This window comes from Sphingobacterium chungjuense (assembly GCF_011316935.1).
In the GTDB taxonomy this organism is placed as follows: domain Bacteria; phylum Bacteroidota; class Bacteroidia; order Sphingobacteriales; family Sphingobacteriaceae; genus Sphingobacterium; species Sphingobacterium chungjuense.
Genome location: NZ_WLYS01000007.1, coordinates 1 through 115,343 on the forward strand (window position 1 = coordinate 1; position 115,343 = coordinate 115,343).

101 protein-coding genes and 3 tRNA genes (1 of these 104 running past the window's edge) are annotated in these 115,343 nt (G+C 42.6%); 52 read left to right on the forward strand and 52 right to left on the reverse strand.

Going from position 1 to position 115,343, the window contains the following annotated elements; translation table 11 throughout:
- Positions 1 to 345 precede the first annotated feature (345 nt).
- Positions 346 to 1,506 (forward strand): methionine aminotransferase, encoded by a 1,161-nt coding sequence (locus tag GKO22_RS14515; protein ID WP_166336268.1) that lies wholly within the window; start codon positions 346 to 348, stop codon positions 1,504 to 1,506.
- 10 nt (positions 1,507 to 1,516) lie between these two features.
- Here the strand turns inward: GKO22_RS14515 and GKO22_RS14520 are convergent, their stop codons facing one another.
- The gene (locus GKO22_RS14520) at positions 1,517 to 2,524 is read right to left on the reverse strand and encodes a LacI family DNA-binding transcriptional regulator (protein ID WP_166336270.1); all 1,008 of its coding nucleotides are present in this window, start codon (positions 2,522 to 2,524) and stop codon (positions 1,517 to 1,519) included.
- A gap of 153 nt (positions 2,525 to 2,677) precedes the next feature.
- Here GKO22_RS14520 and GKO22_RS14525 point away from each other — a divergent pair, with 153 nt between their 5' ends.
- Positions 2,678 to 4,924, forward strand: coding sequence for a GH92 family glycosyl hydrolase (locus tag GKO22_RS14525; RefSeq protein ID WP_166336272.1), 2,247 nt, complete (start codon positions 2,678 to 2,680; stop codon positions 4,922 to 4,924).
- A gap of 48 nt (positions 4,925 to 4,972) precedes the next feature.
- The gene (locus GKO22_RS14530; protein WP_166336274.1) at positions 4,973 to 5,293 is read left to right on the forward strand and encodes a DUF493 domain-containing protein; all 321 of its coding nucleotides are present in this window, start codon (positions 4,973 to 4,975) and stop codon (positions 5,291 to 5,293) included.
- Positions 5,294 to 5,368: 75 nt separating this feature from the next.
- On the opposite strand, the gene pnp is transcribed toward GKO22_RS14530, so the two are convergent.
- The 7 genes from pnp to GKO22_RS14565 form a co-directional block, all read right to left on the reverse strand.
- Positions 5,369 to 7,525 (reverse strand): polyribonucleotide nucleotidyltransferase, encoded by a 2,157-nt coding sequence (gene pnp / locus GKO22_RS14535; protein WP_166336276.1) that lies wholly within the window; start codon positions 7,523 to 7,525, stop codon positions 5,369 to 5,371.
- 178 nt (positions 7,526 to 7,703) lie between these two features.
- Entirely contained in the window at positions 7,704 to 7,982 is a 279-nt protein-coding gene (gene rpsO, locus GKO22_RS14540) for a 30S ribosomal protein S15 (protein ID WP_166336278.1), read from the reverse strand.
- A gap of 108 nt (positions 7,983 to 8,090) precedes the next feature.
- Positions 8,091 to 9,308 carry an acyltransferase family protein gene (locus GKO22_RS14545; RefSeq protein ID WP_240920327.1) on the reverse strand — a complete coding sequence of 406 codons (1,218 nt, stop codon included), beginning with the start codon at positions 9,306 to 9,308 and terminating at the stop codon, positions 8,091 to 8,093.
- A gap of 59 nt (positions 9,309 to 9,367) precedes the next feature.
- Complete coding sequence (gene rimM / locus GKO22_RS14550) at positions 9,368 to 9,895, reverse strand: ribosome maturation factor RimM (protein ID WP_166336280.1); 528 nt, start codon at positions 9,893 to 9,895, stop codon at positions 9,368 to 9,370.
- 73 nt (positions 9,896 to 9,968) lie between these two features.
- Positions 9,969 to 10,511, reverse strand: a complete 543-nt coding sequence (locus GKO22_RS14555; protein WP_166336282.1) for a DUF1697 domain-containing protein — start codon at positions 10,509 to 10,511, stop codon at positions 9,969 to 9,971.
- 21 nt (positions 10,512 to 10,532) lie between these two features.
- The gene (locus tag GKO22_RS14560; RefSeq protein ID WP_166336284.1) at positions 10,533 to 11,351 is read right to left on the reverse strand and encodes an alpha/beta hydrolase; all 819 of its coding nucleotides are present in this window, start codon (positions 11,349 to 11,351) and stop codon (positions 10,533 to 10,535) included.
- 93 nt (positions 11,352 to 11,444) lie between these two features.
- Entirely contained in the window at positions 11,445 to 12,209 is a 765-nt protein-coding gene (locus GKO22_RS14565) for a DUF3575 domain-containing protein (protein ID WP_166336286.1), read from the reverse strand.
- 294 nt (positions 12,210 to 12,503) lie between these two features.
- On the opposite strand from GKO22_RS14565, the gene GKO22_RS14570 reads away from it, so the two are divergent.
- Together GKO22_RS14570 and GKO22_RS14575 are read left to right on the forward strand one after the other, a co-directional pair.
- Entirely contained in the window at positions 12,504 to 13,487 is a 984-nt protein-coding gene (locus tag GKO22_RS14570; protein ID WP_166336288.1) for a hypothetical protein, read from the forward strand.
- Positions 13,488 to 13,566: 79 nt separating this feature from the next.
- Positions 13,567 to 14,406 carry an alpha/beta hydrolase gene (locus GKO22_RS14575; protein ID WP_206367914.1) on the forward strand — a complete coding sequence of 280 codons (840 nt, stop codon included), beginning with the start codon at positions 13,567 to 13,569 and terminating at the stop codon, positions 14,404 to 14,406.
- Between the two features lie 101 nt (positions 14,407 to 14,507).
- On the opposite strand, the gene GKO22_RS14580 is transcribed toward GKO22_RS14575, so the two are convergent.
- A complete protein-coding gene (locus tag GKO22_RS14580) occupies positions 14,508 to 15,047 on the reverse strand; it encodes a 30S ribosomal protein S16 (RefSeq protein ID WP_166336292.1) in 540 nt (179 codons plus the stop codon).
- 157 nt (positions 15,048 to 15,204) lie between these two features.
- On the opposite strand from GKO22_RS14580, the gene GKO22_RS14585 reads away from it, so the two are divergent.
- On the forward strand, positions 15,205 to 18,567 hold the full coding sequence (locus GKO22_RS14585; RefSeq protein ID WP_166336294.1) for a UvrD-helicase domain-containing protein: 3,363 nt from the start codon (positions 15,205 to 15,207) through the stop codon (positions 18,565 to 18,567).
- Positions 18,568 to 18,569: 2 nt separating this feature from the next.
- Positions 18,570 to 21,530, forward strand: coding sequence for a PD-(D/E)XK nuclease family protein (locus GKO22_RS14590; protein WP_166336296.1), 2,961 nt, complete (start codon positions 18,570 to 18,572; stop codon positions 21,528 to 21,530).
- Between the two features lie 61 nt (positions 21,531 to 21,591).
- Here GKO22_RS14590 and GKO22_RS14595 read toward each other — a convergent pair whose 3' ends face one another.
- From GKO22_RS14595 to GKO22_RS14605, 3 genes are all read right to left on the reverse strand, one after another.
- Positions 21,592 to 22,464: a cupin-like domain-containing protein gene (locus tag GKO22_RS14595; protein ID WP_166336298.1), complete on the reverse strand. Its 873-nt coding sequence runs from the start codon at positions 22,462 to 22,464 to the stop codon at positions 21,592 to 21,594.
- Between the two features lie 182 nt (positions 22,465 to 22,646).
- Positions 22,647 to 23,414 carry a uroporphyrinogen-III synthase gene (locus GKO22_RS14600; RefSeq protein WP_166336300.1) on the reverse strand — a complete coding sequence of 256 codons (768 nt, stop codon included), beginning with the start codon at positions 23,412 to 23,414 and terminating at the stop codon, positions 22,647 to 22,649.
- Positions 23,415 to 23,428: 14 nt separating this feature from the next.
- Complete coding sequence (locus tag GKO22_RS14605; RefSeq protein ID WP_166336302.1) at positions 23,429 to 24,397, reverse strand: DUF4271 domain-containing protein; 969 nt, start codon at positions 24,395 to 24,397, stop codon at positions 23,429 to 23,431.
- A 102-nt stretch (positions 24,398 to 24,499) separates the two neighbouring features.
- On the opposite strand from GKO22_RS14605, the gene GKO22_RS14610 reads away from it, so the two are divergent.
- Complete coding sequence (locus GKO22_RS14610; protein ID WP_166336304.1) at positions 24,500 to 25,066, forward strand: DNA-3-methyladenine glycosylase I; 567 nt, start codon at positions 24,500 to 24,502, stop codon at positions 25,064 to 25,066.
- A gap of 4 nt (positions 25,067 to 25,070) precedes the next feature.
- Here the strand turns inward: GKO22_RS14610 and hpt are convergent, their stop codons facing one another.
- Complete coding sequence (hpt, locus tag GKO22_RS14615; RefSeq protein WP_166336306.1) at positions 25,071 to 25,643, reverse strand: hypoxanthine phosphoribosyltransferase; 573 nt, start codon at positions 25,641 to 25,643, stop codon at positions 25,071 to 25,073.
- 11 nt (positions 25,644 to 25,654) lie between these two features.
- On the reverse strand, positions 25,655 to 27,724 hold the full coding sequence (locus GKO22_RS14620; RefSeq protein WP_166336308.1) for a transglycosylase domain-containing protein: 2,070 nt from the start codon (positions 27,722 to 27,724) through the stop codon (positions 25,655 to 25,657).
- Between the two features lie 126 nt (positions 27,725 to 27,850).
- Here GKO22_RS14620 and GKO22_RS14625 point away from each other — a divergent pair, with 126 nt between their 5' ends.
- Both GKO22_RS14625 and GKO22_RS14630 read left to right on the forward strand, forming a co-directional pair.
- On the forward strand, positions 27,851 to 28,909 hold the full coding sequence (locus GKO22_RS14625) for an Mrp/NBP35 family ATP-binding protein (RefSeq protein ID WP_166336310.1): 1,059 nt from the start codon (positions 27,851 to 27,853) through the stop codon (positions 28,907 to 28,909).
- A 31-nt stretch (positions 28,910 to 28,940) separates the two neighbouring features.
- A complete protein-coding gene (locus tag GKO22_RS14630; RefSeq protein ID WP_166336312.1) occupies positions 28,941 to 30,716 on the forward strand; it encodes an aminopeptidase P family protein in 1,776 nt (591 codons plus the stop codon).
- A gap of 70 nt (positions 30,717 to 30,786) precedes the next feature.
- Here GKO22_RS14630 and GKO22_RS14635 read toward each other — a convergent pair whose 3' ends face one another.
- Entirely contained in the window at positions 30,787 to 31,914 is a 1,128-nt protein-coding gene (locus tag GKO22_RS14635) for a hypothetical protein (protein WP_166336314.1), read from the reverse strand.
- A 157-nt stretch (positions 31,915 to 32,071) separates the two neighbouring features.
- Between GKO22_RS14635 and dacB the strand changes: the two genes are divergently transcribed.
- The 4 genes from dacB (at position 32,072) to GKO22_RS14655 (ending at position 36,958) form a co-directional block, all read left to right on the forward strand.
- Positions 32,072 to 33,484, forward strand: a complete 1,413-nt coding sequence (gene dacB, locus GKO22_RS14640; RefSeq protein WP_166336316.1) for a D-alanyl-D-alanine carboxypeptidase/D-alanyl-D-alanine endopeptidase — start codon at positions 32,072 to 32,074, stop codon at positions 33,482 to 33,484.
- 70 nt (positions 33,485 to 33,554) lie between these two features.
- Positions 33,555 to 35,831 (forward strand): NADP-dependent malic enzyme, encoded by a 2,277-nt coding sequence (locus GKO22_RS14645; protein ID WP_166336318.1) that lies wholly within the window; start codon positions 33,555 to 33,557, stop codon positions 35,829 to 35,831.
- Between the two features lie 16 nt (positions 35,832 to 35,847).
- The gene (ruvA, locus tag GKO22_RS14650; RefSeq protein ID WP_166336320.1) at positions 35,848 to 36,432 is read left to right on the forward strand and encodes a Holliday junction branch migration protein RuvA; all 585 of its coding nucleotides are present in this window, start codon (positions 35,848 to 35,850) and stop codon (positions 36,430 to 36,432) included.
- A 40-nt stretch (positions 36,433 to 36,472) separates the two neighbouring features.
- Positions 36,473 to 36,958 carry a GAF domain-containing protein gene (locus GKO22_RS14655; RefSeq protein ID WP_166336322.1) on the forward strand — a complete coding sequence of 162 codons (486 nt, stop codon included), beginning with the start codon at positions 36,473 to 36,475 and terminating at the stop codon, positions 36,956 to 36,958.
- On the opposite strand, the gene GKO22_RS14660 is transcribed toward GKO22_RS14655, so the two are convergent.
- Positions 36,955 to 37,854: a WD40 repeat domain-containing protein gene (locus GKO22_RS14660; RefSeq protein ID WP_166336324.1), complete on the reverse strand. Its 900-nt coding sequence runs from the start codon at positions 37,852 to 37,854 to the stop codon at positions 36,955 to 36,957. The two genes, GKO22_RS14655 and GKO22_RS14660, sit on opposite strands and share 4 nt — an antisense overlap.
- A gap of 110 nt (positions 37,855 to 37,964) precedes the next feature.
- Between GKO22_RS14660 and GKO22_RS14665 the strand changes: the two genes are divergently transcribed.
- On the forward strand, positions 37,965 to 38,147 hold the full coding sequence (locus GKO22_RS14665) for a hypothetical protein (protein WP_166336326.1): 183 nt from the start codon (positions 37,965 to 37,967) through the stop codon (positions 38,145 to 38,147).
- A gap of 6 nt (positions 38,148 to 38,153) precedes the next feature.
- Here the strand turns inward: GKO22_RS14665 and hisIE are convergent, their stop codons facing one another.
- From hisIE to GKO22_RS14715, 10 genes are all read right to left on the reverse strand, one after another.
- Positions 38,154 to 38,774, reverse strand: a complete 621-nt coding sequence (gene hisIE, locus GKO22_RS14670) for a bifunctional phosphoribosyl-AMP cyclohydrolase/phosphoribosyl-ATP diphosphatase HisIE (RefSeq protein WP_166336328.1) — start codon at positions 38,772 to 38,774, stop codon at positions 38,154 to 38,156.
- Complete coding sequence (gene hisF, locus GKO22_RS14675; protein WP_166336330.1) at positions 38,771 to 39,523, reverse strand: imidazole glycerol phosphate synthase subunit HisF; 753 nt, start codon at positions 39,521 to 39,523, stop codon at positions 38,771 to 38,773. Before hisF ends, hisIE begins: the two co-directional genes overlap by 4 nt.
- Before the next feature lies 1 nt (position 39,524).
- Positions 39,525 to 40,277, reverse strand: a complete 753-nt coding sequence (locus GKO22_RS14680; RefSeq protein WP_166336332.1) for a 1-(5-phosphoribosyl)-5-[(5-phosphoribosylamino)methylideneamino]imidazole-4-carboxamide isomerase — start codon at positions 40,275 to 40,277, stop codon at positions 39,525 to 39,527.
- Positions 40,278 to 40,388: 111 nt separating this feature from the next.
- Positions 40,389 to 40,979: an imidazole glycerol phosphate synthase subunit HisH gene (hisH, locus tag GKO22_RS14685; RefSeq protein ID WP_166336334.1), complete on the reverse strand. Its 591-nt coding sequence runs from the start codon at positions 40,977 to 40,979 to the stop codon at positions 40,389 to 40,391.
- Between the two features lie 32 nt (positions 40,980 to 41,011).
- Entirely contained in the window at positions 41,012 to 42,151 is a 1,140-nt protein-coding gene (hisB, locus tag GKO22_RS14690; RefSeq protein ID WP_166336336.1) for a bifunctional histidinol-phosphatase/imidazoleglycerol-phosphate dehydratase HisB, read from the reverse strand.
- A 6-nt stretch (positions 42,152 to 42,157) separates the two neighbouring features.
- Entirely contained in the window at positions 42,158 to 43,210 is a 1,053-nt protein-coding gene (gene hisC / locus GKO22_RS14695; RefSeq protein WP_166336338.1) for a histidinol-phosphate transaminase, read from the reverse strand.
- 91 nt (positions 43,211 to 43,301) lie between these two features.
- On the reverse strand, positions 43,302 to 44,222 hold the full coding sequence (locus tag GKO22_RS14700) for a ribonuclease Z (RefSeq protein WP_166336340.1): 921 nt from the start codon (positions 44,220 to 44,222) through the stop codon (positions 43,302 to 43,304).
- Between the two features lies 1 nt (position 44,223).
- Positions 44,224 to 44,598: an STAS domain-containing protein gene (locus GKO22_RS14705; RefSeq protein WP_166336342.1), complete on the reverse strand. Its 375-nt coding sequence runs from the start codon at positions 44,596 to 44,598 to the stop codon at positions 44,224 to 44,226.
- A 14-nt stretch (positions 44,599 to 44,612) separates the two neighbouring features.
- Positions 44,613 to 45,563: a phosphoribosylaminoimidazolesuccinocarboxamide synthase gene (locus tag GKO22_RS14710; protein ID WP_166336343.1), complete on the reverse strand. Its 951-nt coding sequence runs from the start codon at positions 45,561 to 45,563 to the stop codon at positions 44,613 to 44,615.
- Between the two features lie 86 nt (positions 45,564 to 45,649).
- Positions 45,650 to 46,636, reverse strand: a complete 987-nt coding sequence (locus GKO22_RS14715; RefSeq protein ID WP_166336345.1) for a PhoH family protein — start codon at positions 46,634 to 46,636, stop codon at positions 45,650 to 45,652.
- Between the two features lie 252 nt (positions 46,637 to 46,888).
- On the opposite strand from GKO22_RS14715, the gene GKO22_RS14720 reads away from it, so the two are divergent.
- The 10 genes from GKO22_RS14720 (at position 46,889) to lptC (ending at position 55,332) form a co-directional block, all read left to right on the forward strand.
- Positions 46,889 to 47,674, forward strand: coding sequence for an SAM hydrolase/SAM-dependent halogenase family protein (locus GKO22_RS14720; protein ID WP_166336347.1), 786 nt, complete (start codon positions 46,889 to 46,891; stop codon positions 47,672 to 47,674).
- A 59-nt stretch (positions 47,675 to 47,733) separates the two neighbouring features.
- Positions 47,734 to 48,276 carry a hypothetical protein gene (locus GKO22_RS14725; RefSeq protein WP_166336349.1) on the forward strand — a complete coding sequence of 181 codons (543 nt, stop codon included), beginning with the start codon at positions 47,734 to 47,736 and terminating at the stop codon, positions 48,274 to 48,276.
- Positions 48,277 to 48,350: 74 nt separating this feature from the next.
- On the forward strand, positions 48,351 to 50,186 hold the full coding sequence (locus tag GKO22_RS14730) for an ABC transporter ATP-binding protein (RefSeq protein ID WP_166336351.1): 1,836 nt from the start codon (positions 48,351 to 48,353) through the stop codon (positions 50,184 to 50,186).
- Between the two features lie 93 nt (positions 50,187 to 50,279).
- A complete protein-coding gene (locus GKO22_RS14735; protein WP_166336353.1) occupies positions 50,280 to 50,654 on the forward strand; it encodes a YtxH domain-containing protein in 375 nt (124 codons plus the stop codon).
- 56 nt (positions 50,655 to 50,710) lie between these two features.
- A complete protein-coding gene (locus GKO22_RS14740) occupies positions 50,711 to 51,370 on the forward strand; it encodes a heme exporter protein CcmB (protein ID WP_166336355.1) in 660 nt (219 codons plus the stop codon).
- Between the two features lie 22 nt (positions 51,371 to 51,392).
- A complete protein-coding gene (gene ccsA, locus GKO22_RS14745; RefSeq protein WP_116776875.1) occupies positions 51,393 to 52,070 on the forward strand; it encodes a cytochrome c biogenesis protein CcsA in 678 nt (225 codons plus the stop codon).
- A 6-nt stretch (positions 52,071 to 52,076) separates the two neighbouring features.
- Positions 52,077 to 52,280, forward strand: a complete 204-nt coding sequence (locus GKO22_RS14750; protein ID WP_166336357.1) for a CcmD family protein — start codon at positions 52,077 to 52,079, stop codon at positions 52,278 to 52,280.
- A gap of 12 nt (positions 52,281 to 52,292) precedes the next feature.
- Positions 52,293 to 53,276: a DUF6427 family protein gene (locus tag GKO22_RS14755; protein ID WP_166336359.1), complete on the forward strand. Its 984-nt coding sequence runs from the start codon at positions 52,293 to 52,295 to the stop codon at positions 53,274 to 53,276.
- Positions 53,277 to 53,417: 141 nt separating this feature from the next.
- Entirely contained in the window at positions 53,418 to 54,734 is a 1,317-nt protein-coding gene (locus GKO22_RS14760) for a hypothetical protein (protein WP_166336361.1), read from the forward strand.
- A 1-nt stretch (position 54,735) separates the two neighbouring features.
- On the forward strand, positions 54,736 to 55,332 hold the full coding sequence (gene lptC / locus GKO22_RS14765) for an LPS export ABC transporter periplasmic protein LptC (protein ID WP_166336363.1): 597 nt from the start codon (positions 54,736 to 54,738) through the stop codon (positions 55,330 to 55,332).
- A gap of 17 nt (positions 55,333 to 55,349) precedes the next feature.
- On the opposite strand, the gene GKO22_RS14770 is transcribed toward lptC, so the two are convergent.
- Genes GKO22_RS14770 through GKO22_RS14780 form a run of 3 tightly spaced genes read right to left on the reverse strand, consistent with a single transcriptional unit; the run spans position 55,350 to position 58,276 of the window.
- The gene (locus GKO22_RS14770) at positions 55,350 to 56,432 is read right to left on the reverse strand and encodes an endonuclease/exonuclease/phosphatase family protein (protein WP_166336365.1); all 1,083 of its coding nucleotides are present in this window, start codon (positions 56,430 to 56,432) and stop codon (positions 55,350 to 55,352) included.
- 12 nt (positions 56,433 to 56,444) lie between these two features.
- A complete protein-coding gene (locus GKO22_RS14775; protein ID WP_166336367.1) occupies positions 56,445 to 56,666 on the reverse strand; it encodes a hypothetical protein in 222 nt (73 codons plus the stop codon).
- A 50-nt stretch (positions 56,667 to 56,716) separates the two neighbouring features.
- The gene (locus GKO22_RS14780; protein ID WP_166336369.1) at positions 56,717 to 58,276 is read right to left on the reverse strand and encodes a DNA/RNA non-specific endonuclease; all 1,560 of its coding nucleotides are present in this window, start codon (positions 58,274 to 58,276) and stop codon (positions 56,717 to 56,719) included.
- A gap of 461 nt (positions 58,277 to 58,737) precedes the next feature.
- On the opposite strand from GKO22_RS14780, the gene GKO22_RS14785 reads away from it, so the two are divergent.
- The 8 genes from GKO22_RS14785 (at position 58,738) to GKO22_RS14820 (ending at position 67,362) form a co-directional block, all read left to right on the forward strand.
- Positions 58,738 to 60,840 (forward strand): peptidylprolyl isomerase, encoded by a 2,103-nt coding sequence (locus tag GKO22_RS14785; protein WP_166336371.1) that lies wholly within the window; start codon positions 58,738 to 58,740, stop codon positions 60,838 to 60,840.
- A 65-nt stretch (positions 60,841 to 60,905) separates the two neighbouring features.
- Positions 60,906 to 61,421, forward strand: coding sequence for a DUF2480 family protein (locus GKO22_RS14790; RefSeq protein ID WP_166336547.1), 516 nt, complete (start codon positions 60,906 to 60,908; stop codon positions 61,419 to 61,421).
- Between the two features lie 31 nt (positions 61,422 to 61,452).
- Complete coding sequence (locus GKO22_RS14795) at positions 61,453 to 62,241, forward strand: DUF3108 domain-containing protein (RefSeq protein WP_166336373.1); 789 nt, start codon at positions 61,453 to 61,455, stop codon at positions 62,239 to 62,241.
- Positions 62,242 to 62,248: 7 nt separating this feature from the next.
- On the forward strand, positions 62,249 to 62,815 hold the full coding sequence (locus tag GKO22_RS14800; protein WP_166336375.1) for a DUF3109 family protein: 567 nt from the start codon (positions 62,249 to 62,251) through the stop codon (positions 62,813 to 62,815).
- A 66-nt stretch (positions 62,816 to 62,881) separates the two neighbouring features.
- Positions 62,882 to 63,853, forward strand: coding sequence for a polyprenyl synthetase family protein (locus GKO22_RS14805; RefSeq protein ID WP_166336377.1), 972 nt, complete (start codon positions 62,882 to 62,884; stop codon positions 63,851 to 63,853).
- Between the two features lie 2 nt (positions 63,854 to 63,855).
- Positions 63,856 to 64,920, forward strand: a complete 1,065-nt coding sequence (locus tag GKO22_RS14810; RefSeq protein ID WP_166336379.1) for a TerC/Alx family metal homeostasis membrane protein — start codon at positions 63,856 to 63,858, stop codon at positions 64,918 to 64,920.
- A 63-nt stretch (positions 64,921 to 64,983) separates the two neighbouring features.
- Positions 64,984 to 66,168 carry a C1 family peptidase gene (locus tag GKO22_RS14815; RefSeq protein ID WP_166336381.1) on the forward strand — a complete coding sequence of 395 codons (1,185 nt, stop codon included), beginning with the start codon at positions 64,984 to 64,986 and terminating at the stop codon, positions 66,166 to 66,168.
- A gap of 288 nt (positions 66,169 to 66,456) precedes the next feature.
- Positions 66,457 to 67,362 carry a hypothetical protein gene (locus GKO22_RS14820; protein ID WP_166336383.1) on the forward strand — a complete coding sequence of 302 codons (906 nt, stop codon included), beginning with the start codon at positions 66,457 to 66,459 and terminating at the stop codon, positions 67,360 to 67,362.
- 45 nt (positions 67,363 to 67,407) lie between these two features.
- On the opposite strand, the gene GKO22_RS14825 is transcribed toward GKO22_RS14820, so the two are convergent.
- Together GKO22_RS14825 and GKO22_RS14830 are read right to left on the reverse strand one after the other, a co-directional pair.
- Positions 67,408 to 68,100 carry a CPBP family intramembrane glutamic endopeptidase gene (locus GKO22_RS14825; protein ID WP_166336385.1) on the reverse strand — a complete coding sequence of 231 codons (693 nt, stop codon included), beginning with the start codon at positions 68,098 to 68,100 and terminating at the stop codon, positions 67,408 to 67,410.
- Between the two features lie 32 nt (positions 68,101 to 68,132).
- Complete coding sequence (locus GKO22_RS14830) at positions 68,133 to 68,375, reverse strand: hypothetical protein (protein WP_166336387.1); 243 nt, start codon at positions 68,373 to 68,375, stop codon at positions 68,133 to 68,135.
- 148 nt (positions 68,376 to 68,523) lie between these two features.
- Between GKO22_RS14830 and GKO22_RS14835 the strand changes: the two genes are divergently transcribed.
- Positions 68,524 to 68,847, forward strand: a complete 324-nt coding sequence (locus GKO22_RS14835; protein ID WP_166336389.1) for a winged helix-turn-helix transcriptional regulator — start codon at positions 68,524 to 68,526, stop codon at positions 68,845 to 68,847.
- A gap of 63 nt (positions 68,848 to 68,910) precedes the next feature.
- Here GKO22_RS14835 and GKO22_RS14840 read toward each other — a convergent pair whose 3' ends face one another.
- Positions 68,911 to 71,064 carry a prolyl oligopeptidase family serine peptidase gene (locus tag GKO22_RS14840; RefSeq protein ID WP_166336391.1) on the reverse strand — a complete coding sequence of 718 codons (2,154 nt, stop codon included), beginning with the start codon at positions 71,062 to 71,064 and terminating at the stop codon, positions 68,911 to 68,913.
- A gap of 67 nt (positions 71,065 to 71,131) precedes the next feature.
- On the opposite strand from GKO22_RS14840, the gene GKO22_RS14845 reads away from it, so the two are divergent.
- From GKO22_RS14845 to GKO22_RS14875, 7 genes are all read left to right on the forward strand, one after another.
- A complete protein-coding gene (locus GKO22_RS14845) occupies positions 71,132 to 71,884 on the forward strand; it encodes a UDP-2,3-diacylglucosamine diphosphatase (protein WP_166336393.1) in 753 nt (250 codons plus the stop codon).
- A gap of 163 nt (positions 71,885 to 72,047) precedes the next feature.
- Positions 72,048 to 73,121 carry a peptide chain release factor 1 gene (gene prfA / locus GKO22_RS14850; protein WP_166336395.1) on the forward strand — a complete coding sequence of 358 codons (1,074 nt, stop codon included), beginning with the start codon at positions 72,048 to 72,050 and terminating at the stop codon, positions 73,119 to 73,121.
- Positions 73,122 to 73,194: 73 nt separating this feature from the next.
- Positions 73,195 to 73,268 (forward strand) — tRNA-Asp (locus tag GKO22_RS14855).
- 65 nt (positions 73,269 to 73,333) lie between these two features.
- A tRNA-Asp gene (locus tag GKO22_RS14860) sits at positions 73,334 to 73,410 on the forward strand.
- A 25-nt stretch (positions 73,411 to 73,435) separates the two neighbouring features.
- A tRNA-Asp gene (locus GKO22_RS14865) sits at positions 73,436 to 73,512 on the forward strand.
- A gap of 307 nt (positions 73,513 to 73,819) precedes the next feature.
- Positions 73,820 to 74,413, forward strand: coding sequence for an RNA polymerase sigma factor (locus GKO22_RS14870; protein ID WP_317165719.1), 594 nt, complete (start codon positions 73,820 to 73,822; stop codon positions 74,411 to 74,413).
- Positions 74,414 to 74,486: 73 nt separating this feature from the next.
- On the forward strand, positions 74,487 to 75,566 hold the full coding sequence (locus GKO22_RS14875) for a S1C family serine protease (protein WP_166336397.1): 1,080 nt from the start codon (positions 74,487 to 74,489) through the stop codon (positions 75,564 to 75,566).
- An 81-nt stretch (positions 75,567 to 75,647) separates the two neighbouring features.
- On the opposite strand, the gene GKO22_RS14880 is transcribed toward GKO22_RS14875, so the two are convergent.
- The 3 genes from GKO22_RS14880 to GKO22_RS14890 all read right to left on the reverse strand — a co-directional run bounded on the left by GKO22_RS14880 (position 75,648) and on the right by GKO22_RS14890 (position 78,414).
- On the reverse strand, positions 75,648 to 76,283 hold the full coding sequence (locus GKO22_RS14880; protein WP_166336399.1) for a peroxiredoxin: 636 nt from the start codon (positions 76,281 to 76,283) through the stop codon (positions 75,648 to 75,650).
- Positions 76,284 to 76,379: 96 nt separating this feature from the next.
- Positions 76,380 to 77,861: a PH domain-containing protein gene (locus GKO22_RS14885; protein ID WP_166336401.1), complete on the reverse strand. Its 1,482-nt coding sequence runs from the start codon at positions 77,859 to 77,861 to the stop codon at positions 76,380 to 76,382.
- 4 nt (positions 77,862 to 77,865) lie between these two features.
- Complete coding sequence (locus tag GKO22_RS14890) at positions 77,866 to 78,414, reverse strand: PH domain-containing protein (RefSeq protein ID WP_166336403.1); 549 nt, start codon at positions 78,412 to 78,414, stop codon at positions 77,866 to 77,868.
- A gap of 139 nt (positions 78,415 to 78,553) precedes the next feature.
- Between GKO22_RS14890 and GKO22_RS14895 the strand changes: the two genes are divergently transcribed.
- Positions 78,554 to 79,690: an acyl-CoA dehydrogenase gene (locus tag GKO22_RS14895; protein WP_166336551.1), complete on the forward strand. Its 1,137-nt coding sequence runs from the start codon at positions 78,554 to 78,556 to the stop codon at positions 79,688 to 79,690.
- Between the two features lie 44 nt (positions 79,691 to 79,734).
- Here the strand turns inward: GKO22_RS14895 and GKO22_RS14900 are convergent, their stop codons facing one another.
- Together GKO22_RS14900 and proB are read right to left on the reverse strand one after the other, a co-directional pair.
- A complete protein-coding gene (locus tag GKO22_RS14900) occupies positions 79,735 to 80,136 on the reverse strand; it encodes a hypothetical protein (protein WP_166336405.1) in 402 nt (133 codons plus the stop codon).
- A 169-nt stretch (positions 80,137 to 80,305) separates the two neighbouring features.
- On the reverse strand, positions 80,306 to 81,340 hold the full coding sequence (gene proB, locus GKO22_RS14905; RefSeq protein WP_166336407.1) for a glutamate 5-kinase: 1,035 nt from the start codon (positions 81,338 to 81,340) through the stop codon (positions 80,306 to 80,308).
- Between the two features lie 114 nt (positions 81,341 to 81,454).
- On the opposite strand from proB, the gene GKO22_RS14910 reads away from it, so the two are divergent.
- The gene (locus GKO22_RS14910; protein ID WP_166336409.1) at positions 81,455 to 84,463 is read left to right on the forward strand and encodes a glycosyltransferase family 117 protein; all 3,009 of its coding nucleotides are present in this window, start codon (positions 81,455 to 81,457) and stop codon (positions 84,461 to 84,463) included.
- Between the two features lie 41 nt (positions 84,464 to 84,504).
- Here GKO22_RS14910 and GKO22_RS14915 read toward each other — a convergent pair whose 3' ends face one another.
- On the reverse strand, positions 84,505 to 86,175 hold the full coding sequence (locus GKO22_RS14915; protein WP_166336411.1) for a glutamine--tRNA ligase/YqeY domain fusion protein: 1,671 nt from the start codon (positions 86,173 to 86,175) through the stop codon (positions 84,505 to 84,507).
- A 141-nt stretch (positions 86,176 to 86,316) separates the two neighbouring features.
- On the opposite strand from GKO22_RS14915, the gene GKO22_RS14920 reads away from it, so the two are divergent.
- The 4 genes from GKO22_RS14920 (at position 86,317) to GKO22_RS14935 (ending at position 91,723) form a co-directional block, all read left to right on the forward strand.
- The gene (locus tag GKO22_RS14920) at positions 86,317 to 87,576 is read left to right on the forward strand and encodes a hypothetical protein (protein ID WP_166336414.1); all 1,260 of its coding nucleotides are present in this window, start codon (positions 86,317 to 86,319) and stop codon (positions 87,574 to 87,576) included.
- A 308-nt stretch (positions 87,577 to 87,884) separates the two neighbouring features.
- Positions 87,885 to 88,166 carry a hypothetical protein gene (locus GKO22_RS14925; protein ID WP_166336416.1) on the forward strand — a complete coding sequence of 94 codons (282 nt, stop codon included), beginning with the start codon at positions 87,885 to 87,887 and terminating at the stop codon, positions 88,164 to 88,166.
- 168 nt (positions 88,167 to 88,334) lie between these two features.
- Positions 88,335 to 89,063: a GLPGLI family protein gene (locus tag GKO22_RS14930; protein WP_166336418.1), complete on the forward strand. Its 729-nt coding sequence runs from the start codon at positions 88,335 to 88,337 to the stop codon at positions 89,061 to 89,063.
- 8 nt (positions 89,064 to 89,071) lie between these two features.
- Complete coding sequence (locus GKO22_RS14935; RefSeq protein ID WP_166336420.1) at positions 89,072 to 91,723, forward strand: carboxypeptidase-like regulatory domain-containing protein; 2,652 nt, start codon at positions 89,072 to 89,074, stop codon at positions 91,721 to 91,723.
- Positions 91,724 to 91,779: 56 nt separating this feature from the next.
- On the opposite strand, the gene GKO22_RS14940 is transcribed toward GKO22_RS14935, so the two are convergent.
- On the reverse strand, positions 91,780 to 92,427 hold the full coding sequence (locus GKO22_RS14940) for a carbonic anhydrase (protein WP_166336423.1): 648 nt from the start codon (positions 92,425 to 92,427) through the stop codon (positions 91,780 to 91,782).
- A gap of 239 nt (positions 92,428 to 92,666) precedes the next feature.
- Here GKO22_RS14940 and GKO22_RS14945 point away from each other — a divergent pair, with 239 nt between their 5' ends.
- Positions 92,667 to 93,581 (forward strand): nucleotidyltransferase family protein, encoded by a 915-nt coding sequence (locus GKO22_RS14945; protein WP_166336425.1) that lies wholly within the window; start codon positions 92,667 to 92,669, stop codon positions 93,579 to 93,581.
- 5 nt (positions 93,582 to 93,586) lie between these two features.
- On the opposite strand, the gene GKO22_RS14950 is transcribed toward GKO22_RS14945, so the two are convergent.
- A complete protein-coding gene (locus GKO22_RS14950) occupies positions 93,587 to 94,867 on the reverse strand; it encodes a replication-associated recombination protein A (RefSeq protein ID WP_166336427.1) in 1,281 nt (426 codons plus the stop codon).
- A 128-nt stretch (positions 94,868 to 94,995) separates the two neighbouring features.
- On the opposite strand from GKO22_RS14950, the gene GKO22_RS14955 reads away from it, so the two are divergent.
- The gene (locus tag GKO22_RS14955; protein WP_166336429.1) at positions 94,996 to 96,081 is read left to right on the forward strand and encodes a tetratricopeptide repeat protein; all 1,086 of its coding nucleotides are present in this window, start codon (positions 94,996 to 94,998) and stop codon (positions 96,079 to 96,081) included.
- Between the two features lie 354 nt (positions 96,082 to 96,435).
- Here the strand turns inward: GKO22_RS14955 and GKO22_RS14960 are convergent, their stop codons facing one another.
- The 3 genes from GKO22_RS14960 to pgi form a co-directional block, all read right to left on the reverse strand.
- Positions 96,436 to 98,556 (reverse strand): carboxy terminal-processing peptidase, encoded by a 2,121-nt coding sequence (locus GKO22_RS14960; protein ID WP_166336431.1) that lies wholly within the window; start codon positions 98,554 to 98,556, stop codon positions 96,436 to 96,438.
- Positions 98,557 to 98,838: 282 nt separating this feature from the next.
- Positions 98,839 to 100,446 (reverse strand): M20/M25/M40 family metallo-hydrolase, encoded by a 1,608-nt coding sequence (locus tag GKO22_RS14965; RefSeq protein ID WP_166336433.1) that lies wholly within the window; start codon positions 100,444 to 100,446, stop codon positions 98,839 to 98,841.
- A 122-nt stretch (positions 100,447 to 100,568) separates the two neighbouring features.
- On the reverse strand, positions 100,569 to 102,215 hold the full coding sequence (gene pgi / locus GKO22_RS14970; RefSeq protein WP_166336434.1) for a glucose-6-phosphate isomerase: 1,647 nt from the start codon (positions 102,213 to 102,215) through the stop codon (positions 100,569 to 100,571).
- A gap of 147 nt (positions 102,216 to 102,362) precedes the next feature.
- Between pgi and prfB the strand changes: the two genes are divergently transcribed.
- A protein-coding gene (gene prfB, locus GKO22_RS14975; RefSeq protein WP_166336436.1) for a peptide chain release factor 2 occupies positions 102,363 to 103,446 on the forward strand; the annotation gives its coding sequence in 2 pieces (ribosomal slippage) (positions 102,363 to 102,422 and positions 102,424 to 103,446; 1,083 coding nt in all).
- Positions 103,447 to 103,620: 174 nt separating this feature from the next.
- On the forward strand, positions 103,621 to 104,298 hold the full coding sequence (locus tag GKO22_RS14980; protein ID WP_166336438.1) for a TIGR02117 family protein: 678 nt from the start codon (positions 103,621 to 103,623) through the stop codon (positions 104,296 to 104,298).
- A gap of 12 nt (positions 104,299 to 104,310) precedes the next feature.
- On the opposite strand, the gene abc-f is transcribed toward GKO22_RS14980, so the two are convergent.
- The 9 genes from abc-f to GKO22_RS15025 form a co-directional block, all read right to left on the reverse strand.
- Complete coding sequence (gene abc-f, locus GKO22_RS14985) at positions 104,311 to 105,903, reverse strand: ribosomal protection-like ABC-F family protein (RefSeq protein WP_166336440.1); 1,593 nt, start codon at positions 105,901 to 105,903, stop codon at positions 104,311 to 104,313.
- 223 nt (positions 105,904 to 106,126) lie between these two features.
- Positions 106,127 to 107,644, reverse strand: coding sequence for a cell envelope integrity protein CreD (creD, locus tag GKO22_RS14990; RefSeq protein WP_166336442.1), 1,518 nt, complete (start codon positions 107,642 to 107,644; stop codon positions 106,127 to 106,129).
- A 51-nt stretch (positions 107,645 to 107,695) separates the two neighbouring features.
- Complete coding sequence (locus GKO22_RS14995; protein ID WP_166336444.1) at positions 107,696 to 107,995, reverse strand: winged helix-turn-helix domain-containing protein; 300 nt, start codon at positions 107,993 to 107,995, stop codon at positions 107,696 to 107,698.
- Positions 107,992 to 108,612 (reverse strand): hypothetical protein, encoded by a 621-nt coding sequence (locus GKO22_RS15000; protein WP_166336446.1) that lies wholly within the window; start codon positions 108,610 to 108,612, stop codon positions 107,992 to 107,994. Before GKO22_RS15000 ends, GKO22_RS14995 begins: the two co-directional genes overlap by 4 nt.
- 208 nt (positions 108,613 to 108,820) lie before the next feature.
- The gene (locus tag GKO22_RS15005; protein ID WP_166336448.1) at positions 108,821 to 110,602 is read right to left on the reverse strand and encodes an acyl-CoA dehydrogenase family protein; all 1,782 of its coding nucleotides are present in this window, start codon (positions 110,600 to 110,602) and stop codon (positions 108,821 to 108,823) included.
- 30 nt (positions 110,603 to 110,632) lie between these two features.
- On the reverse strand, positions 110,633 to 111,805 hold the full coding sequence (locus GKO22_RS15010) for an acetyl-CoA C-acyltransferase (RefSeq protein ID WP_166336450.1): 1,173 nt from the start codon (positions 111,803 to 111,805) through the stop codon (positions 110,633 to 110,635).
- Positions 111,806 to 111,832: 27 nt separating this feature from the next.
- On the reverse strand, positions 111,833 to 112,174 hold the full coding sequence (locus GKO22_RS15015) for a four helix bundle protein (RefSeq protein WP_166336452.1): 342 nt from the start codon (positions 112,172 to 112,174) through the stop codon (positions 111,833 to 111,835).
- A 56-nt stretch (positions 112,175 to 112,230) separates the two neighbouring features.
- On the reverse strand, positions 112,231 to 114,657 hold the full coding sequence (locus GKO22_RS15020) for a 3-hydroxyacyl-CoA dehydrogenase/enoyl-CoA hydratase family protein (protein WP_166336454.1): 2,427 nt from the start codon (positions 114,655 to 114,657) through the stop codon (positions 112,231 to 112,233).
- A gap of 54 nt (positions 114,658 to 114,711) precedes the next feature.
- Positions 114,712 to 115,167 (reverse strand): MarR family winged helix-turn-helix transcriptional regulator, encoded by a 456-nt coding sequence (locus GKO22_RS15025; protein WP_166336456.1) that lies wholly within the window; start codon positions 115,165 to 115,167, stop codon positions 114,712 to 114,714.
- Positions 115,168 to 115,317: 150 nt separating this feature from the next.
- Between GKO22_RS15025 and GKO22_RS15030 the strand changes: the two genes are divergently transcribed.
- Positions 115,318 to 115,343, forward strand: partial view of an isopenicillin N synthase family dioxygenase gene (locus GKO22_RS15030; protein ID WP_166336458.1) — the 5' end (the start) only. It continues 937 nt past the right edge of the window; 26 of the gene's 963 nt are visible here — the first part of the coding sequence; its start codon is at positions 115,318 to 115,320; its stop codon lies beyond the right edge, outside the window.

The window sequence follows — 115,343 nt, forward strand, 5'->3', positions numbered from 1 at the left end:
CCTTTCGGACTTGACTTTCTTTTTTTGTTTCCCTTCCTGTGTGGTTGGGATTGCAAAGGTAGGAATCTTTTCTGATCTTCCAAATTTATTTTGAAAATAATTTTGGTGATCTCCTGCTCCCGAATCCGCTCGTTTTCTCAGCTAACGCCTCCATAAACTCGCTTTTTCTATCCTCTCAACATCCTTCCTCCCTTGCGGAGTGGTGCAAAGGTAGAATAAACTTTCGCACCTCCAAAACCTTTTTCACTCTTTTCTGTTTTAGCAAAGCTAACTGCCTTAAAAAGAGGAAGATTTTTTTGAAGAAAGAAATCACTTATCTTCGTATAAAAACTCAAACTAGTTATAATGGCTCCGCAGCAACAGAAAGAATGGATCTCCAAATTACCTCGGCAAGGCACGAATATATTTTCTCAAATGACTTCTTTGGCACAAAAACATCAGGCTATTAATCTTGCGCAAGGTTTTCCAGACTATCCTGTGGACTCAAAATTACTCGATTTGGTTAGTTCCGCGATGCATCAGCAGGCCAATCAATATGCGCCGATGCCGGGCATTCCTTTGCTTCGCCAGCGTATTGCCGAAAAATATCAAAGCTTTTATGACATACATGTAGATCCCGAAAGTGAAATCACCATTACGAATGGCGCGACCCAAGGTATATTTACCACCATTGCTACTATAATACATCCCGGCGATGAAGTCATTATATTCGAACCGGCTTATGATTGCTACCGCCCAACGGTCGAACTTTTTGGTGGCAAAGTGATCGCAGTACAATTGTCTGCCCCCGATTTCAGCATAGATTGGCAACAGGTGGCAGATCTAGTAAGTGATCGAACCCGCATGATAATCATTAACAACCCCGGAAACCCGAGTTGTGTTGCGTGGACAACCGATGATTTATTGCAATTACAAACAATCGTAGTTCGTAACGGTCTCTTTGTGCTTAGCGATGAAGTGTACGAACATCTTATATATGATGAGAAGCAACATCAATCGGCCGTACTATTTAACGATCTTCGTGCGCACAGTTTTGTAGTCGCTTCTTTTGGAAAGCTCTTGCATTGTACTGGCTGGAAATTGGGTTATGTGATAGCACCGCTAGCACTCACGGCTGAATTTCGAAAAATACACCAGCAAAATGTTTTCAGTGTGAATACACCGATGCAACATGCCATCGCAAAGTATTTAGACAATCCAGATTACTATCAAGAGTTATCTCAGTTTATGCAAAAAAAGCGGGATGTCGTGATGGAAGGGCTGGCATCTTCTCGATTTGAGATTGTGCCATCCTCAGGCACATACTTCTTATTACTTAATTATTCAGCGATCAGCCATCAATCAGAAATGGATTTTGCCTTACATCTAATCGAAAAATATGGCGTCGCACTTATTCCATTAGCACCATTCTACGATAATGGCATGGAACAACAAACACTTCGTCTCTGTTTTGCTAAAAAAGATGAAACGCTGGAGCGCGCGATCCAGATACTAAATACAATCTGATAGCGACTTCCTACTTAATTTTAGCCGTCGAAGAATCTCGGATTTTCAGATCGCAGGGCACTACGATGTGTTTTACATCAGCTTGTGGGTTACGGATCTGACGCAGTAATACTTTCACCAACTCTTCGGCGATGGTTTCAATACGCTGGGATACCACCGAAATGGCTGGTTCGTGCAACTTAAACAAGGTATGATCATCGAAAGCAACCATCGCTGGCAGCTTTCCATACTTTTTATTCACTTTCAGCCCAGTAATCGCTAGATAATTGGTAGCAAATAAGACGGCATCCAATTTATTATCTTCGATAAACTCAAAAATCTGCGCCATGGCAATATCTTCCTGTTCATCAATTTGAATCTTTTTGATGTAAGCTTGTCGCTGATATTGATCCAACGCTTTCATATACCCATCCATCCGGTCGCGCATTTGCGTCTGATCAGAGTATAGCGATACAAATCCAATACGGCGATTATCTTTATTCTCCAAAAGATGCTTAGTTGCCCGAAATGCACCATTGAAATTGTCGGATACCACATAATTGGTTTCTACTTGCGGTATATATCGGTCAAACAACACGACCGGAACATTATTTTTTAAAAGCAGCGCGACCACATCTTCCAAACCCTCAGTTGGCGTAATGATAAAACCATCTACCTGACGATCATAAAATAACTGGATCAATTCTTTGGCCTTTACGGTATCGTTCCCCATACTACAATACAGCAAATGGTAGCCACTAGCATAAGAAGATTCCTCAATATGCTTGGCAATATTCGCAAAAAATAGGTTGGAAATATCTTCGACAAGCAATCCTAAGATTTTGGTTTGCCCCGTACGCAGACTTTGCGCCAGTTGATTAGGCTTGTAACCTACTTTTTTGACATATTCTAATACCCGATTGGTCAATGCATCACTAATCCGTTTTTCCTTGGCTTTACCATTTAAAATGAAAGAAATGGTGGTGACTGATACGCCGAGTGATTTAGCAATATCACTAATCAGGATTCTCTTGCTCATAATTGTTAGGGTTGTTTTTTGTCCAATTTATAGATTTTTTAGCAAAAATTTTAGCAGATATGAAGATTTATTTCTTGACATTTTTGCTAAAAGGTTTTAATAGTGGTCAATATAAATTTTGTAGATTTACATATTCAATATTCCTAAACACAGATGTTAAGAAAACTAATTAAACAAACTAAATTCATTTTGGCTATCGCAGTTGCGTCGACTGCGCATGCACAACAAAAGCCTACCGCTTTTGTCGATCCTTTTATCGGCTCCGAGGAGCATGGGCACGTATTTGTGGGAGCAAACGTACCATTTGGCGGTGTACAACTGGGACCAACGCAGATTGCCCAAACATGGGACAAGTTCAACGGTTGGGACTGGTGTAGCGGTTATAATTATAAAAGTAATGATATCCTCGGCTTTACGCATACTCACTTAAGCGGTACAGGTATTGGTGACCTGAATGATATTATGGTCGTGCCGGCTACAGGTCAATTGCAACTAAAACCAGCAGAATTTGATAAAATGCATACTGGTTATGGCTCGCATTTCAAAAAAGAGAACGAGACGGCTAAACCCGGTTTTTACAGCGTATACCTAGACGATTATAAAGTAAAAGCCAATTTGACGGCTTCGGAGCGCGTCGGTTACCACCAATACATTTACGATAATACCGATAATGCACACGTATTAGTAGATCTTGGTTTCCGGATGAACTGGGACAAAGCAACAGATACGTATTTGAAACAGATCGACGAAACAACTTTCGTAGGTTACCGTTTCTCATCGGGATGGGCCTCTGATCAGAAAGTATATTTTGCGATAAAAACATCCAGACCGATCAAAAATGTCAAATATTTCGACGGAGATTTAGCAAAAACAGGGTATACCACGTATAAAGGTTTAGCTATTAAGGCTGCGCTTTTCTTTGATGCAGCACAAGATAATACCATTGAACTGAAAGTGGGACTTTCTCCAGTAAGCACTGAAAATGCCTTAGATAATATTGAGAAAGAAATCCCGAATTGGAATTTTAAAGAGGCGACTGCTGCGGCAGATGCGAAATGGAATACAACACTTGGCAAAATCGATTACGAAAGCACCGATGATCTAAAGAAAGTATTCTACACGGCTTTGTATCACTCTTACTTCGCCCCTACGATCTTTGACGATCACAATGGCGATTACATGGGTACAGATAAACAAGTGTACCGTAATGCAGATTTTGTGAATTACACGATCTTTTCTTTGTGGGATACGTACCGTGCATTGCACCCGTTGATGACGATTTTGGAAAAACCAAAAGTAACGTCGGATTTTGTAAAAACCTTTTTGTCAATTTATCAGCAACAGGGCAAATTGCCGGTATGGCACCTGTGGGCGAATGAAACCAATACGATGGTCGGCTTACCAGCTATTCCTGTCATTGCAGATGCATTCTTGAAAGGTTTGGTGGATGAGAAAGATCACGAATTGCTATGGGAAGCTGTGAAAACAACGGCAATGGGCGATGACTATGGTTTAAAATTCGTACGCGAATTGAGCTTCATTCCAATTGATAGCATGGACAATGAGGCCGTTGCTTGGGGATTGGAATACGCGATTGCAGATTATGGTGTTTACCGTATTGCCGAGAAATTGGGCAAAACGGAAGATGCAGAATACTTCAAAAAACGTTCGAAATTGTACGAAATCTATTTTGACAAAGATGAACGCTTTTTTGTAGGTCGCTACGCCAATGGTGATTTCCGTCGTCCGTTTGATCCATTAATGGCAGAGCACCGCAAAAATGATTATTGTGAGGGCAATGCATGGCAATATTTGTGGTTAGTACCACACGATGTTGATGGTTTGGCCAATCTACTTGGTGGCAAAAAAGCGTTCATCGATCGTTTAGATGAATTTATCAACTTGCCAGAAGAATTGGACAATGCATCGCCAGATATCTCTGGACTAATTGGCCAATACGCACAAGGCAATGAGCCTAACCACCACGTACCTTATCTATACGCAATGGCTGGAGAGCACTGGAAAACCGCAAAATTGGTAAATGAAGCGATGGTGCAAAATTACACTTCGGCGCCAAATGGTCTTTGTGGAAATGATGATGCCGGACAAATGAGCGCTTGGTATGTATTTTCATCCATGGGATTGTATCCCGCAAACCCGATGAGTGGTGAGTATGTGTTAGGATCTCCACGTATGAAGCATGCTGCAATCAACCTGCCGAATGGCAATACCTTTGTGATCGATGCAAAAAACCAGAGCGACGCTAATATCTACATCAAATCAGCGAAGCTAAATGGCAAAGCCCTAACACGTACCCACATCACCCACGAAGAATTGCTGCAGGGTGGTAAGTTGGAGCTAGAAATGAGCAACAAACCAAACAAAAAGTTTGGTAAATAAGCCAAAAGATAGGTATACTTATTGCTAAACAAGGAGAAAGGATTAAATATGTCAGATTTTAGCAACATCAATGTCCAGGATATGGAAGATGGAAATGACAAAGATTTCTATCAAAATTTTAAGGAGAAATTGCTCGATGTCGAGCAATTTCCTTCCGTATATAAGTTTAAGTTCATCGTGAAAAGTGCCTTAGACAAGGAACCAGAGATACGTGACATTTTCAAACACACCAGTTCGAAGTTTACGTTTAAAGAATCTAGCGGTGGTAAGTACAAATCCATCACTGTAGAAACGTATGTAAACTCTGCCGACGAAGTAATCGATTATTACAAATCGGTATCTCAGATCGAATCGGTAATGATGATGTAAGTGATTCATCATTTTGCAGAAACAAAAGAGGCTCGCCAACTGGCGAGCCTCTTTTGTTTGTATAGAAAAACCGAACTATTCAGCTGGTGTAGCAGCTGCTGGTTTATCTTCACGTGGAGGACGTGGTAATAAGGCTTTACGAGAAAGCTTCAACTTACCTTGTTTGTCCACATCTAATAGTTTCACTTTTACGATCTCTCCTTCGGTGAATACGCCGTCCATATTTTCTAGACGTTTCCAATCGATTTCGGAGATATGCAACAAACCGTCTTTACCTGGCATAATCTCTACGAAAGCACCGAAAGCCATAATAGATTTCACTTTACCTTCGTATACAGCGCCCACTTCTGGTTTAGCAGCAATCGCTTTGATACGGCCTAAGGCAGCATCAACCGCTTCTTTGTTGTCTGCGAATACTTGTACAACACCTTTGTTGTCCACCTCTTCGATAGAGATTGTCGCACCCGTTTCGCGTTGCATTTCTTGGATGATTTTACCACCAGGTCCGATAACCGCACCGATAAATTCTTTATCGATCGTGATCGACACCAAACGAGGTGCATGAGATTTATAATCTTCACGAGGAGCCGTCAACGTTTTGTTCATCTCACCTAAGATATGAAGACGCGCTTCTTTCGCTTGATCCAAAGCTTGGGTCAACACTTCCCATTTCAGACCATTGATCTTCAAATCCATCTGGCAACCAACAATACCTTTTGCTGTACCTGTTACTTTGAAGTCCATATCACCTAAGTGATCTTCATCACCCAAGATATCCGAAAGAATGGCGTATTTACCTGATTTTTCATCTGTGATCAATCCCATAGCGATACCAGAAACTGGCGCTTTGATTTTCACACCGGCATCCATTAATGCTAAAGTACCTGCACAAACAGTTGCCATAGACGAAGATCCGTTAGATTCCAAAATATCAGAAACGATACGGATCGTGTATGGATTCTCATCTTGAGCTGGCAATACTTGCTTCAAAGAACGCATGGCCAACGCACCGTGACCTACTTCACGACGACCTGGACCTCTATTTGGTCTTGCTTCACCTACCGAAAATGCAGGGAAGTTGTAGTGTAAAATAAATTTATTGTAACCGTTGATGAATGCACCATCGATCATTTGCTCATCATCTTTACTACCTAAAGTAACAGAAGTCAATGATTGTGTTTCACCACGTGTAAATACCGCCGAACCGTGTGCTGCAGGTAAGTAATCCACTTCTGTCCAGATTGGACGAACCGTTGTCGAGTTACGGCCATCCAAACGGATACCTTCATCTAACAAAAGGTTACGAACCGCATCGTATTGTACATCGTGGAAATATTTTTTAGCTAAGAATGTCGTATCCGCATCTAACTCTTCACCTAATGTATCGAAAAATGCTTTTCCGATAGTCGCAAATTGCTCAGAACGCTCGTGTTTCGAAGAACCCGATTTTGCGACAGCATATACTTGATCGTAAGTCGCTTTGAAAGCCGCTTCGCGTAATTCTGGATTGGTTGGCTCGTGGCTGTATGTACGTTTTACCGTTTTACCCACTTGTTCTGCCAAAGCAACGACAGATGCTACTTGTTTTTTGATCGCGTCATGTGCAAAAGCGATTGCTTCTACCATCTCTGCCTCTGAGATCTCATTTGCCTCGCCTTCTACCATCACGATATCTTGTGCAGATCCCGCAACGATAAACTCTAAGCTCGCTTTTTCTAATTCTGTACGAGTTGGGTTGATGACCAATTGGCCATCGATTTTCGCTACGCGAACTTCTGAAATAGGACCATTGAAAGGAATATCTGATACCGCAAGTGCAGCAGAAGCTGCTAAACCTGCTAATGCATCTGGCATTACTTCTTTGTCTGAAGAGATTAAAGAAATCATCACCTGCGTATCTGCGTGATAATCTTCAGGGAATAATGGACGTAACGCACGATCGACGATACGAGAGATCAATACCTCGTAGTCAGACAATCTTGCCTCTCTACGTAAAAAACCACCAGGTATACGTCCGGTAGCTGCATATTTTTCTTGATAATCGACAGATAATGGAAGAAAATCCACTCCTGGTTTTGCCTCTTTGGCAGACACCACTGTTGCCAACAGCATGGTGCTTCCTTGTTTCAACACTACTGAACCGTCTGCCTGCTTGGCCAACTTTCCAGTAGAAAGTTCGATCTGAGCACCATTGCCCATATCGATAGTTGTTTTGATTTCGTTATAACTCATTGTGTGTTCATTATGGTATGTTTTCGTCATGGCGACATACCGAAAATACTAAGACTTTTTATTTCAGCACAAAGGTACATAATAATATCGTTAGCTTATTGAATTTTCTAGAGGCTGGATAAAAAGAAAAAGCCATCCGATAAATCGGATGGCTTCTCTCTTGTTTTTTTACTAAAACTTATTTGATGATCTCACGTAAGCCTAAGCCTTTGATGATCGCACGATATCTATTGATATCTTTTTTGTGCAAATAAGCTAACAATGAACGACGTTTACCTACTAACATCTGTAGGGAACGTTGTGTATTGAAATCTTTTCTGTTTTTTTTCAAATGCTCTGTTAAGTGAGCGATTCTCTTAGTAAATAAAGCGACTTGTCCTTCTGCAGAACCCGTGTTTGTTGCTCCACCTCCGAACTCTGCGAAGATATCTGCTTTGTACTCTTTACTTAAATACATTCTTGAATAATATAAAAGCGTAAATAAAATTGTTAATTGCCCGCAAAGATACTAAATCTCAACTGAATAGACAAGATCATATTCTTCGATACGCCTATTCACACCTGTTTATACCTTTATGTAAATCTTATTTCTGTCCAGAATCGCGCAGATAAGCCACATTACGATCAGAAAACATAAGGAATAAAAAAATGAACCTACTTCTGGCGGCCCAGGCAAAGACGCACATATAATATCATAAAACCATCCTAGCGGTGTGGTATAGATGGCTAGGCCATTTTCATCCACGCCTTGCTGTATTCTCATTAGTCCAGAGATTCGAGGCAACATGCCACTCAATACAAAAATAAAGAGTGGATTTTTCCCAAACACGTCGAAAAACCGTGTGAGTGCGTTACGAACACCCAGCAAATCCGTGTACCAAATCACAGTGCCTAAAGTTAGTATAGCTAGACCTGTGGTGTAAAAAACATACGAGCTCGTCCAGATCTTTTTATTGATCGGAAAACCTAAAGACCATACCCAGCCCAAGACCAACACGATAAAACCCGTGACCATCAGGCCACTGATTAACTTAAAGTGCGTTTCGGACGAATTGGGCACTTTTTTCCAGATCCAAGACACTTCTCCTCTTTTGCGGACAAACGCACCAGTCAAATAACCAAAAATTACTTGCACGACTGCCGGCAACGTGCTCGCTATTCCTTCTGGATCGAAAGGCACGCCTTCGCCTTTATACATATGTGGCACGCCAAGTAGCAGTATGTCGACCTCTGTGCCAAACCAACCAGCCAAAGAATACGGATCACCACTTCCCAAGATTGCACACAGCGCCCAATAACCAAACAACAGCGCAATAGCGGTATATAGCAAAGCCTTTGGCTTTAAATAATAGGCTAAAATGGAAGCACCCAAATAGGCAATTGCGATACGTTGCAGAACTCCCAATAGGCGAATACCTTGATCGGCATTCGTTGAGCTAACCCACTCCTTGAAAACCAAACCATCGCCAGACCACGCAACAAACGGAAACCAATTGAGCCCCAATCCAATTAGAAAAATAAGCACCGCGCGCTTCAGCACTTTCTTCCAGAAAGTAGCCGCTCCCGCTTCTTGCAACCGCGGCATCACAAAAGCCATGGCATTGCCTACGGCAAATAAAAAAAAGGGAAACACCAAATCAGTCGGTGTACAACCATGCCAAGGCGCATGCTTCAAGGGTGCAAACATATGCGACCAACTTCCCGGATTATTTACCAGAATCATCAAAGCCACGGTAGCGCCACGAAAAATATCTAAGGAGTAATAACGAGGTTGCATGGTCATAATTTATGTAGATAGTGCTCTAATATAACAAAATCCCCAACGGCTTGTCGGGGATTTTGTTATATCTCGCGGTAAAGTGCTACTAAACCCTCTGGCAGGTCGACCTCCAGCAGTCGTTCGGCTTTACCGATGTTTACAATTAATTGCTCGGTCAGCGGAAACATCAAATCCTTTCCTTCCATATCTACTGTAGCGATATGTTGTTGAGGTAACTCTTGTACTCCGGTAATCACACCGAGTTTGCCTTCTTGATTATCCACCACTTCGTAGCCGACCAAGTCGCTATATCTAAAATCATCTGGATCGCGTACAGGCATTTTATCGTTTGGCAGATAAACCTTCTTGCGCACCAATGGTTGCGCCTTATCAATATGATCCACATCTTCCAGATTGATGTAAGCGGTGCTATTGCTCTGCACCTTGATCTGATCCACAAAATAGGGTACCAACTTTTTGTTGATCTCCAAGAAAAGCACCTCGAAATCCAATTCCTTATAATCTTCAAATTCGAAAAAGAATTGTAATTCACCTTTGAGGCCGCGTGTTTTAGAGATATACCCTATGTAGAAAGATTCGTCGATAGTCATAGCGCAAAAGTAAGCATTTGCCACGATAGCTTAATGGACGACCTACGCCTTGAATAAAAAATGGTAGACCCCCTTAGGCCTGCGCCATTTTTAGCAACTCTTTTGTCGTCTTCCAATTTCGTGTTGTAGCTTTGACTTTTAGCTTATTTTCCAAAAAGCTATTATGTAGTTTAGTTTTACCGTACCCATTCGGACAGTACAAGTAAACGGCGTTAGGCGTAATAGCAATGTCTTCTCCCGCTTGCTTCTTTTCGAGAATGTTTTCGAGATCGAAATCCGCTGGAATATCTGCCAAAAATGTCACGTGTACATGAGCTACGTCCTTCTCTCCTTCCCTTGCATAGGGATTATTCTCCATAATTGCCTCCAAGGTTTTAAGGTTGAGCACTAACACAGGCACTTCAAATCCAAACGTTTTTTGGATTTCCGAAGAGATAAGGTCTTCCAGCTCTTTCGGATCGGTTTCTTTCGATGAAAACACGACATTTCCGCTCTGGATGTAGCTGTGCACGTTTTCAAAACCTAAGCTTTCATACAAACGTTTAAGGGCGTCCATCTTAATGATCCGCTGTCCGCTTACGTTTATTCCTCGCAGTATAGAAATGTATGTTATCATAAGTATTCAAGATAAAAATCGTTACAAATTGTTCAATGTCCAGATGATCGCCTTTTCTTTAGTAGACCGGAAAATGGTATGGTGCTCTTCATTCGTTTCATCAGCATACTTCCAAGTGATGTTTCCCTGATTTCTGCTTTGCAAAATCTCCGACAGCTTACGCGCAGATGCAGCAATCCCGTCGATGCCCGCTCCTGCAAACCAAAAAGTCTTATTCGTGCCTTTCCATTTATCTAGATGCACATCCGCCGTTTTCACCAGATATTCATCATTCCACCATAGCGAGGGATCAAATGCGATGTAAAAATCAAACATTTCTGGTTGCAACAAAAAAGTCTCTGTCACAAAAAGCCCCGCCAAAGATTCCCCAAGAATTCCTTTCTTGCTGCTTGTTCTGTATGTCTTGTTGATTTGAGGGATGAGCTCATCACTAATAAAAGTTCTGAATTCGGCGGAGCCACCCACTACAGGCGCAATTTCTTTGTCCTCGTCGACACTTGTCGGCCCAGTAAGATCTCTTCTTCTTTGCGTATTCTCCACACCTACCAATACAACAGGCGGAATTTTCTGCGCTTGTATCAATTTTTGCATCGTGTTGGCTACATGCGGAAAATCTTCTTGAATTCCTCCGTCAAGCATGTATACGACGATCAGCGAATCATTATTGGTTGTATAATTTTCGGGCGTCCATACATTAATCACCCGTTCTTCGACGAGTCCTTGCGAAAGCAAAGTAAAAGTATCGTGTTTTGGAATCGAGTCTTGATCGTACGCAGCAGCGTTGCCTCCATGAACTGTTAGTAAGAAAACTGGGATACAGAGAAGGTGAGCTATTTTCATAGTTCAAAAATACACAGATGGATTGTATAGATCAATCCAATTTTATTCTTCCGACGTATTTCTGTTTTAAGTAAAGCGCCAAAATAACTGATGCTAAAAGCGGTAAGCAATAGACAAACCGGCACGGACTGCTGCCCAAGGGCTACGACGTACACGAACTTCTACGCCGTCATTCAATATTTCGGGATCTATACGTATGGGAATGGTAAAATCACGCAATTCTTGCTGTATCTCGATTAACCTTTCGTGCAACATTTGCCGCTCCCAATCTTCAAGCTGAACATGAGCAGCAACGCTCCCACTCACAATGCCAAATCCTGGTCCCACTATTCGCCAATCTAAATACCATTTCTCTGCCAACTTAAAATTAGCACCCACAGAAACACCGCCAACGAAAGAATTCATATTGCCAGAGAGTGCGATCAATTCAGAACGTTCAAACAATACCTGTCCCATATTCTCGAAACTGACATAAAAATTATACGGTGCATTAGCGGAATAAGTAGCATAGCGCAGGTAAGGCGCGACATAAAAGCCAGTGAAAGCTTCGCGTCTCGAAGTATAAAAGCGAGCTTCTGGAGTGATCGAAAAACTTGTGCTCCTAAAATTCCTAACGATATCTCTTACATCATCGTCATCTATCCTACCCTCGATAAAGGAACGAAAAGGCAGTAGATTACTCGGTCGAAAAGCAACCTCAGCTCCAACGGAAATACGGTCGGTAAGTAAACGTTCATATTCTACTGTGAACTTACCGATCACAAGTGGTAATGCATTGAACTTAATAAGATTAGGCTCATCATGGACGCGACCTTCTTGGGCAATACTCAAAAACGGAAAAACTATAATAAATAGCATTATTATAGTGGCTTTTTTAGGAAACAATAGATTAGTCATAGCAAAGAAGATGATATTAATCAAAATCAATCAAATTTTAAGCCAAACGATATTAATGTATTTTAAAATTATTTTTTGCAAAAAAAATAAGCAAACACCAAAAGATAGGCTCGGATAATGAATAACATCGGCCTATTAATGTTTCGATAAGCCCCGTAATGATGAGACTATTCCTCGCTTAATTATTTTTTATATATTTACTCTTAACCAGTCATTATCTATTTGATGGTCATCACACTACCCAATATAATTCGCATGAAACCAAAACATCTACAACCCGCATTATTACTCCTTGCGCTACTTACTACTTTGTCCTTTATCACCGCATCCTGTCAAAAAGATGCTACCCCTACAATTCCACTAGTAGAAGATACTTTTAAGAATTTTAGTGCTAGCAGCGGCTTAGCAACGAATATAAAAATAGACGGAGCAAATTGGCTTGTAGAGTACGTGAAGCTCGAAAATCAATCACAGAATTTAGTAGATAGCAGTGGTCAGGAACTAACGCTTAGTGGTCAAGACACGGTATATTCAGCTAATGGCTGGATGAGTATGGCCAAGTCAAAGGATGGCGCAACCCTGTTTCTGAGCTTAAAGGAAAATTTTGAGCAGACACCGAGAACAGTTCACATCGGCTTGGTCTCCAACGGACAAAAAGATGAAATTAAAATCACGCAACGTCGTGCCAACCGCTATCGAATTGTCGACCGGAAATTTACCGAGCTAGAAGAATTCCGAAAGAAATACACAAGTGACCATGAATGCGCTCCACTGCAATTGATCAATAGCTCTTCAGAAATGAAGAGTATGCCAACCGAAGGTATTTTTAAAAATGTAAAACATAAATCTACCTTTGAGAGCAGCGACTATGGCGCGTTTGATTGGATGAGTATTGATCAGGATTCCATGGTATCTATGCCAGAATTAATCGTTGATGGCGGTAATTGGTGGTCACCACCCGTAAAATACAGTGAGGGACTTACTCAAACATTCTATCTGGACGAAAATCAGTCACGCACGCATTTAGATGTGAACCCAGGCAGAAAGCTGCAGCTCAGTGGCAAGATGACGTATGTAGAACGCGTGTGTAAATACACCTTCACCATACAAAATGAAGAATCAGGTCATCGCTTTGATGTATCGGGAATCTGGAGACAGACACTACCGCTGACCCCCACTCTTATTATCGAATCCAATACGCCGATTGTGAACATAGATACGCAAGCTAATACCGACTAATAACGCACGACAGCATTGTATATATTTACCTAAACCACCATTTATTTTAGCCATGAAATATCAGCTATTACTCCTCTTCATGATTACCGTATCTTTGGGCACGAATGCCCAAAATCAAGCTTCCAAAAGCACGGTAGAAACCAAAACGATTCACAGCGACATCTTAAATGCAGATCGAGCTTATACCATCTATTTACCCAAAGATTATGCGAATAATCCGCAGAAGAAATATCCCATCTTGTATATACTGCATGGATTATCTGGTGTCAATACCACTTGGTTCGAGAAATATGATGTGCGGGAAGTGCAAGATCAACTCGCTGCCAGCGGCGAATCAGTAGACATGATTATTGTAAGCCCAAATGCTGGTGGCGACCCAAAAACAGAATGGAATGGCTATTTTGATATGCCTGGATGGAATTATGAACAATTCTTTTACCAAGAATTCGTACCACATATAGAAAGTACCTACCGCGTGATCGGCGACAAACAGAACAGAGCAATTGCTGGCCTCTCTATGGGCGGCGGTGGCAGTACTAGTTATGGTCAACGCCATGCAGATATGTACAGCTCTGTTTATGCGATGAGCGCCTTGATGGCCATGCCGAATAGTTCAACACCACCAAAAGAGGATGACAAGTTTTCTCTATTATCGCAATCCGTCGTTAAAAACAGCTGTGTGGATTATGTGATCAACGCAACCGAACAGCAGAAAGAGCAATTGAGAACAGTAAAGTGGTTTGTTGATTGTGGTGACGACGATTTCCTACTAGATACCAACATTGATTTTTTTCGCGCCATGCGTGATGCGAAGATTCCGGTTGAGTTTCGCATTAGAGACGGTGCGCACGATGCGCTGTATTGGCATTCCGCCCTTTATTACTGTCTTCCTTTTGTATCTAGAAATTTTAAACAGTAAAATCACTGAGCAGGAAACCTGTCTGAAACATATAATGTATTCGCAAAAAAAGCCGATCCTTTGCGGGATCGGCTTTCTTGAATACTTTAAAAAAGCAGAAATTATCCTTCTGTTTCTTCTGTGTTTTCTTCTGTACCTTCAGCTGCTTCCACTTCCTCTTCTGCAGGAGCTTCTTCTGCTACTGGTGCATTTTTAGCCGCGATAGCCGCTGCTTTGTCTTCTTTTTTCTTAGCTTCTGCCGCTAGAGCAGCTTTCTTAGCTTCCGCTTTAGAAGATGCTAATGTAGATTTCGTACCTTCTACACGAGATGCTTTACCTTCAGTCCAAGTAGTAAAAAGTTCTTCCGCTTTTGCTTCGTCGAAAGCACCTTTTTTCACACCACCTTGCAAGTGTTTTTTGTACAAAACGCCTTGAGAAGAAAGAATACCACGAGCAGTATCTGTAGGTTGTGCACCTTTGTTGATCCAATCCAATGATTTTTCGAAATCTAATACGATAGTCGCTGGATTAGTGTTTGGGTTGTACGAACCAATACGCTCGATGAATTTACCATCACGTGGAGCACGAGAGTCTGCCACTACTACATAGTAAAAAGGTTTTCCTTTTTTACCGTGTCTTTGCAATCTGATTTTAGTTGCCATTTTCTTTTATATTATTTATGTATTCAACATATCCCCCGAGCTTATCACAAGAGGGGACGCAAAGGTAACTATTTGATTGGTAAAGACAAAATGAAATCTATCGATCGAGCCAACTCCTGCTTTTCCAAATGCCAGCGGTAGTTGTTACCTTCACGGTATGAAGACGGTTCCTCCATTAAAGATTCTCAAAGCATCTGCCGGCTCGGGTAAGACCTTTAGCCTGACCATTCATTACCTCACGCTACTATTGCACAATGAAAATAGCTATCGGGAGATTTTAGCGGTTACTTTTACCAATAAAGCTACGGCAGAGATGAAAGAGCGTATTCTTTATGTACTGCAAGGATTGGCCGAAGGCAATCAAGATCCCAAAATAGCCGACTTCAGAAACATCCTTTTGGCGCAATCGCCCGAATGGACGGAGGCGCTGATTCAAGAAAAAGCCCATCGCGTATATCGGAGGATATTGCATGATTACAGCCATTTTACCGTGAGCACCATTGATGGATTTTCCCAAAAGGTAATCCGAAGCTTCACTTACGAATTGCATCTTGATGCCGGCTATAAAGTGGAGATGAACATCAATAAGGTAAAGGCCGAGCTCACCGTGATGCTCAATCAATTGCTAGATGATCGCCCAGATTTATTAGAATGGATCATCGAATACGCGGAGAAAAAGATCGCCAACAACGAAAACTGGAATTACCGCCAGCAACTCCTATCCTTGGCAGGATTGATCTTTTCGGAAAATTTCCAAGAGTTTGATGCCCACATCCTGCAGAACGATGCGCGCCAGGTTTTTGAAAGCCTCAATCAGGAAAGCGCTACCATGACCAAAGGCTACACCGATGCCTTGGCCGAAGCCATTCGCAACTTTCAGAATGTATATACCGCCGCAGGAGCGCAAGGCGACGAACTCAAAGGCAAATCGCGTAATCCTCTTTTTGCCGCCAGCAAGCTCCGCCCACAAGTACATAAGCTATCAGCCAGCGACCTCCAGAAAACCATCGAAAGATACACCAAGCTTATCGACAACGAAGATGCCTTCACCGATCAGCAAAAGCAAGTGCGGTATGATTTGATGGCGCAGTTCAATCCTGTTCTACAGAACATGGCCGAACTGGAAAAGCTCTTCCCTACCTTCGTGGCGTACCAATCGGTGCAGGCCAACTTATATTTCCTGCGCTTGTTGAAAGAAATGAGTGATCTATTGGCGCGCTGGCGCAAAGAAAACAGCGCACAGCTCATCTCCGATTCGCAGTTATTGCTTAGCAAGCTCGGATTGGATGCGCACAACGATCCGACTTTTATTTGGGAGAAGATCGGGAGTCGTTTTCGCTATTTTCTGTTTGATGAATTTCAAGATACCTCCCGCACACAGTGGAAAAACTACAGCCCTTTGCTCATCAATGCGCTCGGCAACGCCGACCGACAGCTGAGCGAGCACCTAGTGGTGGGCGATGTAAAGCAAAGCATTTACCGCTGGCGCAATGGCGACTGGCGCATCTTGCTGCAGCAAGTGGAAGAACAAGTCGGAGCAGCATTTCACTTGACGGAGCAAGACAAACCTAGCTTTATCGCCAGCGAAACGCTGGATGTGAATTACCGCAGCTTACCTAACATTATCCAATTCAACAATTACATCTACACGGGATTACCGGCGCACCTGCAACAAGTACTCAATGCACAAGTACAAGAAGCCTTGAGCGCCGAAGATCTACGCTGGTGGCATCAATCTGGCAATGACCAGATGTTGGTAAAAGCGTATGAAAACAGTCATCAAGCCGTTCCTGCTGGAAAACAAGGGCCTGATAAGCCGCAAGGCGAAATTGATCTGGTCTATCTGCCCGTAACGGACGGACGATATCGCAGCAACCGCGTGGCGGCTGATGCAACACAAAAGTTATGTGAGCAGATTGGCGAATGGATTTCTTCGGGCAAATATCGACCAAATCAGATTGGTATTTTGGTACGTAGGAACAAAGAAGCACAGGATGTGATTCAGGCCTTGATGGCCTATAAGCAAAGCACCAATTTATCCTTTGAGGTGATTTCTGGCGATGCCCTCAGCTTACAGGCCAATGACGCGATTCAGCTTTTCATCGAAACGCTGCGCGCCTTAGTCTACAATTCTGCTAAGCACACCGTGCACAAAGCCAACATGGCTTATCTCTACCAAATACTGCAACGCCAAGAAGCATTCGATCAAGATCAATGGTTGCTATTTCGGGAGAATGACATACAGCGTTTACATGCCATCTTACCATCCCAATTGATTGAGTTTTGGGATCAATGGCCGAAGCTTCCTTTGGTACAACTCATCGAGCGATTGATCGAAATTTTTGGCTTCACCGAGCCGGGCACTCGGCATATTCCGTATTTATTGGCTTTCAAAGATTTGGTCGCTGGATTTTCGGCCAATGGCGAGCGTGGTATCCATCAATTCTTGACGTATTGGGAAGAAGATGGTCATCGTGCCGTGCTGCCATCAGGCGGCAAGATCGATGCGATTGAAGTGACTACGGTGCACAAATCCAAAGGATTGGCTTACGATGTGGTGATGTTGCCATTTGCGGCTTGGAAACTCGACGGCATGCCTTTAGGCGATTTTTGGATCGATGCTGACGGCACGCCATTCGAAGCTCTGGGCAAAATCCCACTAAAATACACCTCAAGTTTAGGGCAGTCGCTATTTTACAAACAGTATTTCGAAGAAATGCTATTCAATTACATGGACGCGCTGAACACCTGCTATGTCGCCACCACGCGCGCCATCAAACATTTGTACATTACGGCGCCATTTTTCAAGGAGACGGTCGACAAAAAGACGGGCGAGATCAACGGATTGGAAATTAAAGACGAATATATCAGTGACGCGCTCTATCAAGTATTGGATACCACCACTAGCCCCTTTCTGGTGGAAGATGCGGAACTTAGGATTCACGATACGACTGCCAGCTCAGCAACCGAAGCTTCTATTTCGACGGACAACCACAGCATTACTATCTCGCAATATCCAATTTCTGCAGAACTAGATCAAGCCTGGAGCAAATCCAGCCGCCGATCATTAGCTACGCTACCACAAGTAGAGAAAGCAGCGCAATACGGCATCATGGCACATGAGATTCTTTCTGAAGTGGCGAACGAAGCAGAGATTGAATCCCGCATCGATCAATATATTGAAGAAGGAATCTTAGCTAAAGACGATAAGGAAGAGTTGCGCAAGCACATTTATCAAGTATGGCATCATCCGCGCATCAGCGAATGGCTCACACAGGATTACAAAATCTGGAACGAGTCGAGCATTATCACCAAAGATGGGGAAACGATCCGACCGGACAAGGTATTTACCAATGCTACAGATACCATCGTGCTCGATTTTAAGTTTACGCAAGGCGATTATGTCGGGCATCAAGCGCAGGTAGACAAATACATGCAAGCGCTGCGTAATTTGGGTTATCAAAATGTGAAAGGATTCCTGTATTACGCCATTTCTAATCAATTACAGGAGGTCGTATAGCGATGCCAAACCACACATTAATAGCAGACAATCTCATGAAGCCATTCCTACAATTAGTAGCCGAGGATATACAACAACGATTCGGACAGGATCTGTCCGAAATCGCCATCGTGTTCAACAATAAACGTCCCATCACCTACCTCAAGAAATACCTTTCTGAAGTGTATGGACAAGCCATTTGGTCGCCACAGTTTTTCACCATTCAAGAATTTTTCAAACAGGCGACGGACAAAACGGATGCTTCCGCTTTGCGGCAATTCTTCTATCTCTATGAGATTCACAACGAACTACTGCAACAAGAAGGCCGCGAACCCGAAAGTCCCGAGGAGTTTTATCCAATAGCCGAATTGATTCTCAGTGATTTCAGTCAGTTGGATTATGAATTGGTCGCGGTAGACCAGATTTACACTGAATTGTATGATACGGGGAAGATCGATTTGGAATTCCAGCACCTCACGCCAGAACAACAGGGATATATTCGCCAATTCTGGCAATCGTTCTCTATGGCCGGGCACACGGGCGTGCAACAGCGATTTTTACAATTGTGGAAGCGGCTGCCACAATTATACACTCGCTTCAAAGCGCGTTTGGCGCAGGAAAAGCAAACGAACTATCCGACGCTGTATCGGGAATTGGCCGAAGGGCGTGCTACCAATCAGCAGTTTATTGCTCCTTATAAAAAAGTACTTTTTGTCGGATTCAATGCATTGAACCGCGTGGAATCTACCTTGTTCAAACGATGGCAAGACGAAGGTAAAGCCTTATTCTACTTTGATACCGACGCTTACTACGTCGAAGATACGATGCAGGAAGCTGGACTTTTTATCCGACGGAATATAAGCCAACTAGTCAATTCTTTGGGCGAGGCTCCAAACGTAATCGGACAACGGCGTGACGACATCCATTTGTACGCCGCACTTGGACGCGTAAGTCAAGCAAAACTGCTTTATCAAATTTTGGAGAAAAACGAACAGGAAGGCAAGACCTCCGCAATACTATTGGCCGACGAAAGTTTGCTCGTACCCCTCTTACAAAGTCTGCCTGCTATCAAAGTAAATATCACGACTGGATTTCCCTTATTGCAATCGCCTTTATATGGCTTACTCGATCTTTGGCTCACCGTGCAGGACGAGATAAGCTGGCGCAAGAAGGATAAACTGCCCTATCCGCTTATCGAAAGTTTTCTTAGCCATCCCCTCATCAAGATCGCCAGCGAACAAAAGAACAGCATTCAGAAAGAAGTGCTGGATAAGCAACTTTACGAAGTAGGATTGGATGTGTTGCAGATCAGCAGCGCGGTGATTCCGGATTTCTTTGCGCCGGTGAACGAACCAGCAGCATTAATACCGACAATGATCACGATGCTGGAAAGGTTACAGGAATCGACCAACAGCGAAGGCATTGCCTTGCAAATCGATTATACTTTGTTATTTGAAGCACGGCGCGTGCTACAACAACTCTTGCTCGGCATGGATCAAATTGGGCCGTTGAATATTCCTTTTCAGATCGGCCTGATTCGCAAAGCGCTGATGCCGATCTCAGCCGCCATCGAAGGTGATCCTTTGCAAGGTGTACAGATTATGGGTTTATTAGAAAGCCGTAGTCTCAACTTCGATCACGTGTATATTTTGGGTGCCAACGAAGGTATTTTGCCCAAAACTACCAACTCGCCGACCTTCTTGCCCGACAATCTACGTCGTGCCTACGGATTGCCTATTCTGGCCAACCAAGATGCGTTGTCGGCGTATATTTTCTACCGTCATTTTCAATACAGCCAATCTATTCACTTGTTTTACAACAGCATTGTGGATGAAAATAGCTCAGGCGAGGAAAGTCGATTTATCAAACAATTGGCTTTTGAGAGCCAATTCAATATCGTCCATCATACGCAGCAACAGCCGATATCTTTCCCTGCTCGAGAGCCGGAATTAGTCATTGAAAAAACCGGAAAGATCTGGGACAATCTATACAATAATTACCTGCGTGATCAGACTAGCCATATATCGGCAACTGGATTCACCACCTATTTGCAATCGCCCCTACAGTTTTTCTTAAAGCATATTGCCGGCATCAAGGAGCCGCCTTCGGTATCGCAAGAGTTTGAAATCAATAATCTGGGCTCCATCATTCACGAAGTGATGGAAAAAATTTTTAAACCCTATCGGGGAATGACCGACTTTGTCGCCACCAAGCGCTTAGAAGAAAATATTCCACAGATTGAAACGATGGTGGTACAAGAAATCGGCCATCAATACCATACCACGTACGAAACGGCGGCTGATTTGAATAGCTTGCAGCGCATCATGCTGCAGATTGCTTCAGCCTACATTCGTATGTATTTGGAATACGATATCGAACAGTACCAATCCTTCCGCATTATCGAATTGGAAAACAGTGAAGATTATTACCTCGACTTCCCAATCACGGTGCAAGGCAAGACCGAATACATCAAAATATACGGTATCATTGACCGAATCGATGAGGTCGTAACGCAAGATGGTGAGGTGAAAACCCGTATTGTAGATTATAAGACAGGTGCGGATAAAGTGGCTTTCAAAAAAGCGAAGAACAAAGCGGATGAGCAAAGTGCGGAAACCGTATTTGCGCTGACTGAGGGCACCAACGATATCAACAAAGCGTTGATCCAAACGCTTTTTTACACCTATGTGTTCGAAGAGAAAACGGGACTACGCAATTTAGAACCACATCTGTATGTCGCACGCCGCATGCGCGAAGATGGTACCTTATTCGTCAGCAAAGATATGGGCGCATTGGAAGGCGATTACCTACGAGAGCAGAAAGAAGAATTTGTGGGCTTTTTGCGTAAGACGCTGGAAGAGATCTTCGATCCAGCTGTTCCATTCAAGCACAAGGCAGATATGCATGTGTACCCGAGCGATCCGTATACGCTATTCTACCGTAATAGCGTTGTGGAAGGACTTGATGAAAATAGCGACGAATAAAATCGTTTCATTAAAAAAGGAAGACCGCTGGTCTTCCTTTTTTAATGCTTTAATAGCCCGATTAATTTTTAACGCGCTTCCGAATGGCTCGCTCGGCTCTCCGCTTGGCCATATCGATCTTGTAGTTGAACCAACGATCTTTAAATATTTTACGCATAGCATCGTCGAAATGACGGGTCACAAATAGATTTCGTGCACCGATGATTTTCTCAGATAATGAATTGGGCAATGCTCTTACAGAAATAGAATATCCTTCTGTTTCATATTGGATATAGTGCCACCATCCTGCAGGCATGTACAACGTATCTCCAGGATTGATCACCGCTTCATAGCCATCTAACAATTTCAATCCTGGGTATTCCTCTGGATCTCCCGTTTTTAGATTGACAATCCCATGAAAGTTATATGGCAGCTTGTACATCAGATCAGACTGGCTATTTGGAAAAATCCAAATCCGTTTTGATCCCTGAAACTGCGATATAAATACGTGCGACATATCGATATCAAAGTGATTGCGCGTAGCGGATCCTTCACCCCCGAAGAACATATAAGGCAACCATTGCAACACTTTACCACCGGTCACATCATTGTATAGCACATCTTTCTTCAATTCAGGTCTGATTTTCATCAGATTGAACAGGAATAAACGTAGTTCTGTAGGTTCTTTTCGAATGAGATCAAGGTATTCTCCAAATGTCATCTGTCCGATAGGTGGACTGGCGAAATGCTGCTGTCCTTCCTCCTCACGTCCGTAGACATTGATCTTCTCGTTACCCGCTATTTTCTTAAAAAACTCATAATTCCACTTTGTCCAGCATGGACTATCTTTCCTGATAAAATCTTTGATCAGCGCTGGCCGACCTTTGTTCAGATAATCCCTAACAAAATCTGTGGAAGATATTCCCTCGATGCTTTCTACTGGTTTTAGTTTCACAAGCTCAACTATTTTATATAAATACAAACATAAAAAATAATCACTACAAAAATCAGCCCAAGCGTATTTGGAATTGATAAGTGACGAGAATCATTCTAAATAAACTCCTAGAGTATCTTAGAAGCTATATTATTAAAAAAGGATGACAATTGTCATCCTTTTTTAAGTCTTTTGGCGATTGCCTATTTATTTACCGCTTTGATGTATTGTTCTACCGCCATAGTCATACTTGGTGATTCGGGAGTTGGTGCCGGAATATCTAAGATCAGACCATGATCTAACAATGCCTGTTGCGTTGTTGCACCAAATGCCGCTATACGCGTATTATTTTGCACGAAATCAGAAAAGTTTTCGAAGAGTGATTGTACGCTTGACGGGCTGAAGAATACGATGACATCGTAAAATACTTCTTTTAAGTCGTTTAAGTCGCTGATCACCGTTTTGAATAAGACCACTGGTGTAGAATCATATCCATTCTCTTGCAACCAGTTTTGCGTTTCCTCATTGGCAACATCCGAGCATGGAAAAAGAAATTTTTCAGCATTATGCTTCTTCAATACATCTTCCAAGTCTTTAGCAGTCTGCTTACCGAAGAAAATTTTGCGTTTACGATACTGAATATACTTTTGAAGATACAACGCAATAGCCTCTGTAATACAAAAATATTTCATATCTGCCGACACCTCGAAGCGCATTTCTTCACATACACGAAAGAAGTGATCAACGGCATTTTTGCTGGTGAAGATAACCGCCGTGTAATCTGAAAAATTGATCCGATCCTTCTTCACATCCTTACCTGAAACACCCTCCACATGAATAAAAGCACGAAAATCGAGCTTTAAATTATATTTTTCCGCCAATGCGAAATAAGGAGATTTATCATTTTCAGGTCTTGGCAAAGTCACGAGTATGCTCTTTACTTTCTTTGCTCTTTCTACATCAATCTGCATAAATATGAAATTATTTAGTTGCCTAGGGCTCTAATCAGCAATAGGATTGGAGCAATTTCCAAGGTGCAAAGATAAATAATTAAATAGGATATAGAAAACCGCGTCTGACCAAATACACTTAAAACTGTTCGGAAAACCCTATAAATAAACATAATAGATATAGACAACACGAATAGAATTAATATAATATTAAAATAGGATGCCGGTGACAGGATAATAAACAGTAAAAATGGCAATAGAAATAACACGCTGTTAAAATAAACCAGATAGATCACTGTAATGTATTCTCTGACGAGTCGTTGTAGGTTGAAAACAAAAGAAACAAAGCGTACCAATAATATTTTCAGGATGAAGAGAACCGCAATCAATCCAGATGCGCTCATATAATTGGCAAAAGTCAAGAAGTGAGCATCTCGAAAACCAGACATATACACCACAATAAATAAGCCCAGTGCCAGACTAAACACCGCATATAAGAAGATATATGGCCAAGAGGTGGTGATGCTATCCTCCTTGCTAATTTGCTGTAACAAGCGCTCGCGGTAATATGCTTCGATGATTATATGAAAATCTGTAGGAAAAATAAAACGGATCAATCCCACAAAAAATAATAATGCCATCGCTGTGCCAAATACCCATAAAGGTCGCTGATGTCGCTCTACTCCTGCTACCACCACTTCACTTCCTGACCTAGAAAGATACTCATCCCACACCAATAACTTGCCCGGAGCGGCTTTCAAAACTTCTCGCAAACGATGATCCAAAAACCCTTCTCTGTAAGGATTATCGTAGATAAGCGCGGTATATTGCGTGGCGTAAACTTGTCGGATCGAATCCTGCACATATGCTTGACGAAGACTATCTTGCAATCGGGCAACAGAATCTGTGGCGACATTAAATTGCTGGGCTGTACTACGCTCCGTAGAGGATAGCAATATCAGCAAAGTCGCAAAAAAGGAAATCCAAAAAGTTCGTATGTGCATGCCGTCGTAAAAATAGAGAGTTAATCGGGAATTGACAAAAGATAAATAGGAAGATATACGAATAGCAATTATTGCGAATAAACTTGTAATTTCACCACTAGAATGGCAGAACAAAACTATATACGCTGCGGATGGTGCGGCCAAGACGAATTGTACCAACAATATCACGATCAAGAATGGGGTCGCGTGGTGATCGATGATCGTACATTGTTCGAATTTCTGGTATTGGAATCTGCGCAGGCAGGTCTTAGTTGGATCACTATTTTGCGCAAACGCGAGAATTACCGGCGTCTGTTTGCAGATTTTGACCCAGAGGCTGTCGCAAAATTTACAGAAGATGATGTAGAAAGAATATTGCTGGACGCTGGCATTATTCGCAACCGTTTGAAAGTAAAAAGCACGATCACCAATGCTCAGATTTTCTTGTCCATTCAGGAGCAATTTGGCAGTTTCTACCAGTACCTGTATTCCTTCATGCCCAACAATCAGCCGATCATCAACAACTTTCATAGCCTAAGCGAAGTGCCAGCAGCGACGCCAATATCAGACGCTATCGCAAAAGACTTGAAGAAACGCGGTGTGAAGTTCTTTGGCACCACGATCTGTTATGCCTATATGCAGGCGGTCGGCATGGTGAACGATCACGTCATGGATTGTTCGTTTAGATAAGAGCTTATTCCGCTTCGCGGTTAGCTTCTTCTTCGTTCCGTGGCACTTGTTTGTAGATATGCATCAAATTACGGCACATGCCATTATAATCCAGACCGTAGCCAACGACAAATTCCTTCTCGATTTCAAAACCGGTGTATAGGATATTGTCAAACTCATACTCCACACAAGACGGCTTGATCAATAAGGTACACACTGCGATGGATTGCACCTCTAACTTTTCCAAAGCGTCCATCGTATGCTTCAAGCTATTGCCGGTATCTACAATGTCTTCTACAATGATAATGTGGCGCCCGCGCAAATCCATTTCTAAGCCTAACAATTCTTTCACGTCTTGCTGCTCTGTACCGTGGTAAGAAGAAAGCTTCACGAAAGACATCTCACAAGGAATCGTGATTTGCTTTAGCAGATCCGCCATAAACATAAAACAACCATTTAGCACACCGATAAAGACCGGCATTTTACCTTCGTACTTCACGTTGATATCGATACCGATGAGGCGGGTACTTTTTAGAATTTGGTCATTATCGATCAGCAATTCAAAATCCAGATCGTCAATGGTAATATGATTATTCATCTATTGTGGGTTTATTCTTCTTCTACTTCTTCTTGCTCCTTTTTACCAAACAAGCGTTCTATCAAACTACGGCGCTGTTGCTCCTCTGCATCGATGCCGTCAATAAGATCATGCAAATCATCCGAAGAGGGTATAGAATCGACGACACCATACGGTCTTGGTGGCCGCAGGTTTGGTTGCAAGGTAACGCCATAAAAACCATATGCTTCGGGCACTTCCACATCATGGAGCTGATTCAGTTTTGACAAGATATAACCGTAGGTATTAAAATGCCGACGTACCCATGGTTTCAAATGCCCCGTGTAATCGAAAGATGACAAACCAGTTTTTGGTCGCGGAATGATGCTGGAAAGAAACAAACTTTCACCAATATTTAGTTCATTAGGCGTTTTTCCAAAGTAATAATTCGCCGCTTCGGTAATACCATATATATTTTTGCCCCACTCGATGATGTTGAGGTAGATTTCAAACAAGCGATCTTTACTGACTACTTTCGAACGTTCCATCAACCATACCAACACAATTTCTTCGAACTTACGGGTCATCGTTTTATTCCGGTCTAAGTATAAGTTTTTCACCAGTTGCATGGAAATGGTACTGGCACCACGCTTGAAGGCGCGTTCCTTTATATTGGTTACGATGGATAGCTTGAAAGCTTCTTCTTCAAAACCGTGGTGTTTGTAGAAAAACGGATCTTCTGTATTCAATACCGTACGTTGCAAGATCGGCGCGATTTGGGACAGATTCCGAAAGTTTGGATTGGACGGTGCGACTACGATATCGCGCAGTTTGCTGGTATCTTCATACACGCCGTGAACGAATGGCTGATTCAGCGCAGCCACATCGGCCTTTCCCCAACGCACAATCTGCAATTCGCGATCATCCATCTGCGAGCGAAACACCAAATCCTCTGGATTGTCGAAATCCACTTTAAAATCCAGTTGATAAGCAATATTGCCCTTCACCTGAATACCTTCCAAGGTTTCAAACAAACCATTGGGTATCGCATCAAAGAAATCTTGTGCCGCAAATTGCCCCGTGCTCACAGACAATTCCAGCAATTTGCTCGGTGTATGGGTATATTTAAGTTTTGGCTTCACGACAAAATCGTGTACTTTAATTGAGGAGTTTTCCAACAGCTCAACGGCATTTTCAGCTAATAAAAAGCCACCTTCGGCTGATGCCTGCGGTACGACGATGGGTTTTTCGGACAATCTGCGATGTTGTACCTGCAATTGCTCGACTTTCCAATTTCCGGATAATTTCAATTGATCTTTGCCATGTCGTTTGATTTCTTTCAGATCAAAAGTTACCGCTTTAAATCGCACTGCCAATCCCAATCGACTACGTAAAAAAGGCACTTCCATATCTGGGCGATCCGACGTGACGGTTACGCTAAACTCTTCATCGTCGCTATCTATCTGGCCCTTGAGATTCCATTTATCACTGACCTCATTCAAGAATACATCCACATCATATCGCCCATTACGCATTTTCCCTTCGGGAACGTGTAATCCTTGCACGCCCGAGCTATCCTGATAGGTCACATGCACTTCATTTAGATCTAGGTTGGATGGAATCTTATCAAATGCCTGGCGGATTAGCCGATCTACCTTTTGCGCTAAGCTACTTTTAGTGGTGGTCGTATCTTTTGTAGCAGCATTATTCTTAAGAAACAAGAAGTCGTAGTTGCTGCGATCACCTTCTTTTACCATGGTCAACGAAGCATGATCCATCCCTACAGCATCGAGTTTGATCCGCTTACGCAATAAAGGCCAAAATTCAACAGAAACCTGCAATTGCTCCACCGCCATTAACTGCGCCGCAGAATCTGGAATCACCGTCACGCCTTTCAGCGCTACGGTGCTTAATCCGGCGAAGCCGTAATCTTCCACGTGCAACCTGAGTCCGTACTCATCCTTTAATTGTTTTTGCGCGCGACTCATTGCGCGGTCCAACAAACCTTGACGCACCGAAAAATAATAGATAAAGCCAATCGCCAGCAAGAGCAACAAAGCAGCCAGAGAAATGAAAAACCATTTTTTCTGTTGCGTGGTGATAGGAATCTTCTTTGCAAACATAACGTGAATTTCTTCGGGTAATGTGATGTGAAAGTACGGGTTAAAAATAGACAAAAAACATTAAAAACATCCAAATGACAAGAGTATGCACCGCATTATTTAGCTTTGTAGCTCCAACGAAAGATAATGATTACGCAAGAACAAATTCTACATGCGCTGGGTCACGTCGAAGAACCTGATTTAAAAAAGGATCTCGTGACGCTGAACATGATCCAAAATATAGAGATCCTTCCCAACAAAATCCGGTTTGATGTCGTTTTGACGACGCCTGCTTGTCCGCTCAAAGGGCATATCGAGCACGCTTGTCGCAACGCCATTAGCTTATTTGTCTCCAAAGAGATTGCCGTGGACATCAACATGACTTCCCGCGTGATCGCTGCCGACAGCAATCAATTAAAGGGCATCAAAAATATTATTTTGGTTTCCTCTGGTAAAGGCGGAGTTGGCAAATCTACCGTCGCAGCCAACCTAGCCTTAGCGCTAAGCCAACAAGGTGCACGTACTGGTTTGCTTGATGCCGATATTTACGGCCCTTCGCTGCCGATTATGTTTGGCTTGGAAGGCGCGAAGCCTCAATCCACGCAAACCGCAGACGGAAAAACCAAAATCCTTCCGATCGAAAAGTTCGGATTGAAATTGTTGAGCATTGGCTTCTTTACAGATCCTAATCAGCCGATTCCATGGCGCGGCCCGATGGCGACTTCTGCGATCAAACAGCTTTTCAATGATGCCGATTGGGGCGAGATCGATTACTTGGTGGTCGATATGCCGCCGGGAACAGGTGATATTCACATTACCGTATCACAAACTTATCCGATCTCTGGAGCAGTGATTGTAACGACTCCGCAGCACGTTGCGTTAGCGGATGCAATCAAAGGAATGGCGATGTACCGTATGGAAGGCATTAATGTGCCTATTCTGGGCATTGTCGAGAATATGTCGTATTTCACACCAGCAGAACTGCCAGATAAACAATATTATATTTTTGGAAAAGACGGCGGCAAGCGATTAGCTACCGAAAATAACGTGCCTTTCTTAGGCGAAATACCACTCGTGAAAGCAGTAGCAGACGCGGGCGACAATGGTTTCCCGATTTTGTTGGACGATCAGGAACCGGTGGCAGCAGCATACGGACAGATCGCTGGCCGTGTGGCGCAAGAATTATCTATTCTGGCAAACACCTAAGTAGATTTTTTAGCACAAAACAACATCACATATGGAACACATTAAAAAGCTGGCGGCTATTCGCGAATCCATGGCGGAGCGCGGCATAGATGCCTATATTATTCCTTCGGCAGATCCACATATTAGTGAATACCTTCCTGATCGCTTCAAAGCGATTGCTTGGACTTCGGGATTTACCGGATCGGCAGGTACGTTGGTGATTACACAAGATTTTGCTGGATTATGGACCGATGCACGTTATTTCGTGCAAGGACGCGAACAGCTCGTAGATACTGGTTTTGAGTTGGTAAAACTCAAAATACAGCACAAAGCAGAATATGTAGAGTGGCTGGCCGAAAAATTCAGCAAAGGAAATACTGTTGCTTTCGATGGTAATCTGACTTCACTTCTTTTGGCAAAAACCATCAAAGAAAAGTTAGAACCATTGGGTGTCGCGATCGATGGCGGTATAGATTTATTAGACGCCGCTTGGGAAGACAGGCCATTGCTCCCCACGGATGCTGCTTACCTCATTCATCCAGATACGACCGGACAAGATGCGGCTAGTAAAATTGCCGCGATTCGCCTCAAGATGGAGAAACTCCATACACAGGCGCACATCATTTCTTCTTTAGATGACTTGGCTTGGACGTTGAATATTCGGGGTAACGATGTGCCTTGCAATCCAGTAGTTCTCGGTTTCTTGATCATTGAAGCAGCGCGCGCGACATTATTCATTGACAACACCAAATTGTCGGCAGCCGATCAAGCGGAGCTGAATGCCGCAGGCATTGATATAAAACCATACGACAGCGTACATGCTGCTATTCAGCAACTGGCTGTAGAACAGATCCTGATCGATCCGAAACGTACTTGCTATGCCATTTATGAAAGTATTCCGGCATCGGTCAAAGTGTTGGAAGACACGAATCCTTCTACGTTTTTGAAGGCGGTGAAAAACCCAACCGAAGTAAGCTTTTCGCGCGAAACGATGCTGAAAGATGGTGCAGCGCTCACCCGCTTCTTCAAATGGTTGGAGGAGAATGTAGGCACTGAAAATCTCACAGAAATTAGCATATCTGAGAAGCTGCGATCATTTCGTGCAGCGCAGGATGGTTTTGTAGATATTTCGTTCGATACTATTGCCGGATATTTGGAGCATGGCGCTTTACCACATTACAAAGCGACGCCAAAAAGTGATGCTACGCTAAAACCGAGCGGATTGTTATTGGTAGATTCTGGTGGCCAATATACTTCTGGCACGACCGACATTACACGTGTCGTTTCTTTAGGAAACATCACTTCGGAAGAAAAGGAAGATTATACCATTGTGTTAAAAGGATTGATCGAAGGATCTATGGCTGTTTTCCCGCAAGGCACACGTGGCTATCAGATTGATGCGATTACACGTCGTCCGATTTGGGAAACGTTGCGCAATTATGGACATGGGACTGGACATGGTGTGGGTTTCTTCCTGAATGTGCATGAAGGACCACAAGTATTAAACCCATCGAATGTGGATGTCGCGATCGAAGAAGGGATGATCTCTTCGATAGAACCGGGCTTATACCGCGAAGGATCGTATGGTATTCGCATCGAAAACTTGGTATTGAGCCGTAACTTATCGCATAATGAGTTTGGTGATTTCATGGATTTTGAAACGTTAACGATTTGCTATATCGCCACTGACTTGGTGAACACCTCGTTGTTGGATCAAAAACACATTGACTGGCTCAACCAATATAACGATTGGACGTACAATCAGCTAGCACCACTGCTCACAGAAGAAGAAGCAGCTTGGTTGAAAGAGAAAACAGCGAAAATCTAAAAAACAAATGGCCGTAAGACAAAATCTTACGGCCATTTGTTTTTTTTAAATCCTTTTAATCACATTGTATCTAGTTACTCTCCTTTGGCTTGATCTCGAAAAATTGTTCTAAAGGTTTGTAGTATACCCCGGACAATGTAGTAACATATACTTTTCCGTCAAATTCGTTAAGGGAAGTAATCAAATTTCCAACCAGTCCAGTATTCACCAGTTCTTCCACTTCATAACCAGAATCGTTAAAATCAAACTTCCACACTTGACCATATCGATAACCTACTAATTGATCCTCCACGTGCGTAAAGCTAACGTCGCTTAAAAACCGCTCTACTTCGAAAGAACTCTTCCAGCTATTGCCCTTATCAGAAGACTGATAAAATTTACCGTCGCGACCAAAACCATACAACTTATCATTATGCTTAAATACGCGTAGGAGTGCACGATCCAGTACCGAACGATAACTACCATCTTTTTCTACCACAAGTGTTTTCGTCTGAGAAGAAACTAAAAAATGATCGTCTACAGCTTCGATCATATCAAAACCATAATGCTCTCTATCGTCTAAGACAATCACTTTTGTACTACGGATCCTCAATAAAGTTGGAATGCCCGGTCCTTCCCCACCTGGATCAACGTCTACAAGAAGTAATTTCACGGTAGAATGATTGGTACTCGTAGCCCTATACGCCATCAAAGTCTGATTTTGATTATTAATCGCCATAGACTCTCCATAATGACTGTGAATGGATAGCATTTCGATAAAATCGGGATCGACATTTCGAATGTTTAAACTGGCTGTAAGTCCACTACTGACAGGATGGTCGGAATTGATAAACAATATTGCGCTATTTTGCATACTAGCACCCACAAAATAGCGATCACTTATTGGCAATTTTACACTAACAGATGGACGAAAATAGATTGCATACCGCTGTATGTCATTCATTTCTTGGGGTGAGGCTTGCTCCGATTGATGGAGCGTGGTGTAACCATACGGCCCTATCATAGCTAATTTATCACTTATTTTAACAGAGTACAATTGCGTTTTATCCTGATAAACAAAGCGTTCATCGATCGTCCAAGAACTTTGGTTCTCTGGCTCATTTTCTGGCTCAAGTGGTACGTCTTTGGAACATGACGATACAAAAAGAAATAAAGCAATAACGGTCGAAATTTTTAGGGAAAGGGCAAAGTACTTCATGAATAAGATTAAATAGCTAGTTAGTAGAAGTTTTAAAGTTAATAATTTTCATTCACATATGTAAATTTATAAATCCCAAAATTGTGTATTCAACAATAAAAATAAAGAGAAGCACTAAAAAAATTATAACATCAGACCTTATCCCGATATTTGTTTTATGCCAAAGCTAAAATCACTTTTTCTCCTTTCTATTATACTAGCCTTCAGTAGTACGCAAGCACAAAACTTAAGCAGCAAAATTTCCACAGCCTTCAATCAATTTCGAAGCGAAGGTGGATTGACGACACAGCAGGCCGCCTTTATGGTCACCGACTCAAAAACAGGACAGATCGTATTTGAGCATCAAGCGAATACTGGAATGGCTACTGCGTCGACCTTAAAGGTTATTACGAGCATTACAGCATTTGAATTGTTAGGCTCCAATTATAAATACACCACCACGATATCTTATACTGGTACAATCGATAAGATGGGAAACCTCGATGGTGATATCACCATAAAAGGCAGCGGCGATCCGACTTTGGGCAGCGATCGCTATGCTTCTACGCAAGCACAAAACATCTTAGATAATTGGACTTTTGCGATTAAGCAATTGGGCATAAAACGTATCCGCGGTCGTATTATTGGTGATGATACTATATTCGACGGTAATCAAGTGCCGACGGGTTGGCCAGCGGCAGACATTGGTAATTATTACGGCGCTGGTGTTTCGGGACTCAATTGGAAAGAGAATAAAGCGGGCATTACTTTCTCGCCTGCGGCGGTTGGCAAACCAGCGGCCATCAAAAAATTATCAGTGGATTTGAGTTATCTGACCATTCGCAATGAAGTGACTACCGGAAATGCGGGCACAGGCGACAAGGTATTTGGTTTTTCTACACCATACGCCAATTCCATCCTTTTAAAAGGTAGTTATGGCAAAGATCTGAATAAAACGATTGAGATCTCTATTCCGGATCCGGCCTATCAGCTTGCACACGATTTGAAAGCGAATCTTGTACAGGAAGGTGTGCTGGTAGATGGCTTGGCGGCTTCTGCATATAAACTAAACAATTACGTAGCATCTACTGGTAAAACCATTGCAACGCATCAGTCGCCCGCATTGGCGGAGATCATTTATTGGTTCAATCACAAAAGCATTAACCTATTTGGCGAAGCCTTAATGAAAACCATCGGATGCGAGCAGAAAAAGGTGAAAACCACGGCGGAAAGCGCCGATTATGTGATTGCGCACTGGAACAAAACCTTGCGCATTCCTACCGTGGATCTAGGCATGCTAGATGGTTCTGGATTATCGCCCGCAAATCGCGTGACGGCCAATGCGATGAACCGCATCATGCAGTATGCTTATGGTAGGCCGTGGTACGCTGATTTCTACAAAAGCCTGCCCACGATCAACCAAATGAAAATGAAAAGTGGCACGATTGGCGGCGTGCTCGGCTACAGCGGTTTTCAGACTTGCAAGGCTGGTCAAGCGCTGACTTTCACTCTTTTTGTCAATAATTACAAAGGCAGCACAGCGAGTATGCGTCAGCGCATGTTCAAATTACTAAACGTGTTAAAACAATAGTTCTCGAAGTCATGGAATAATAATAGATTTGTACCCACAAACATAAACTTATACATCAAAACAGAATTCAATGAGCAGTTCAAATAGAAAAAAGGACGCGTTACGTTACCACTCATCCGGTCGTCCGGGCAAAATTGCGGTAGTCCCTACCAAACCTCACAGTTCACAGCGGGATTTATCATTAGCCTATTCACCAGGAGTGGCAGAGCCGTGTTTGGCGATTGCCGAGAACAGCGAAGATGCGTACAAGTACACCGCCAAAGGTAATTTGGTCGCGGTTATTTCTAATGGTACTGCCGTATTAGGATTAGGAGACATCGGCGCACAAGCCGGCAAACCGGTGATGGAAGGAAAAGGTTTGTTGTTTAAAATCTTTGCCGACATCGACGTATTCGATTTAGAATTGGACACGAAGAATGTAGATGAGTTTGTTAAAATCGTCAAAGCCTTAGAGCCAACTTTCGGAGGTATCAATCTAGAGGACATCAAAGCTCCAGAATGTTTTGAGATTGAGCGCAGACTGAAAGCGGAAATGAACATTCCGGTGATGCACGATGATCAGCACGGAACTGCCATCATTTCTGGTGCTGCCTTGATCAACTCTTGTGAACTACAGCAAAAAGATATTAGCCAAGTAAAAATTGTGGTGAACGGCGCTGGTGCTGCCGCAATTTCTTGTACCGCGATGTACATCGCGGTAGGTGCTAAAAAAGAAAATATCGTGATGTTGGATAGCAAAGGAGTTATTCGCAGTGATCGCGAAAACTTAGATCCTAGCAAAGCGGAATGGGCAACGGATCGCGATATCACAACCTTAGCCGATGCGGTGAAAGATAGCGATGTATTCATCGGATTGTCTGCTGCGGATGTTTTGACGCCAGAAATGCTTCAATCTATGGCGGCTAAACCAATCGTATTAGCGATGGCTAACCCGAACCCAGAGATTGCATACGATCTAGCTTGCGCAACCCGCAATGATATCATCATGGGAACGGGTCGTTCTGACTTCCCTAACCAAGTAAATAATGTATTAGGTTTCCCTTACATCTTCCGTGGCGCATTGGATGTACGCGCAACAGCGATCAACGAAGAAATGAAAATCGCCGCGGTACACGCTATTGCCAAATTGGCGAAAGAACCTGTTCCGGAAGAAGTAAACCAAGCATATAATACCAATAACCTTCGTTTTGGTGAGGATTACGTAATCCCTAAACCGACCGATCCACGCTTGATTACCGAGGTATCCATTGCAGTGGCTAAAGCTGCGATTGAGTCTGGCGTAGCTCGCAAAACGATTGAAGATTGGGATGAATATAAAACAGAATTACGCAAGCGTCTAGGTAAAGATGATGGCATCATGCGGACGCTGTCTGCCCGCGCGCAGAACAATCCGAAACGCGTCGTATTTGCCGAAGCAGATAACTACAAAACATTACGCGCAGCGCAAATCGTGCAAGAAGAAGGCATTGCTATTCCGATCTTGTTGGGCGACGAAGAGCGCATTCGTCATATCATTGAAGAATATGCTTTTGAACTGGACGGCACACAAATCATCGATCCTAGCAAACAAGTAAAAACAGATACGTTTAAGCAATTTGTGGATCACCTGTATACCAAACGCCAGCGTCGTGGCATCAGCCGCTTAGAAGCTGAAAAATTGATCCGTGGCAATCGCAACTATTATGCAGCGTCAATGGTCGAATTTGGTCAAGCGGATACTTTTATTTCTGGATTGACCCGCAGTTATGCGACTACAATTCGCCCTGCTTTACAAGTGATTGGTGCAAAACCAGGAAGCCGTGTAGCCGGTATGTACATGATGCTAACGAAGAAAGGACCTATTTTCTTGGCCGACACCACAGTAAATGAAGACCCTTGTCCGGAAGATCTAGCGGAAATCACCATCTTGGTAAACAACGCGGTGAAAGAGCGCTTTAATATTACACCTCGCATCGCGATGCTTTCGTACTCCAACTTTGGCTCGACCGAAGGTCGCGTAGCTGATAAGGTGCGTCAGGCAGTAAAAATCTTACATGACAAAGCTCCAGACATTATTGTAGATGGCGATGTGCAAGCGAACTTCGCCTTGAATAAAGAGATGTTGAACACCAACTTCCCGTTCAGTAAATTGAATGGCGAAGCAGCAAACACCTTGATATTCCCGAACCTAGAGTCGGGTAATATTGCATACAAATTGTTGCAAGAAGTAGGCGAAGCCGAAGCAGTTGGCCCTATTTTATTAGGTATGAATAAGCCGGTACATGTCTTGCAGTTGGATAGCTCGGTGCGTGAGATTGTCAACATGGTAAAAATTGCCGTGGTAGACGCACAATCCAGAGAAAACTAATATTCTAAGAAAAACTATGTACGAGTATCTCGACGGACAACTGGTATTGAAATCCCCTACCCACGTCATTATTGACGTGGGTGGCGTGGGTTACCATGTGCACATATCTTTAACCACGTTTAGCCAGATCAAAGAAGTAGAACGCTGCAAGCTGTTCATTTCTTTTCAAGTACGCGAAGACTCGCAGACTATGTATGGCTTTGCCACAGAAAGCGAAAGGCACTTATTCAATCACTTGATTTCCGTTTCTGGCATTGGGCCCAACACGGGACGGATGATGCTTTCTTCCATTACGCCAGAGGAGATCCAACAAGCGATCGTACAAGGACAAGTTGCCGTGATCCAACGGATTAAAGGCATTGGCCCAAAAACGGCACAACGTGTAATTTTAGAATTGCAGGATAAGTTGAAAAAAGAAGGGCCAAATGCTCTGTTATTGGATCACGTTCCTGCGCAATCGGCGCATGAAGAGGCCAACTCGGCATTAATCATGTTGGGATTCCCGAAACCGCAAGTAGAAAAGGTCATGCAACAAATTTTGCTGTCGACGGAAGATCACTCTGTGGAAAGCTTGATCAAGGCCGCACTGAAGAAACTATAATTACATCCTCTCTACTATACATATCACATCTGATTCCGACATGGCAGAAGATTTAACACGTGCAACAGGCACTAAAGAAGAGCAGTATCAAGCCTTAGTTCCGCAGATCAAAGCATTGATCGACTACGAGGCTGATTTTGTAGCGAATATGGCAAACTTGGCTGCAGCTTTAAAAGAGCAGTTTAATTTTTTCTGGGTGGGCTTTTATTTGGTAAAAGAAGAGCAGTTGGTATTAGGTCCGTTTCAAGGACCAGTAGCTTGTACGCGCATTGCGCACAATCGCGGCGTATGTGGCACGGCTTGGGCAAAGGCCGAAACGATCATTGTACCTGATGTAGACGCTTTCCCTGGACATATCGCTTGCAGCTCCCTATCACGCTCGGAGATTGTCCTTCCTGTGATCCATGAAGGCAATTGTATTGGCGTTCTAGATGTAGATAGCGCCGACTTAAATAGCTTTGACGAGGTAGATGCGCAGTATTTACAAGAAATGATTACCATTTTGACAGCGGCTTCTACAATTTAGTCTGCCGTTAGTTCCCACACCTTGATCATCTTATCATCACCTGCCGTAAAGATCTTGTGATCTTGCCAAAGAATACTGTTAATCGACAGGAAATGGCTGTCATAACCCCGATCTACACTCACATTTTTGAGTAAAGTCAAGCTCTTTGGATCCCAGATTTTCCAGGTTTTATCGCGACTCGCTGTCGCGATCTGTGTTTGATCGGCATTGGCCACAATCCCATATACCGTAAACATATGTGGCGTAATTTCGTGTTGTACGGCAAAATCAGCGGTAGACAATTGGTATAGCTTGGCATCTCTGCCGCCAGAAAATAGTTGTTCGCCGACAACACATAAACTCGTTACCGGCATCTTGTGTACTAAAATCTGCTGCTTTAGTTCGTATTGCGCACTATCATATTGGTAGATCGCACCGGATTTGTCCCCGAAATATACGGTGGATTTTGCTGAATCGATTTCAATAGTACGCACGGTCTCTTTCGATACGCGGAACCGATACAAAAGCTTAAAATACACCGTATCGTATACATAAGCTACGCCCTCTTCGCCTATCGCAATCAATTCCGATTTTTCTGGCAGAGCTTGTAATGCAAATACGGCGCCGGATTCTGTCTTCATTTTGGTCACTAACTTCTGCTCTACATAATCGACGATCATAATCTCCCCAGAGCGCAAACCAATCGCCAGCAAATCTGTATTTGGAATCCGATGAAGCGCATATACAGAATGCGAAACCGCGCACAAAATCCGTCGGAACTGCATGGTCTGCAAGTCCCACTCCACGACTCCCTTATCGTTGCCACCCGAAAACAAGGTGTGATGACCAGCTACTGCTAGCGTAAAAATAGGATTTTGATGACCGCGAAGCGTATGAAGTAATGAGACATCTGGCATAGCCGTAAAGATACGGCTTCGTTCTCGACAAAAACAATTTCAAGCGCTTAGCTGTAGTATTCTTGACCGTACTACGATAATAGATGTACGATTACTAAAGCTTCCATGTGATGAAAAAGGTTTCTGTAGTGATTATTATTGGCTTCAGCATACTAGCTGTCGTCGCTCTATATTTCTTCTTGACCGAACAGATCGGTATCAAAGCCCTTCTGTTCAATATGCTTATATGTACGATCGGAATCGTGGCGCAGGTGTTCACGCTGCGCCGACGGAAAAATAATATTATGCACTAGCTGAGATTACTTATGGCGAGAAGCCAAGTTCGCAGCAATTTCGCGCCAGCCCAAACCTTTTTCTTTGAGTAATAAGATCAGGTGGAATACTAGATCAGATGATTCGTTGATGAAGTCGTGTTCCGTCTCTGCCAAGGCTGCAATAACCGTTTCCACGGCTTCTTCGCCTACTTTTTGCGCGACTTTATTCAATCCTTTTTGGCGCAGGCTATTCACATAAGATCCTTCGGTAGGGAAATCGATGCGTTGCTGAATTACGCGCTCTAATTCAAAAAGGAAATTTTGATTGTGATCGGTATTAAAACAACTGCGACTTCCTGTGTGACATGTTGGCCCTGCAGGAAGTGCTTTGATCAAAATCGTATCCTGATCACAGTCTACATGTAGATCCTGCACTTCTAGAAAATTTCCACTTTCTTCGCCTTTCGTCCACAATCTTTGTTTACTACGCGAATAAAAGGTGACGCGACGCTCTGCTTGGGTTTTCTTCCATGCTTCCTCATTCACATAACCCAACATCAGTACTTCCAACGTTTGCGCATCTTGCACAATTACCGGAACTAAACCATCTCCTTTTGAAAAATCTACTTCTTGCATAACCTGTATATCCCTTCGATTTTTAATCATCTAACCACGATGTGGTTTTTCCTTAGTATGTCTTTTAAGTCTGGAATCAATATTTCTCCGTAGTGAAATACTGATGCTGCCAGCGCGGCATCTACGCCACTTTGTTGGAATACATCCACAAAATGTTGTTCATTACCTGCGCCTCCAGAAGCGATCAACGGTATATTGATCGCAGCATTAATCTTAGAAAGCAAAGATACGTCAAATCCATTCTTTGTGCCATCGTGATCCATCGATGTAAGCAGAATCTCCCCTGCTCCTCGACTTTCTGCTTCTTTGATCCACGCTTCGGTGATGATGTCCGTTTGTTCGCGACCACCACGCAAGTGCACTAAATTTTGTGTATCAACTAGACGTGTATCGACCGCTACAACCACAAATTGGCTTCCAAAAGATTTGGCCAATTCGTCAATCAAGTTGGGATTGCGTACCGCAGCAGAATTGATGGAGATTTTATCTGCACCAGCAGCCAACAAAGCATCGGCATCCTTTAATTCATTGATGCCTCCACCGATGGTGAAAGGAATATTCACCTGCCGAGCAACGGATTTCACCAAATCGATCATGGTTTTGCGACCTTCGTGTGTGGCTGTAATATCCAAAAACACCAATTCATCCGCTCCCTGCTGTGAATATTGCCACGCTAACTCTACGGGGTCGCCCGCATCACGCAGATCGACAAAGTTGACGCCTTTTACGGTACGTCCATCTTTGACATCCAAACAGGGAATGATTCTTTTTGCGAGCATATTAGAACTTAATCAACGCTTTTAAGTTCCAGTCTTTAATCTCATCAATAGAAATTCGATTTTCGTAAATCGCTTTTCCTACGACTACTGATTCAACATTTTGCAAATCTTGTAATGCTTGTATATCTTCCATGGAACTAATACCGCCCGATGCGATCAATTTGATGATTGGAGAGTGATCCAATAGTTTTTTATACAATTCTACACCAGCTCCACCCAATTTACCATCTTTGCTAATATCTGTACATAAGAATCGATAGAAACCTAGTGCCAGACATTTATCAATATATTCAATCAATTTGATAGGTGAGCTTTCTAGCCAACCCGAATACTTGATCACCTCATCGAGTACATCAATCGCTACGACTACATGATCTGCATATTTCACACGGCCTTCATTGAGCGCGCTCAATTCTTCCAAAAAAGAAGGGTTCGTGATTGCTTGTGTTCCCACAATCACGCGGTAAACGCCGGCGTCTACCAATTCTTTCACTTTATCAATACTGCGGACACCACCACCGTACTGCACCTTCATATCTGTTTTTTTCAAGACCTCAAAAAGATATTGCTGATTAGAGAAATCACCTTTAGCCCCATTCAGATCAATGATGTGCACGATCTCGGTACCATTTGCATGGTATTTCGCAATTTGCTCTTCTAGAGAGATCTCATAGTGGGTGACATCATCATAGTTTCCTTCGCGTAGGCGAACTACTTTTTTGTCTAAAACGTCAATAGCTGGTATAATATACATGGTAGAATCAATCAAGATAAAAAATCAGTTTATTGTTCAAAAATAGTGAATAATCGGCAACAATGCACGCGTGATCCTGTACGATCATGTGAACACCTGTATTAAGGTTGTTTAAATCGCAGCAAAGTTCAGGAGCAATTGCTCTCCTGCTGAGCCAGATTTCTCCGGGTGAAATTGTACGCCGTAAAAATTGTCTTTATGTATGCTAGCCGCATACTCGACGCCGTAGTTGGTCGAAGTCGCGGTATATCCTTCTTGGAATTCGATAAAAAACGAATGCACAAAATAGAAATATGAATTGTCTGCTATGTGGTCAAAAAGGCGGCAGTTGTGTCGGATTTGTGTGGTATTCCATCCCATATGCGGCACTTTTTCGGAAATGCGTTGTTGAAAATGCAGCGTACGCATTGGAAAAACGCCCAACATATCGGCATTGCCTTCTTCCGAAAAGCTGGTTAGTAATTGCATACCTACACAAATACCTAATACCGGTTTTGTTAGCGAAGGAATGGCTTCAGCCAATCCTGAATCACGCAGCTTTTGCATGGCTGCGCCAGCATGACCGACGCCCGGAATAATAATTCGTTCGTATTTATCAAAATCGGCTGGCTCATTGATCATGCCATACGGCAAATTGCAACGCACCAAGGCGGCCGTCAATGAAAATATATTTCCTGCTCCGTAGTTTACAATTCCAATCATGCTATTTGCTCGGTGTTTTTCTGAATCTTCCCCTACAACAAGCCCTTGGTACTCGGCAATTGCATATTGTCTGCATCGCGTCGTACTGCTTTCTTAATCGACTTGGCAAAGGCCTTAAATATAGCTTCGATCTTATGGTGTTCGTTGTCGCCTTCTGCTTTAATATTTAGATTGGTTCGGGCAGCGTCGCTGAATGATTTGAAGAAATGGAAAAACATCTCCGTCGGCATATCACCAATCTTTTCGCGCTTAAATTCCGCTTCCCACACGATCCAACTGCGACCACCAAAATCTAGTGCCACCTGCGCTAAGCAATCATCCATCGGCAAGGTAAATGCATAACGTTCAATACCGCGCTTGTCGCCCAGTACCTGCGCAAAAATCTCGCCTAAAGCGATTCCGGTATCTTCAATCGTATGATGTTCGTCGATATGCAGATCACCTTTGGCACGAATCGTCAGATCCAACGCACCGTGACGGGCAATCTGATCGAGCATATGATCAAAAAATGGTAATCCGGTATCTATATCCGATTTGCCGCTACCATCCAGATTGATCGCGATGGATATGTCCGTTTCATTGGTTTTCCGCTGATGCGAAGCCGTGCGTGTTCCCAATTTCAGGAATTCATAGATTGCTTTCCAATCGGTGGTTTGCAAGGCGACTGAATCCGCAGATATCTCGACATTCTCTGCCTGACCAAGAGCGGTATTGCCACCCAGCCAGATTGCTTTTGCGCCAAGATTTTGAGCCAGCTTTACATCATTTACCCGATCACCGATCACAAAGGATTCAGCCAAATTATAGTTTTTCGTGTCGAAATATTCGCCCAATAAACCGATTCCCGGCTTGCGTGTAGCCGCATTTTCATGCGGGAAGGTGCGGTCAATATGTTCTCTCGCAAACTCCACTCCTTCGCCAGCAAAAGTGTTCATAATAAACTGATGCACTGGCCAGAAGTTATCTTCCGGATGCGAATCGGTACCCAAGCCGTCTTGATTAGTCACCAAAACCAATTCAAAGTCTAATTCTTGGGCAATTTTAGGCAAATACTGCAAGGCGCCTGGATAAAATTTCAACTTGGCAAACGAATCAATCTGTTCGTCTTCTGGTTCTAAAATCAAAGTGCCATCGCGGTCGATAAATAAGACGCGCTTCAATAAATCTGACATATCGTATTAACTATAGAATTCTTTAATTTGAGCGAGCAAAATTTGGTTTTCTGCTGGCGTACCCACCGTCATCCGCAAGGCACCTTCACATAACGTGACTGTCGAACGATCACGTACAATGATGCCTTTATTGACTAAGTGATGGTATAGGGGTCGTGCTTGTTGCAAACGAACCAATACAAAATTGGCGTCTGATGGCGTGATGTGCTCTACCTGAGGAATAAGTTGGAGTTGTTCTACCAATAAAGTGCGTTCTTCTACCGTTTCCTTAATCCATTCATTCACGGTATCCACCCGGGCCAAAGCTTCGAGCGCATAGGTTTGCGTCGCTTGGTTGATGTTGTACGGTGGCTTGATTTTGTTAAAAATCTGAATGATTTCTACACTGGCGAAGGCCATTCCTAAGCGCAATGCTGCCAATCCCCAAGCTTTAGACAAGGTTTGCAAAACCACCAAATTCGGAAACTCCGCTAAGTTCGGCAAGAATGAACTCTGCTTAGCATAATTGATGTAGGCTTCGTCTAACACGACAATACCTTCAAAATTGACTAGAATAGTTTCGATATCCTGCCGGCGAATGCTATTGCCCGTCGGGTTGTTGGGCGAGCAGATAAAAATAATTTTTGTATGCTCGTCGATTGCTGCCGCAATGGTATCAATGTCCAATTGATAATCGGGCGTCAGCGTCACTTTGCGTACCGCGATATCATTGATGTTGGCTGATACTTCATACATCCCGTACGTTGGAGGCAGCAAAATAACATTATCTATTCCTGGTCTGCAAAACGCTCTAAACAAGAGGTCGATCGCTTCATCCGATCCATTACCCAAAAAAATACGATCGGTACTGACGCCTTTTATGGCTGACAATTTCTGCTTTACTGCCAATTGCAAGGGATCCGGGTAACGATTGAACGATTGGCTCAAAGGCGAACCATACGCATTTTCATTCGCATCCAACATGACAGCCGCTTCGCCATCAAATTCATCTCTAGCGGACGAATAAGGCTTTAGATTTTTTATGTTTTCCCTTAAAAGAAGGTCTAAATTAAATGACATTTCTAACTAAATACTGGAAATATTATGATTTTGTAAATATGAGCAAAATATCACGAATTATAGGAACTATTTTGCCGGAATGGAAGTGAAATTATTCTACTTCGTACCATTTTCCCTCTACCGAAAGATCCGTATGGAGAAATGCGGAGCGAGCTTCATCCAACAGTAAGGTTAGCTCTTTGGTTTTGTATCTCGCAGAATAATGCCCTAAAAGCAAATGACCAACTTCCGCCTCCTTAGCAATCTCTCCCGCTTCGAAGGATGTCGTATGAAAGGTTTCTACCGCACGATCTTTCATTTCATGCAGAAAGGTGGATTCATGATACAACAGATTTGCCCGATGGATAAAAGGCAGATAATCGGGAATCCGCACGGTATCCGAGCAATACGCATAACTTCTAGGCAAAGGTGCTGGTGTTGTTAATTCACTGGAAGGATGAACTTGTCCATCCTTGTCCGTAAAATCCAAACCCCATTTTATACCATTAATTAAAGCTGGTGGAATATGGAGTTTTGCGACTTTCTCTACATCCAACTTGGCTGGGCGTGCTCCTTCTTGAAACCGAAAACCCGTGCAGGCAATGCGATGACGTAAAGGAAATGATTCTACGCGAAGCAACTTGCTTTCGAACAAAACGGCTGTTTCAGTCGGGTTGGTCGGATGAAAAATCAAGTTGTAGCGTAACTCCGTTTCAGAGTATTTGAAGTTTAATGCTAGAATCTCCTCCAAAGGTGCTGGTCCGTACAAGTGCAGATCGGTTTTGCGCCCCATCAGATGCATAGAGGAAATCAAACCCACCAGACCGAGGTAATGATCGCCATGAAGGTGACTGATAAAGATATGATTGATCCGGTTGCTTTTGATGCCGTAGCGCGTGAGCTGCATCTGCGTACCTTCGCCACAGTCGATCAAATACAATTGCTCATTGTGATTGACGACTTGCGAAGTCGGATGCCGCTCGTACATGGGCGTGGCCGAACTATTACCTAAAATCAGAATAGAGAAGCGCATATTATTGATCGCCTCTAAGGTCTAAACGAATTTCGTTGCCGAAGATCATATCTTTTGCCCGCTCTACATCTTTGGCTGCTTTGAAATAAGATTCCAAGCCAATGGTCTTCATAAAGCTGAATACATTTTCATGTACATTGACCAAAATAAAAAGACCGCCCATCGATTTGCAAAGGCGGCGAGCCAGAAGCCCCACACGGATTCCATCTTCATCGACCGATTCTACGCGATTAAGATCCAAGATAATATTTCGTTGTCCGCCGGTATTACGTAGCATAAATTCGCCTTTCAGCTTACCGGCCACTTCCCCATTCAAACAAGTCGCATGCGGCTCGATCACCACAAAACGCTCTCCCTTTTCTACCGTGAATTTCATAGTTATCCTTCGTTTTAGGCCATGATCTGTGTCAATGCCTGATCCACATTTTCTTGTATACGCTCGTTGACAGCTCCTGCTTCTGGATAGACGAATTGCTCGCCCGTGATGTGCTCATACAATTCTATATAACGTGCCGAGATCGATGAGATCACTTCTTCGGTCATCTCGGGCACTTGCTGTCCGTCCTTCCCTTGAAAGTCGTTATCCATCAGCCATTGGCGTACAAATTCTTTGGAAAGTTGCTTTTGAGCCGCTCCCGAGGCTTGACGTTCTTCGTAACCTTCTGCATAAAAATAACGAGAAGAATCTGGCGTATGAATCTCGTCGATCAAATAGATCTGTCCGTCTTTTTTTCCAAACTCATATTTTGTATCCACCAAGATCAAGCCACGTTCGCGTGCGATCTCGGTACCACGTTGGAATAATGCTCTGGTGTATTTTTCCAATTGCACATAGTCTTTTTCGCTTACGATGCCTTTAGCCAGAATATCTTCTCTGGAGATATCTTCATCATGTCCTACAGCCGCTTTCGTCGTTGGTGTAATGATTGGCTCTGGTAGTTTATCGTTCTCCTTTAATCCTTCTGGCAAGGTCACGCCACACAATAAACGACCACCTTCGCGATACGTGCGCCAAGCATGACCGGATAGATATCCACGAATGACCATCTCTACTTTAAATGGTTCGCAAGCATGACCAATGGTGACGCTTGGATCCGGCGTACTCAATACCCAATTGGGCAAAATATCCGCTGTTGCGGCTAAAAACTTGGCAGCAATCTGATTAAGTACTTGCCCTTTGTGCGGAATCGGTTTTGGCAACACGACATCGAAAGCTGAAATGCGATCCGATGCAATCATCACCAAATATTGATGATCAATAGTATATACATCGCGTACCTTGCCTCTGTAAAAAGCAGTTTGTTTATTGAATTTAAAGTTCGTTTCGTTAATTGCGTTCATTCTAAAAAGCAGTTTTTTGACTTGATCCCATGCCTGGTGGACGATGGAGGGACTAAAGTACGAAGTTTTCAGGAAAGAGTAGCGCGTTACGATGGTTTGATGTCACCATAAGCTTCTAGAATCCTTTTCACCAACTTATGCCGCACCACATCGGAGCCTGTGAGATGTACAATATCAATTCCCTCTATGTTGTCCAACAAATTAACCGCCGTAGCCAAACCTGATTGCGATTTCTTCGGCAAATCGATCTGTGTCAAGTCACCCGTCACGATAAACTTTGCCGTAGGCCCCATCCGTGTCAGAAACATTTTGAGCTGCATATCAGTCGCATTTTGCGCTTCATCTAGAATCACAAAGCAATTATCTAAGGTACGGCCGCGCATGAAGGCCAAAGGCGCTACTTCGATCGTTCGGTTTTCCAGATAACCTTTGAGTTTTTCTACAGGAATCATATCATCCAAGGCATCATAAAGTGGTCGTAAATAAGGATCTACCTTTTCTTTCAAATCACCCGGCAAGAAACCTAGATTCTCGCCCGCTTCGACCGCAGGCCGCGTCAGGATGATTCGTTTGATTTCTTTATTGCGCAAAGCGCGTACAGCTAGCGCAACGGCAGTATACGTTTTTCCTGTTCCGGCAGGGCCAACAGCAAATAGGATATCATTCTTATGAATACTATCGACCATTTTTCGCTGATTGGGCGTACGAGCGCGCACAATAATGCCATTGGTACCATACACGATCGGTTCGCCACGTGACAAAGCTGGATCTGCTATTGCGGCAGCCTCTTTCGAAGCGTTGTTGAGAATAGGCGCAGGCACCACATCACTCACAATACTTTCTAGATCTAGCGCCGTCAGATTTTGCAACCGTTGTACGTGAGCCAACACCTTTTCAAAAGTCTGATTGAATAGCACTTGCTCTTTTTCCTCCCCTAACACCTTTAGTTCATCACCTCGGGCGATCAGCCGCACTTTAGGAAACACTTTCTTTAAAAATTCGTAGTTCTCGTTTTGGGCACCCCAAAGCGTTACAAGATTGACATCTTCCAGTCGAATAACTAATTCACTCAATTTTACTTTCCTTTAAGGTAAAAAACTTCTGCATACTCCTGTGTACTAAAATAACATTCTTGGATTTACTTTACGCTATAATACTCTTTTATTTTTTTAAACAAACTGTGTGCAAAGATTTAGAACTACGCACTGTGCATGGCCAGAGATTTTGTTACTTTTGTAGCTTAGTCATTTCTGAATAAGATTTGATGCATCGCTATCTACCGAAACGAAAACAAGGACTGGATAGATAGCTCTCAGATTGTGCATATGGGCGTAATTACTTTAACGACAGATTTAGGACATCGAGATTTCTATCAGGCAGCACTGAAGGGAAGTATCCTCACGCTGTTGCCTCATGTGAACTTAGTAGATATTACGCACGAGATTCCTTCATTCAACATACAGCACGCGGCATTTGTCATTAATAACGCCTACCGTTATTTCCCACCAGAGACGGTTCATTTAATTGGTATCGACACTGTATTCTTAGAGGGATCACGCTATATCGCGATGAAATTTCGCGGGCACTATTTTGTGGGTGCCGACAATGGTATCTTCGGTATTATTCTAGGCGAAGAACAAGCGGATGAAGTGGTCGAGATCAACATTATGCAAGATCTTCGTTATCTGCATTTCCCGCTTGCCGACATTTTAACCAAAGCGGCCTGCCATATTGCTAGCGGCGGCTCGCTTCAGGAAATTGGATTGCACATTGATAATCCAGTGCTAAAAGGCACTTTGCAACCGGTGTATACAGCCGACACGATCAAAGGGCATGTGAGTTACATTGACTCGTTTGGCAATGTCATCAGCAATATCAGCAAAGACCTGTTCAACCGAGTGCAAGCCAGTAGAGCATTCATCTTGCGCTTCAAACGCAATGAGACCATTACGCAACTATGTTGGCATTATAATGAAGTATCTGAGGGAGAGAAGCTTTGTCTCTTCGGCATCAGTAATTTCTTAGAAATTGCGATCAATAAGGGCAATGCTAGCAATTTACTTGGTCTGCATCAAGATGAGAGTATATTGGTCGAGTTTTCCAATAAGTGATAACGGAGAATCAATTCCATAATTAGATCAAGTCCATGGCTATAAAAAATAAAACGAGGATGTTTCGGATCATAGCATTGAGCACTTTTCTGCTTTGCTTGGGAATGTCTGCAAACTTTGCTCAAATAAAAAGTACCGTAGATTCGGCATCCTACGAAACGCAGCGCGCGAAAGTAAATAGCCTTTTGGAACAACGGAAACAAAAGTTTGGTGAGTTTGATCAATCCGTGCTTAAAAAATCGGGTGTATTTGGCCTTTTTAAATCGAAGCGCGATATGCAGCAATCCATCGATATCTTGAAAGCGGTGGTGATCAATGACAATCATATTTTCGTGGAAACACAAAAGCTCTTGAGCTTGAAGGATTTTGAGAAAGATCACTATCAACGATTGGCCGATGAATACGACACAAGATCTTCTGCCTATATGCGCACGATTACCAAACTACAGACGGAGAACGAGAAACTGCGCAGCCAAGTGGGCAACTTAGACGAAGAAGATCATCAGAATAACGTGTGGCTTTATCTACTCAGTATTGTCACGCTGGCGCTGATAATCTACATCATTTACCTACAAAAGCGCATTTCTACGGCCAAAAAGTGACGGAACTCTGATAGGTAACATAGGATTAATGGCTAAATTTGTGCGTCCTCTGATAATCGGGGATAGTGGATGAAATGGCGAGACAACGATTAAATAGTGGCAACAATAACGGAGAAGATCTACCTAAGCCAAAATTGAATTTAGATGTGATGAAGAAGGGATACCAAATCTTTAGGTATATCCTGCCTTATCGCGCAAAATTTATCTGGGGGATGGTTTTCTTGATTCTTTCCAGCTTAACGATGTTGACCTTTCCAGCCCTGCTCGGTGCCATGATTGATGCCGCACAAGGAAAACAAAAATACGATTGGCTTCCTGCTAGCATTGTTCAAATTGGACTGATCTCCATGTCCATTCTATTTTTTCAATCGGTCATCTCTTTTTTTCGCATTCGGCTCTTTGTCGAAGTATCCGAAAAAGCGCTATCTACTATTCGCCAAGAAGTATATCATAAACTGATCGCCTTGCCGATGGATTTTTTTGCCAATCGCCGCGTCGGCGAATTGAACAGTCGTATCTCATCCGATCTTTCGCAGATTCAAGACACGATGACTACAACGCTGGCAGAATTACTTCGCCAAACGATTAGTTTGGCATTTGGCGTTGCCCTACTCGTGTTTGTGTCGGCTAAATTGGCTTTGATGAACTTGGCTATTCTACCCATCATCGTACTGACAGGCTTCGTATTTGGAAAATTCATCCGCAAAATATCGAAAGAAACACAGGATAAGTTGGCCGATTCTAATGCCATCGTGCAGGAAACGCTGTCGGGCATTTCGAATGTCAAAGCATTTGTAAACGAATACCGGGAGACCACACGCTATGCCGATAAGTTATGCGAGGTCGTTAGCTTGGCGGTGCGTGGCGCGACTTTTCGTGGTGTTTTTGCTTCTTTTATCATTTTCTGCGTTTTTGGAGCTGCCATAGTCGTCATTTGGTACGGCGCTACATTGGTATCGCAAGGTGACATTACCGTTGGTGATTTGACGACATATATTCTGTATTCCATGTTTGTAGCGGGTTCTATGGGTAGTTTTCCAGAATTATATGCTAACGTACAAAGAGCAGTGGGTGCTAGTGAACGCGTCCTGGAAATATTAACGGAGAAACAAGAAAAATTAGACATCTCTGCCGAGAATAGAGTGATTAAGAAAGTGATTCGTGGAGACGTGACATTCCATAATGTTGGATTTTCCTATCCTACGCGACCGGATATCCAAACGCTGAAAGGCGTGTCATTTCACGTAAGCGCTGGACAGAAATTGGCGATCGTAGGACCAAGCGGTACGGGAAAGTCAACTATTGCTTCGCTAATCTTGCAGTTTTATGATCCCAAGAATGGCACGGTACTCTATGACGGTGCTCCAGCGGAAGATTTTTCGCTCACGGATATCCGTAATCAGGTCGCGATTGTACCGCAAGATGTACTTCTTTTTGGCGGCACGATTGCAGAGAATATTGGTTATGGAAAGCTGGAAGCTGGTATTGACGATATCATTAATGCTGCCAAAAGATCCAATGCGCATGACTTTATCATGAGCTTCCCAGAGGGATATGAAACCATGGTAGGCGAGCGCGGAGTGAAATTATCAGGTGGCCAACGCCAACGAATCGCCATTGCACGGGCTTTATTGAAAGATCCTGCCATCTTGATATTGGATGAAGCTACTTCTTCGTTGGATTCAGAATCCGAACGATTAGTGCAGCTTGCCCTAGAAGAGCTGATGCGCGACCGTACGTCGATTATTATTGCTCACCGATTATCGACTATCCGCGATGCTGATAAGATCCTTGTGATCGAAAATGGCGCCGTTTCCGACTCAGGAACACATCAGGAACTAATGTCCAGATGCCAAGGTCTTTATCATCATTTATATTCGCTACAATCTCTCGACGTTGTGGCAGGTTAAAATTTGTTAATTTCATTTTTCTACAAACCTTTTGGAACATGTCTTGTTTGAAATTTAGAAAACAGATTATTTGATTTTTAAAAGATAGAAAGCATGAAAAATAAGAACGGATTAGTAGCCTTTGCACTTTTAGGTTTAGCAGTAGGTACTGCGGCATATTATCTATTGGGCACAGAAGATGGTAAGAAGCAATTAGACAACGCAAACAAAGGATTGAAGGATCTAACTCGCTCGGTAAAAGAATTATCTAAAAAAGAAGCGAAACGTGCGCGTGAATTCGCAAAAACAGCGAAAGACGATTTAGACGAATTAAGAAGTAAAGCGAAAGATGCCGGTAAAACTGCCATCGATAGAGCAGCGGTCAAAGCCAATGAATGGGCAGACAAAGCTTCTCAAGCAGCTGGAAACGTAAAAGACGTATCGGGCGAATATGCTTCTAAGGCGAAGTCAGAATTAGACAAAGCGTAACATTTTTACGCGACACCACAACTTCTCCTTCATAATCATTACTATCTTTGTAATGTATGAATTTCTTGGAGCAGGTAAAAGTTTTGGTGATAAAAGATATCATGCTGGAGTGGCGCTCTAAAGCCGCCATCAACAGCATCTTATTATACGTCGTATCCACAGTATTTGTATGCTATCAAGCATTCAAATCTGTGGATACGCTCGTTTGGAATGCCCTGTTCTGGATTATACTGCTCTTTGCCTCCATTACAGCGATCTCGCGTGGTTTCACACAGGAAACACAACACAGGTACTTGTATTATTACAGTCTGGTAAATCCCAAAGCACTTGTCTTTTCTAAAATCGTATATAATTCCGTCTTAATGACCTTGATATCTGGGACAGCCTTTGTGGTATACGGTACGATTTTTAAGAGCCCGATTGAAGACTTATTACTCTATTTTACCGCCGTCTTGTTGGGTGCGATTAGTTTTTCTTCTGTATTCACCATGGTATCTGGCATCAGCGCCAAAACGGGCAGTAATAGTACGATCATGGCCATATTGAGTTTTCCGGTCATCATTCCATTACTGATCGTCCTCATCAAACTTTCTTTGCACGCCATACAAGGTGTTGAACGCGCCGCCAGCACCAGCGAGCTATTTGTTTTGATTGCGATTAATGTCATCACGATTGCTATTTCTTTATTGTTATTTCCTTACCTTTGGCGAGATTAAAATCTTGTTTTCTTAAAATAATATGAGAAAAACCTGGTGGAAAATATTGGCGGTAATCATGGTGGGCAGCTCCGTCATAGCCGGATTATTAGGCCCTGTTCCCGAACTCCCTATACTCAACGAAACGATACGCAACGTGTACTATCATGTGCCGATGTGGTTTGCGATGATCTTTCTGTACCTAATCTCTGTCGTATACAGCATTAAATATCTGGGATCATCTGACAGAAAGCACGATTTGATCGCCGTAGAAGCGGTAAACACCGGCATTTTGTTTTGTGGACTTGGTTTGTTGACTGGCATGCTTTGGGGCTATATAACTTGGGGCGACCCTTGGCCCAATGACCCGAAGCTTAATGGTTCTGCTATCGCGACGCTCATGTACCTTGCTTATCTTGTACTGAGAAATGCGTTGGAAGAAGAACAAAAACGCGCTAAAATATCGGCAATCTACAACATCTTCGCCTTTCCGGTGATGATTGTACTCATTTATATATTACCAAAACTGACGGATTCTTTGCACCCAGGCAGCGGCGGTAACTCGACGATTGGCAGTTTGGATATGGACAATTATATGCGTCCGGTATTCTACACTGCAGCCATCGGCTGGATCTTGATTGGTGTTTGGATCGGCACCATGCGATACCGGATTCGATTGATCGAGGAACAAGAAGATACTTTTGATAATTCAGCTGCTTAGCATCTTATGAAAAAACAAATTACGCTAATCGTAGGAATGATGTTGGCGATCATGCAAGCCATGGCGCAACCGGTAGAAATGGCTATTACGCTACGCTCCGAAGGAAAGATTTACATTGTAGTCGCAGTCATGCTGATTATTTTTGTTGGCGTGGCCACCTACCTCTTCACATTGGATCGTCGGGTCGCCAAATTAGAGAAAAGAAAGTAATCCACGTTGCCCATGATCATAAGCCAGCACCGTAATCTATCGGCACTTAATATACTTCTGGTAGCGGTTGTTGGATTAATTCTGTGCTTGGGTGTATTCTTGCAATTGCCGGATAAGCTTGAGCCGATTCTATTTGAGCCAGCACTACATAATCTCATTGGCTTTCAAATTGGCGACCGTCTTCCGCCCTATCTCAATGTGCTTATTACATTGATTCTGACACTCTTTCAAGCATTTCAGCTCAATCGGGTTATTAATTATTATAACTTTCTGGGCAAACCTAGCTTTCTCACGGCACTAATGTTTATGACATTGGTGAGCTTGTTTCTTCCTTTTTTAGTGCTATCACCCACGCTGATCTGCAATTTTTTGACCATTTGGATGCTTTCCAAGCTGTTTAAGATATACAAGCTAAGCAATATACAAGGCCGCATGTTTGATCTAGGCATCATCGTAGCACTAGGGAGCTTAATCTACTTGCCATTTACGATCATGTTATTATTATTGTGGGCAAGTTTGTTGATATTCAGGCCATTTGATTGGAGAGAATGGGTCACGCCTCTGTTGGGATTTATTACGATTTACTTTTTAATCGGAGTTGCCTATTATTGGAATTATCGTTTTGATGATTTTCTGCTCATTTTTTCTCCTTTTACCACACCATTTAGCACTTCGATACACGTAGACTATTACGATCTTATCGCACTGGCGCCCGTCGTGATTGCGATGTTGTTGTTTCTGGGCGTTTTGAAGGATCAATATTTCAAAAGTGTAGTGCACGTACGCAAATCGTTTAAATTGCTGTTTTACATGTTGGTATTAATTGCGGTCTCCTTTTATTTAGATGCCGGCATTACGATTAACCATTTCTTGCTGTGCGTACCACCACTTTCGATCTATCTTGCTTATTATTTCACACACGCAAAAAGCAAATGGATCTATGAATCCGTTTATCTTTTAATAGTTGCTGGTATCATTTGTTCACAATTTCTATAAAAAACTGAGCAACAGTTGTTTAACCTTTTTTAACAAGATAATCAGGCGAATACGTTAAAATTTAAATAGTTTTGTACCAAAATTTCACCTGAAAATGTTCCAAATCGGGGTGGATACCGAGAACACTTAATATAACACGCGTTGAAAAATAGATTTATAAGGGTTGCTTTTTCCATTTTGCTGTCTGGTGGCGCATTATGCCTCATGCCAACAGCTGTTCATGCACAAACGACCACTTCTCATTCTCCTTATTCCCAATTTGGTTTGGGGCAAATGAGAGAAGATTTAACCCCTCAACAACGCTCTATGGGTGGTATTGCTGCCGGATTACGTTATCTTGGAGGAATGCCTACATTAAACGTATCCAACCCAGCTTCTTATTCTGCGATGAATAGAACCATCTTTGATGGTAGTATGTATGGCAACTTCACCCAACTAAGCAAAGGCTCAGGATCTGACAATACGGGAGATTTTGCATTCGGACATATAACCTTTGGTATACCTCTGAAAAAAGCAGGTGGTTTGTCATTTGGTTTATTGCCTTTTTCGGACGTGGGATATAATGCCTATGAAGATCAAAACTTAGGTGATTTGCGGTATCGCAAAAGCATCGCTGGGGAAGGTGGTCTGAACAAAGCATACGTCGGGTACGGTGTCAACTTGCCAATAAAAGGATTGAGTATCGGTGCTAATGCAGGTTATTTGTTTGGAAACCTGACCGACAAAGCGACGGTGGAATTCCCGAATAACGCAGAAATATACAATACAATTCAGACCAACAATCGGTACGTGCGCGGAATAATGCTCGACTATGGTATGCAGTACTTTCGTTCATTGGGTAATCGGATGAGCATGACGATTGGTTATTCCGGAACGCTGAATAATCAAGTGAGAAATGAAACGACTTCTATGGGTACCATCACCGCAGGCGGTGGCAGTGCGCTGGATGCGATTGCGTTGGACACGATTATTAGTCCAGTAAGTTTTGGACAGCGTATTAATCTACCTCTGAAACACAATATCGGTATTACCGTATCGAAAGGATATAACTGGACGGTAGGTGCTGATTTTAAATATGCTGATTGGTCTAACACGCGACAGCCAGCCGGACAAGCACCATTGGGCAAAAATATTGGTGTGGCGCTTGGTGGACAATTTAAGCCAGATCCAACCTCTCCAAAGTACTTGAACATTGTGGATTATAGATTGGGTTTCCGTTACAATCAAACAGAGATAACACTGAATAATAGACGAATCAATGATATGGCGGTTTCTGCTGGCTTTGGTATTCCACTGGCACAGAAAAGCTTTGGTCGTACATTCTCTATGTTGAATATCACGGGAGAATTCGGACAACGTGGTACGCTACAAAACAACTTGGTGCGAGAACGCTATATCAACATTCACTTGGGCTTCACGATCAATGATACGTGGTTTATCCGAGGCAGCATAGACTAACATGATGCGGCCGCTTACATGGCGTAATAGGTTATTCCTTTGGGGATCTGTGCTCGGACTGATATGCTTTAGCGCTTGCGAGAATGATATGCGCGATATTGACCGTATCGCTTCTATCCCAGAAGAAGAGGCGGTGGATGTATCACTCAACGTGACGGTTACCTACAGTGATTCTGCAAAAGTAAAGGCGGTAATGACTGCTCCAGAAATGCGCGTTTATCATGATAGTACCGACAATTCGGAGTTCAAGAAAGGTGTTAAAATCATTTTCTACGACGAGAACCTTCAAGAAACACAACGCATCACTTCTAATTATGCTTTGCTAAGGCAAAGCGAACAACTTACCGAATTTCGCGACAATGTGGTGATCACCAAATCGGATGGATCGGTCATCAAGACAGAAGAACTTTTCTACGACGAGAAAAATCAACGCTATTACAATACGGTTCCTATTATTTTCTTTTTTAGTGACGAACGAGGTAATCAAGCCGCCACTTCCTTTAGTGCTGATGCCAACTTCGTACGCATAGATATGGAATCGCCTACCGGATATTGGATCACGCGAGACAACAATCTATTCCCTACAAGCGGATTTTAAAACCAACACATACTTGATTAAAAATGAGGTTTAATCAAATATATCAATACTGGAAAGTGATCGCTGTATCCATTGATAAACGTGCCCTCAATAAAAGTGCGTAGCGGATAACCTTTATTGCTTCGTGCTCGTCGCCCTAATTTACCTTCCTGATCTACTAAAAATGGTTTATTAAACACTTCTGCCTTCCAATAACGTAATCCATCGGTATCTTTTCGCAACAGGCTTTGAGATAGTATAATCTGGTCAAACATATTCCAACCACCTTGGTAAGCGAGTGAACCTGCGCCCTTTTCTAACAGTTGCCACATCGGATTATACAGTCCACCATCCGAGACATCGCTTACATTTTTTTTAGCGTCAAGCACTTTACGCACGCTGACGTCACTCGGATCGTCATTGAGGTCACCCATAAATATAATTTTTGCCAGTGGATCATTTTGCTGCAGTGAATCGATCACATGTCGTGTAATTACAGCTGCTGCCTCTCGAAGATAAGAGGATTTACTACCTCCAAAGCGTGATGGCCAATGCGCGACAATAAAATGTACATCCTCGTCGGCCATCTTGCCTGAAACCAATAGCTGGTCGCGCGATCGATAAGCAGATTCGTCTGCCAAATGAAAAGGATAAACTCGCGAAGAAGTAACCTGAAACAATCTAGGATTATACAATAAAGCGACATCGATCCCACGACGATCTGGCGAATCGTACTGCACAATCTGATAGTGCATATCTGCCATATCAGGTTGTGAAATCAGATCTTCCAATACTTTCCGATTTTCAATTTCTGCAACACCTAGTACCTCCGGTCCCACCGGACTATGTTCTCGCGCGATCTGACTAATAGCGTAAGCCATATTGTGTAGCTTCTTCTGGTACTTTTCTGGAGTCCAGCGCAATTTGCCTTTTGGTGTAAATTCATCATCACCTGCATTAGTAGGATCATCGTCTGTATCAAATAAATTTTCCAAATTATAGAATGCGGCAGCGTAAACACGATACTGCTTAGATTGCGCCTTGCCCGTAAATGCTTGTCCGTAAATGCAAAACAGAAAAGGCAGTACGACCCAGTCACTTTGTATCTTTATTTTATTCATTGCTTCATGCTATTAATTATCTGGCGTCAGGATGATCGGCGGACCGCCGCTTGTATCAGTAGACTGTGCTGTAATTCGAATATTGTCTAACCGGAAACCAACAGTGTTCGCTGTTCCAAGAGATATAAATTCTATAGACAAGTTTTCTCTTGCAGGAATACCTTCAAGCACCACCGTGCGATACGCATTGTTATCATCAGCTGCGCTGGAGATAGGAACGCTTGGCACATCCATAGCGACTCCATTTACTATGACTTGAATAACGTTGAGATTATCATTGCTATTTATTGCCAAAAAGAAGGATTGACGCGCTGTTTAACCTGATTGGGAATAGTTGGAAAAAAGACAAAACCTGTTTCTCTTTCCAACTCCGCTACCGATATGCTGTGCTGTGTAAAATCGTTATTTATTGGCTGTACATTGTCTAACCTATATGCAATAGTCTCGTACGTATTGCGCGTTCGAGCGGCAATCGCTTTGTAGTAATATTTAGGTCTAGCCACGCGGGCACCAGTATTGTCAGTTACAAACTCGACAACTGGATCAGCGGTGCTGGTAGCCATCGCACCAGTGACGACATAAAGCGTATCGGTACGATTGATCCAAGTGCGAACACGATTTTCTAAATTTGCCCACAATCCTTGGTTCAGCCGCGAGTGTTGTGGCGTCATATTAGAAAAGTAAAATGTGGTGGCATTGGCTTGGGTACTCACCGTGCGATCGGCACTCGGGATTTGATGACCACGATCCGTATTTGCTATCCCAAATCCCCTAAATAAATTAGACTGAAATGCCATATTGATAAGCGGATCAAATCCCCACGCATCCGATCGGCCTGATGTACCGAGATAGGACGCATGCAATGGATATGCGACCCAATACGCCATTTTGTATTCGGTATCATAAAGCAAAGAATAATTGCGTACTGTGGGATTTCCTGGCATCATATGAGTCACATAAAGAGCGCGGGGTGTGCCCTGCGGAATTTCTGGAGTTTCGAAGTAAATTCGAGGTGGCGCTGGATTTACAATTTCTTCTCCGCCGCCCAACACAATATCATACTCGTAGCGATATCCTTGTTGGAATACGCTGTCGGTGGGTAGTTCCCAGCGGTATTCTCTTCCGTTCGCTAAGGTGAACACGAACTGCTGCGCGTTTGTCACTCTTTGCGGAAAGATAGTTACCTCTAATAATCGACTAAACGCACCACGTTCTGTGAGCAGTGGTTGGATGTCTTGAATGGAGTTGCTCGCGGTGGAGAGCACTTCGTCTCTGAAATCATAAAATCCCCCTGTTCGCATACCGCGTAGTGCGACCCGAATACCCTGCATCGATATACCAGCAGACCCGCTGATATTAATATGTATCTTCGCCAACTGCCTTTCAAAGACCAATTGTGGAGATGGTAACACACTAGAAACAGATGATAAGTTACTAGAAACCATGAAATCTAGATCTGCTTGTCTCCTTTGGTCACTTAAATCGATATCGAATCGGTAGTCTGACAATTGCCGGCGATAAGGATGGTAAGCCATGATATCGATACGCTGTCCGGCCGGATATTGAACCGATAAGTCCTCGGAGCGAAATAGGCCATTTCCGTTGGTCACGAAACGCTTATTGTCAATCCCAGACACTATATTGTTCACTTCGATGGGATTTTCAGAACGCTTTGCAAAGACACCAATATCTTGACTTTGCCCTAATCCTACCGCTGCTTGTTGTGGCATCACTGCTCTTACCTCCGTACCGAATTGCATCTCTTGCTGTAGTGATGCATTATCAGACTTAGAACATGATACTAGCGCGATAGACACGAGTAATAAGCAGAAATAAACACGCATGTTAAGTTTTATAAATGGTAAGTAAGCACCTGATTTTGAAATGAAATTTACATCACAATTAAATTAATAAAATAACTTAAAAGCAAATATAGTTCTATATTCTTTTCTACCGTTTAAGAAAATATTACGCTAGTGTTAACTATTTATAACCTACTCAATAGATTGTCTTTAGTCTTGCGACGAAAATGCAGAAAAGTCGGATGAGGCATATACAGCACTGTATGATACATGGACAAAAAAAGGCTCAGGCTTCGTTCATATAATTCGTTCATAAAATTTGATAGTCTCAGAGAATTGACAATAGGAAAGTTAATCATCGAAAACCGGTTAGAATATCGGGCTAAAATGTTTTTGATGACAGGATTGATTTTTTAATAAAAATTGTATCTTGCGCCTTGTTTTCAAGAAACAGATAAAAAGAGTATTAAAATCAAGCAATTAACAACATCAAATAGATAGATATGGGATTAATGAGCTATTTACGAAGCCGTGCAGGCTTAGTGATATTCGTTATTGGATTAGCAATTGTAGCATTTTTGTTAGGCGACGTCATCAATTATGGGACACCATTTTGGATGAAAAGCCAAAACGAAGTCGGTAGTGTAAATGGAGAAGGTATCGATTACCAGACCTTCAACGTGCAAGTAGATCAGGCAGTAGCGGGATTTCAGCAGCAAATGGGCGGCGGTAGCTCCCCACAAATGCGTAGCTATGCCGTACAACAAGTATGGAATCAGTATATCTCTGAAGAATTACTAAAACAAGAAATTGAGAAAATCGGTATTACCGTCGGTAAAGATGAATTGAACAGTTTGGTGTTTGGCGAAAATCCATCTTTGCAAATCATACAGCAATTTACTAACCCGCAAACAGGTCAGTTTGACAAAAATCAAGTGGCGATGGTAAGTAGCGAAGCGAAAAATAACCCTGAGTTAGCAGCTCAATGGGAAGCTTTGCTCGAAGGTATTCGTGCGCAACGCCTCAATGAAAAATACTCAAATCTGGTATCGAACAGCATTTATACGACAGCGCTAGAAGCAGAGCAAGAACATAGCTCTCGCAATAAAATTGCGAACTTCAAGTATGTGATGTTGGATTACGCTTCTGTAAAAGATGCAGAAATCAAATTATCCGATAGCGACTACAAAGAATACTACGATAAAAGAAAGAAATCATTCCGGAACACCGAAGAGGTTCGCTCATTAGAGTACATCACTTTTGATGCACGACCAACAGCAGCTGATACAGCGATGATCATTTCTGAAATCAATCAATTAAAATCAGATTTGCAAAACTCCACTACGGAAGAGCAATTTGTAGCAAGCACTTCTGAGACAAAATACCCAGTTCGTTATTATAGCCGCAACCAACTAAATCCTGCATTGGATTCCGTCGTTTTCAATGCCACTAGTGGTACCGTAGTTGGTCCATTCTTGAGTGGCAATGTTTACGAAATCGCTAAAGTATTGGATACTAAATTTAGCCCTGACTCGGTGGAAGCAAGTCACATCTTGTTAAATCCAGTAGCTGAAGGTGGCGTAGAGAAAGCAAAAGTAAAAGCAGACTCTATCAAGCAATTAATTCAACGTGGCGAGAGCATTGCTGGTTTAGCGGTGGAATTTAGCGTGGACGAAGGCAGTAAAGTAAATGGCGGAAGTCTAGGTACATTCACACGTGGCCGTATGGTGCCTGCTTTTGAAGAAGCAGCATTTAGTGGCAAAGCAGGCGATGCGGTTGTCGTAGAATCAGACTTCGGTGTACACGTCATCAAAATCGAGCGCCAAGTTGGTAATTCTAAAATCGCGAAAACAGCGATTATTGATAAAGCAATCGTAGCAGGTCGTGCAACACAAGATGCTGCTTATGCAAAAGCTAATGCCTTCTACTCGGAAGCAGATAAGAAAAACTTTAAGGAAGTGGCTAGCAAACACGGCTTGAACGTAGAAACGTCTGCGCGCACATTGGCAATGGATGGTACATTAAACGGAACTGAAGTACCACGTGAGTTGTTGCGTTGGGCATTCGGAGCTAAAAAAGACGAAATTTCAGATAAAGTATACGAATCTGATAGCCACTACATTGTAGCTCGGGTAACCGGTATTCAAGAAAAAGGCATTCAACCACTAGAAGCTGTAAAAAGCGAAATCGAACCAGCGGTTCGCAACATGGTAAAAGCTAGAATGCTGAAAGAGAAAATGAACAATGCTATTAGCGGTTCGTCATCTATCGATCAGATTGCACAAAAAGTAAATAAAAACGTACAAACAGTAGAAAACGTTGTATTTGCTAATCCAGTAATTCCTGGAATTGCATTGGAGAATGCTGTAGTTGGTACCGTATTTGGCTTGCAGCCAAACAAACCATCTGCTGCTATCGAAGGCAATCAAGGAGTTTATGCAGTACAAGTAATTGGCTTCGTAAATCCAAAAGCATTGTCTGGTGACGATTTGAACAAGCAACAACGTCAGATGATGACGACAAATACGCAACGTGCTTGGGGTGGTATCTTTAGAGCACTACAAGACAATGCGAAGATTGATGACAATCGCATTAGATTCTATTAGGATATAATAACTAGATTTGTAGCTGGGCATATAGTATATGTCCAGCTTTTTTTATTTTTAAAATGATGGAGATACAAGAAACTATTGTAAATAAGGTCGCTCAGAGCGGTTTGATGACCGTAGATCTTGCTCAATTTGCACCACAAGAAGATATCATCACGTATGATATCAAAGACAACCTTTTTCACGGTTTGATCTTAAAAGAAAAGGATTTCCGCGATTTTATTAAAAACAATGATTGGTCGGTGTATAGCGATAAGCACATCGGCATTATTTGCTCTACGGATGCCATCGTACCTACCTGGGCATACATGTTATTGTCTACCAAGCTTACACCTATTGCGGCGTCAGTACATTTCGGAGATGCAGAAAGTGTGCGCGGTAACTTGTTCCGCGATTTGTTGACTAACTTAGATTACAGCAAATACGAAGATCAACGCGTTGTGGTAAAAGGATGTGGTGATATCCCTATTCCGACAGAAGCTTTCGTCGCTTTTACCGGAAAAATGACTCAAATTGCTAAAAGTGTCATGTATGGTGAGCCTTGTTCGACCGTCCCTGTCTTCAAACGAAAATCTTAAACCATACTATCATCAGCAGGTCTAAAAAACTATGAGAAGAACGTTAACCACTTTTGTTTTAACCTGCCTGATAGCCACACTGTCTTTTGCGCAGCAACTTCCTTACTTGCCAGAATCTACTTTTCAGGGTGGCGAAAAATTGCGCTATAAATTGAAGTATGGGATTTTAAGCGCAGCTTCCGCCTATCTACAGGTGAGCGATTCAAACTTAAAATTTGGGCCAGACCCAACTTTTCGCTTATTTGCTAGTGGAGCCACATCGGGCGCATTCTCCTTGTATACGGTTAAAAACAAATATGAATCGTATATCAACAAACGAACCTACCTACCCTATCTCTATGTTGAAAACATTCAAGAAGGCAGCTATAGTAGAGAAGAGTATGCATCATTCGATCATAAAAACCACACGGTAACCGGCAAAAAAGGCACTTTCAAAAGTAGCAAACCACAATTCTTTGACTTAGTATCCGCCTATTATTTTGCGCGAAATCTTGACTTTTCCAAACTCAAAAAAGGCGATAAGTTCGACATCAACTACTTCCTGAGTAGTGGCATTTCCGAGCTAAGCGTAGAGTACATTGGTGTTGAGAAAATTAAAACCGCGCTTGGCACACTAGAATGTATCAAGTTAAGTCCAGAGATATCGCCAGGTCGTATTTTCAAAAAGGATAGTAAACTGTATCTTTGGGTCACAAATGATGGAAACAGAATCCCGGTGAAAGCCCATGTAGAGATTCTGATCGGATCAGTGACGTTAGAATTGGTAAGTGCCGAAGGTTTAAAATACAAATTGGGACAGCGCGCCAGCTATTCAAAATAATAAGACCATGATTGAAGTAGGTAATGTCCTCGTAAATGAAGATGTAATCAACAATGACTTCGTTTGCAACCTCAACAAATGCAAAGGAATCTGTTGTGTCGAAGGTGATTCGGGTGCGCCCCTGCTCGCCCGTGAAATAGATATACTCCAAGAGATCTATCCGAAGGTAAAGCCTTATATGACTGAAAAAGGCATTGAAGCCGTAGAACAGCAAGGCACACACGTCGTGGACATGGATGGCGATCTTACTACCACCTGTGTTGATGGTAATAAAGAGTGTGCGTATGTGATGTGGGAAAATGGCATGACCAAGTGCGCGATCGAAAAAGCACATGAAGATGGTATAGTAGATTGGAAAAAACCGATTTCCTGCCACCTGTATCCGATTCGTACCACCCATTATCCATCATTCGATGTCTTAAACTACGACCGCTGGTCCATCTGTAGCGACGCCTGTACTTTCGGTCAGGAACTGGGTGTGCCAGTGTACAAATTTCTCAAAGATCCACTCATCAGAGTATACGGTGAAGCATGGTACGAAGAGTTGGAAAATGCGGTAAATTCTAACGTATAATTTTTAGTATTTTTACCGTAGAACTGTAACCGTTAAACAATTATTATTCGGTTTTATAACCTATTCATGCTAACACTTGACGTAATACAAGAGCCCATTGCTGAACATTTAAAACGCTTTGAAAAAACATTCAAAGCATCCATGCAAAGTTCGGTACCACTATTGGATCGGGTCACTCAATATATCCTCAAAAGAAAAGGAAAACAAATGCGACCGATGTTCGTTTTCCTTTCCGCGGGACTTACCGGAAGCATCACAGAATCGACCTACCGAGGCGCGTCTTTGGTAGAATTATTGCATACCGCATCATTGGTACACGATGACGTAGTCGATGATGCTTACGAGCGTCGCGGATTTTTCTCGGTCAACGCCTTGTGGAAAAACAAAGTAGCCGTTTTAGTAGGCGATTTCTTGTTGTCAAAAGGGATGTCTTTGTCGGTGAAGCACGATGAGCTCAACTTGCTCAAAATCATGTCGGATGCCGTAGAAGAAATGAGTGAAGGTGAACTATTACAAATTGAAAAAGCACGTAAGCTAGACATCAAAGAGCCGATATATTTTGAAATTATCCGAAAGAAAACAGCTTCATTGATTGCTTCATGTTGCGCTTGTGGTGCTTCATCTGCCGACGCATCTGAAGAGACGATCAAAAGATTACATCTCTTTGGTGAGAAAGTGGGCATCGCTTTTCAGATCAAGGATGATCTGTTTGACTTTGGTGTAGATGATGTAGGCAAGCCCGTCGGCAACGATGTGAGGGAAAAGAAAATGACGCTCCCATTGATATTAGCTTTACAAGAAACGGATTCTAAGGAGAAAAGAAGGATCATCAACCTGGTGAAAAACCATAATGAAGATCGTGATAAAATTGCAGAAGTGGTTGAGTTTGTGCGCAGCAGCAATGGTTTGGAGATGGCCACAGAACGAATGCTACAGTATCAACAGGAAGCATTTGATATCTTAGCAGAATTTCCAGACAGTGTGTACAAGACCGGGCTGGAGCAATTAGTGCGATACACGACAGAACGTAATAAATAACTATGAGCCACGAGTTGCTTTTTTTTGGAGGATTTATACTTTTCATTATCCTCATGTTAGCTATCGATCTAGGTTTGTTTGCCAAAGGCAACAAACCGATCAGCTTAAAATCTGCCACCATTATGAGTTTGGTGTGGATCTCTTTCGCATTGGGTTTTGGCCTCATTCTCTATTTCTGGGGACACGAACTGCATAGCATCGTCGATATGGCAACGCTGAAAGACGTGGTTCATCGGCATTCCCACAATATTGAAATCGTAGAAAACAGCTTCGAGCAGAGCATTGCGATATACAATCGCAACCTGAGCTTAGAATACCTCACCGGTTATGTGGTAGAGTATGCGCTCTCGGTTGATAATATCTTTGTGATGGTGTTGCTGTTCTCCTCCTTTGGTATTCCTGAAAAATATTACCACAAAATCTTAGTTTGGGGTATTATTGGAGCGATCTTATTGCGTTGTATCTTCATTTTTATTGGTGCAGCATTGATCGCTAAGTTTGGCTGGATTCTTTATCTGTTTGGCGCATTTTTGGTCTATACAGGCGTGATGATGTACATCAAACGCAATGAGGAAGAAGAAGTTGACCCTAAAGGCCATCCCGTCGTAAAGTTTGCTTCCAAATACTTTAAGGTAACGCACGAAACAGAGAGTGGTAACTTCTTCGACATCAAAAATGGGGTGCGCTACATGACGCCATTATTTTTGGTCTTGTTGGTCATCGAGTTCACCGATTTGATCTTCGCCGTAGACTCCATCCCTGCGATTTTCTCCGTCACGCAAGATCCGTACATCGTATTCTTCTCCAATATCTTCGCGGTATTAGGGTTGCGTTCCATGTTCTTCCTACTGGTCAATATCATTCACAAGTTTCATTACCTAAAGGTTGGATTGGCTTTCTTACTCGTATTTATCGGTGTAAAGATGTTGCTACACGATTGGTTGCACAGTTGGGGATTCGAAACTGTTCACTCGTTGATCATTATCATTGGTATATTGGCTATCAGCATTATAGCGTCGCTGATGTTTCCGAAAAAGGTAGAAGGTGATCCGATGAGTAGGCCGTAATAGCTATTTATAGTTTCGTTCATAATGTATAAATTCGTGCTGATTACTAAACACGACTAAACCATGAACGTAAACAAATCGATTGTACTGTCGCTAGGTCTATTTATAGGCGCATTAGGCGTACAGGCACAAGACAATCTGATCAATTCTATCAAGGGCAATGCGAGTGAAAACAGCAAAGCTGCTTTTCAATTTACCGATGTCATTAATCTGGAAAATACGCCAATCAGAGATCAAGGATCTACAGGTACTTGCTGGTCTTACTCCGGAAACTCGTTTTTGGAGTCGGAAATGATCCGTATGGGCAAAGCACCAGTAGAGATTTCGCAAATCTATACCGCACGCCAAACTTATATCGAAAAAGCGAAAAACTACGTGAGACTACACGGCGATCAAGCGCAAGGTGAAGGTGGTCAAGTGCATGACGTATTGACGATCTTCAAAAAGTATGGCGCCGTTCCGAAGGAAGTGTATAGCGGCTTGCAAGAAGGTCAGACACGGAATAATTTTGGTGAAATGACGCCGATTTTGCACAACATGACCGAGAATGTGGCAAAGTCTATAAAACCCAATCCGCACTGGCTTCAAGCTTATACTGGCGTATTGGATGCCTACTTAGGCAAAGTTCCTGAAAACTTCAACTACCAAGGCAAAAACTATACGCCGCGCACCTTTGCCGATCAGGTTATTGGTATCAAACCGGTAGATTACGTAGCGATCTCTTCTTTTGAGGCATATCCTTACTATGAATCTTTCGTGTTATTGATTCCTGATAACTGGTCTTTCGAAAGTTTCCACAATGTACAAATCAATGATTTGACAGATATAATCGATCAAGCACTTAGCAAAGGTTTTACCGTAGCTTGGGCTACGGATGTATCAGAGAAGAGTTTTAGCTGGCGCAATGGCGTGGCGTATGTACCTGAGAAAGCAGTAGAGTCGATGAGCGCCTCGGAGCAAGCTGAAATGTTTAACGGCCCAAAAGCAGAACCAACCATCACTCCTGCACAGAGACAGGCAGCATTTGACGATTATTCCACTACAGACGATCACGGTATGCATATCGTTGGCATGGTAAAAGATCAAAATGGCAAAGAATATTACACCGTTAAAAACTCTTGGGGCGAGTCTAACGACTACAAAGGTTATATGTATGTAACCAAGGAGTTTGTACGTTACAAGACCATTTCGCTATTGCTACACAAAGATGGTATTGGCAATGCGATGAAAAAGAAACTGAGCATCTAAATAAGGTTATCAGAATATAATAATACCTGAAAAAGGCAAGATAGCAAGCGCTATCTTGCCTTTTTTGTAGAATTCAGAGTTGAGTCAGTTTTCCGCACAACATTTTCACAGCATAAATAGAGAATTATTTTCTTTTTAAATATATTTTTTATACCTTGAAGACACAATAATTCGCACTAACTTAAGCGGAAATAGCCCAGCAATGCTTTTTCATTGCAGATCAAAGGGAAAGAATAACCGATTATACCATGTACTATCGTGCATAGTACCTGTCTAAAAACCTGTTTTATGAAGAGATTCAATTTATTATTTGTCCTGTTTTTTGCCGTACAGCATATCTTTGCACAAGACTATGTGGATGTAGCAAAAATATCTTATTCCTCTACGCAGATTAACTACCAAGGACAGGATGCCAGTTCACGTATGAATGCATTCGACGCTATGTTTCTTTCGCCATTGCAGATCGCGCCCGCCACACACGTATTGGTGGGAGGAGATTTCAATCTCCGAAGTTTAGAGTTGAATAACAATGCCACGGACAATACTTTTTACAATGCGATGCTACGACTTGGGATATCAAAAGTGTTCAACCAAGAGTGGAACGGCTACATTGCTGCTTTACCAAAGTTTGCTTCCGATTACGACAGTAATTTTGGATCCTCCTTTATGATCGGTGGCTTAGCGATGTTGAAACGGGTCAGAAGTGAAAACCTAACTTGGAAAGTCGGTCTCTATGGTTCACAAGAAGCCTATGGATTTTTTGGAACACCTATTTTAGGAATTTTCTACCGCACTCCAGACGATAAGTTAACTATTGATGCCTCGCTACCGCTATGGGCAGACGCTAATTATGCATTGAACAATAAAAAAACGACCAGTGTAGGCTTAGATTTCGTAGCGATCCGCAGAAGTTTCTTTATGGGTCGGGATAACGTAGATCAGCGATATGTTGAAAACAACGAAATCAGTTTTACGCCCTATTTTCAATATGCAGCATTAGATTCTAAACTATTGCTACGATTGAAAGCCGGTTATTCAGCCACCGACTTTGGCCTCTACGCTGTTAACGACAACAAGATGACGGCTATTTCAGCCATAAACATCAACGACGACCGGACACGGCTTAATCAAGATATACGAGGTGGATTACAAATAAAGATCGAAGCGACTATACGACTTGGTTCTAAAAGATAAACGACTTGGTTCTAAAAGATAAATCGTTACTTGTAGAAGAACCTTTTATATTGCTGCGCCTTGAGCCGATTTATGCACGTACTTCTTTTTCAACAGCAGCGATGTGATCCACACGATCAACAACACCGCGATAATGATCATATTAATTGTAGTTAGTTTTCCAAAAAAATTATTGAGTGAATGAAACGCGGCAACGGCCAGCAGGGAGTTTGTCGCATCCGCAACCTTACCTATACCCCAGCTGCCTAGCACCAATATTCCAAAAAACATCAGATTCGAACTCGTAAACTCCAAATTGAGATGCCACAAGAACCATAGGGTTGCTACTAGGAGGATGTTTACGAACTCCGGAAGTGGTTTCAGTTCGCGCTGCAAGAATCCACGCCAACCAATTTCTTCCAATAATCCATATACGAGAATGGTAAAAATGGCATATCCCGAAAGAGTGCCTTTTATATAATATTCAGCCGTTAAGATTAAAGCAATGGAAAGCACCCAAAACAATAAAAAGGGAAAAGTAAGCTTGCGATAATTCCCTTGTAAAGTTAGTTGCATCTTAATGCCGAATAACGCAAATACGGTAAAAGCTCCGACCGCAGGTCCTGCTCCTTGTAGCACCGCTTTTAGAAAATCATTGTGCACGCCGTCTAAGATTGCAGTCTTATTAGTCAGGTAGCGCAAAGCAACTGCTATCACGAAAAAGACAACAATAGCTAGATAATTAACTTTATTTTTCACAAGTTGAGGTATTAAGATGTGATTTGTAGATTTTATGATACTCTCGACTTGATCTCTTTGTTTAGATTACCAACCTGGACCATCAGAAGACCAATTTGCATCACACCACCACATGCCACCGCGATTAAAGCATAGTTCTTTTGTTTTATGGCGAGATAAATTAATGTTACACTAGCCACTAGCATGACCACCGCAAAGCCTAAAAGAATGCCTGCAGTTTTTTTCTTCTTCTGGATCAATTCTTCCAGGCTATAATCCTTCAATTTTTTACTCATTCTTATCTGGTTAATTAGGGTTTGATTGGCATCAAATAGCAAACAGACGGATAGAAATTTTGCGATCACATCGAATCGTTGTCTGCAAATAAATACCTTTGCACAAAGGTCTATTTTATTAATCAACATTGCAATAAGTCAGAAATTTATGACCACACCTATTGAAGTCGTCGATACAAAGCCCTGCCCGGCAAGTCAGTTGCTCAAATCACTGTCTGGAAAATGGAAACCGGAGCTATTTCGATTGTCCCTAACGTCGAATTTGAGATTTAGCACCTTGTTGCATCAACTTCCGCAAGCCAGCAAGCAATCTATCTCTGCTGCGCTTCGCGATTTACAATCGGATGGCTTACTCGCACGCGTTATCTTACAAGAAAAACCACTTCGGGTAGAATATCAACTAACAGACAAAGGAAAATCACTCGCGCCAGCGCTGACTCAGATAGAAAGTTTGGTGTTGGAGGGGGAGTAATAAAAAAGGTCTGAATGATAGCTCATTCAGACCTTTTAGCATTTGGACACCTCCGCTAAGACCTTATTTAATCTCTTTGAAAGGCAAATTCATATTTTGGAACATAAATGCCCATTTGTCTACTTGCTCAGCAATCACCATTTCGGTTGACTTTCCGGCACCGTGTCCGGCCTTCGTTTCAATACGAATTAAGACAGGATTATCACCTTTATGGTATTCCTGCAAGCGCGCAGCAAACTTAAATGAATGCGCAGGCACCACGCGATCATCATGATCTGCCGTCATCACCATCGTAGCCGGATAGGCCGTATTCGCCTTCAATGCATGGTAAGGTGAATATTTGTGTAAGTAAGAAAACATCTCTTCACTATCTTCTGCGGTACCATAATCAAAGGCCCAACCTGCACCAGCCGTAAACTTGTTGTAACGCAACATATCCAACACGCCCACAGCTGGGAAAGCCACTTTGAATAATTCTGGACGCTGCGTCATCGCTGCACCAACCAACAAGCCACCGTTAGAACCGCCTGCAATCGCTAAACGTTCTGATGACGTGAATTTCTCGTTAACCAAGTATTCTGCTGCCGCAATAAAATCATCAAATACATTTTGCTTTTGCAATTTTGTACCTGCCAGATGCCATTTCTCTCCATATTCACCGCCACCACGCAGATTAGCCACGGCAAATACTCCGCCTTGCTCCAACAACAAGATATTGCTCGTACTGAATGAAGGAGTCAGGCTAATATTGAAACCGCCATATCCATACAATAAGGTTGGATTAGTACCATCTAATTTTAAACCTTTTTTATGCGTAATGATCATCGGCACTTTCGTACCATCTTTTGAAGTATAGAATACCTGCTTCGACTCATATTTATCTGCATCGAACAATACCCCCGAACGTCTGTACTCTTCCGATTTACCTGCTTCAATATCGTACTTGAAGATCGTTCCCGGATCTACATACGACGTAAAAGAATAATACAAGGTCTTGTCATCTCGTTTTGCACCAAAACCTCCTGCTGTTCCTACACCTGGTAGATCGATTTCTCTTTCCAGCTTTCCGCTGCGATCAAACTGCTTAACCAATGACGTCGCATCTTTCAAATAGTTGGCAAAGATCTTTCCACCACCAGTAGAAGGTTGCAACACTTGCTCTGTTTCAGGAATCACATCTACCCAAGCAGCTGTTCCCGGATTAGCGAAGTCAACAGAAACTACACGACCATTTGGCGCATTTAGTTCCGTGTAGATAAAGAGCTTTGTGCCGTCATTATCGATCACCGAATGATTCTTTTCCATATTATCCACGATCGGCACAAACTTCGCCGCAGGATCTGTCAGATCTTTAATGTACAAAGCATTGCCCGACGTGGTGTTAGCAGCGCTGGCAATCAGGAAACGGTCGTCTTCCGACACACCGCCAGAAATATACCGACGCGGAAAGGTCGATCCACCCAAGATCAACTCATCATCCGCTTGCGGCGTATTCAATTTATGGAAGAATAACTTGTGTTGATCCGTCATCGCAGAAAGCGCCGAGCCATCTTTTGGTTTGTCGTAGCTGCTGTAGTAGAAACCTTCATTGCCTCGCCAAGATAAGCCTGAGAATTTGACATTGATTAAGGTATCGCCTACCACCGATTTGTCAGCAGCATTCAATACGATCACCTTGCGCCAATCTGATCCGCCTTCCGAGATTTGGTAAGCGACCAACGACCCATCTTTGCTAAAGCTCACGCCTGCTAATGAAGTCGTGCCATCTTCCGAGAATTTGTTCGGATCCAAAAACACTTCTTCCTTGTCCTTCTCGTCCTTTTTGCGGTACAGTACGTACTGATTTTGCAACCCGTCGTTTTTATAGAAATACGTAAAATCTCCTTCTTCAAAAGGCGCTGTTACCTTTTCAAAATCCCACAATTTCTGCAAACGCTCACGCATGGCTTCGCGAAATGGAATCTGACTTAAGTAGTCATTGGTCACTTCATTCTCGGCGATCACCCAAGCCTTCGTCTTGTCCGACAAATCATCTTCCAACCACCGATACGGATCTTCTACCGTCGTACCAAAGTATACATCTTGCTGATCCGTTTTCTCCGTTTGCGGATAGGGCTTCAAAGCAATGCTTTCTGCTGGCGCAATTTCTTTGGATTCATTACAAGCTACGAATGCCAAGGAAACGACCACGTAACCAAATCTTTTATTTACTATCATATTTTAGCTGTTTGTGCGAAAAAATAAATATACTAACATAATATAAAATTTAGGTAATTTCGTCGTTATGTCCACGAAAACCAAAGTGTATTTTGCCTCAGACTTCCATTTAGGAGCCTATCCACTCTCGGCATCCAAGCTTCGGGAAAAACGTATTGTCTCTTGGCTTGACCATATCAAACAGGATGCAAAAGCGCTTTATCTGATGGGCGACATCTTTGATTTCTGGTTTGAATACAAGACCGTGACGCCCAAAGGTTACATTCGTTTTTTGGGCAAATTAGCCGAATTGGCCGATTTGGGCATCCCGATCACCTTCTTCAAGGGCAATCATGATATGTGGATGTTCGGTTATCTTAAAGAAGAATTGAACGCCACTATTATCGACAACGAACACGTGATCAAATTAGATGGAAAACGTTTCTACCTGCATCATGGCGATGGATTGGGACCAGGCGATCGGAAATATAAATTCCTTAAGAAAATATTCCGCAGCCCGCTTTGTCAATGGCTATTTGCGCGCCTGCATCCAAACTTGGGGATCGGCATTGCGACATTGTGGTCCAAACAAAGTCGACTGGCCAGTGGCGAGAATGATGGATTTTTGGGGGAGGACAAAGAATGGCTATATCAATACGCTTCTTCTCTAGAAAAAACCGATCATCACGATTACTACATCTTTGGCCATCGTCATCTTCCCTACGATTTACCCATCGGAAATCAGAGTAGGATCATCAACTTGGGCGAATGGGTGAATTATGAAACTTACGCCACGTGGGATGGTCAGGAATTGACTTTACACAACTGGAAAGCTCATTAAGGCTTCGAAGATCGTTGCTCCATTATTCAGTCTTTAATATCTTCGACCACACCTTAAAGCAAAGTTTTTTAAGTACTTTTGTGCACTTTACAGTAATGCAGCAGGATCGGGCAGCCCACATTTCGTTGGCTTACATCAGCGCATTATTTAGTAGACATTTATTATGTTAGAAAAATTACAAGCAATAAAAGAACGCTGGGAAAGTGTTGAGGCCGAACTCAGCAGCCCAGATATTATTAGCGACATGAAACGTTTCGCTAAGTTGAATAAAGAATACAAAGATCTTTCTAAAATCGTAGAGCAATACCACATCTACAAAAACATCGTTAGCAATATCGACACCAACAAAGATATTCTGGCGAATGAAAAAGATCAGGAACTTCGTGAGATGGCCAAGGAGGAAATGGACACCTTGTGGACTCAAAGAGAAGAAAAAGAAGAAGAGATCCGCTTAATGCTAATCCCGAAAGATCCAGAAGATGGCAAAAACGCTATTCTGGAGATCCGCGGTGGTAGTGGTGGCGATGAGGCTGCACTATTCGCTGGTGATTTGTACCGCATGTATACCCGTTACTTCGAAACTAAAGGTTGGAGAAATGAGGTTATGGATGTGACCGAAGGTACTTCTGGAGGTTATAAAGAGGTGATCCTAAAAGTAATCGGTGAAGATGCTTACGGTCAATTGAAATATGAATCGGGTGTACACCGTGTACAGCGCGTGCCCGATACCGAAACACAAGGCCGTGTACACACTTCCGCGGCATCCGTAGCCGTTTTGCCAGAAGCAGAAGAGGTGGATGTGGAAATCAATCCAGGCGATATCGAATTACAAACTTCCCGTTCTGGTGGCGCTGGTGGGCAGAACGTCAACAAGGTAGAAACGAAAGTGCAGTTGACACACAAACCTTCTGGCATTGTGGTCGTTTGTCAAGTAGAGCGTTCGCAATTAGCCAATCGTGAGCTGGCGATGGAGATGCTCCGCAACAAGTTGTACGAATTGGAAGTACAAAAGAAACATGGTGATGTAGCGGCCAAAAGAAAAACAATGGTATCGACAGGAGATCGTTCGGCTAAAATCCGTACATACAACTATCCGCAAGGACGAGTTACTGAACATCGCATCGGCCTGACTATGTATAACTTGCCTGCTGTAATGGATGGTGCTATCCAAGATATTATCGATGCATTGCAATTTGCAGAGAACGCAGAAAAGATGAAGGAAGGTACCGTAGAGTAGCTTTTTTGAAAAAAGTACTAGCGGATATGGAAATAAACACTATATTTGCACACCTTCTAAAAAGAGGGGAAATGGTCTGGTAGTTCAGCTGGTTAGAATACATGCCTGTCACGCATGGGGTCGCGGGTTCGAGTCCCGTCCAGACCGCAAAAAAGGAAGATAATTCCGAAACGTTCTTTTAAAAACAACAATTAAAAAGTCTTGAGAATACTGGTCTGGTAGTTCAGCTGGTTAGAATACATGCCTGTCACGCATGGGGTCGCGGGTTCGAGTCCCGTCCAGACCGCCATTATTCTCAAGTACTTTTATTTTTAGGTCTGGTAGTTCAGCTGGTTAGAATACATGCCTGTCACGCATGGGGTCGCGGGTTCGAGTCCCGTCCAGACCGCCAACTGTAAAAGGTCTTCGTCTCTCAAGATGAAGACCTTTTTTCGTTTATGAGAATTCGACGACCAGTTGCCAAATCCCGGATTTGAAACAAATAGCAAAAATTAACGTTTTAAGTTACAAAGGAATAGATCTAACCATAAAGTGCAATGTGGCACTATCCATCAAAAAATGGGCTCATTGTCAATTAGATAAAGAAAATACGCATAGAAGCAGATGCTTTTAACAAAAAATCCAGTACGTTTGACATTATTTTCATAAATTAAGTTAACATCAAAGGGTTACTATTGTAGCTAATTACGTATTAATAGGTGAGTAATATTAGAAACATATTGCCAAAAGAGATCGACGATCTGTCTCTACTGAAAGGCATTGCCAATCGGGACAATCGGGTTATACTACAATTGTATAAATTGCATTACCCGTACGTGGAGCGGATGATCTTGAACAACAACGGATCGAAAGACCAAGCAAAAGATGTCTTTCAGGAAGCGGTTATGGTATTGTATGATAAGGTTACTGGACAAGGTTTTGTACTAGAAAGCAAGCTTAAAACGTTTCTCTATGCGGTTAGCCGCCGATTGTGGTTGAAGCAGCTTAGCAAAAAGTCGAATAATCATTATTCGATTGAGCAAGATGGATTCGAAGAAAGCCCCGATCTGAGTGAAGACCTACAGATGCATGAAGATCAAGAACGACAGTTTGAGAAAATGGAAAGTGCACTGCAGGTATTAGGCGAACCTTGCCAAAGTATATTGACGGATTTTTACCTCCGTAATAAGTCGATGCAGGACATTTGCGAAAAATTTGGTTACACCAATACGGATAACACCAAAACGCAAAAATATAAATGCCTGCAGCGGCTGAAAAAATTATTTTTCAGCGGAAACCCGCACGGTGCCTAGCTCCTACTAAAGCCTCGCATTCGGACGATTCTGACTGAATGCTGTGTATAGACCTTCAAAAAACAACGGGAAGATGGGAAAATGGACCTTACAAGAATTTTTGGAACAAGCCGATAGATACTTGGCCAATGAGCTTACAGTGGAGGAACGCATGGAATTCGACCAGTTCCGTCGCGATAATCCCCTCTTCGAGGAAAAATTCGTACAACATCAGGCATTAATCAGCGAACTAGAGCAATATCATCGTCGTTCCGAATTCAAAAAATCACTGCAGGATGTTTTCGAGCAAGATTATCGCAGTACAACGATAGTTACACGCCTTTGGAATGTGCTGCGCATTAATGGTGTGGCAGCCGCTGTTGTGGCTATTTTATCTTCTTTAGCTACGCTATATAGTACTGGGTACTTCTCCACTATTAAAAAAACGACATCCGATTACAGTGCCCTGCGCCGCGAGGTAAACAATGTGAAGCGCAATGTCAATGCGCAACATACCGCTATCAAAAACATCAATAATAGCCAAAGCGAACAACCGGACATGCATTATGGCGCGACGGGATTTTTGCTAAATAAAAATGGCTATGTGGTTACCAACTATCACGTGGTGAATGGCGCAGATTCCGTGCATTTGCAAAACCGTCTAGGCGAATCCTATAAAGCCGACATCATTTACAAGGATGCGACGAAGGATTTAGCTATTTTACACATTAGCGATACTGAGTTTACACCAAGCAAAAATATTCCTTATTCCTTCCGCCGTCAGAATTTAGACTTAGGGGACGATATCTTCACCATCGGTTATCCTCGCGATGAGGCCGTATATGGTGAAGGATATTTAAGCTCTGCTACAGGTTATGCAGGTGATACGTTAGCTTATCAAATCTCTATTCCATTAAACCCTGGAAATAGTGGTGGTCCTGTTTTTGACCATTATGGAAATATCATCGGGATTATCTCGGGTAAGCAAAAAGGAATTGACGGGGCGGGTTTTGCGATCAAAACGGAAGCGCTAATGAATGCCCTTAATGATATTCCAGAAGAAGTCCTAAAAGGTAATCTGGACCTTAGCGAGAAGAACTCGATGAGCAGCCTGAGCCGCACCGAACAAATCAAAAAATTGCAAGACTTTATCTACATCGTTAAGGTTTATTAAACTGATAGCTGATATAGATATCGAAAAGGGTCGAAATCATGTGTGATTTCGACCCTTTTCTTTTATCAATTTTGGCGTAGCCTAGATATTCGGCTGTGGCGTAGTGCGCAAGTACGGCTTGATTTCCTTGTGTCCTTTCGGGAATTTAGCAGGGATATCTTCCGTTTTGATTGCTGGTACGACAATCACATCTTCACCATGCTTCCAATCTGCTGGCGTAGCTACGGAGTAATCAGCCGTTAACTGCAAAGAATCGATTACGCGAAGAATTTCTTGAAAATTTCGCCCAGTAGAAGCCGGATACGTCAACGTCAATTTGACTTTGTGATCTGGCCCAATTACGAATACGGAACGTACCGTAGCTGTGGCCGAAGCATTTGGGTGAATCATATCGTACAATTCTGCAATCTTACGATCCTTATCTGCTATAATTGGGAAATCTACCGTTGTATTCTGCGTCTCGTTGATATCTTTAATCCACTCGTGATGATCTTCTACCGAATCTACACTCAACGCTAATACTTTCACATTACGTGCTTCAAACTCTTGCTTTAGCTGCGCTGTACGCCCCAATTCTGTCGTACACACCGGTGTGTAATCCGAAGGGTGCGAGTATAAAACTACCCAGCTATCTTTGGTATAATCGTAAAAATCAATTTCGCCAACAGTCGTCTGTGCTTGAAAATTAGGGGCATCATCGCCCAATCTTAAACTCATATCTTAAACTCCTTTCTTTAAATATCATTCAATATCTACTAATATAGTAGATATTATAGTTATAACAAAGGAGTCGGCTTCCTGTTTGATTAAAAATTACACTCTTTCAACTGTGTACAAAAGCTGGTTGGATAGATTAATTAACGCTTGACGGTCGAAATGCCTGAATACCACTTCACCAGAAGCCGTGCTGACATGCAAGTTAGCGGTTTTAGGCATGCGCTGCCAAATCGTTTGTGATACGCTCACCGAGATAATACGATCCAGCGGCAGCACCATTTCTTTCTGATCCCAAACTCCATCTTCTTTGACTAGACAATCTCCATAAATGCGCAATCGATACGTTCCATAATAGATGATATTGTACACGCTCAATAATATAAAGAGGAAGCAGATCGTCCACAAACCCATTACACCACCATCTCTATAATACCATAGGGAAGCAACTGCCAATGTAATTATCGTCAGCTTCACCATCCTACTCATGAATAAGCCAATCTTAGGTTTCCTGATCTCTACAGCTTCGTCTGCCAACGACCTCTCGAAAACCAACTGCCAAACCGCTTCTCGCGATAAGGTATTGATTCCTGGAATATGGATGATGCCTTGATCTTTTTGCTGCGGATCAGTATTCACTTGCAGCAGCGATAATATCCCGAGATCCATCAGCTTCAAAATACGATTCTGTACAAAGCTCATCATTTGGATTTTCTTTCGATTGAATATCACCTGCTGCAAATGAAACAAGCCATAATGCATCATAAAATCTCCTTTTTGATTCTTGCGGAGAGAAAAGCTGAAATAAGTAAAAAAATATTTGACCAGATTGATTCCAATGGGAATAAGAAGTATTAGGCCAAATAAAAGGAGTAGTTGACCAATAAAGTTCATCCATTGCGCTTGATAATCCTGATAATAACCTTCGTAATCTATCGTTGGAATGAAATCACGAAATACATCTATCAAACCGATCAGAAAGGTTAAGAATAAAAGCAGCCCTTGCTTGTAATTGGTAAATAAACTCACCAACAAGATCGCGCTATTGGGGATACGGAACAACAACTCATCCGCTATCGGCTCTTGCTGTGCTTCGCCTTCTCTATTCTCCGTTTCCGATAAATTTTTAGCAACCAAATAATCCCGCAAAGCTAATGCCGTCGGCTCACTCAATGCATAAAGATCTACTTCCTTTTCTTTGCTTCCGGCAGAATCAATTTCCAGACTATATAGATCTAAAGCTTGCTGGATTACATTTTGCCGCACATTGACTTGTAGAATATTTTCGAACTTCAATACAATCTTACTCTTACTCAGCAGTCCGCTACTCAGCACAAAAGTTTGCGCTTCATCATCCACATAGAAGATAAAATTACGATGCCGGAAATAGGAGTAGATAAAATGTACGACGACTAAGCCACCCAAAATCGCCCAGAATTGCCAAGTCAGAAAAAGATGGCCATTTTTCACAGCTATGAATACCAGTGGCAGAGCCAAAGAACGTATAACTCGCCCAAAGGAAAGCAGTCCTTCGACAATAAATCCGCCTGCGTCCAAGCGATGAGGTTGCGAAAAATCCATAGAATTATTCATGTTCCAGCCTAGATCGTTCGTCAATAGTCGATACGCGCTCCGCTAAATGTTGTTGCAGTGCTAATGCATGGGGATTGTCTAGCCCAGCAATATGCATGTCCTTGCCCGCGCCAGCAGTAAAAAGCTCGACCGTGACCAAACCCAGCAACCTGCCAAGCACCGAGGTTTTTACTTTGATGTGTTGTATGTGTTTGATAGGAATGACTAAGGTATACTGCGAAAAGATGCCGGCTCGATACAAAACATCATGCTGCCGAATGGCATAACCTCGGCGACGAAAAGAAATCAAGTTAAAGATTAAATAAATAGCAGCAAGTACGGTAAGGAATACCGCTGCCGATATCCACACCGCTGTTTCCATACCCGTTCCTTCATCTGATGTAATGACCACTACAGCCAGAATCGCGAGAGCAAGCAACCAAATCAGCACCGTATTGCCAATAATTAAGAATCGATATTTTGGGGAAATGGGATAAAAGGAAACCGACTCCCACTGTGGAATGGCATCTAAATTTACAGGATTGTTTTCAAAGCTAGCCATATAGGTATTTGATCGATTTTAGGGAATACTGAAATCTAAAAATAAGTAAATCCGCTACATTTAGAAATAAAAAGCAAATAATTTATTATGCTGACATAATAAATTAATTTATATTTGGGTAACCAATGCAGTAGATATGATGAACTTTAAGTTGTCCGAAGAGCATAGCATGATTCAGCAAGCAGCACGCGAATTTGCTCAGGAATTGAAAGCAGGCGTCATCGAACGCGACGAAAAAGCACTCTTTCCCCATGAATTTGTGCAGAAAATGGCAGATCTAGGTTTTATGGGACTCATGGTTCCGGAAGCTTATGGCGGTGCAGGATTAGACACCTTGGCATACGTGTTAGTATTAGAAGAAATTGCCAAAATCGATGCTTCAACGGCCGTCATTTTATCTGCCCATAATTCATTGGTACTTTGGGGGCTGAATGAGTACGGCAACGAAGAACAAAAACAAAAATACCTCCGCCCTTTAGCGGCTGGAGAGAAACTAGGTGCCTTTGCACTATCAGAACCCGAAGCTGGCTCTGATGCGTCTTCGCAGCACACCACGGCAGAAGATAAGGGCGATCATTATCTCGTAAATGGCACCAAAAACTGGATTACCAACGGCGGCAATGCCGATATTTATCTTGTAATCGCTCAAACCGACGCGAGTGCAGGCCACCGCGGTATCAATGTCTTGATCGTCGAAAAAGGTACACCGGGATTTACCATTGGTCCAAAAGAAAATAAATTGGGTATTCGTAGCTCGGATACGCATTCATTGATGTTCTCTGATGCGAAAGTGCCAAAAGAGAATCGTATTGGCGAGGATGGCTTCGGATTTAAGTTTGCGATGAAAACCTTAGATGGTGGCCGTATCGGTATTGCCGCGCAAGCGTTAGGTATTGCGGCTGGTGCTTACGATTTGGCTCGTGCCTATTCTCAGGAACGCAAGACCTTTGGCAAGCCCATTAGCAATCATCAAGCGATACAATTCAAATTGGCCGATATGGAGGTAGAAATTGAAGCAGCACGTTTGCTGACCTACAAAGCAGCTTGGACGAAAGATCAAGGGCTTCCTTATGGTAAAGAAGCGGCTATGGCGAAACTACACACTTCAGAAGTAGCGATGAAGCACACCGTTGAAGCAATACAAATTCACGGTGGCTATGGCTATGTGAAAGAATACCATGTAGAAAGATTGATGCGCGATGCTAAGATTACGCAAATCTACGAAGGTACTTCGGAGATCCAGCGATTGGTAATCGCACGGGAAATTTTGAAATAGTAGGATAGTTTAGGCGAGGTATTCTCGCCTAAACTATCCTACTATTATGAGCCTTGTTTTAGCGCCGCATCAATCTTGGCCAAATGATCGAAATCTTCGAACGAGAAGCTACCCGTACTCGCAGCATGATGCTCTAGCAAACCTTTTGCTTTTTCCAATAATGATCCGTCGCCACTGATGAAACCATCGTACATATGCAACAAGGCCAATGGTCGCACTTGTTCGACTTGCAAAGTCTCATCAGCGTAAGCTTTCAATGCGGCCAAGTCCAGCGATTGGAAATAATGACGGTCTTTTCCAAAATAGGTTTGATATCCTGCGGCCACTTCTTCATCTTCACCAGAGGTCGAAATACCACTCTCCCATTTTTCTACGATCAAGCGTAGAAACTTTCCCATTTCATTGATCCAGTTCAGGATCGTATCTTTCTCTACTCTTATTCCCATTTTGTGTTTTCTACTTTTCTATCGCGACCAGAAAGGTCTTTTTACACCTATAAACTACCAACTTTCCATTTATCCCTTAACAGGCTTTATCTTGTCAGTAATAATGGTAAATATAGTATTATTCTTCCTACCAAATCATGGACTTCATACCTTAAAATATCGTTTCGGTCTACAGCAGTACAATATCATCCGCATGCGCGACTTCTAGATTTTTCTGCCCTGCATGCGCGCGCAGCTCCGTAGAATCAATACGCGCTTTGGCAACCGCATATACGACCTGCTGTTCATCGACCAGCTGGAAAATCTCTCCTGCCACAAAATCTCCAATGATCTCTTGCACGCCTACTGCCAACAAACTTTTCCGGGCTTTCAGCGCCTCGATAGCGCCGGCATCTACTTTCAGCTTTCCAGAAATCAAACTGCCCGAGGCCATCCATTTATGTCGCGAAGAGATGCGTTTGCCTTGCGCACGGCACACGGTACCCGTTTCACCCTGCATGGCTTTTAGCAAGCCATCTTCTGTTTTCATGCTGAAGATGACCGATTCGATACCCATCTGACTGGCCAATCGCGCAAAATTCAGCTTAGAAGTCATTCCGCCCAATCCGACTGACGACTTATCTTTGCGCGCCAAACCAAGCACCGAGCTATCAATCTGCGCAATCTCTGTCACAACCTCACCAGCTGCATCTAGGACACCAGGTACCGAGGTGCTAAAAAGCAATTTCTCCGCACCAAAACCGACGGCAATCAGCGTGGCTAGTTCATCATTGTCCGAAAATTTCAGTTCTTGGCTGCTCACCACATCATTTTCATTGGCGATCGGAATAATTTGATTGCGCCACAGCGTTTCATACGTGCTTTTCAATTGTAAAAACTGATCCCGATTGGCAAAATGCTGTCGCTCACAAAGACTTTGCGCCAGCGCAATCTTAAAAGGTTTGAAATACGTGGCATAGGTCTGCAACAAGCGTGGATTGCCAATGGCCGCCGCAGCTTTACGCTCAGAAAGCGAGCCGCGATAATGCGGCAAAAATCGTTTGCCAGCAGCTACCGCTCCAGACGATACCAATACGATATTATATTTTTCTTGGAGTTTACTCACTTGTCGCGCGATCTCTAAAATAACACGCTCATCTACTTCACCCTGCTGATCGGTCACCGCAGCAGAGCCAAACTTAACAACCAGTATAGGCTTCTTCATAACAGAAGTAAATTAGAATTTATTTCTTGTTCACGCAAGTCTGTTAAGATTTGTTAATCATTCCATGGTCAGTGTAATTAATTCCTATTTTTAACGCTAATAAACTGCCTTATTATGAATTACAACAGATGGAATAACCTCACGGGCTGGGTCTGCGGAATACTGGCCACCCTCGTATATATCCTAACTGCCGATCGAACCACAAGTTGGTGGGATACGGGCGAGTTTATTGCTTCGGCTTACAAACTGCAGATTGTACATCAGCCAGGTGCGCCGCTCTTCCTGATGATTCAAAATATCTTCAGCAATCTTGCCGGCGGCGATGTGACACGTGTGGCATTTTGGATGAACATCGGCTCAGCCCTATGCAGTGGTTTTACTATTGTTTTCTTGTGTTGGACGATTACGGCATTGGTGCGCAGAGTATTGGTTAAGCGTGGTGTCGAGCCAAACGGCACACAGCTTTTGCAAATCATCAGCGCAGGCGCTACTGGCGCTTTGGCTTATGCTTTTACGGACACTTTTTGGTATTCCGCAGTCGAGTCCGAAGTATACGCGATGTCGTCGTTATGTACCGCAGTCGTACTGTGGTTAGCGGTGAAATGGATGAATCGCTCGGATCAACCTGATGCTAATAGATGGTTGCTGTTGATCGCGTACGTAATGGGATTATCCATTGGTGTGCATTTGCTTAATTTGCTCACTATTCCGGCGATCGCTTTATTAGTTTATTATCAGCTATCGCCAACAGTACATTGGAAAGGCGTTTTAAAAACCTTGCTGATCGGTGTGGGCGTGCTTGGATTTATTCTTTGGGGTATTATTCAATATACAGTGAAGATTGCTGCCTATGTTGATCTTGCTTTTGTGAACAGCTTCCACCTGCCTTTTGGTAGTGGGATTGCCTTTTTTGTCATTCTCTTGGTCGCTGGCTTGATCTACGGATTGGTTATTACCAATCAGCGTAACAGACCGATCTGGAATATCGCGCTACTAGCCACCTGTTTTGTACTTTTTGGTTACAGTTCGTATACCTTTTTGCCTGTGCGGGCGCAAACAGAAATCGCGCTGAATAATAACAACCCCGACGATGTATTTTCTCTGTATGGCTACATCACACGGGAGCAATATCCTTCGGAGCCATTGTTGAAAGGACCCACTTTCAATGCGAATCCTATTGATGTCAATGAAAAATCCTTCTACAGAAAAGATCCCTCGAAATACACCGAAATTTCTTCTAATAAATCGTACGTATATGATCAGGAAATGCTATTCCCCCGTGTGTGGAGTGAGCGACATGCTGCATACTATCAAAACTACTTGGGATTAAACGATGGACAAACGCCGACGCAGGCTGACAACTTGAGTTTCTTCTTCGGATACCAACTCAACCATATGTACTGGCGGTATTTTATGTGGAATTTTGTCGGCCGACAAAATGATACACCCAACCCGATGGTTTCTTCCTTCAATGGAAACTGGTTGTCGGGTATCAAAGCAATTGACGATGTGCGCTTAGGCGGACAACAGACCCTCGATCCGATTTTCACTAAAGATCCATCGCGCAATACATACTTCTTTTTGCCACTGTTGATTGGTGTAGCAGGGCTGATCTGGCATTTTCGAAAAAGTAAACGCGATGCACTAGTCATCAGCTTGCTATTCTTTTTTACGGGAATCGCCATTGTTTTGTATCTGAATCAATCGCCATTGCAACCGCGCGAACGCGATTATGCGTATGTAGGTTCATTTTATATGTTTTCCATATGGATTGGGATGGGTGTTTTGGCCATTACACAACTTTTGCGTAAGCGTATGGCGCTGCGTTGGGCAACGGGCTCGGCCGTTATGATTGGTTTGTTGGCAGCACCAACCTTGTTGATTGTCCAGAATTGGGACGATCATGACCGATCCGATCGCACGATGGCCAAGCATATGGCGTACAATTATTTAGAATCTTGTGCCCCGAATGCCATTCTATTCACTTACACGGATAATGATACTTTTCCATTATGGTATTTGCAAGAAGTAGAACAGGTGCGTCGCGATGTACGTGTCATTAATATTGGTTATCTACAATCGGACTGGTATTTGGAACAACTCATGCAGGATCAGGCTGATTTAAAAGCATTGCCTATCCACATTGAGCCGCAAAAGATAGCAAAAGGAGTACGTGAAGTGTTACATTTTGTTGATATGCAGATCGATGGAAATGTGGATGTCAGCACCTTGCTCGACATTATGCTTTCAGACAATCAGAGCAATCAGCTACAGCTGCAAAATGGAAAATATGCTAACGTATTACCCACTAAAAACTTCCAACTTCCCATTGATAAAGAAGCAGTCATCGCCCATCAGGTGGTTCCTAAAACTTGGGAAGATAGCATTCCCGAAAAGCTAGAATGGACGTATAACAAGAATTATGTATCGCGCGCCGAGTTGGGATTAATGTCTTTGTTGGTGAATAATAATTGGGAACGTCCGGTTTATTTCTTCTCGAGAATGCCAGAAGAGCATACGATGGGACTAAACAAATATTTGGTATCAGAAGGATTGGTACATCGGCTGATGCCGGTAGAACGCGGTCAACCCACAGAGCAACCAACTTTGGTGAATATGGATACATTGTATGAGAACATTACGCAGAAACTGCACTGGGGCAACCTGAATCAATTGACTCATTTGGATACCGATTCACGTTTTATCTATGAGAATTACTTGTATCCTGATGTGTTGCACTTGGCTTTACAGGAATTGCGGCAGCAAGACGAACTCGATAAAGCGGGCCGCGTTGCGGCTATTGCCTACAAAGAACGGCCTAAGCAGGTAAACAATCTTACTCAAGTATATCAAAACACCGTGGTGATTGATACCTTGTACAAAACGAAACAATCAAGGGAAGCAAATACGATGTTGCAGCAAAACCTCGCCTTCTTGGCCGCAGATATGGACTATAAAGCATCTGTATATGCCAGCAAGCAAGAATTGGATGTACGCAATATTCGTTTAGGGATGACAACCTTGGCGATGTATACCGAGATGCTGCAAGAGGAAAAATATCCAGCTTTACTCGCCGAGGTACAGGCGCTAGATCAGAAATATCATCAGATTTTTGGACAATAAATAATAAGAGCGGATCGTGATGATCCGCTCTTTTGTTGTTCTTATCCTTTTTTCACTTCCTTCGCCCAAGAATCGCGCAAGGTTACCGTGCGGTTGAAAACCAAGTGCTCTGGTGTAGATTTGGTATCTAAAGTATAATATCCCATCCGGATAAACTGATATCCTCTGCCCAGCTCAGCATTCGCCAGATCGGGCTCTACATACGCTTGCTCTACGATTTTCAAACTTTCTGGGTTAATCGATGCGCGGAAATCTTCTGCCGCAGCAGGATTTTCATCTTGGAACAAGCGATCGTACAAACGTACTTCCACCGTTTTGGCATGTGGTACAGATACCCAGTGGATCGTTCCTTTTACTTTCAGACCCGAAGTATCTTCTCCAGATTTAGAATTCGGCAAATAGTTCACGTGCACTTCAGTGACTTTTCCAGATTCATCTTTTACGAAATCATGGCACTCTACAATGTACGCATGCTTTAAGCGAACTGATAAACCAGGGCCTAAACGGAAGAATTTCTTCGGCGCATCTTCCATAAAATCTTCGCGCTCGATCCACAACTCACGGGAGAAAGGAATCTCACGAGAGCCTTCTCCACCTTCAACCTCTGGATTATTCTCACCGACTAAGATTTCTTCTTTTCCCTCTGGATAGTTGGTAATGACTAATTTGATCGGATCGATCACGGCCATACGTCTCCAAGCGGTTTTATTGAGATCCTCGCGAATACAGAACTCCAACAAACCTACGTCGATCATATTCTCTCGTTTTTGTACACCGATGCGCTCACAGAAGTTGCGAATGCTCGCTGGTGTATAACCACGACGACGCAATCCCGAAATAGTTGGCATACGCGGATCATCCCAACTTTCTACCAAACCTTCGTTGACCAGTTGAAGCAGCTTACGCTTGCTCATCACTGTATAATTCAGATTCAGGCGTGAAAACTCGTATTGTTTAGACGGGAAGATTTCTAATTTATTAATCAACCAATCGTATAATGGACGATGTGGTATAAACTCCAACGTACAAATCGAATGGGTGATTTTCTCAATCGCATCTGATTGACCGTGTGCGAAATCGTACATCGGATAGATCTTCCATTTATCACCGGTACGGTGGTGGTTCGCATGCTTGATTCTATATAATAATGGATCACGTAGGTGCATGTTTGGGTTGGCCAAATCTATTTTAGCGCGCAATACTTTTGCCCCATCAGGATATACGCCATCACGCATTTCCTGAAACAATTGCAAATTCTCCTCAACCGAACGATCGCGGTATGGTGTTGGTACGCCGGGTTCTGTAGGCGTACCTTTCCCTGCCGCAATTTCTTCAGCCGTGCTATCATCCACATAAGCCAATCCCTGACGGATCAATTCCACAGCAAATTCATACAACTGATCGAAATAGTCGGAAGTGTACAATTCATTTGCCCACTGGAAACCCAACCACTGAATATCATGTTTGATGCTCTCTACATATTCCACATCCTCGGTAACGGGATTGGTATCATCAAAACGTAGATTAGTCTGTCCATTGAATCTGTTGGCTATAGAAAAGTTTAAACAGATCGATTTGGCGTGACCAATATGAAGATAACCGTTGGGCTCCGGCGGAAAGCGCGTCAATACACGGCCATCGTTTTTGCCTTCGCTCAAATCTTTTGCTACGATTTCTTCAATAAAATTCAGTGATTTTTCTTCCTCTAACATGTTGCAAATTTAGGGATTTCCACGGTATAATTGCTATACTGTAGCAACGAAATCAGCACGGGGAATATCGGTTAGATAACAGTAAATTTTGAATAAACGCCGATTAATCGGGATCTTTATCATTCATCCATAAAAATTAAAATGAAGTATACCTTTCTCGTGTTTGCGTGTCTTTTATTACCCATTACGCTATTTGGCCAACGGAAACCCAGACCGATATTGTTGGTATATGGAAATGGTGTAGAAGCTTATGCAGCAGCGGTGCAAGGCGCACTATCTAATGTACCAACGCTTTGGGTGATGAATGCAAATTTGCAAGACTTGATAATAGCGGAAAAACCTTCGCAACTTACCATCAATTATAGCTTGGACGGTGGCATCTGGATGAAGCTCTTGATGGAAATGGCCGATTATACAAGCCCTAACGATAGTGTGGCCACTGCCATCAAACAGGATATTGCTGTTGATCGACTATTGATCGCTGCGAACGAACTCGTGGAAAAACTACCTCAATTAACCATCGTCGATAGTACTTCGATAAAGAAAATAACATGGGGCAGAAGAGGCTGGCAGGTGCAATTGAGTAACGGAAAACGATATACCTTCCGGTCGGTGATCGACGCGTCGGCGGATCAAGAGCTAGCCAACGTAGTGCCAGAACAGGATCGCTGGAAATCTGAAATAAGTACGCAACAAAGCTCTTTATCCGATTCACAACGCGCTCGCACCACCTTAGCCATTGGTGCAGATCGCAACTCGATACACACCCTCACTGCTTCTGATTTACTCCGCTCTGTAAAGAATAATTTCTTTTCTTTTCAATCGCTAGGCCCTTTTAAACCATCTGTTGAAAATATTCCGTTACGCATGCACTATGCACAAGCGATCGGAGCAGCCGCTGGTTACACGGCTTTTTTCGAGGTGGATGCCCATCAGATCGATGTACGCAAATTACAATCTGAGCTGTTGACCTACAAAAGTCGATTGCTACCCGCGATTGATGCTGCCAGCGAAGATCCTCATTTCGGTAGTTGGCAGAAAATTTATCTAACGGGATTGCTTCCTCTAAAAAACAATGAATTTGAACCGGACAAAGAAGTTACTTACGCTGAGATCAGACCGATACTCCATGAATTATATTCCCGTAGTCAACTTTGGTTTTTGGATCACGATGGTGAGGAACTCTTATGGAAAGACGCGATAGAATTAGTTAAATTTTTGGGCACACGTGGACAAGAAGTGAATAGACAAATTGCCACAGAGTGGAATAACAAACTTCAATTCGACACGATTTACGATCTTGACCGTCCCATTACTCGAGGAGAGTTTTCGGTGATATTAGACCAATTTGCAAATCCTTACGGTATAACGGTAACGCACGCAGGAGAAATTAGACGATAAAAAAGAGAAGCGGCCTATCGGCCGCTTCTCTTATGTTCTATGATTCCAAACTGCTATTGGTATGCAAATACGTTATCCAAATCATGATTAGAATCAAATGTGCAGTGCTGGTCAACCAATTCACCTGTTCCGATATTGATAACCATACCGTGCACCGCCATGTTTCACAATGACACTTTTTTTAACAAAACTTAATATTTGAAATAAAAAATTACATAAAACTCAATTATAGCTTTATTTTAAAATAAATTTATAATTTGAATAATTATTATTATTTTTAAAGAAACTTATTAATTAAATACTAAAACATGAAAAAATTATTTTTTACACTAGCATTAGTAGGTGTATTCGCTTTTGCTAAAGCAGAAGCAAAACCTCTAAGTAACGAAATGAACCTTTCAAATTCTTCCGTTACCGAAACGTTAACTAACACAGAAAACGTAAAATTATTAAAACTAACTCCCGAAGAAGCTAATCGAATACTAGCGAGTTCACAATTTAATGGAAAGAATGTAGACGTAAAACAAGCTGCTAGCGACATTCTAATTATCATTTGGGACGACGGCGAAATTTGGATCATTTTCTATTAAAAAATCGATCACCACAATACGTAGGGCAATTATTATGTATAATAATTGCCCTATTCGTAAAATTAAAGCATCATCAATTATCAGAAAACGACTGAGGAATAGCGTATCAAATATGTGCCACACACTTAGTTAAAGATCCTATCGTTATTATCAATAAACTTTAAAAATATGCGAATCCATGTAATTCTTCTGTGTACGCTTACACTAGTTCACTTAAAATCAGGTGCTCAATCCTTAACTGTGCACTATGAACAACGCGTCAACACGGAAAAACAACTACGAGAAATAGCTGATCCCGAAATTAAAAAGCAGGTATCTTCTATGCTATCCAAACCTTCAAATTATACTTTAAATTATGAAAATGGTATATCCCTATACCTAAAAACACCCAAGGAAACTATTGGAGAAGATTTAACTGTAGACCAGCCTGCGAAATTCAAAACAGTTACTTTATCAAGCCATGATAGTGGTATTTATAAGAATTTCAAAACAAAAGAATATCTGCATGGGGTCGACATATTAGGCAAAAGTTTCTTAGTGAAAGATAAACTAGAACCATACGAATGGAAACTGGAAGATGAAGAAAAAAACATTGGCGAACACAGGGTAGGCAAGGCCACAGCTAAAATAAATAATCTAGATATAGTTGCTTGGTATGCTAAAGATATTCCAATCCAAGATGGGCCTAAACATTACTATGGGTTACCGGGCCTAATTTTAGAATTAATTGAAGAAAATAACGCTTATCAAGCTGTAAGCATAAAACCAAATGACAATGAGCTTGAAATTACAAAACCGTCAAAAGGTAAAGTTGTAACTTTTAAAGAGTATAATGAGATCAGAGATGAAAAAATAAACGAGGTAAGAAAGAACGCAAGATCCATGCTTGGAAATTGATTCATATAATGAAATACGCATGCCTATCCTTATTATTATTTCTTAATTTAAGCATCTGTCACTCACAAATATCTCTTAAAGGAATTATTACTAGCGAACGATCTCAAACAAGTATTTTTGGTGCCACAGCTCAACTCAAAGACGTCAACACGTTGAAAATCGTTTCCTATAGTAGTTCCAACGCAGATGGTTATTTCGAATTCAAAAGTATAAAACCTGGCAAATATAGATTGGAAATAAACCACCTCACTTACCATCCATATGACGAAGAATTAAGTGTTTCCGAAGAGCCAAATACCATTAGCTTAACAATTACTTTGAGGGAATCGTCTAAATTATTAGATGAAATAGTGCTCCAAAAAAGTGTGCCTTCATCCATGAGTGGCGACACCATTAGTTATAATTTAGGTTTGTTGACGACAGGAAACGAACAAAGATTAAAAGACGTCATTAATAGACTGCCTGGGCTTGAAATTAATGACAATGGAAAGATAATGGCGCATGGAAAAGTGATCAACGATCTGATGGTAAACGGGAAAAAGATGTTTGGAGATAATCATCAGCTTGCGACCGAAAATATAAGTGCAGAAATGCTAGATGGTATTGATTTATTAAATAATCACGAAACATTCGCTGCCATCAAAGATATTGAAGGTAGTGATAAAACCGCACTTAACATTAAAATCAAAAAAGAGTATCTAGGCAAGATTACTGGCAATGTTGAAGCTTATGGTGCTTATCAAAACAGGTACAATACACACGCCAATCTGTTTCGCTTTCACAACAAATCAAACATCGCTGCAATAGTAGACCTCAACAATACGGGGGAACAACCCCTATCGTTACAGAACTACCTTGATATGAACAAAAGTATTAAGCAGGACATGAAAAACAATGATCTTTCGTTATCCAACGTCAGGAATACAAGAGATATTCCTGAGTTTTTGCTGCAAAATAATGAGGTCGCATCAAGGAATTCACAATTTGCATCATTTGATTTTATACACCAGCCAACGAATAAAGTGACGATTAACGGTTTTTCAATATTTAATTTTTCTAAAACAACTGAATCGGTATTATCCGAAAAAATTATTTTCACAGACAATTCGTCATTTCAAACTTTAGATCGGCAATCGAAACAGAATGGATTCTTCTTCAATCAGACGAAAGTAAATCTGGACTATAAATCCAATGATAAGAGCCTATTCAACTATACAATTGCTTACGATCCTAACAGGATTAAACAAGACCAATTCGTCGATAACGAATTACGTAATGAGACCACCTATTTTGATGAAAATAGAAATCAAAGAAACTACTCGTTTGGACATCAATTCAGCTATATTCTAAGACTAGATCGCACAAAATTACTTTCAGTTAATGCCTTTCAAGACATCAAAGATAATCGCGAAAATTTTGACTTAAGTAGCAATAGAGTTTTATTTAGAGGCGATGAAAATGATCTTTTTCAACAAAATCGTATCAAAAAGAATGAAGCAGGTTTTTTCGTAAAATACACCCAGAAACTAAACCAACACATAGCACGAGTGAATACCGGCTTTGTGACGAATCGGCGATCTTTTGCGATCGAAAATTTACTGAATACCGAAGAAAAAACCACTACAAACTTAGGGCTGAGTTACGGATTTGTGGATGGAGCAATCTTAAAAAAAGAAGGTTTGATCCAATATCAAGCGAAAGCTGAATTCAGAAACTCCACCATAAGGTCTAGAAATGAAAATATTGATCAGCCTGTATTTCAGTTTTTGCCGGCAGCAGAATTAAAAATCGCATTCTCTCCTATTCATCATCTTTCCGTTGGATACAATAGAACATTTGACTTCGCACAAATCGAAAACTTAAATGAAGTATCATACATCAGGGATTTCAGAACCCTAATATCTCCCTCCAGCATTTATTATGATGAAATCTTCACTCAAAACAACTACTCCCTGAATTACCTTAACATAAACCTCTATGACGGAAGAGTGATGATGGGAAATATTTCCAGAACTTATGGTAATCAAGTACGGTCAACAAATACCATCAATGAAATAAACTTTAATGATGTCAGTTTTATCTTATCACCCATGGACAAATCTTGGAGTGCAAATCTAAGTTTTGAACAACGCGTTAAATTGCTCAAAAACAAAGTCAAGATCAACCTAAGCTATTTTAATACAGAAACTATTAGTTTCATCAATGCTATTCCTAATCAGAACGCTGGCAATATCTATTCGATAAGACCTTCTTTCCAAAGCAATTTTGATCAGTCTTACATTAATTATGAATCGGGGGTCAAATATTCTTATCAAACTTTTAATTTTAACCTGTTTGATACCAGAAATACAATACAAACGATCTCCCCGTTTCTTAATGTTAATGGTAGATGGGAATCTCAAAATATCCGATATTTCATCGAAAACATTTTCGAGAGTTATAAATCTAATGCAGTAACTCGCAATTTTTACAATTTAGGCGCCAAAATAATGTATGATAAAAAATCTACGAAGATTAAATACTGGATGCAAGGTGTCAACATACTGAATATCAACAACCCAGAAATCATTAAGATAGCTTCGAGCAACAATATTTTCTCAACAGATATCACCAGAAGATTAGCCGGATACACTGGAATTGGAATGTCTTATGAGCTCTAGAAAACAAGAGAAGCGGCCTATCGGCCGCTTCTCTTGTGTCCTATGATTCCAAACTGCTATTGATAAGCAAATACGTTATCCAAATCATGATTAGAATCAAATGTGCAGTGCTGGTCAACCAATTCACCTGTTCCGATATTGATAACCATACCGTGCACCGCTAAGTCTTGTCCATTTTTCCATGCGTTTTGCACGATCGAAGTAGTACATAAGTTAAAAACTTGCTCTTTTACATTCAGCTCTACCAGACGATCCACGCGTTCTTCCTCATCTTTAATAGCGTCGATATCTTTCGCGTGCAAGCGGTATACATCTTTGATATGACACAACCAGTTGTCGATAATTCCGAATTGCTTACGGCTTAATGAAGCAGCTACGCCACCACAGCCATAGTGTCCAGCTACGATGATGTGTTTAATCTTCAATACATTCACAGCATAGTCTAACACGGAAAGCATGCTCATATCTGAGTGTACACACATGTTAGCAATGTTGCGATGTACAAATACTTCACCCGGTTTGCGGCCGGTAATTTCGTTCGCAGGCACGCGGCTATCGGCACAACCAATCCAAAGAATTTCTGGACTTTGGCCTTTAGCCAATTGTTGGAATCTACCCGTTTCATCTTTGCTGACAAAATCTACCCAGCCTTTATTTCCTTCTATAATTTCGTTGAAGCTTTTCTCTAAAGCTTGATTTCCCATAATATTTGATTTTATTGATATCTATATTTTATGTTGATTACCTCATCTCGCTTCACGAGACAGATTCCACCGTCTCTCCGCAGCACATTATCTAGCAAAATTGTCGCCAAAGATGGCGTAAGTAAAAAACCAGATGACTGTCTTAAACAAAATTAACAAAATTTATATCCCACGGGATAATGTTTTATCTTTGGCACTTCACTTGAAGGTGATGATATCAAAATAAATTGAAGTACCTCATGAACAAACCTACACTAGTAGTACTTGCAGCAGGAATGGCTAGCCGATACGGATCGCTAAAACAGGTCGACGGCTTTGGACCGCACAAAGAAACGATCATAGATTATTCTATTTATGATGCCATTCGAGCAGGTTTTGGAAAAGTTGTATTTGTGATCCGCGAGGAGTTCGAAGAAGTAATGCGCAATACATTCGATGAAAAATTGCACGGCAAAATCGAAGTGGCTTATGCATTTCAGAACTTTGATCTTCGTCGTTTTGGGATTGATCGCGATATTGAACGGGCGAAACCTTGGGGTACGGCGCACGCGGTGATGTCGGCCAAGGATCAAGTGCAAGAAAACTTCTGTGTAATTAATGCAGATGACTTTTATGGCTTTGATGCATTTGATAAAATGGCTCAATTCCTTACCAAGGATGTTTCGGACAGCAATATGGCCTTGATGGGTTTCCAACTAGGCAACACGATGTCTGATTACGGCTACGTTTCACGTGGTGTATGTGAAGTGGATGCCGAAGGCAATATGCAGTCGGTCACCGAGCGCACTAATATTTTTTATGTGAAGGGCGAAGATGGCTCGACCAAGATTGTATTCGAAGAAGCAGGTGTACAGCATGAGCTCCCTTTTGATACACGTGTATCGATGAATTTCTGGGGTTTCACACCACATATCTTCACCGTACTTCAGGACTTATTCCCTGATTTTGTCGCTCAAAATGCAGACAATCCAAAAGCAGAGTTTTTTATCCCGACGATCCCAGATTATATGGTAAAAAACAATCAGGCCGATTTTAAAGTCATTCCAACCTCTTCCAAATGGTTTGGCGTAACGTACAAAGAAGATAAGCCGATCGTACAGGAAAGCATTTCTGAATTAATCAAAAACGGCACTTATCCTGCTAAGTTATTCTAATCGGATTAGTACTTATATTTACTTTTCCACTTTTCGCGTAGCGAATGCCTTACTTTATCCTCGGCCGCATTGTGGCCGGGGTCATATAGTTTGGTTCCCGACAACTCATTTGGCATAAATTCCTGATCTACAAAATTGCCCGGGAATGCGTGCGCATACTGGTATTCTGTTCCATAATCCAGCTCTTTCATCAATTTAGTGGGTGCATTGCGCAAATGCAAGGGTACCGATAAATCGCCCGTACGTTTTACTAAGGCTTGCGCCTGATTAATCGCTTCGTACGAGGCATTGCTCTTCGCAGAACTCGCCAGATAGGTGACGGTTTGGGACAAAATGATTCTCGACTCCGGCCAGCCAATCACATTGACGGCTTGAAAACAATTATTGGCCAACAACAAGGCATTCGGATTGGCATTGCCAATATCTTCCGAGGCCAATATCAGCAAGCGCCGAGCAATAAATTTAGGATCTTCGCCTCCGGCAATCATTCGCGCGAGCCAATACACCGCTGCATTGGGATCGCTCCCGCGAATCGATTTGATAAAAGCAGAAATAATATCGTAGTGCTGCTCGCCCGTTTTATCATAGCGCGCCATATTCTGCTGCACTTGCTTCAACACAAAATCATTGTCAATGACCGCCTTTTGCTGATACGCTGCCTGTGCGACGAGTTCCAACACATTGAGCAATCTCCGTGCATCTCCACCCGACAAACGAAGTAGCGCTTCATATTCTTTGATCTCCAACTGTTGCTCACGCAATGTCTCATCTTTATCCAGCGCGTGCTGAATAATAGACACCAGCTGCTCCTCCGAAAGGGATTCTAGAACATACACCTGACAGCGAGATAAGAGTGCGCTGATGACTTCAAAAGAAGGATTTTCGGTAGTAGCGCCAATCAAGGTGACCAAACCTTTCTCTACAGCCCCGAGCAGAGAATCTTGCTGAGATTTGGAGAAACGGTGGATCTCATCGATAAATAAGATCGGCTGCTCTTGATTGAATTCAAAAAGTTGACGTGCTTTCTCGATTACTTCGCGCACTTCCTTGACCCCAGATTGGATGGCACTCAGACTGAAAAATGGTCGGTCAATTTCTTTGGCAAACAATAGCGCTAAAGTAGTTTTGCCCACGCCCGGAGGCCCCCACAAAATCATGGAAGGGATATTTTTTTGCTGAATTGCATTGTATAACACTGCGCCCTCGCCTACAATGTGACTTTGCCCGATGTAGTCTGAAAGGTTTTTGGGCCGCATTCGCTCTGCTAAAGGTATCTTCGTTGCCATCTGCTCTTCCTGTATTTCTAATCTTACTTATGCCTGCCAAGTTAACAGATTTCATCCGGATTCCGTTTTCTGTTTCTCGCGAAAAGAACATTAACTTACTCAATACTTTTGTATCTTAGCTTAGAACGATGAAGTACATACAGAAGATATTTGTCACATTAGGTTCGCTTGGCATCCTGTGCGGCGCACAAGCTCAATCGGCAAAAACGGCAGTAGAATCAAATACAAAGTACAACCGCGCATTTGATGGAATCGGACCGAAGGTTTATTTTCTACCTCCGCCTCGCACAGAAAATGAGATTTTAATCGACGATTACGCCGACAAAAGGCCTTTTCAAGACTCGATCGCGCGCGCTATGCAATTTCAGGACTTGCTGACCGAGTTTCGTTTTACCAGCAAAAGATATCTAGTACAGCAGTACTATCAGCAGCTTCCAGCTACCAGCGAAGAGTGGAACAAAGCCATCAATCAAGAAACTTCGTTGGGCAATACCGCTTTTGCTGCGGCATTGATGAATGAATATGCTTGGATATCTCTCAATAATGGGCATCTTCCGCAGACCACTGGTTTGCTTATTGGTGCAGTAGATCTGGAAAATGGAAGTTTCTTAGAAGATGACTTTACAGCCTTGCAACGCAACTTAGCAGATGTATACCTATACAATCACAATTACCGCGAAGCAGCCGCTTTGCAAGAACGCTTATTGGCGAAGTTGGGTAGAAACAGTTCGATAGTGGAGCAAGCACATGCCTATACCAGAATCGCTTTGGTACAAGCGTATCTTAAAGATTATAAATTGGCCGAAAACTCGATCATTCGCAAGGCGATTCCTTTGTACAATCGTGCCAAAGATCGGCAAAGTAAAGTGCTGGCTTGGCAGCTACTCGCTTCCATCTACCAGATGCACGACAAACATACAGAAGCACAGTGGTTCTTGATTCAGGCGCGTGATTTAGCCGCTGCTAGCAACTTCCGCCGGGAGTTGGGAACGATCGAATATATGCTCGCTTCGTCAAAGCTCGCACAGAAAAATTACAAAGTCGCGTTAGTGGAGTTTGCTAGAGCGGAGGAACTGGCCGTGGAAGAAAAGGATCCGATGCTCCAGTTGGCGATACATGACAGAAAAGGGGAAGCACATCTTGCCTTATCACAGTTCAAAGAAGCTAAAGAGGAGTTGACGCAATACTGGAAATTGCGCGAAGAACTTTTTTAGTTTGGGTTCCCTTCGTAGCTGCTTCGGGGGCTGTCGTACCCCTGCGCGATGACGTATTTTAGATATAATTCACAGTTATTGTTCTGCGCAAAAACAACATTTCTCGTCTTGACGAAGCCGAGGAAAGAAGGCTGTCGTAATCTGAAAAACCGCGTTATTGCGAAGCCGAGGAACGAAAATGTGGCAATCTCACGGTTTCAACAATAATAACTCCCTAAACCCAGAAGAAATAGATCGCCGCGTCGTACCTCCTCGCGATGACGGAATGGAGGCTTCGGTACCAAACAAAAAATGGTAGCGAAACATTTCCGCTACCATTTTCACCTATCTAAACGTCCCTTTCAGGATCCACGATTACTTCTTGTTCAATCGGATGTAATCCGTCATTACGGTCAAACTCTCATCTAAGATAAAGTCAAACTCATGCTGCGGCTGCGGCTTACCTTCTTCCCAAAGCGGCAGACCCATATATTTAAGCTGCTGGTTGACGCGTGTGCGATTATCTTTTTTGAATTGATCACGCTCTGCTTTCAACTTAGTTTCATTCAAACTCACTTTCGGGATAGAATCCTCTTCGTTGAATTTTTTGATATCTTCCAACAGGAATCCATACGCAGGCGATTTCTCAATACGCTTTTGGTGCTTCTCATTCAATGATTTATTGATGGCATTCAGATCAGCTACCGGTTTGAATGGTGCTGCTTTAATGGAATCCCATGGCAATGCTGCTGGCTCTGAGCTTTCACCAAATTTATCGGCAGAGAACTGAGAAGGGAATGAGACATCCGCTTCTACACCGCGGTGCTGCGTACTGCTTCCACTCACGCGGTAGTACATACCCATCGTCACATTGATCTGACCAAACTCCGGTGCTCCTGCCGGAATGTTTTCATTTTTCTTGCTTTCGCTCGCATCAGATGCTTTGAGCAATAAACGACTTGTTGTGCTAATGAAACGCGACATATCTAATGCAGACTGCACGGTACCTTTTCCGAACGTGGTAGAACCTAAAATGACTCCACGGCCGTAATCCTGAATAGCTCCAGCAAAGATCTCTGACGCAGAAGCTGAAAACCGATTGACCATCACACCCAATGGACCATCCCAAGAAACGCCCGGTTCGCGGTCGCTGTTGATCTCGACGCGATTGCGCACATCTTTTACTTGTACCACAGGTCCTTGATCGATAAACAAACCAGTCAACTCAATGGCTTCCTGTAAAGAACCACCACCATTATTTCTTAAATCCAACACCACGGCTTGTACATCTTTCTGTTTCAACGTATCTAAGATGTAACGGATATCGCGCGTAGCGCTCTTATAATTTGGATCACGACGGCGCAATGCTTCAAAATCGATATAGAATTTCGGCAAGCTAATAACGCCTACTTTATAATTGGCACCATCATCGCCTTTCACGTCTTTGATCTCATATTTGGCAGAACCTTCGGCCAATACGATTTTATCACGCGTCAGCTCTACAATTTTAGGTTGTGCCGTCAAATCTTGCCCTGCAGGAATCACGCGCAATCGTACAACCGTTCCTTTTGGCCCTTTGATCTTCGATACCGCAGCATCTAATCGCCAACCAATGATATCCTCAAATTCACCATTGCCTTGTGCTACGCCAATAATACGATCGTTGATTTTAAGACGCTTATCTTTAAAAGCAGGTCCACCAGCAATAATGTCCGTAATCTTAACGGTTTCATTTTCCATCATTAGCTGCGCGCCAATACCTTCTAACGTGTTGGACATACTTTCGTTGAATGCTTGTGCAAAAAACGGATTATAGTACGTTGTATGTGGATCTACTGCATCGGTAAGCGAGCCCATCACCACTTGAAATACTTCATTGGAATCGATTTTCTTCGCTTGCGAGATTAAGTTTTTGTAACGCGAACGTAGTACTTCTTTATGCTTTTCCATGCTGGTGGTATCACTACCAATCAGCTTTAAGTTCAATAAATCGTACTTGACACGTTTGCGCCACTGATCATTTACGTCATCTTGTGTCTTGAACCAACCTAATTTCTCGCGGTTATTGATGTAATCCTCTTCTATGCTAAAATCATGGTCGGCATCTACTTGAGATAGGGCGTATTCCATGCTCTCGATGTAGCGTTTTGCATACTGGTTAAACATATAGAAAGGGGCAGACAAATCACCTTCTTTGAAATCTTGACTGATAGTCGTACGAAATTGCTCAAAATCATCAATGTCCGATTGCAACAAGTAGACTTTACCCATATCGACACTCTTCAACAAATTGTTGTATACAATATTGGACAGCGAATCGCCCATGGCTACTTTCTTGTAACTGATGTTTTCTAAAATATTAGCTACTTCCTTGGCAATTACCTCATGTTGCGCCGACGGCTTTAAGGTTTCTTCTTGATTCAGACTTACTCTAGGTTTCGATCCACAGGCCAACACCGACACTAACACCAACGAAACTAACAACTGTTTAAACATATATATTGTCTGATTTAAATGTATCATTCTAAGAATTAAAATCCGGATCTATTGCATGCTTTCCGCTTCACCAAGATAGGAAACATTTTGCGATGTGTAGACAGATTAGCCTGTAAATTTAAAGAATTATCGACCAAGTAATTCCTTTTTAAGATTTATTAACGAATGGAAACCCGCTTGACGCTACAGTATCAACCGCAACCGATGTCATCATTTACCAAAAAGGCTGTTCCTTATGCTGAACAGCCTCTCTCGCAAAATGTTTGGCAATTGCTCACTACATTAATAACCTACTCCTGTACGTCTCGGTTGGCGAATGGCCGGCCAAGGATTTGGTTGTCCATTACGTCCTTCGGGCATCACGCGTTGCTCGCGGTTTACCAATTCTGGTTCTTCCGACGCTTTGTATGCCATAGTAGCGGTAAGAATGACATTGCTTCGCAAATCATCAAACACCAACTTATCATAGGTGTCCAAATTCGTATGCCACGTAATACTGAAATAACCCCAAGAAAGCGAGCTTAACATAAAAGCCGGAATTCCTGCTGCCACAAAAGAAGCATGATCCGATCCGCCACCACCAGGAGTGCCTGGAAAAGTAGTTTTTATCTCTTTTGTAATATTATTCGGCACAGCTGATAGCCAACGACCAAGGTAATCGTACGAATGCACAAAGCCAGACCCGTCGATATTCACCACACGACCCGTACCATTGTCTAAATTAAATACTGCTTGTGTTTTTTCAACGATCTCTGGATTATCAATGACAAAAGCACGAGATCCATTCAACCCTTGCTCTTCGCTACCCCACAATCCGATCAAAATCGTACGCTTTGGATTGGGCAAAATCTTCTTGAGCACGCGCGCCACTTCCATCATCGTCACAGTACCTGTGCCATTATCTGTAGCGCCAGAACCACCTTCCCAAGAATCTAAATGGGCAGAAAGAATGACATATTCATCTGGAAACTCAGTGCCCTTGATTTCTGCAATGGTATTGAAAGAAGGAACTACGCCTAGCGATTTAGACGCCGTCTCTATCTGAATTCTTGGTTTGTGACCACGCTCTGCCAGACGGTGCAGAATTCCGTAATCTTCTAATGAAATATCAACAGAAGGCACAATTTTGGAACGTGAGCCAAAGATCTTATTCGCACCAAATTCCCAAGACCAAAAACTAGTCAGAATACCCACCGCACCGGCTTCTTCCAAGAGAGCTGGCAGTGAGTTCGCGGAAAAGCCTGTTTTAGCGATATTGGCATTCCATAACGTGGTTAAAGAGTCGCGCTGAGATTTTATTTTGGTAATAGATTCTGGTGTGCCATATTCTACCCAATTATGATCTGGACGGCCGGTTAATTGCGGCTGCGAAATCATCACATATTTGCCTTTCACTGCAGGCAACCATTTCCGAAAATCTAATGAATCTTTCCATTGAGGCAAAGTAATCACTTCTGCTTCTACCGCTTTACCATTCGTGCTTGGACTCCACGCTAACTGTGTTCCAGCTAAGGTTTTGACGCGAGGATGCACCATATCGATATGCGAAATGCCGCGTTCCCAACCGTGCCACTCGCCAAATTGTTGCTTTTCAGCCTTTATTCCCCAGCTTTGAAATTTTTCAACCGTCCAGTCATTGGCCTTCGCCATTTGTGGTGTACCGACCAATCGTGGCCCTACCACATCCAATAGCTCGAAAGCTAAATCTTCCAACTGGGAATTATTGTTTGCTTCGTCTACAATTTGCTGGATAATGGGATCCGCAATGGGCGATTCTGCTTGTACGCGAGCACGCTGAGCATAACTTGCAGGAATACTGGCAAGACATATCGCACCAAGAAATAGATAGTTGGTGTTTTTTCTAAATTTTGACCTCAAAAGGATCTTCATAATAGTGATGTTAAAGGTTAAAAAGCAACGAACTCATGTTTTTATCATGAGTTCGTTCTAAAAATCGGAAATACTAGCCACAATTAGATCATTGTGTCCTAATTATTACAATATTTATATGCCTAGCGCCAGTTTTTATACTGATTAATCAGTCCATTCGTGGAGCTGTCGTGCGAAGTGACGTTTTCTTCCGTATTTAATTCGGGCAAAATTTGATTTGCCAACTGTTTACCCAATTCTACACCCCATTGATCGAAGGAGAATATATTCCAGATCACGCCTTGCACGAAAATCTTGTGCTCGTACAACGCGATCAACGCTCCTAAGGTATGTGGTGTGATTTTTTTAATTAGGAATGAGTTGCTTGGACGATTTCCTTCAAAGACTTTGAAGGCTTTCAATTTCTCAATATCCGCTTCAGATTTCCCAGCTTGCTGCAATTCTGCTACCACCACATCTTCTTCTTTACCATTCATCAACGCTTCGGTTTGCGCAAAAAAGTTGGATAAGAGCAATGTATGATGATTGCCAATCGGATTATGTGATACCGCTGGCGCAATAAAATCACAAGGAATTAATTTAGTGCCTTGATGAATGAGCTGATAAAAAGCATGTTGACCGTTCGTGCCGGGTTCGCCCCAAATAATTGGCCCTGTTTCATAATCTACGCGGTTACCATTGCGATCCACATATTTCCCGTTACTTTCCATATCGCCTTGTTGAAAGTAGGCCGCGAAGCGATGCAGGTATTGATCGTACGGTAGAATAGCGTGGCTTTCTGACTGGAAAAAATTATTGTACCACACGCCTAGCAATGCTAAGATAACCGGGATATTTTCTTCAAAATCTGCTTCTTGGAAATGCACATCCGTCTCGTGTGCGCCAGCCAATAATTCTTCGAAATGATCAAAACCGATACTTAACGCAATGGACAAGCCGATAGCTGACCACAGGGAATAACGACCGCCAACCCAGTCCCAAAAGGCAAACATATTATTGGTATCGATACCAAATTCTGCTACAGAGCTCGCGTTGGTACTCAACGCAGCAAAATGTTTGGCCACATCTGCTTGCGTTGCGCCGGCGGCTAGGAACCAATCTTTCGCAGAATTGGCATTGGCCATCGTTTCTTGCGTGGTGAAAGTCTTGGAAGCAATCAGAAACAAGGTGGTTTCTGGATCAACTTTTTTCAAGACTTCTGCGATGTGCGTGCCATCCACGTTAGACACGAAGTGCGAATTCAAATGTGTTTTATAAGGCTTCAACGCTTCGGTCACCATGACAGGTCCAAGGTCTGAACCACCGATACCGATGTTGACAACATCGGTGATGGCTTTTCCTGTAAATCCTTTCCAACTGCCCGAATGGATTTGTTCACAGAATGCTTTCATCTGAGCCAAAACTTCATTGACCTGCGGCATGACATCTTGACCATCAACTAGTACTGGGCGATTGCTGCGATTGCGCAATGCGGTATGCAATACCGGACGGCCTTCGGTCTCATTGATCGCGTCGCCAGAAAACATCGCTTTGATCGCTTCATCCATTTTGCACTCGCGCGCCAACTGGATTAGCAAGGCTTTCGTTTCATCGTTTATACGGTTCTTGGAATAATCCACCAAGATATCTCCGAATTGCACCGAGAATTTCTCGAAGCGCTCGGCATCTTGAGCAAAAAGATCTTTAAGAGAATGTTTGTTGAGATCGATATAGTGATCTACTAGATATTTGTACGCATTGGTCGTTGTAAAATCAATTTTGGGTAGCATAGATGATAATATTTATGATACCCAAACTTACATAAAAATGGCCAATTATGGGAGTATTTTGGGTTCGTTCAACTCGAGAAAATCAGCTTCTTTTGATTTTAGCTCCTAAAATGAACATCTTTGTAACTTGTAAAGAAACGCATTAGCATGACGAAAGAACAAATTCAAGACTTGAGGGATCGTGTGACGTCCCTGAGGAGGCATCTTTGACATTGATGCCCGAAAAAAAACTGTAGAAGAAGAAACTGAAATCACCTTGCGTCCCGACTTTTGGGATGATAGCAAAGCGGCCGAAAAGGTGCTTTTGTCGATCAAAAACACAAAAGTGTGGACGGATCAATTTGATGAAATGACGGCGGCTGTAGACGATACCGCCGTGATGTACGACTTTTTCCAAAGTGGCGATGCCAGCGACCAAGAGCTGGATGAGCAATACCAAATCGCGCTGGAAAGCGTGGAAGAACTGGAATTCAAAAACATGCTGAGCGCCGAGGAAGATCAGCTGGATGCGATTTTGCAGATTACCGCCGGAGCTGGTGGTACGGAAAGTTGCGATTGGGCAGCGATGCTGATGCGTATGTACATCATGTGGGGTGAAAAACATGGTTGCAAAGTCACCGAGCAAGATTATCAAGCGGGTGATGTAGCGGGTATTAAATCGGTCACGTTGCAGTTTTCCGGTAATTTCTCGTACGGTTATTTAAAAGGTGAAAATGGCGTGCATCGTTTAGTGCGTATATCGCCATTTGACTCCAATGCGAAAAGGCATACTTCTTTTGCATCGGTCTACGTATATCCGTTGGTGGATGACAACATTGAGATCGACGTGAAGGATTCCGAAATCGAATGGGACACATTCCGGGCTGGCGGTGCTGGTGGCCAGAATGTGAACAAAGTCGAGACGGCGGTACGATTGCACCACAAACCGACGGGCATCATTATCAAAAACCAAGAAACGCGCTCGCAATTACAGAATAAAGAAAATGCGCTTCGTTTGTTGAAATCGCAATTATACGAAATCGAGATGCGTAAACGCGAAGAAGCAACCGCAGCAATCGAAGGTTCTAAGAAGAAAATCGAATGGGGTTCGCAAATTCGAAATTATGTGCTACATCCTTATAAATTGATCAAAGATCTACGCACTAGCGTAGAAACTTCGAATACGCAAGCGGTATTGGATGGTGATCTGGATGCATTCCTGAAAGCCTACTTGATGGAATTTGGCGGATAGATTCCTCACGCGATGATCATGGATAATAAATGCCCGAGCTGACCGCTCGGGCATTTTATTTTACACTAGCAGCGTAAAATTCTATTGCGATGGTTTATCTTGTGCTGACTAAAATGGTTTGGCATTTTTTACTCAAAGCCGTTAGCGATTATTTAAATAATTGGAATACCAACAATGATACGCATCATAAAAATAGCCGGTCTTATCTTAGCCATATTGATTGGAATAGTACTTCTATACCTTTTAGCCGCTTTTTGTCTGTCAATAATAGCGGTCAACAAAAATGCATTTTCCAAAGAGGAAGTCACCATTTATATTTTATCCAACGGCGTACATACCGACATTGTCGTTCCGGTGAAATCCGACGCAATGGATTGGAGCAGACACGTAAAGTATGAAGACACCAAGGGCAACGATACCACGGCACAATTAGTGGGTTTTGGCTGGGGTGACAAGGGTTTTTATTTGGAAACGCCCAATTGGTCAGATCTCCAATTCAGCGTTGCTTTTAATGCCGCATTCGCACGCGGATCATCCGCCATGCATGTGACCTTTCTTCACCCACTCGTCGAAGGCGAGAATTGTAAAAAAATATTGATCAGCAAAGCGGAATACAAAAAGCTGATCGACTATATCCAGACGAGTTTTCACCAAGACCAGCAGGGCAATTTCGTACGGATTGACACTGATGCACAGTACGGCAGCAATGACACATTTTATGAGGCTAAAGGTCGTTATAATCTATTCTACACCTGCAATACCTGGACAAATAATGCCTTGAAAGCTTGCGATCAACGAGCCAGTTTATGGACGCCATTTGACAAAGGTATTTTTTATCATTACTCCAGATAGCATCTACTACGCTTAAAGTGCTAGCGTCTCTGTAATTCCCAATTCATCGACGAAGGATGCGTCGTGTGACACGACAACCAACGTCCCTTGATAATCTCGAATGGCATTGGTCAGAATTTCCAAACTAAACAGATCGAGGTTGTTCGTAGGCTCATCCAGTACGAGGATATCGGGCGCTTCTTGCCGAATGGCCATCTGGCAAAGCAACAATCGCATGCATTCACCACCGCTTAAAACACTTCCGGGCTTCGCCCAATCATCTTCATAGAATAAATGTCGCGCTAACAAAGTTTTCACCTCATGCTCTTCCAAGCCATGGCGATTGCAAGACTGCGCCTGCTCTAACACACTATCCATTAGATTAATAGCGCCATAATCTTGATCCAAATACAAGATGCGACTTTCCGCTCGATAAACCTGTCCGCTATCGGGCTCTCGTTCACCAAGTAATAGCTTCACCAAACTTGATTTTCCCGATCCATTCCTACCATGAATATGGAATCGATCTCCACTTAAGATGCGAAGATCGATTCCATGATCAGGCCAAAGTGGATTATTATTGTACCGCACCTGCAGCTGCTTCCCTTCGAAAAGTAGCTTGCCCGTATGCATATTTGCCCGATCGAATGCTACTTTGATAGCAAAGTTATCGACACGATCGGCACGTAATTCACGTAGTGAACCCTGCAAGCGATCGATCTTATCTGCATGAACTTCTTTTGTTTTTGAGGTGCTGTGCTCCGCTTTGTTTCTGAGCGTATTCATCATGATCCGCGAAACGCCTGCTCGCTCCTGCTTTTGTTGTCCGCGCGCATCGCTGCGCTGTTGCCGCTCAAGCGATTTCCGTTGCACCACCTTTGCTTTGCGTAATTCTTTTTGCTGCTGTTCGATATTCTGCTGCAGTATTTCCGCTTGCACATCACGCTGCGCTCGATAATGCGCATAGTTACCAGTATAACTGGTTAACGTGCCTGCTTCCAACTCAATGATCCGCTCCATTTTGTCAAGCATTACGCGATCATGACTAATAATCGCCCAGCAACTGTTGGATCGTTGCACTTCGGTATACAATTGCTCTCGCGCCCATTGATCGAGGTGATTGGTGGGCTCATCGAGCAATACCAAGTCGGGTTCAGAAATCGCTATTCCTGCTAGAAATATTTTAGTTTTCTCTCCGCCACTAAGACGATGCATATGGACATTCATTATTTCTGGCGCCAATTTCCATCGTGCTAATGCTTGTGCGCATTGCTCTTCAATGGTCCAATCATCTTGCAAGACCTCATAATGCTTCTCATCCGCATCACCAGCGAGTATCGCGTGCAACGCGGTGATCTTGTTATCTACGCCTAATGCCTGAGCCACCGTTAGTTGGTCGAATTGTCCGAAATGTTGAGGAACGGTGTACACGCTATTAGCCGTTCGGATAATCTGGCCTTCCTGTGGCCTGATTTCTCCAGCAATTAACCGAAACAACGTGGACTTGCCGGCGCCATTTTTGCCAACAATACCTATTTTTTGTCGAGCATGTAAGGTAAGATTCGCTGCGGAAAGCAGCATACTGCCATTCGGCAGGATATAAGTGATATTTTGTAATTCGAGCATAATTTCTTGTTTACTGGATAAGCAAATGCGACGATAAATCGCGCCTATTAATTCATCAGTATGTAGGCAGAAATTATGAATTACATGGTCTTTCTTTTAGTGGATAAAGTACAAGAGTAGCAAAAATATTTCGAATGAACCAAATTTCATGATAAGAATGGCGTTCTGTATACGAATATTACCATCAGCCTCCGTGCAGACGACTGATGGTAATATTGTAAAACTATTTGTCCGAATTCAAACCGTTTTTGGCATTTGTATTGTCCAAACTATACCAGTTGATACGCGCCGAAAACCGCATCAATACCGCCAGAATAAGGAATACACCGATGGTACCAACGATCAATGAATGATCTTGTAACTGCATTAAGAAATAAATAAATGCATAGAAGCTGGATAATATTGCGCCAAATCCGAGGGCTATTCCCAATCTCTTGGTCAGTAAATGCACAAACGATGCTATCAATAAAACCGTGGCCATCGCGGCGACTAAGTAAGCCAAGTTGAATCCCAAATGCTCACTAACAGCCAATAACAAAGAATAGAATAAAACTACTGCAACACCAATCAAAACATACTGAATGATATGGATACGCTGCTTTTTGATAATCTCGGTTAGCACTAAGGCCGCAAAAGTCAGAAAAATAACCAAAGCACCATACTTTGCCACCCGTGTAATTTTTTGATACTCGTTGACTTTACGCAAAAACTGAATCTGAACCAAGTCATTGTCGGTCGCCGGTTCTATGTTCGTGCCTTTGTTGGATGTTTCAGAAGCGGCATACTCCACAGTCGTAGCTGCGTCGTAATACTCATCGCCGCTGGTATTCATCCCAGAGTAGATATACATACGGTTGCCATTGGAACCTTGCCATTGCTGTGGAAACTTCCGACTAAAATTGGGAATGCGCCAATTGGCTGCAAATCCTTGATCCGTCACCTCGCGATCTTCGGGCAAAAACCCGCCGTTAAAACTTGGATCTGCCCAGTCACCCGAAACTTGGATATCGGTCTGATTAGCCAGTGGAAAAAAGTTTAACGACTTCGCCCCTCGCAACTGCAGTTCAATATCAAAATTTTGCTTCGTGCCTTCTGCTGAACTTAACGCAAGATCAGCGACCAGATTTTCCGCAAATAGGTTAAAGGAATTATCAGAATTGGTCATCTGAGATTTTACCCCATCCCAAGACAATGCTGGGTAAGACAACAGTCCTTTAAAATCGGTTATTCCGACTACTAATTTAGCTTCGGCCCATTGTATAACGCCACCTTTCGCATCAACTTCCTCCATATTTAGAGAATCGAAAGCTCCTTTCATTTTCAATGTCGTATTGTATACTACGGATTTGTAAATGCCGCGTTTTAGCTCTTCCGGTTGTACCGAACCATCGATATGCAATTGAGTAGGGAGTAGAAATATCCATTCTCTTTCGGTAGAGAATGTTTGTAGAGGTTTATTATCCTTATCAAAAACAGTACTTCCCGCTCGGTAATCTAGCGGTATAGCGATGATGGGACCAGATACCACTTGCTCATTCCCCCATTTGGCGACTATATCTTCGGTAACTGCATTCTCCCGATATTTGCGCTCGCGAATCAAATCGTCTATCCAATTCAATGGGATTAATAAAAATAAAACCAACACCAAGATCGTGAACATCTTGAAGATCATTGAATTAATTAATTGTTTAAAAAAGGAAGGCGTACTCGCCTGAACCGGTTGCTGATGATTTGTTTCCATTTCAAATTATTTAAAAGTACTTTGTTTTTCAAAGTTGATGTATAAAAAAAATTATTTTACGTGATTGATTAATTTTTCCAAGGCCGATAAGTGCTTTTCAAAAGCAGATTTGCCCTTCGCCGTTTTTTTATAACGGGTATTGGGTTTCCGATCCACAAAAGATTTGTAGACTTCAATGTATTGCTCCTTCTCTAATGCCTTCAGATTGGACGCTAGATTGCCATCAGTCACGTCCAGCAAATCTTTAAGCGAACTGAAATCATATTCCTCATTCGCCATGAGCACGCTCATGATTTGCAGACGAACACGGTTCTCAAAAATCTTGTCATATAATGATAAATCTAAACTCACTTTTCGTATTTATAGTGAACGATCAAGCCATAAATGATATGCAATACTCCAAATCCTATCGCCCAAAACCAAACTCCATAACCAGGAATCGCTAGCGCAAATATACCTAAGATGACTTCCAATATTCCAAGATAACGCACTTCTTTGAATGTATACACACTACCAGAAGTGAGCGCAAGACCATAAAATATCAACAACATCGATGCGATCATACTGTACGCCCCCCTGTTGATTAATACAATAGAAACAATCCCGCCTGTCACTAATGGCACGGCAACAGCAAACAACAGATTTTTACTCGTAATATTCCAAATGGATTGCCGATTGATTTTAGCTTTGCGTTGAGCCATCAGATAACCAGTCAGCAAAGCTGCAAACAGCACAACAATGGCAGCAATCACCAATTTGTCAATAACCGCCTCATCTGTTACGTAAAAATCGCGGTATCCAAACTGGCTCTTAAAACCATAAACCGTGATATAGCCATACGCCGCCCCAAGTAGCGCGTAGATGCCGACTAATACCCCAGAAAGTCCACTAATGGAGACAAATTTGGATGATTTCTCCATCAGCTTTCGGATATTTCCGAGTTCTTCTATCAAATGATTGTCTTTCATAAAAGTACTTTGATATTCAAAGTAAAATAAAAGATTTTGTATTTTAAAATTTTTGTTCGTTTTTCCATGTTGTTAATGAATGATTGATTATGGAACATGATGTGAAGATCACATCGGCCAAGTCTTCCAACAAAAAAGCTCCCTGAAACAGGGAGCTCACCATTGGGTATTCTAATTATTAGTGTGTGCTATTTAATGGTATACACAGCTAAAAGCTGTATTTATTATCATCGATTAGTTTGCGCGCGATACGTTGACGTGCTTCTTTGACATTAAATGGTTCGGCTTTTGTAAAACGCTTCAATCCGACTAACATCATGCGCAATTCATCACCTTCTCCGAACGAATTTAAAGCTTCTTTACCGGCAACTTGTACTTTGTCTAGCACCGAGTGAAGATATACACGCGCCATGTCCGTTGGTAATGCAGCGGCTTCTTCGCCTTGGGTATGGTATACTTTTTCGACACGAAGCAACACGGATTCCGCCACATACACATATCCTATAATGTCGGCGATGTTCATCAGAATCTCTTGTTCTTTCGACAGAGACATCATCAGCTTTTGAACCGCAGCACCCGCCACTAGCAGACCGGCTTTTTTCAAATTAGCAATGATTTTCTTTTCAGCTGCGAATGGCGCCTCGTCTTCTGCTCCAAAATCTGGAATCGCCATCAATTCATTGGCTACCGCCGTAGCTGGGCCCATCAAATCGATTTCGCCTTTCATGGCACGCTTTAATAGCATGTCGACGACTAAAAGACGATTGACTTCGTTTGTCCCTTCAAAAATACGGTTGATCCGTGCATCGCGATAGGCTCTTTCCATTGGCGCATCTGCTGAATAGCCCATACCGCCGTAAATTTGCACGCCTTCGTCTACCACGTAATCCAGCATTTCTGAACACCATACTTTGATGATAGCACATTCTATCGCAAATTGTTCTACCGATTTCAATTTTGCTTTGGCTTCGTCTACACCCTCTGCAATTAATGCATCATACGCATCATCAATATTTTGTCCGGCGCGGTAAGCAGCACTTTCATTGGCGTATAAGCGAGTAGCCATTTCTGCCAGTTTGTAACGGATTGCACCAAATTTTGAGATAGGCAAATTAAATTGAATTCGTTCATTTGCGTAGCGAACAGAGGCATTGATAACGGAACGAGACGATCCGATAGTCGCTGCTCCTAACTTGATACGACCGATATTCAGAATGTTTACCGCGATCTTAAATCCGTTTTCGCGTTCCGAGAGCAAATTCTCTACCGGCACGGCGCAATCATTAAAAAATACTTGGCGTGTGGAAGAACCTTTGATTCCTAGTTTGTGTTCCTCTGGATTCATGGTGATGCCTCCAAATTCACGCTCTACGATAAAAGCCGTTAAGTTCTTATCATCGTCAATCTTGGCGAAAACAATGAAGATATCAGCAAAACCACCATTGGTGATCCACATTTTCTGTCCGTTCAGGATGTAGTGCGTGCCTTCCGGATTTAATTTGGCGGAGGTGCGGCCGGAGTTGGCATCCGAACCAGAGTTGGGTTCAGTAAGACAATAAGCTGCTTTCCATTCGCCAGTCGTCAGCTTAGGAATATATTTATCTTTTTGTGTATCATTTCCATAGTACAAAATGGGCAATGTACCAATACCAGTGTGCGCAGAAAGTGCGACAGCAAAGCTGTGACCGCCACCTACTGCATCTGTTACCAGCATAGACGTGTTGAAGTTTTTGCCAAAACCGCCATATTGTTCTGGAATAGATACACCAAGCAAACCCAATTCTCCCGCTTTGTCTAGCAATCCTTGCATGATACCTTCTTCTTGCTTATCGATACGATCTAGGTTATTCAAAACCTCCGAATCCAAAAAGTCAAGGCAGGTCTGACGTATCATTTTCGCTTCTTCATCGAACTCTTCCGGGATGAAGACATCTTGATAAGATGTTTCGCGGATCACGAATTCTCCGCCTTTTATTGCTTTATTGCTCATATCTCTAATATTTACTTTTGAAACTTAATTTTACAGCAGCTCGAAAATTCCGGCAGCTCCCTGTCCTGAACCCACACACATCGTAACCATACCGTATTTGCCTTGACGGCGTTTTAATTCATGTAGTACTTGCACGGTTAATTTTGCTCCAGTACAACCCAGTGGATGCCCTAGAGCGATAGCTCCGCCATTGACATTGATCTTGCTTGTATCTAGATCTAGCTCGCGAATGACTGTCAACGATTGCGAAGCAAAAGCCTCGTTGAGTTCGATCAAATCAATATCTTCTTTTTTCAAGCCGGCCATTTTCAATGCCTTTGGAATGGCTTCGATCGGACCAATCCCCATAATGCGTGGGGGTACACCCGCCACGCCGTAGCTCACTAATCGAGCAATCGGCTCTACATTCAATTCCTTCAGTTTCGCTTCAGAAACTACTAGCACAAATGCAGCGCCATCGGAGGTTTGCGAAGAATTTCCGGCAGTAACGACGCCATCTGCTGCAAATACGGGTCTTAGTTTGTTCAACACTTCCAAGGAAGTATCTGCACGTGGGCCCTCATCGGTATCTACTACGTAATCTCGCGATGCGATTTTATCATCTTTAAAATAATTCTCGGTTACCTTAATCGGCAACACACCGTCTTTTAAGTTTCCATTCTTGATCGCTTCTACGGCCTTTTTATGCGACTCTAAAGCAAAGATATCTTGGTCTTCACGTGACACTTTGTATTCTTTGGCCACAGCTTCTGCTGTCAATCCCATACCCCAGTACCAATCTGGATTTTCTTTGGCTACTTTGGGATTTGGTGCCAACTTCCAACCGCCCATGGGCATTCCCGACATGACTTCGACACCGCCAGCAATGATACAATCAGCCATTCCTGATTTTATCTTAGCGACTGCCGTTGCGATCGTATCCAAACCCGAAGCACAGTATCTGTTTACTGTTACGCCCGGCACTTTGTCTGTATTCAATCCCATCAGGGAAATCATTCGGGCAATGTTGAGCCCTTGCTCGGCTTCGGGTGTTGCATTACCCACGATCACATCGTCTATCTGTTCTACATTCAAGTTCGGAATGGTAGACACCATGTGTTGGATCACTTCACTAGCCAACTCGTCTGCGCGCATGAAACGAAATACGCCTCTAGGCGCTTTCCCTACTGCTGTACGATAACCTGCTATAATATATGCTTCCATGATTTTTTTGATTTTAGCAGTTAGATATTAGAATTTAGACCTTAATTTCTGTTGGAATACATAACTGATCTTTCGCCGTTCAGCCAGCATGTCGCTCATTCGATTTAATTCCATTTCTGATATATAACCCAAATTTTTTGATATAATTAATTGTGTTTCGACTTCGTACATAGACGCGTGTGCTATGGCCAGAAAGCGTAAAAAATCTTTGTCAGAATTTCGACCAGCTCCTTCCGCAATATTTGATGGAATGGAGACTGCAGCTCTGTTTATTTGATTAATGAGATTAAATCTTTCGCTTGTAGGGAACTTTTCTGTGAGCCTGTAAAGCTCAGATACGGTATCCATACTTTTTGCCAAAGTTTCCATTCTCAATAATGGTGCACAGTCTAAATACTAATTACTCAATACTTATAATCTATTTCTTAATTCCTCAACGGCTTACCTTTCGTCAACATATGCTGAATGCGTTCTAAAGTTTTGCGCTCGGCACACAATTCCAAAAAGGCTTTTCGTTCGATATCTAATAGGTACTGCTCGGAAACTTCTGTTGGTGCCGACAGATCACCGCCACACATCACCCAACCTAATTTTTCGGAGATCTTCTTATCGTGCTCGGAAATGTAATTCCCAGCCTGCATAGAAGCCGATCCGGCATAAACTATTCCGAGACCTTGCTTTCCAAGTACCTTGATATCCTTACGTTGCGCTGGTTGCAAATAACCTTCATTAGCTAACTCCAACGCTTTCGCCTTGGCGTCTGCTAAAAGGCGCTTTCTATTCATGGTAATCGCGAACTTTCCTTTTTGCAAGTAACCGAGTTCGTATGCTTCTACGGCAGAAGTTGATACTTTTGCCTGCCCAACGGTCAAGAAGCGCTCTTTCAACGTATTTTGCGTGATCTGATCTTCTTTGAATTCGTCTGAAGCGCGTAAAGCAAATTCTTTGGAACCGCCACCACCTGGGATGACACCGACTCCAAATTCTACCAAGCCCATATAGGTTTCAGCATGCAATTGTACAAAGTCGGCGTGCATCGAAAACTCACAGCCGCCGCCTAGCGCGAGCTGAAATGGTGCAACAACTACGGGGATAGAAGAATAACGTAAGCGCATGGCTGTATTTTGGAACATGCGAATGGCCATATTCAACTCATCATAATCTTGCTCGACCGCCATCATGAAGATCATGCCAATGTTTGCACCAGCAGAGAAGTTTTTGCCGTCATTGGTAATCACCATACCACGGTATTCTTGCTCTGCAAGATCAATCGCTTTGTTGACTCCTTGAATAACATCGCCACCGATGGTATTCATCTTAGTATGAAACTCACAGTTGATAATACCATCACCTAAGTCGGTGATCGTTACACCAGAGTTTTTCCAAATGGTATGCTTGTCGCGAATATTATCTAATACGATTAGATCTTCGGCACCTGGAATTGCTTTGTAAGATTTCGATTGGATGTCGTAATAGTTTTTGACACCGTCAACTACTTTATAAAAATGCTCATGACCAGCTTCGAGCATCTCGTGCACCCATGCAGCTACTTGACCAGACTGGCCTGGCAGACGTTTCTCTTCGCTCTTAATTTTTTCGATGGTTTTGCGCACACCTAAAGCATCCCAAACCTCGAATGGGCCTAATTCCCAGCCAAAGCCGGCACGCATGGCATCGTCGATACGATAGAAATCGTCTGTAATTTCTGGTACGCGATTAGAAACATATTCGAACAAAGGATAATGCATCGCGCGGAATAATTCGGCGGCTTTATCTGTACCTTGTTCGTACACCTTCATGCGTTTACGAATATCTTCTACAGGTTTCGTGGCTTCCAGCGTACTCGATTTCACCTTTTGTTGTTCGCCGTACTCTAAAGTTTTCAGGTTTAGCGACAGGATATTAGAATTTCCTTTATCGTCTTTTACCTTTTTATAAAAACCTTGTTTTGTTTTTTCGCCGAGCCATTTCTTTTCCGCCATCTGGCTGATGTATGAAGGCAGCTGAAATACGCCTTTGGCTTCATCGTTTGGTGCATTCTCGGTTAATCCGTTGGCCACATTGACTAATGTGTCCAAACCGACCACATCTGCCGTACGGAAGGTTGCCGATTTGGGATGTCCCATTGCTGGCCCCGTATATTTATCTACTTCTTCTACGGTGAGGCCTAACTGTTCGATCAGATGCGTAAGCGCTAACATGGAATACACACCAATACGATTTCCGATGAAAGCCGGTGTATCTTTACACAACACAACGGTTTTTCCCAACAGCTTATCGCCAAAATAAGTTAGAAAATCAATCACAGAAGGATCAGTATGCTCCGTTGGGATGATTTCAAAGAGCTCCAAATAACGCGGAGGATTAAAGAAGTGCGTACCACAGAAATTCTTTTTGAAATCCTCGCTGCGACCTTCTGCCATCAGGTGAATTGGTATACCTGACGTATTAGAAGTTACCAACGTGCCTTCTTTGCGGTATTTTTCGACTTGATCAAATACCGTTTTTTTGATATCTAAACGCTCCACGACTACTTCGATCACCCAGTCAGCGTGCGCGATATCTTTCATATTATCTTCGAAGTTTCCAGTGGTGATGCGGTTAGCGAAGCGCTTACTGTATATGGGGGAGGGATTTGTTTTGAGTGCCGTATCTAAGGATGTATTGACAATTCGGTTTCTTACCGCCTTGCTATCCAGACTCAGTCCCTTTGATTCTTCTTGAGGCAGAAGCTCTTTGGGGACGATATCCAGAAGGAGCACTTCTACACCAATATTTGCAAAGTGACATGCGATTCGAGAGCCCATTACGCCCGAACCTAACACGGCTACCTTTTTGATATTTTTTTTCATATCATCTTATTTTAGATTTATTATGTAATTGCTACCAGCAGGTGCTGGCATGCATTAGAGTTTCACTGTTGAATTTTCTCTTTTGGGGTCATATTTAGAAACCAGTTCATTGATCTTCAACAACGTTTTGATGAGCTGAGCCCGTTCTTTGGCGGTGAGCTCTTCATCCAGAAAGTTATTAAAATCCCGAACCACATGCTTAGCAACGTTTCTTTTCTCTATACCCAACTCGGTAAGATATACCTTAACGGATCGCTTATCTGTCGTGCTGGCTTCCCTGTATATGAAGCCAAGATTCTCCAAATTGTTTAGCACACGTGACAAACTCGTCGTCTTTACGCCAGTCGAATTGGCAATATGCGATACAGGTGTACCATCTCGATGGATATTGATCAAAATATAACCAGCTGCTTGAGTAAAGCCATCTTGAGCAGCAATTTGGTTGTATTTATTTGCCAAATTTTGCCAACAAGCTTTTAAAAAATAATCTATCGTGTTATCTTGACTCATAATTAGTTATCTACAATTGCTATGCCAGCATAACAAATTTAACAGATGTTTAGCATATTCCAAAATTTTTATCTCCTTAATTTGCAAAAAATCGCATGACGCAATTTCGGCAATAAAATTTAACTTTGTTTATCATTAAAAACATGTCGTATGGCAGATATAAACATACCTAGGCT

Coding starts and splice junctions, on each gene's coding strand:
- pnp (WP_166336276.1), bottom strand. CDS start 7,525: ATGAGTTATAACGAAATCAAAACAACTATCGATATGGGCAATGGTGCT.
- GKO22_RS14630 (WP_166336312.1), top strand. CDS start 28,941: ATGGAACACATTAAAAAGCTGGCGGCTATTCGCGAATCCATGGCGGAG.
- GKO22_RS15010 (WP_166336450.1), bottom strand. CDS start 111,805: ATGGAAGCATATATTATAGCAGGTTATCGTACAGCAGTAGGGAAAGCG.
- GKO22_RS14815 (WP_166336381.1), top strand. CDS start 64,984: ATGAACGTAAACAAATCGATTGTACTGTCGCTAGGTCTATTTATAGGC.
- GKO22_RS14800 (WP_166336375.1), top strand. CDS start 62,249: ATGATTGAAGTAGGTAATGTCCTCGTAAATGAAGATGTAATCAACAAT.
- ccsA (WP_116776875.1), top strand. CDS start 51,393: ATGAGAAAAACCTGGTGGAAAATATTGGCGGTAATCATGGTGGGCAGC.
- GKO22_RS14700 (WP_166336340.1), bottom strand. CDS start 44,222: ATGCGCTTCTCTATTCTGATTTTAGGTAATAGTTCGGCCACGCCCATG.
- GKO22_RS14570 (WP_166336288.1), top strand. CDS start 12,504: ATGAAACCAAAACATCTACAACCCGCATTATTACTCCTTGCGCTACTT.
- GKO22_RS15025 (WP_166336456.1), bottom strand. CDS start 115,167: ATGAGTCAAGATAACACGATAGATTATTTTTTAAAAGCTTGTTGGCAA.
- GKO22_RS14915 (WP_166336411.1), bottom strand. CDS start 86,175: ATGTTAGAGGAAGAAAAATCACTGAATTTTATTGAAGAAATCGTAGCA.
- hpt (WP_166336306.1), bottom strand. CDS start 25,643: ATGAATAATCATATTACCATTGACGATCTGGATTTTGAATTGCTGATC.
- hisB (WP_166336336.1), bottom strand. CDS start 42,151: ATGTCAGATTTATTGAAGCGCGTCTTATTTATCGACCGCGATGGCACT.
- GKO22_RS14530 (WP_166336274.1), top strand. CDS start 4,973: ATGTCAGATTTTAGCAACATCAATGTCCAGGATATGGAAGATGGAAAT.
- GKO22_RS14755 (WP_166336359.1), top strand. CDS start 52,293: ATGATCATAAGCCAGCACCGTAATCTATCGGCACTTAATATACTTCTG.
- GKO22_RS14585 (WP_166336294.1), top strand. CDS start 15,205: ATGAAGACGGTTCCTCCATTAAAGATTCTCAAAGCATCTGCCGGCTCG.
- GKO22_RS14785 (WP_166336371.1), top strand. CDS start 58,738: ATGGGATTAATGAGCTATTTACGAAGCCGTGCAGGCTTAGTGATATTC.
- GKO22_RS14820 (WP_166336383.1), top strand. CDS start 66,457: ATGAAGAGATTCAATTTATTATTTGTCCTGTTTTTTGCCGTACAGCAT.
- GKO22_RS14955 (WP_166336429.1), top strand. CDS start 94,996: ATGAAGTACATACAGAAGATATTTGTCACATTAGGTTCGCTTGGCATC.
- GKO22_RS14930 (WP_166336418.1), top strand. CDS start 88,335: ATGCGAATCCATGTAATTCTTCTGTGTACGCTTACACTAGTTCACTTA.
- GKO22_RS14910 (WP_166336409.1), top strand. CDS start 81,455: ATGAATTACAACAGATGGAATAACCTCACGGGCTGGGTCTGCGGAATA.
- GKO22_RS14935 (WP_166336420.1), top strand. CDS start 89,072: ATGAAATACGCATGCCTATCCTTATTATTATTTCTTAATTTAAGCATC.
- GKO22_RS14740 (WP_166336355.1), top strand. CDS start 50,711: ATGAATTTCTTGGAGCAGGTAAAAGTTTTGGTGATAAAAGATATCATG.
- GKO22_RS14515 (WP_166336268.1), top strand. CDS start 346: ATGGCTCCGCAGCAACAGAAAGAATGGATCTCCAAATTACCTCGGCAA.
- GKO22_RS14965 (WP_166336433.1), bottom strand. CDS start 100,446: ATGAAGATCCTTTTGAGGTCAAAATTTAGAAAAAACACCAACTATCTA.
- GKO22_RS14920 (WP_166336414.1), top strand. CDS start 86,317: ATGAAGTATACCTTTCTCGTGTTTGCGTGTCTTTTATTACCCATTACG.
- GKO22_RS14880 (WP_166336399.1), bottom strand. CDS start 76,283: ATGAGTTTAAGATTGGGCGATGATGCCCCTAATTTTCAAGCACAGACG.
- GKO22_RS14840 (WP_166336391.1), bottom strand. CDS start 71,064: ATGATAGTAAATAAAAGATTTGGTTACGTGGTCGTTTCCTTGGCATTC.
- GKO22_RS14750 (WP_166336357.1), top strand. CDS start 52,077: ATGAAAAAACAAATTACGCTAATCGTAGGAATGATGTTGGCGATCATG.
- GKO22_RS14980 (WP_166336438.1), top strand. CDS start 103,621: ATGATACGCATCATAAAAATAGCCGGTCTTATCTTAGCCATATTGATT.
- GKO22_RS14600 (WP_166336300.1), bottom strand. CDS start 23,414: ATGCAGATTGATGTAGAAAGAGCAAAGAAAGTAAAGAGCATACTCGTG.
- GKO22_RS14680 (WP_166336332.1), bottom strand. CDS start 40,277: ATGTATATTATACCAGCTATTGACGTTTTAGACAAAAAAGTAGTTCGC.
- GKO22_RS15015 (WP_166336452.1), bottom strand. CDS start 112,174: ATGGAAACTTTGGCAAAAAGTATGGATACCGTATCTGAGCTTTACAGG.
- GKO22_RS14525 (WP_166336272.1), top strand. CDS start 2,678: ATGTTAAGAAAACTAATTAAACAAACTAAATTCATTTTGGCTATCGCA.
- GKO22_RS15005 (WP_166336448.1), bottom strand. CDS start 110,602: ATGAGCAATAAAGCAATAAAAGGCGGAGAATTCGTGATCCGCGAAACA.
- GKO22_RS14590 (WP_166336296.1), top strand. CDS start 18,570: ATGCCAAACCACACATTAATAGCAGACAATCTCATGAAGCCATTCCTA.
- GKO22_RS14735 (WP_166336353.1), top strand. CDS start 50,280: ATGAAAAATAAGAACGGATTAGTAGCCTTTGCACTTTTAGGTTTAGCA.
- rpsO (WP_166336278.1), bottom strand. CDS start 7,982: ATGTATTTAAGTAAAGAGTACAAAGCAGATATCTTCGCAGAGTTCGGA.
- GKO22_RS14805 (WP_166336377.1), top strand. CDS start 62,882: ATGCTAACACTTGACGTAATACAAGAGCCCATTGCTGAACATTTAAAA.
- GKO22_RS14770 (WP_166336365.1), bottom strand. CDS start 56,432: ATGAATAAAATAAAGATACAAAGTGACTGGGTCGTACTGCCTTTTCTG.
- lptC (WP_166336363.1), top strand. CDS start 54,736: ATGATGCGGCCGCTTACATGGCGTAATAGGTTATTCCTTTGGGGATCT.
- GKO22_RS14950 (WP_166336427.1), bottom strand. CDS start 94,867: ATGGCAACGAAGATACCTTTAGCAGAGCGAATGCGGCCCAAAAACCTT.
- GKO22_RS14730 (WP_166336351.1), top strand. CDS start 48,351: ATGGCGAGACAACGATTAAATAGTGGCAACAATAACGGAGAAGATCTA.
- GKO22_RS14645 (WP_166336318.1), top strand. CDS start 33,555: ATGAGCAGTTCAAATAGAAAAAAGGACGCGTTACGTTACCACTCATCC.
- GKO22_RS14580 (WP_166336292.1), bottom strand. CDS start 15,047: ATGGCAACTAAAATCAGATTGCAAAGACACGGTAAAAAAGGAAAACCT.
- proB (WP_166336407.1), bottom strand. CDS start 81,340: ATGAAGAAGCCTATACTGGTTGTTAAGTTTGGCTCTGCTGCGGTGACC.
- hisF (WP_166336330.1), bottom strand. CDS start 39,523: ATGCTCGCAAAAAGAATCATTCCCTGTTTGGATGTCAAAGATGGACGT.
- abc-f (WP_166336440.1), bottom strand. CDS start 105,903: ATGCTCGAATTACAAAATATCACTTATATCCTGCCGAATGGCAGTATG.
- GKO22_RS14960 (WP_166336431.1), bottom strand. CDS start 98,556: ATGTTTAAACAGTTGTTAGTTTCGTTGGTGTTAGTGTCGGTGTTGGCC.
- GKO22_RS14710 (WP_166336343.1), bottom strand. CDS start 45,563: ATGAACGCAATTAACGAAACGAACTTTAAATTCAATAAACAAACTGCT.
- hisIE (WP_166336328.1), bottom strand. CDS start 38,774: ATGATTAAAAATCGAAGGGATATACAGGTTATGCAAGAAGTAGATTTT.
- GKO22_RS14780 (WP_166336369.1), bottom strand. CDS start 58,276: ATGCGTGTTTATTTCTGCTTATTACTCGTGTCTATCGCGCTAGTATCA.
- GKO22_RS14835 (WP_166336389.1), top strand. CDS start 68,524: ATGACCACACCTATTGAAGTCGTCGATACAAAGCCCTGCCCGGCAAGT.
- GKO22_RS14795 (WP_166336373.1), top strand. CDS start 61,453: ATGAGAAGAACGTTAACCACTTTTGTTTTAACCTGCCTGATAGCCACA.
- dacB (WP_166336316.1), top strand. CDS start 32,072: ATGCCAAAGCTAAAATCACTTTTTCTCCTTTCTATTATACTAGCCTTC.
- rimM (WP_166336280.1), bottom strand. CDS start 9,895: ATGACTATCGACGAATCTTTCTACATAGGGTATATCTCTAAAACACGC.
- GKO22_RS14890 (WP_166336403.1), bottom strand. CDS start 78,414: ATGGCTAGCTTTGAAAACAATCCTGTAAATTTAGATGCCATTCCACAG.
- GKO22_RS15020 (WP_166336454.1), bottom strand. CDS start 114,657: ATGAAAAAAAATATCAAAAAGGTAGCCGTGTTAGGTTCGGGCGTAATG.
- hisC (WP_166336338.1), bottom strand. CDS start 43,210: ATGTCATTTAATTTAGACCTTCTTTTAAGGGAAAACATAAAAAATCTA.
- GKO22_RS14705 (WP_166336342.1), bottom strand. CDS start 44,598: ATGAAATTCACGGTAGAAAAGGGAGAGCGTTTTGTGGTGATCGAGCCG.
- GKO22_RS14725 (WP_166336349.1), top strand. CDS start 47,734: ATGTTTCGGATCATAGCATTGAGCACTTTTCTGCTTTGCTTGGGAATG.
- creD (WP_166336442.1), bottom strand. CDS start 107,644: ATGGAAACAAATCATCAGCAACCGGTTCAGGCGAGTACGCCTTCCTTT.
- pgi (WP_166336434.1), bottom strand. CDS start 102,215: ATGCTACCCAAAATTGATTTTACAACGACCAATGCGTACAAATATCTA.
- GKO22_RS14520 (WP_166336270.1), bottom strand. CDS start 2,524: ATGAGCAAGAGAATCCTGATTAGTGATATTGCTAAATCACTCGGCGTA.
- ruvA (WP_166336320.1), top strand. CDS start 35,848: ATGTACGAGTATCTCGACGGACAACTGGTATTGAAATCCCCTACCCAC.
- GKO22_RS14900 (WP_166336405.1), bottom strand. CDS start 80,136: ATGGGAATAAGAGTAGAGAAAGATACGATCCTGAACTGGATCAATGAA.
- GKO22_RS14875 (WP_166336397.1), top strand. CDS start 74,487: ATGGGAAAATGGACCTTACAAGAATTTTTGGAACAAGCCGATAGATAC.
- GKO22_RS14655 (WP_166336322.1), top strand. CDS start 36,473: ATGGCAGAAGATTTAACACGTGCAACAGGCACTAAAGAAGAGCAGTAT.
- GKO22_RS14625 (WP_166336310.1), top strand. CDS start 27,851: ATGATTACGCAAGAACAAATTCTACATGCGCTGGGTCACGTCGAAGAA.
- GKO22_RS14845 (WP_166336393.1), top strand. CDS start 71,132: ATGTCCACGAAAACCAAAGTGTATTTTGCCTCAGACTTCCATTTAGGA.
- GKO22_RS14660 (WP_166336324.1), bottom strand. CDS start 37,854: ATGCCAGATGTCTCATTACTTCATACGCTTCGCGGTCATCAAAATCCT.
- prfA (WP_166336395.1), top strand. CDS start 72,048: ATGTTAGAAAAATTACAAGCAATAAAAGAACGCTGGGAAAGTGTTGAG.
- GKO22_RS14565 (WP_166336286.1), bottom strand. CDS start 12,209: ATGCTATTTATTATAGTTTTTCCGTTTTTGAGTATTGCCCAAGAAGGT.
- GKO22_RS14720 (WP_166336347.1), top strand. CDS start 46,889: ATGGGCGTAATTACTTTAACGACAGATTTAGGACATCGAGATTTCTAT.
- GKO22_RS14635 (WP_166336314.1), bottom strand. CDS start 31,914: ATGAAGTACTTTGCCCTTTCCCTAAAAATTTCGACCGTTATTGCTTTA.
- GKO22_RS14575 (WP_206367914.1), top strand. CDS start 13,567: ATGATTACCGTATCTTTGGGCACGAATGCCCAAAATCAAGCTTCCAAA.
- GKO22_RS14620 (WP_166336308.1), bottom strand. CDS start 27,724: ATGTTTGCAAAGAAGATTCCTATCACCACGCAACAGAAAAAATGGTTT.
- GKO22_RS15000 (WP_166336446.1), bottom strand. CDS start 108,612: ATGAAAGACAATCATTTGATAGAAGAACTCGGAAATATCCGAAAGCTG.
- GKO22_RS14940 (WP_166336423.1), bottom strand. CDS start 92,427: ATGGGAAATCAAGCTTTAGAGAAAAGCTTCAACGAAATTATAGAAGGA.
- GKO22_RS14925 (WP_166336416.1), top strand. CDS start 87,885: ATGAAAAAATTATTTTTTACACTAGCATTAGTAGGTGTATTCGCTTTT.
- GKO22_RS14810 (WP_166336379.1), top strand. CDS start 63,856: ATGAGCCACGAGTTGCTTTTTTTTGGAGGATTTATACTTTTCATTATC.
- GKO22_RS14545 (WP_240920327.1), bottom strand. CDS start 9,308: ATGACCATGCAACCTCGTTATTACTCCTTAGATATTTTTCGTGGCGCT.
- GKO22_RS14555 (WP_166336282.1), bottom strand. CDS start 10,511: ATGATAACATACATTTCTATACTGCGAGGAATAAACGTAAGCGGACAG.
- GKO22_RS14665 (WP_166336326.1), top strand. CDS start 37,965: ATGAAAAAGGTTTCTGTAGTGATTATTATTGGCTTCAGCATACTAGCT.
- GKO22_RS14830 (WP_166336387.1), bottom strand. CDS start 68,375: ATGAGTAAAAAATTGAAGGATTATAGCCTGGAAGAATTGATCCAGAAG.
- GKO22_RS14605 (WP_166336302.1), bottom strand. CDS start 24,397: ATGCACATACGAACTTTTTGGATTTCCTTTTTTGCGACTTTGCTGATA.
- GKO22_RS14885 (WP_166336401.1), bottom strand. CDS start 77,861: ATGGATTTTTCGCAACCTCATCGCTTGGACGCAGGCGGATTTATTGTC.
- GKO22_RS14895 (WP_166336551.1), top strand. CDS start 78,554: ATGAACTTTAAGTTGTCCGAAGAGCATAGCATGATTCAGCAAGCAGCA.
- GKO22_RS14610 (WP_166336304.1), top strand. CDS start 24,500: ATGGCAGAACAAAACTATATACGCTGCGGATGGTGCGGCCAAGACGAA.
- hisH (WP_166336334.1), bottom strand. CDS start 40,979: ATGATTGGAATTGTAAACTACGGAGCAGGAAATATATTTTCATTGACG.
- GKO22_RS14945 (WP_166336425.1), top strand. CDS start 92,667: ATGAACAAACCTACACTAGTAGTACTTGCAGCAGGAATGGCTAGCCGA.
- GKO22_RS14775 (WP_166336367.1), bottom strand. CDS start 56,666: ATGGATGTGCCAAGCGTTCCTATCTCCAGCGCAGCTGATGATAACAAT.
- GKO22_RS14790 (WP_166336547.1), top strand. CDS start 60,906: ATGGAGATACAAGAAACTATTGTAAATAAGGTCGCTCAGAGCGGTTTG.
- GKO22_RS14560 (WP_166336284.1), bottom strand. CDS start 11,351: ATGAAAATAGCTCACCTTCTCTGTATCCCAGTTTTCTTACTAACAGTT.